Consider the following 86,744-nt stretch of genomic DNA (forward strand, 5'->3'; position numbering starts at 1 on the left):
CATCTCGCTGAGCGTGATGAGTCTTGTGTGCGGACCGCTGCTCGCCGTGGGCGCTTTTACGCTGTACAGCCTGCCTGCCCAGTTTCCCCATTCCCTACCTGTCTGGGCCGGACTTGCCGGACTCTGCTGCGGTTTTGTGGGACTGGTTCCCGTCGGCATGCTGCGCGCCTTCCCGCCGATGGTGCGGTTTTCCGGCGTTTCGCTGGCCTACAACATCGCCTACGCGCTTTTTGGCGGACTGACTCCGGCCATCATCTCTGCAATCACACCTTATACGCCACTCGCTCCAGCGTTTTACGTTACGCTCGCCGCGGTGGCCGGCTGTGCAGGATTGTGGCTGATGAACAACCACAGGCAACGCCAGATGCCGTCAGAAGCTTTGCCTGTATGATGTTTTCCGTAATGGCTTGAGCTGTAAAACCATCGGGCTTCTTCAGGGCGAACCCGAACACAGAATGTGCGTTAAACTGACACAAACATTGTGTTCTGCTTTGCCCGACACCCCATTTCACAGCCTTTACGGACTCCCATGACCGGTCATTCCCTGTTCAGCCGTCACAGAAAACTGTTCATCGGCCTCGGCACCCCGGTCGTGCTGATTCTTCTGCTCATCGCATTCTGGTCGTGGGACTGGTTTGTGCCTCTGGTCAATCGACAGGTAACCGCGCTCCTTGGCCGCAAGACCACCATCGAGCATCTGCATGTCAGTGTCGGCTTTGTGCCGAAGGTCCGGATTGATGGCGTCAGGATCGAGCAGCCTGACAATTTCAAATCCGAAACCACGCCGTTTTTTACAGCAGACCATCTGCTTGTCAGAATTCGTCTGCTGGCGCTTCTCCACGGCAGGACGGAACTGCCCCGCATTGCGGTCGATACCCCCAGAGCGGACATTCAGCGGCGTCAGGATGGTAGCAACAACTACACGTTCGCTTCCGACAGCAAGAAAACCGAAGACGACAAGAAAAACGGTGCGATCACCCTTCCCGACATTGAAGAGTTCGATATCCGTGACGGCCATCTGCGCCTCCGGGATCAGAAGCTTCGGGCGGACATGATCTCACAACTGCATACGACGCCACCGACCTCCGCCACCAATCGCGGGACGATCGTCATGGATACGACCGGGCGATATGCCGGGCAGCCGATCGTTGGTCATTTTATCGGCGGAGCGCTTCTGTCCCTGCAGAACGTCAAGACGCCCTACCCTGTCAATCTGGAAGTGAAAAACGGCCCCACCCGGGTAACGCTCAAAGGCACCGTGAACAATCCGCTGGCTTTTGAAGGAACACAGCTTGTCCTGCATCTGTCCGGACCGGATATGTCCCTGCTCTACCCGCTGACCGGCGTGCCAATTCCGCAGACGCCGTCCTATGATATTCGCGGCAAACTGGATTACGACCAGCAGCATATCGCATTCAGAAGCTTCACCGGGCACATGGGTTCCAGCGATCTGAGCGGCACCATCACCGTCGATCCGCATCAGACTGTGCCGTTTGTCGAGGCGTCGCTCCGGTCACGTCGAGTGGACATTCAGGATCTGGGTGGCTTTATCGGAGCGAAGCCGGGAGAGAAGACCGCTTCAGAGAAAAAAGTGGACGCGAAGGACCCGAATGTCCTGCCGGACACGCCGATCAACGTGCCGAAGCTGCGCGCGATCAACGCCCACGTCACCTATAAAGGTGAGCACATCCAGAACAGGCAGCTTCCTCTGGATGATATCGACGCCGAATTCACGGTCCAGGACGGCGAAATCGATGTGAAGAAGCTGAACTTCGGTGTCGGCACCGGCACACTGGCCAGCAGCGCGACATTGAAACCGGTGAATGACAAGAACTTCGCCGTCAAAGCCAAAGTGGATTTCTCCCGTATCGATCTGGCGCACATCATGCGCACCGCCACCGGGACCAGCGCGCAGGGCGGCGTCATTGGCGGCCGTTTCAGCCTGAACTCCACTGGCAACTCGATCGCGTCCCTTATGGCGAACGGTAATGGTGGCCTCACGCTCGTTCTTGTGAAAGGCGGCGAAATCTCGGCGCTCATTCCTGCGGCGCTCGGGCTGGAACTTGGCGAGGCCGTGCTGTCGGCGCTTGGTCTGCCGTCCCACTCTCAGGTGGAGTGCTTCGTGACCGACATGCCGCTGAATAACGGCATCGCCAGCACCCGCTCCATGCTGCTGCGCACGAACGACACACGCACGCTCGGCCGTGGTGACATCAACTTCCGCACCAACAAGATCGACTATTCCCTGACGACCCGTTCGACCGGATTCACCATTCTGTCCTTCCCGGGCGCATTCAACATCACAGGTCCGCTGAAGTCACCAACCGTGCTGCCGGGTGCGGAAATTCTCGGTCGCGCCGCCGCGGCGGCCGGGCTTGGCTTTGTGTTCCCGCCGCTCGCTCTTCTGCCGACAGTCCAGTTCGGTGTGGGCAAGGGCTCCCTCTGTGAAAAGGCTCTGCAGGAAGTGAACGACAATCCTGCCTCGGGGAAAGCGCCGGGTGGAGTGGAGGAGAATGCCGCGCCCAAGGGCAATGCCCAGGCAGCCCCCAAGGCCAGCGGTAAAAAAATGAGCCCGGCTGAAGTGAAGGCTGCATGGAAGAAAAAGCTGAAACATTAAGAGTGTATTGACTTGTCGGGGTGGTGGCACGAAAGGTTATCCACAGACATTTTAATAAGTCTGCTGCGTCACAAGAGGTCAGAACACCCCGATGCCTTCTTCCACTCCGACATCCATCCAGCAGGATGCTTCAGCGCGTGTGCGCCGCACCACGTTCTTTCTCGCACTGGCCGCTGGTCTCGCGGGTCTCATGTTCGGGCTCGACACCGGAGTCATCGCAGGGGCTCTCGGATTTATCCGTGAGGAATTCCAGACCGACGACCGCACGACGGAATGGATTGTTTCTTCCCTCATGCTGGCGGCGGCTTTCGGGTCGGTGCTCGCAGTCTTTGTTGCTGACAAATGGGGACGCAAAGGCACTCTGCTGGTCGCAGGCGGGCTGTTTCTGAGCGGAACGGCTCTCTGTGCTTTGGCCACCAGTGTCAGCATGATGATTGCTGGCCGCGCCTGCCTCGGGCTGGGCGTGGGACTGGCCGCTTTTGCCGCCCCTCTCTACATCGCCGAAATCGCCTCTCAGGACCGACGCGGCGCGATGATCTCCTCCTACCAACTGATGATCACCATCGGGATTCTGCTGGCTTTCACGTCTGACAGCCTTCTTACTCCGGGCGGACACTGGCGGATCATGTTCGGCGTGCTCAGTGTGCCGACGGTACTGTTTCTTGCGACCACCCTGCTCCTGCCCTATTCCCCGCGCTGGCTTCTGACCAAGGGGCGTCGTCAGGAAGCGCGGGACGTTCTGCTGCGCGTGAGGGAGACGGCGGAAGAAGCCGATGCGGAACTCTCACGTATCGATCGACAGCTTGGACGCGAGGAGTCCGCTGGCGCGGCTCTGCTGATTTCAAACCCCAATTTCCGGCGCACCTTCGTGCTTGGCATCGCCCTACAGGTGCTGCAGCAGTTTTCCGGCATCAACGTACTGATGTATTACGCCCCGACCGTTCTGAATCACATGGGCTTCAATACGTCGAGTTCCGTGTGGTGCACGACGATCATCGGCGTTGTGAATACAGCGGCGACTTTCGTGGCGGTCGCTCTCATGGACCGCTGGGGACGGCGTCTTCTTCTGAGCATCAGCACATTCTTCTCCGCCATCGCCATGCTCGGGTTCGGCACGCTGCTCTGGACAGGCGCGACCTCCATGATGGCCAGCATGATTGCGATGGGCTTCCTGATTCTGTTCATCGCGGCCTTTGCCGTCGGTCAGGGACCGCTGCCGTGGATCATCGGCTCCGAGGTACAGCCTCTGCGTGGACGCACATTCGCCGTGTCGTGCTCTACCCTGGCAAGCTGGGTCGCCAACTGGCTGATCAGTAATATCTTTCTCTCGAGCATGAGCGTGATTGGTGACTTTGGCGTCTTCTGGTGCCTCGCCGGCTTCAACGCGCTGTTCTTTGTCGTGGGTCTGATGTTTGTGCCTGAAACCAAAGGGTGTTCACTGGAAGATATTGAAGACCGCATCAACTCCGGTGTACGTCTTCGGGATGCAGGACAGTAAAAAAACCAATATATAAAATAAATAATAATCAGTATTTATGTGTAAATAAAATACATATTATTGAATAATTGACTGAATTTATTATTTATCCCAGATATTATTTTCGGGGACATTAACTAATAATTGACTCCATCTCGTCTCCGTAACATCAAAAGGAAGACAACATGAGAGAGCTTTCCTCCCTCGAACTGGACACCGTATCCGGCGGCACCATTGGTTCCGATATTGGTAATGCGCTGATCGGTTTCAGCAATGTCGCCAACACTCTGGCAGACGCTGCTGCACCGGCTGTCTATTACGGCACACTCCTGATCGCACCGGTTCACCAGGCTGTTGACGCATTTTTCTATGGCACATCCAAGCTGCTGGTTGGCATTGGCCAGTCTCTCGGCGGCACTCTGGCGCCTGATTACCACTACGAAAACGAGTGGGTTAATCACACGGTTGTCTGATCAGACAGAAAAGTCGGAGCGCGCAGCATGATCTGCGGGCTCCGATCAGCCGGATATCCTGACTACATCCGCTATTTCGTGCCTGCACCGCACGCTTTTTACAAAAATTATATTAAAAAACGACAGTATAACTTATTTTTCGCTGCGATTTTTATACATATAAAATAACACGGATCTTCCTCCAGGAAACCGGAAGCAATCAGTGTGCTGAGTTTTTTGAAAACAGGTTGATCACCAGAACACCAGCAACGATCAGCCCCATGCCGATCAGACCTGCTGCATCGAGTTTCTGTCCCTGCACCACCCACGCAATCACCGTGACCAGCACTACGCCTACACCGGACCAGATGGCATAGGTCGTACCAGTGGGGATCGTTTGCAATGCAAGTGATAGGAAATAAAACGCTATTCCATACCCGACCAGCGTCACCAGCGACGGGATGGGCCGACTGAACCCTTCAGCCGCCTTCAGGCAGGAGGTCGCAAGCACTTCGGCGCAGATCGCAATGATCAGCTGAAAATATGGCATGAACCGTCCTGCTCCATCATTTGGCTCTGCAACGATCATGCCTTCTGGTGAGATACTCGACCAGCCCCGCTCCAAATAACCAGCGCACAAGGTCGCATCCGGACGCCAGCCGCGCTATGAACGAAGGATGAACGACAGGGAGACCAGTCATGACAGCGCGGCGTGAGACCCCACCCGCATCAGGCAATGACCTGTTCGGCGGCAGTGTCGCGGACACCACCGGATCGGAAAGCACCCATTCAGGCCGCGGGCACGCCCCTACACAGCCTCTTGCCGACAGGCTACGCCCGACCACGCTGGACGATGTGGTGGGGCAACAGCAACTGCTTGGTCCGACCGGCGCTCTGACGCTGATGCTGGAACGCGGCACGCTGGCCAGCCTCATTCTCTGGGGTGGTCCCGGTGTCGGCAAGACTACGATCGCGCGCCTGCTCGCCAAAGCCGCCAATCTGCGCTTCGTACAGCTTTCCGCCGTCTTCTCCGGCGTCGCCGACCTGAAGAAAGCTTTTGATGAGGCGCGACGCTTTGCGGAATCCGGGCGTGGCACCCTGCTGTTCGTGGACGAAATCCACCGCTTCAACCGCGCCCAGCAGGACGGCTTCCTGCCTGTGGTGGAGAACGGCACGGTCGTGCTGGTCGGGGCGACCACGGAAAATCCGTCCTTCGCCCTGAACTCAGCGCTGCTGTCGCGCTGTCAGGTCATGGTGCTGCGTCGTCTGGACGATCCGGCGCTGGAAGCCCTTCTGGTCCGGGCGGAGGAAGAAACCAGACGCACCCTGCCGCTGACCGAATCCGCACGCGCCACCCTGCGCGCCATGGCGGATGGCGACGGTCGTTACCTGCTGAACATGGTCGAGCAGATCCTCAGCCTGAAAACGGAAAAACCGCTCGATCCGCAGGAACTGGCTCGCATTCTGGCCAAGCGCGCCGTGCTGTACGACAAGGACCGGGAAGAGCACTACAATCTCATCTCCGCGCTGCATAAGTCCCTGCGCGGTTCCGATCCTGACGCGGCGCTCTACTGGTTCGCGCGGATGCTGGAAGGCGGCGAAGATCCGCGCTACATCGCCCGCCGCCTGACACGTTTCGCGGCCGAGGATGTCGGCATGGCCGATCCGTCCGCCCTGCCTCTTGCCATTGCGGCATGGGAGACGTACGAGCGACTGGGTTCTCCGGAGGGTGAACTGGCTCTGGCGCAGCTTGTCGTGCATCTTGGCACGGCGCCAAAATCAAACGCCGTCTACAAGGCCTATGGCGCAGCACGACGGGCGGCGAAAGTAACCGGCAGCCTGATGCCTCCGGCCCACATTCTCAATGCGCCGACCAAGCTCATGAAAGAGATCGGCTACGGAGATGGGTATCAGTACGACCACGACACGGAAGAAAGTTTCTCCGGCCAGAACTACTTCCCGGACGACATGAAACGGCAGAATTTCTACAACCCGAAAGGGCTCGGCTTTGAACGGGAAGTGCGTCGCAGGCTGGACACATGGGCCGGAATAAGGGCAAGCCGCGCAAAACAGGGCAAGCAAGAGTGAGGCGCGGAAGAGTATGAGTGTGACCATGTTGACGGTCAGTGAAGATGAAGCGGACATTCGCCTCGACCGGTATTTCCGTCGCCATTACCCCCATCTGACGCAGGGCGCGTTGCAGAAGCTCTGCCGCACGGGACAGATCCGTGTGGATGGCAAGCGCGTTGAAGCCAATACGCGGCTCGTGCCGGGGCAGTCCGTGCGGGTGCCGCCCATTCCCATAGCTGCGAAGCCGTCCCGCGATGTGCCGAAAGCGCTGAACCCGAAGCTGGCCAGCGAAATCCGGAAGATGGTGATCTATTCGGACCCGCAGATCATCGTGCTGAACAAGCCGTCCGGTCTGGCGACGCAGGGCGGTCCCGGCATCACGCAGCATGTGGACATGATGCTGGACGGGCTGCGTGAGGGTGATGACCCACGCCCCCGCCTCGTCCACCGTATCGACCGCGATACCTCTGGCCTGCTGCTGCTGGCCCGCACGCCGGGCGTCGCTGCAAAACTGGCGGCGGCCTTCCGCGGACGTGACGTGAAGAAGACCTACTGGGCTGTCGTCGTCGGGCGTCCTGACCCGATGTCGGGTGAGATCGACCAGCCGCTCGCCCGTCTCGGGGCCGGACCGGGTTCGATCACCATTGCCGCCGACCGTAACGACGAGGACGCGCAGTCAGCCCGCACCGATTACGAGGTGCTGGACTCCGCGGCGCGCAAGTTCTCATGGCTGGGGCTCTCGCCCCTCACCGGACGCACCCATCAGCTCCGTGTTCATTGTGAATCGCTTGGCACGCCGATCCTTGGCGATCCGAAATATGGTGGCGACAAGGCGCATGTGGACGGTTTCACCGATCGTCTGCATCTGCATGCCCGCAGCCTTGTTCTGCCTCACCCGGCAGGCGGCTGGCTGGAAGTCAGCGCCGAACTGCCGCCACACATGAAAGAAACTTTCAGAGCGCTCGGCTTTACCGCCGGCTCAACCCCGGCTCCCCGCAGGAGATGAGCATGAAATTCAAGACGAAGCTTGGCCTTGGTGTCGGCGGTCTCGCCGTGCTGCTGGGCGGCACGGTTCTGGCCTCCGCGTTCATGGACGCGGACTGGATGCGGACACGCCTTGTCGAGGCCGTCGAGCATCAGACAGGCCGGACGCTCCGTATTGATTCGCTGCATATCTGGCTTCTGCCCTACCCTTGGATCAGTGCGCAGGGTGTTGGACTGTCCAACACGCCCGGCAGCGCGAACAGGGAAATGTTCACCGCCAATGAAGTGCGGGCGCGACTGGCGATTTCCCCACTGTTCCATCATCGGGTCGTGCTGGACGATGTGAGTCTTTCGGACCCGCATCTGACGCTTGAGCGCACGTCTGACGGCACTGCCAACTGGATTATGACGCCCCCCGCCTCTTCCGGCGGCGCTGACGATGGCGCAGCTTCGGGCGGTCATCAGCATTGGAATCTCGCGCTCGCAGCGCTCCATCTCAGGGATGGAGCGGCTTCCTGGAACGATGAGCGCAACCATGTCACCGGCACGGCCGATCTTGATCGCGCCGATCTGACCGGTCTTGACGGCACAATGGCCAAAATCGATGTGCGCGGTCATCACGGCAACGGCAGCTTCACTGTCAACGGGACGACCGGTCCCCTGCCCCCGATTGACGGGCAGCCCTGGCCACTCAACCTGACCGCGACCCTGTCAGCAGACAAACGCAAGGCGGGACAGATTCAGATTGGCGGCGTGGTCGCCGACCCTCTGCACGATGCGGGTTACGATATCCAGATCAACGGCACGATCAGTCAGTTACGTGATCTGGAAACGGTTTTCCCCAATGCCGGCCTGCCGGACGTAACGTCGGTTTCCCTACAGGCAGGCGTGACCGGCAGCGGGCGCACGCCCTCCTTGCGGATGCTGCACCTACGCACCGGACCAGCCAGCCTCGACCGTCTGATGACCGGTCTCAAAGCCAGCACCATCACTCTCGATGCTGACGATAACGACCAGCGCGTCGCCATCTCCATGAATGGCCAGCTGGATACGCAGCCTGTCACGGTCCATGGAACTCTCGGCACGCTGGCCCAGACCACGCAGGCGCTCCGCTCCCCTGACACCGCGCCCATGCCCGTGACGTTGTCACTGGGTGAAGGTGGCTCTTCCATCACCGTGGATGGTGTTGCTGGAGGCGGCAAGACCTCGCTCGACGTTCATGGAGCCCTTCCCACGCTGACATTTGGCGCGGGCAAGCCGAGCTTTCAGGGGCTCAAGGTCGATGGCCACATGACCAGTTCCGCGCCTCTGAGCGTGCTGGAAAAGGCTGATCCGGCGTCTCTGCTCAAGACATCCGAGGCAACGCTGGATGTTGGCGCGCAGAGAATGAGCTGGCAGTCCGTCGCATGGGAATCCCTCACCGCGCATGTGGTGATCAGCGGAGAAAAACTGACTGTCGATCCGCTGCATGGCAATGGAACGGGCAACACCCAGGGCATCGCCCAGTCCGGGCAGATCGTCTATGACGCCTCCGGCGCGACGCCGCATCTGACCATCACCGCTGCCCCCTTTGTTCTCCCTACCCAGATGATGCAGACCTCGACCGGCATGCCTCCCCTTGTGAACGGCTCCATGCAGGTCGTTGGCACTGTCACAGCCGATGGGTCCGGACTTGATGAATGGGAGCAGACCGCGACAGGCCATGTCGGTCTGTCGATGGTTGGCGGGCGCGTGGACGGCAAGGCTCTCGAGGCCATTCTCGGGCGAAATATCCCCATGCGCGGCACGCTCGCACTCCGGTGTTTCGGCGCTCACATGCAGCTTACCGATGGTCTGGCGACGATCGGACGACTGGGGCTGGAAGCCGATCTGCTGTCTCTGACGGGTCATGGCACCGTCAAACTCACCAATGGGGCGCTTGATCTTCATCTTTCGCCACGGATCGGTGTAGGCGGCGCTGCTGCCTCGTCTCCGGTTGCGGTGACCGGCACAGTGGATACGCCCCAGCCGCGTCTTGAACCCGGCGCGGATGGTCGTTTCGCCATCTCGATCGGGGGCGCGGGTGACACAGGCGATCAATGCCCCGACCTGCTGGCCACGGCACGGGAAGGAGCCCCCGGTCCCGCTGCCGCGCCACCACCGGCCAACAAGGCAGGCGGCATCATGAATATGCTGAAAGGCCTCCTGCGATGAGCGAGAAGAAGAAGTTCTCGGCGGATGGTCCTGCGCCGCGCAAGCGCTTCTGGACGCAGGCGAGAGTAGAACCTGCGGACAACGGTTTTGCCGTTCTGCTGGATGGCAAACCGGTGAGGCTGCCGGGGCGTGCGGTTCTGCAGGTGCAGTCCCGCACACTGGCCGAAGCATTGGCCGCCGAATGGCAGGCTGCGGGCATGGATGATCCGCAAAAACGTTTTGCGGCAGAAGACCTTCCACTGACCCGTATTGCGGGCACCATGATCGAGCGCGTCACACCTGACCGCCAGCATTCTGTCGATACGCTGGCCGGTTACGGTGAGCATGATCTGCTCTGCTATCGCGCGGAAGCTTCCGATCCTCTGGGTTCCAGACAGGAAGAATTGTGGCAGCCGTGGCTGGACTGGCTGCGGGAGACCTATGGCGTCACGCTGACCGTGACGCATGGTCTGATGCCTGTTCCTCAACCGCCAGCCTCTCTGGAAAAACTGAAACAGGTTCTGTCAGAACGTAGCGATGCCGTTCTGGCCGCACTCGGTGTCTGCGTTCCTGCGCTTGGCAGTCTGACGCTGGGACTGGCTGTGATTGATGGCTGTCTGGACGCCGAGCGCGCCGTCAATATCGCCACACTGGATGAGCGGGCACAGATGGAGCGCTGGGGCGAGGACGTCGCGCATCTGGACCGTATTGCGACAATGAGCGCGGACGTGACGGACGCAGCCCGGTTTGTTTCTCTCGCAGAGAACAGATGATTTTGCTGCATGAAAATCCATTTCTGTAAAAGACGTTTATTTTCTTAGTGATATCGGGACGAAGTCTTTTTCGACTTTGTCCCGTTCAGGCTGAAATCTGTAAAATCTGATCTGTTCATATCAGACTGATTCCATCAAACCGCATACGAACATCTCTTTTTGATGGCGCGAACATCTTGGGACACAGCATATTCTTTCTGGGTTTGCTAGCATATGTTTGCGTTCAAAAAGGATTTCATAAGTGAATAAAGACAAACTAAACGAATTAAAGTTTATGAACATTAGCAATACCTGCAAGATTTATGGAATTGGCCGCACATATTGCTACAAACTTCTCGCCGAAGGACACATCAAAGCCAAAAAACTTGGTGGAAGAACACTGGTTTCCACTGAGTCTGCCAATAAATATTTCAACAAACTGCCGGATTACAAATCGCAGGCATCAGTCTGAGGAGAACACACACATGGATCGTGTGATCGTTTATCCTGCTCAGGTCATTGCCGATACTGATACTCTGATCTCGCAGCGAAATACTGAACGCGCCATTGGTCAGGCTGTTGCAATGACCATGGGCGGACCCGGCCCCTTTGCAAGCGGTCTTGCCGCTACCTGCTCTGGCTCGGATCTGGTGGTTAATGTCGCCAGCGGCCAGATCAATGAAGGCGCTACAGCGGATTCAACTACTTACGGCACGCTTTCTGCTGACAGCACCATCATCATGCGCCAATACACGGCGGCAGCGACAAGTTTTACTCTGACAGAATCAACTGCGGCACAGACTTACTATATTTACGCCACAGTCGGCCTCAGCGATACCGGCTCGACGATGCTGCGTTATCTGGATGCTGCCGACAACACCAAAACGCTCTCGGGCGAAGACGATACAGGGACCGCGCAACCCACCCAGAGAACAGCGGTGGCTACGCTGAACATTTCCACCACGACGCCTCCGGCAAACGCCATTGCGCTCTGGCGCATTGATCTGCCTGCGAATGCGACAAGCGTTACGCAGTCCATGATTTCTCTTGATAATGACAGTCTTTTTTATCCCAAGATCCCAGCGCTCGCACCAAAAGACTCCCCGGCCTTTATCGGCACCCCGACCGCCCCAACTCCGGCGGCTGGAGACTCATCAAACCTGCTTGCAACAACAGCATTCATCACAAACTGGTCGGCTGGGAACCTTCTTCAAAGCGACATTTATTTTGGACCGACCGCTACTGCCGGCGGTTACAACGTCCTGCAGATTTCCATTGAATCCAGAACAAAGTTTCTGATTGTCGAACTCAGCGGCGGTGGCGGCGGTGGTGGCGGCGTTCCAACATGCTCTTCCTCTCAGGGAGGGACCGGTGGCGGCGGTGGCGCTGGTGGATATTGCCGCTTCATGGTCGATGTCTCGAAAATCCAGTGGCCTGTCACCGCAACACTGGGAGCCGGTGGCCGCGGTGGACAGTCCTCCTCAACCGCCATGACCGGCAATGCAGGAGGATCGGCGGCCTTCGGGAACATGGTAGTCGTGACGGGCGGTTTCGGCGGCCTTGTCGCGCAGGGCGGTGGTGTCGCCATCATCGGTGGCGCGGGCGCGGGCGGTTCTGTTCAGGTCACCACCGCAACCGGCATTACGGTTCTGAACAACGCAACAGGCCAGAGCGGATTTTCAGGACACGTCTCCGGTGTCTCGGAAAATTACTTCTTCGGATATGGCGGCGCGGGCGGCGCCCGTGCGCCCTATTACGCAGGCGGCTGGGAATCAGGTTCGGGAGAGACCGGTAAACCCGGCGACCCCGGCGGCGGGGGCTCCGGCTCCTGTGTGGCCCCAGGTGGCACTTACAAAAACGGCGGTGATGGCGGCCCATCCTGGCTCACCGTCACACAATATGGATAAGGCATTATATATGAACTATTTTTTTGAAGGCTGGGCAGGTCTCATGCTTCCCGGATGGACCGAGCTGACTCTTGCCGGTTACGATCGGGTTCCCGTGAATTTCATGGCCCTGGGCGGCGGCAGTGAAACACGCCCGGAAGTCGATCTGGTCTTTCCGGCGCCTCAGGCGACCTACCCTGTCTGTGCCGGTATCGGACTGTTCACATCGGATAGCGGCAATGACGGACCGATCGTTTATTGGGAATTCTCCCACTGGGACAACACAGGTAAGAATGCTTCCATCCTGCTGCCTGTCCCCGAAGTCACTCTTCTGCTGGATCGTACACAGACCTGGCAGGATGGCGCAGCCATTGGACGCACGGCCGCTGGCGGCACGGTGTTCGTCGGTCAGGACGTAACGCTGGTTGACGGACGCTACTGATCTTACGCCCATGCAGCGGGACATTTCTCCGCTGCATGGGCACTTCTTCATCTTTTTTCTATTTATTGTAGATCAGGAAAGCGATTATCCGCAGTCCTGTCCTATTTGTCAGACCCGCTCCTTACCCGCTCTGGCGGCTTCCCGTGCGGCCTGCTTCTCTTCCTCGGTCCAGATCTTGCGCTCACGCACTTTCTGCGGCTTGACCTGCTTGACGGGTCCACCGCCAAGCACGGGAGGACGCATGGTTGAGTTCTGCGCCTCGTCCGAATGCCATTCGTGGTCAGCATGCACAGTCAGGGCACGACCGATTTCCCGCTCCACGTTATGCAGCCAGGCACGCTGCTCGGCATCACACAGCGTGATGGCGTAGCCACTGCGTCCGGCGCGGCCAGTCCGGCCTATGCGATGAACATAGCTTTCCGGCAGGCTCGGCAGATCATGGTTGAAAACATGCGTGACTGTATCAACGTCGATACCGCGTGCCGCGATGTCCGTTGCGACAAGCACCTGTACATCACCGGCGCGGAACGCTTCCAGAGCCCGCTCCCGCTGACCCTGCGACTTGTTGCCGTGCAGCGCCTCAGCAGTAATACCCGCTTCAGTGAGGAACGCGCAGACTTCGTTTGCGATGTTTTTCTGCAGGGTGAAAACAACCGCCTGCCCGATATCAGGTGTCTGCTGCAATTGCGCCAGAAGAGCTGTTTTCTTGTCCGCAGCATCCATGAACATGACCGACTGCTCAATCCGATCGACAGTCGTTGAAGGGGGAGCAATCTCGACCTTCGCCGGGTCGCTCAGAAGACTGTCCACCAGAGCGGCGATGGATTTCGGCATCGTTGCCGAGAACAGCACCGTATGTCGATCTTTCGGTAGCGTCGCGACAATGCGTTCGATCGGTTTGGCGAAGCCCATATCCAGCATCTGGTCAGCTTCATCCAGCACGATCGCCTCAAGCTGAGACAGGTCGCAAAGCCCCTGCTCGATCAGATCCAGCAACCGTCCCGGTGCGGCCACGATGACGTCCACGCCTTCCTTGAGCGCATTGACCTGATGGAACTGGCTGACGCCGCCAAAAATCGTTGTGACCCGAAAATCCAGATGACGCCCAAAGCTCTCGAAACCATCGGCAATCTGGGAAACCAGTTCACGGGTCGGTGCGAGAACCAGAACGCGGGCGCCCCCCTTGGGTGCCGGACGAGGCGTCTCGGCAAGCCGATGAAGCAGAGGCAGCACGAAGGACGCCGTCTTGCCTGTCCCGGTCTGCGCCATGCCCAGCAGATCGCGGCCTTCAAGGAGCAGGGGAATGGACTGGGCCTGAATAGGGGTCGGCTTGACATAGCCTTCTTCACCCAGAGCGCGCAGCAGAGCCGGAGAGAGGGCGAGATCTTCAAAAGTCATGGACATGGTCAAGCGGCGCCTCCGGCGCTCAGTAAGGTTGCGCCTAATCGGGCTTCGCTAAGTCAGAAAGCGGGCTTTTACGGGCGATGCGGCACCGCGTCAATGTAAAGGCGAAGCGAATGCTGAATCCCCCCTCAATGCGTGAATGATCGTTCGCAATTTCAAACGTCGCTTACTTCTCTTTTTCTGTTCCATTCAGATCGTCGCAACCGATAAAGAACATGGCGACGCAGGGGATGTCCTTTCTTGACGAGAGGATGATCAAAATCACCATCCTCATCACGCTGCATGCCCAGCTTTTCCATGACACGGCGTGACTTGAGATTGTGGGGAACAGTGATGGCAATGATTTCAGGAAGTTTGAGTATCTTGAAGCCAAACTGTATGGCGGCAGTGGCCGCTTCAGGCGCGTACCCGTTTCCCCAGAAAGGACGCGCGATACGCCATCCTATTTCGACCGCAGGTGTAAAATCCGCCTCATAACCAATCCTGCGCAGTCCGACCGTTCCAATAAAACGTAAATCTTCCTTGCGCTCAACAGCCCACAAACAGAAACCATGCGCTTTCTGATGAGCAATCTGGTCATCAATCCATGCGCCTGATGCCGCTTCCCGTTTGAGCGGCATCATGAACTCCATAACCTCCGGATCTACCGACATATCGACAAAAGATATGCGATCCGCATCATTCCAGGGACGTAAGTTCAATCTTTCCGCTGAAATAATCATGCACTTCCACCAGCACCAGAAAGCGTCACATGATTATTCACATTCGCCTTTCAACAAGATCACACCGTTTCAAGAAAAGCGTCCCTACTCCGTCGCCCAGCGTTCGATCTCAACCCCAACTGAATCAAGGTCAGAAAAGATATCGAGTTTTTCAACGCTGATCCGAACCACCCGCACCCGACGGTCCTTCATCACCTCAATGGCGATACGTTCAGCCAGTGTCTCCACAAGCTGCGTATGGGTCTCCGTCGCCAGACGACGGATCGTCAGAACGGCCGTCTCGTAAGAAACTGTCCGACTGAGATCATCCACGCCTTCCGTCAGGTCACGACTGTCATCCACACCAAACGAGACATTGATGCGAACGCGCTGCGTCACACCCTGCTCATGTGGAAAAACGCCGATATAGGCGTCAACAATCATATCCTTAAGAAAGAGCCGCCTTACAGCCAGATCAGCAGGCCAGGGTGCCAGAATTGTCATTGCGCTACTCTTCCATCACATGGGTGGAGACCGAAGGTGAGTAATACCACTGAAGATGCTGCGCCCCATCCAGCGCCAGCATCTGTCCCGTTACGGACGGCAGCATCAGAAACGCCAGCAGGGCGCGTGACACTTCTTCCGGCGACGTTCCTCGCCCAAGCGGCACAGACTCACATTGCGCCTGAAACTGTTCCTGCGTCTGACGCGTGCTCGGCAGCGCAGGCCCCGGACCGATGGCGTTGACCCGGATTTTCTTTGGAGCCAGCGCCAGCGCCATTGTCCGGGTCAACGTCCAGAGCGCCGATTTGGAAACGGTGTAGCTGACAAAATGCGGGGTCAGGGACCACACACGCTCGTCGAGCATGTTGAGCACCATCCCTTCCCTATCGGCAGGAAGCTGCTTCGCAAACTCCTGCGTCAGCACATAAGGCGCCCGCAGATTGGGCTCCATATGCGCGTCCCAGCTTGCGCGGGTGACCGTGTTCCACTCATCCCTGTCGAAAGTGGAGGCGTTGTTGACCAGAACACCGACAGTTCCACCCAGTTCGGCGACGGCTTTCGCGATGAGACCCGTGACTTCCTTTTCTTCGGCAAGATCGGCACGCAGCAGGCAGCATTGCCGCCCCATGGCTTCGACTTCCCGTTTCAGGGAGTGCGCGTCATCCTCGCCAGACCGATAATGCACCGCCAGAGAAAAACCCGCCCCCGCCAACGCCAGCGCCATGGCGCGACCCAGCCGTTGAGCGCCGCCAGTAATGAACGCAATGCGGGGAATGTCCGGGGCAATCAATGTTCCGGCGAGGGAGGCTTCAGCGGTCATACCGTCTCTCATCACTCTGTCTGCGTTTTTATATCAGTCGTCTGGCGCTCACCGCCGCCGCCAGCGTGCCATCGTCCAGCACATCCAGCGCGCCACCCATCGGAACGCCCTGCGCCACACGGCTGACCACCACGTCATAGGGAGCGATCTTTTCCTGCAACCAGTACATGGTTGTCGCCCCCTCCACGGTCGAGCCAAGAGCCAGAATGACTTCCCTTATGGAACCCTCTCGCAGCCGCTCGAACAGGGAACCGACGTTCAGGTCTTCGGGACCAATGCCCTTGAGAGCCGACAGCACACCGCCAAGAACCTGATAGACACCACGATGGGCGCCGGCTCTCTCCAACGCCCACAGATCGCTGACGGTTTCGACGACACACACAATATCATGCGGACGGTCGGGATCGCTGCAAATCCGGCAGGGATCGGTCACGTCGAGGTTCCCGCACACCGAGCAGGTCTTCACCGACGTTGCAGCGCTTTCCATCGCACGCGCCAGCGGAAGCATCCGGCGCTGCGGATCACGCAACAACGCCAGCGCCACCCGTCGCGCCGATCGGGGACCAAGCCCCGGCAGGCGGGCGATCAGACCGATGAGGTGATCAATATCGGCAACAGCCATCCGTTAAGACCGGACTGCCGTAGCTCAGAACGGCAGCTTCAGTCCCGGCGGCAGGTTCAGACCACCCGTAACCTTCTGCATTTCTTCAGAAGCCGTCTTGTCGAGACGCGCCTTGGCATCCGCACAGGCTGCGACGATCAGGTCCTGCAACATTTCCATCTCGGTCGGGTCAGCCAGCTTCGGGTCGATCGTGATCGCTTTCAGATCACCCTTTCCGCTGAGCGTCACGGTCACCATGCCCGCACCGGCGCTGCCCTGAATCTCGATTTTCTCGAGGCTGGCCTGCATCTCTTCCATCTTCGACTGCATCTGCGAAGCCTGCTTCATCAGTCCGGCAAGATTTTTCATGTTCAATCATCCCTGCATACACGATGGCTGACGACCACAGGCGTGGTCCGACCAGCATCAAACTGTCAGTCCTGTTCTTCGGGGGCGTCCAGTTCCGGGTCAAGCCCTATTGCCAGCGGCCCAGCGTCCAGCGCCTCGAAATCTTCGGGAGGCAACCCGTAATGGTCGTCGAGAGTGTGGTCCCGCACATCGCCGAGTTCAGCATCCGGAAACACACCGAGAATCGCCTGCACCAGCGGGTGATTCGATGAACGACGGTTATGAAGCTGGATGATCTCGGCGCTCTGCTCAGCCAGTGTCGGCTCGCCCTGCGCCTCTGCCGCGCGCACCACCCACTCGTTTCCAAAGTTTGCACGGAGCATTTCCTGCAGCCGCTTCACAAGGTCCGGAGGAGCCGGATTATCCACCCGCACCTCAACCAGAGGCGGAGCAAACGTCACCAGATGGGTGGAATGGCACAGATGGCCGTGCAGGGTCGCCTCGCGGCTGTCCTTCACGAAGGCCACCAGTTCACGCCAGCTACGAGGAGGCCGCGGACCTGACGGCGCGGCTGCTCTGGCCAAAGGGATCGGTTCGGATGATCCCTCCCCAACATCACCCCACCGCTCATTGGCGACTCTCTGACGCCTGCTTCCATCATCCGGCGGCATCATGGCGTGGGGCGCATCCCGCCCGTCATCCGCCACCCGGTTTATGGGAGCGGCTACCTGTGCGGCTTTGCCGGAACGCAGTTTTTTCAGCAACTCTTCCGGCGGCGGCATCGTTGCGGCATGACAAAGGCGGATCAGCACCATCTCCGCTGCCTCACGACGTAGCGGCGCATCATCGACTTCCGAAATCCCTTTCAGAAGCATCTGCCAGAGACGCGACAGTGTGGAGAGCGACAGGGAACTGGCGAAGGCAGCCCCTCTCGTCCGTTCCATTTCCGGCAGTTCGAGCGTGTCTTCCAGCCCCCGGACGGTTTTCAGACGCGTGACCGTGTGAGTCAGTTCGGCCAGATCACGGAGCATCAGCCCTGGATCATTGCCTCGATCATACATGCTGTCGGAAAGCCGGATCGCCTCCGTCACATCGCCGCGCATCAGACAGTCGAACAGATCGAAAATCGCCGCACGGTCGGACAGGCCAAGCATCGCAGCGACACCGGCTTCCGTGACGCTGCCGTCGCTCGCCCCCAGCGTGCCAGCCCCCTGCGCGATCGCCTGATCCAGCAGGGACAGTCCATCACGCACCGAACCGTCAGCCGCGCGGGCAATGAGTTTCAGCGCCTCCTGTTCGGCGGAAACATGCTCCTTTTCGACGATCCCTGTAAAAAAGGAGAGCAGTTCTGACTGGGAAACCCGGCGAAGATCGAATCGCTGGCAACGGGATAGCACCGTGATCGGCACTTTCCGCAGTTCGGTCGTGGCAAAGATGAATGTTACCTGTGGCGGCGGCTCTTCCAGCGTTTTCAGCAGCGCATTGAAGGCGTTGCGCGACAGCATGTGCACTTCATCGATGATGAAGACTTTCATGCGCCCCTGAATCGGGCGGAAATGACAGGCCTCGATAATCTCACGGACATCATCGACACCGGTGCGGGAAGCGGCATCCATTTCCAGCACGTCGGGGTGGCGGTCAGCCAGAATGGCCACACAGTTCGGACACACGCCGCAGGGGTCCGCCGTCGGGCCACCCTTGCCATCAGGACCGATACAGTTGAGGCCACGGGCAATGATTCGGGCTGTGGTGGTCTTGCCCACCCCGCGAACGCCGGTAAGCATGAAAGCGTGTGCGACGCGACCGACCGCAAAAGCGTTTCTGAGCGTGCGGACAAGAGCGTCCTGACCGATGAGCTGGTCGAGGGTTGCCGGACGATATTTGCGCGCCAGAACCCGATAGGCAGCAGCAGGTTTCGCGGCTTCTTCCTGAGAAGGTTTTTCGGGAGCTTCCGGCGACTGAATGGCGACAGCGTCCGTCTGACCGGCACCGGCCGGGCCTGACGCTTCTACCGGTGCTTCGCCGAAAAAGAGTCCCATCCCCTCACTCGGCGGCAATGGCAGATCGTCGTCCGCCTCTCTATCACTGTCAGGCATGGTTCCAGCCAATCCGCTTTCAGCCCGCGCAGGCTTGCAGCCGGGCTTGACAGCCTCTCTGGCGGATCTGTTTCCTGTTCAAAGGAAGGTGAGAGACCTGCAACAACCCGAGCAAAACTTACTGCGGCTGCTTCCTTCCGGATCTGACCGGGTTGGCAAGGCGCCCGTCCGTCACAGATCTCCCGTCAAGTTGAATAGCACACGGCCCTGCCAGGCGCAAAGCCATCCGGACACAAATTTTTATTGCATCCATCCTCATCGCTTCGCGCTTTCCCTTTCCTAACAGCTTTTAAACCTCCCTGTTTCAGGATCAGGAGATCGGCGTTTTCCTCGGATTTTCTCTCAGGCAAGTGACAGGGTCATGAAATTTTTTCCGCAGCGGCCCGTCTTATGGCTGGCATTTCTTTCGGAACAGCCCAAATATGGTGACAGGGTCACGTTCAGGCGGCGTGGCCTTATACGCCAGACGGCGAAAGGAGTGTCTTGATCATGCTGTCACGCAATCTCGAACAGACGTTGCACCGGGCACTGACGCTGGCGGGTGAGCGGCATCATGAATACGCAACGCTTGAGCATCTTCTGATCGCTCTGATTGATGACCCGGACGCGGTAACCGTCTTCCGGGCCTGCGGCGTTGATCTGGATAAACTCCGGGGAGATCTGACCGAGTTTCTCGACAAGGATCTGGCAGGTCTGACTGCCGAGCGCACTACGGAGCCGAAGCCGACCGCAGCGTTTCAGCGCGTCATTCAGCGTGCCGCCATTCATGTGCAGTCCACGGGCCGCGACGAAGTCACGGGCGCCAATGTGCTGGTCGCCCTCTTCGCCGAACGCGAGAGCCATGCTGTCTACTTCCTGCAACTGCAGGACATGACGCGTCTCGACGCCGTAAACTTCATCTCGCACGGAATCGCCAAGGCTCCGGATCGCTCCGTACGACGGAGCTCGAACGGAGCGCCTACAGGCTCGGCCGAAAAAGACGAGACCGGCAGTGAGGAAAAAGGACGGGGTTCCGCCTCCAAGACCGGCGAGGCTCTGGCCACTTACTGCGTCGACCTGAACAAAAAGGCCGCCGAGGGAAAGATCGATTCCCTGATCGGGCGTGACTCGGAAGTAGAGCGCACCATCCAGATTCTCTGCCGCCGCACGAAGAATAATCCGCTTTATGTGGGTGATCCGGGCGTCGGCAAGACGGCCATTGCCGAAGGTCTGGCCAAACGAATCGTTGAAGGCGATGTGCCGGAAGTTCTGCTGAACGCCACCATCTACTCGCTCGACATGGGCACCCTGCTGGCAGGCACGCGCTACCGTGGCGACTTTGAGGAACGCCTGAAGGCTGTGGTGAACGACCTTGAGCAGAATCCGGGCGGCATCCTGTTCATTGATGAAATCCACACTGTCATTGGTGCCGGTGCGACTTCGGGTGGCGCCATGGATGCGTCCAACCTGCTGAAGCCCGCACTGGCTGCCGGAACACTGCGCTGCATCGGTTCGACGACCTACAAGGAATTCCGTCAGCACTTCGAGAAAGATCGCGCCCTTGTCCGTCGATTCCAGAAGATCGACGTCGAGGAACCGAATCTCGATGACGCCGTGAAGATCCTTCGTGGCCTGAAGACGAACTACGAGAAGCACCACAAGGTCCGCTACACGGATGATGCGATCCGTGCGGCCGTGGAGCTGTCGGTCAAATATATCCATGACCGGAAGCTGCCGGACAAAGCCATCGACATCATTGACGAGGCCGGTGCTTCACGGATGCTCCTGCCTGAAAGCAAGCGTCGGAAGACCATCACGCTCAAGGATGTGGAAGACACGATCGCCAAGATCGCCCGTATCCCCGCCAAGACCGTGTCGGCTGACGACAAGGAAGTTCTGCGGGCTCTGGAACGTGACCTGAAGAACATGGTGTTCGGTCAGGACAAGGCCATTCAGACACTGTCGGACGCCATCAAGCTGGCTCGTGCCGGCCTGCGTGAACCCGAGAAGCCGATCGGCAACTATCTGTTCTCTGGTCCTACCGGTGTCGGCAAGACCGAAGTCGCTCGCCAGCTGGCCAGCACCCTCGGCATCGAGCTGATCCGGTTCGACATGTCCGAATACATGGAGCGCCACTCCGTTTCCCGACTGCTTGGCGCGCCTCCGGGCTATGTCGGCTTCGATCAGGGTGGCCTGCTGACGGACGCTGTGGATCAGCATCCGCATGCCGTGCTGCTTCTGGATGAAATCGAGAAGGCCCATCCGGACCTCTATAACGTGCTGCTGCAGGTTATGGATCATGGACAGCTGACCGACCATAACGGCAAGACTGTCGACTTCCGCAACGTCATTCTCATCATGACGACCAATGCGGGCGCGGCTGATCTGAGCAAAGAGGCTATCGGTTTCGGGCGTGACACCCGTGAAGGCGAAGATCAGGAAGCGATCAAGCGTCTCTTCACGCCGGAATTCCGTAACCGCCTTGATGCGATCATTCCGTTCGGCAATCTCCAGCCGGAAACGGTTGGCCGTGTGGTCGAGAAGTTTGTGCTTCAGCTGGAAGCACAGCTGGCGGATCGGAACGTCACGATCGAGATGTCTTCTGCGGCCAAGGAGTGGCTGGCGGAGCGGGGTTACGACCGTCTGTATGGCGCCCGTCCTCTGGGTCGCGTCATTCAGGACTCGATCAAGAAACCCCTGTCCGAAGAGCTTCTTTTCGGTCGTCTGACAAAAGGCGGAGCGGTCAAGATCTCCGTCAAGGACGGCGAGCTTTCGTTCGAATATCTCGAGAACGCCACGTCTTCACCGGCAGCCGAGGCTCCGGAAGAAGGCGAGGAAAAGCAGGATACGAACGGCCTCTCATCCTGAACAAAAGAGTGGCCCTGCTTTAAGAGCAGGGCCACCTTCCCTTGCACCGATGTGCCAGAAGCGGCATTGTCCGCCCACAACAGGCAAAAAGAGGGAGATGATGGAGGGTAAATCAGCACGCAACGGTATTATCCTGCACACTGAGGCAGATTTTCAGGGCCTGCGCGCTGCAGGAAAACTGGCTGCAGAAACGCTGGATATGATCACCGAGTATGTGCGTCCTGGTGTGACGACAGGCGAACTCGACACCATCATTCACGAATTCACTCTCAAGAATAACGCGACGCCGGCGACACTTGGCTATCGCGGCTATCCAAAATCCAGCTGCATCTCGATCAACCATGTCGTGTGCCACGGCATTCCGGGTGATCGTAAATTGCTGGACGGTGATATCCTGAATATCGATGTCACATGTATTCTGGACGGATGGTATGGTGACACCAGCCGCATGTATATCGCGGGCAAAGCTCCCAAAAAGGCCGAAAAGCTGATTGATATCACCTATGACAGCATGATGGCCGGCATCGAGCAGGTGCGTCCGGGCGCAACACTGGGTGATATTGGCCACGCGATCCAGACAGTCGCGGAAAAGCAGCGCTATTCCGTTGTGGAGGATTTCTGTGGTCACGGCATCGGCCGCACCTTCCATGCCGCTCCGAATGTTCTTCACTTCGGCGAACCCGGAACGGGTCTGGAACTGAAGGCTGGCATGGTCTTCACCATTGAGCCGATGATCAATATCGGCAAACCGGAAGTGAAAATCCTTGAGGATGGATGGACAGCGGTCACACGTGACCGTTCCCTGACAGCGCAGTTCGAACATATGCTGGGCGTCACGGAAAACGGGTATGAGATTTTCACGCTCTCCCCGAAAGGCTATACACGCCCTCCCTACAGCGCGTGATCAGCTCCTCCTGAGCACACGACACACGGCAAACATAAAGAATCTCTGGCGGTCATCTTTGTTGGAAACGAAGACCGCCAGAAGCTTTTCGCCTAAAGCGCCTACAGATAAATAATGCGCGGAAGCTGCTTTCCAGAGAAGCAGCCTTCCGGAAGCCTGCCTGAAAAAGCTTCACCAGAAACCTCTCATGATTTAAAAGAGCGTTTTCCAGCAGACTTCTGAAAGTCTTCTGAGCTCTCCTCATTTTTCATTGAAGCAGGATCGTGCCCGTGTTGCCTTCCGTCGCAGTCCGTATCCTCTCACGGAAGAAACACAGACAGCCTTTCTTCTCACTCACAACAGGTCTCATCGCCTGCCTGAGTTTCTCCACCAATGGCTGGGCGCAGACATCCGCCCTTCCCGCTGGTGTGCCTGACCCACTGGCCTATACAGCCTCCGTGCAGCCACCGGCGTCCGACAGGCCTGTCTCTGCCCGTCATGGAATGGTGGTCTCCGCGCAGCATCTCGCTTCCGAAGTCGGCGCCAAGATACTGGCGCAGGGCGGAAACGCCGCTGATGCCGCCGTCGCCGTTGGTTATGCGCTCGCCGTGGTTTACCCAGCGGCAGGTAATATTGGCGGTGGTGGCTTCATGGTTCTGAAGCCACGACAGGGACAGGCTGTTTTCATAGATTTCCGTGAAAAAGCGCCACTCGCTTCTACGCCAGACATGTTTCAGGACGCCAGCGGACGGGTCATCCCCGCCCTCTCGACGGCCGGGTGGAAAGCTGTCGCTGTTCCCGGAACCGTGGCGGGCCTCGAATATGTGCGGGAGCGCTGGGGACACCTTTCCCGCGCCACACTCGTGGAGCCCGCCATTCGTCTGGCGCGGGAAGGCTTTGTTCTGGAAGAAGGCGATGTCGCCCTGCTTCGTCCCTTCGAGAAGGAATTCAGTGCTGATCCTGTTGTCAGCAAGATCTTCCTGCGACCGGATGGTCAGTCTTTCCGTCCCGGCGATCGCCTTGTGCAGACCGACCTCGCCAACTCCCTTTCAGAAATCTCCCGCCATGGTGGGGATGTTTTTTATAAAGGCAGTATAGCCCGTCGGGTGATTGACGCCAGCAAACGCAATGGCGGTATTCTGCAGATGGCGGATTTCAGCGGCTACAGACCTCGCGTCATGCCGCCCCTGACCTGTTCCTATCGCGGTTACCACATCGACACGGCGCCGCCTCCAAGCGGTGGTGGCATCGCCCTGTGCGAAATGCTGATGATCCTGTCTGGTTATGATCTCGGTGCGGAAGGACTGCACAGCGCCACGGCTCTCCGTCAGCAGATCGAAGCCATGCGTCACGCCTATTCCGACCGGCGCGATCTGGGCGATCCGGCCTTCGTCTCCAATCCCGTCGATCATTTGCTGGACCCGGCTTATTCCGTGCAGATTCGGAACGCCTTGCCCAATGCCGGAGCGGTGAAGTCAGAAGCCCTCACTGCAGGTTCTGCCGCCCCCGCCTCTTCAGTCACAGCCCCTGTTCCGCCTGTGAACAGGGAAAAACACGAAACCACACAGTTCTCGGTCATGGATTCTTCCGGACTGGCGGTTTCCACCACCTACACGCTCAACGGCTGGTTTGGAGCGCGGGTCATAGCGCCGGGCACAGGCTTTTTCCTGAACGACGAAATGGACGATTTCTCCACCAAACCCGGTGAGCCCAACATGTTCGGCATCATCGGCAGTCAGGCGAACGCCATCCAGCCCGGAAAGACTCCTCTTTCTTCAATGGCTCCGACCATCGTTTCCAAAGACGGAAAGACGGTCATGGTCATCGGCAGTCCCGGCGGCTCACGCATCCCCACCATCGTGCTGTCGGTCATCACCGGCGTGATCGACTATCACCTGAATATCCAGCAGGCCATTGATCTGCCGCGCTTTCACGAACAGTGGGAACCCTCGACCATTGAAGTCGAAAAAGGCGCGGTCGATGCTGCTGTTGCGAAGACCCTGAATGAACAGGGGTATGTTTTCCACGATCATGCCGCATGGGGTATTCCGGAAGGGATCGTCACGGGCGTTCTCGCCCCCACACGGGACGGACAGACGCTTCTGTTCGGCGGCGCAGACCATCGTCATCCGGGCGGCGCTGCGGTAGGCGAGTAAAAACATTCGTCCCGAATTAAGACGTCCCTCCTCGCCTTGGGACTAGTGCAACGTCGGCGCGGATGCTACTGACGCCCCAAAGAGAGCGGTGGACAAGGGTTTGCCGCTTTTCCATTCCGACCACCGCAGAACCCCGGAGAGAATGCGCATGGCCCCGGCCGAAGGCACCCGACAGATCAAGAAGGTCGTTCTGGCCTATTCAGGCGGCCTCGATACTTCAGTCATCCTGCGGTGGCTACAGACCACTTACGGCTGTGAAGTCGTGACCTTCACGGCTGATCTCGGTCAGGGTGAAGAGCTGGAACCGGCTCGCAAGAAAGCCGAAATGTTCGGCGTGAAGGAAATCTTCGTCGAAGATCTGCGTGAGACCTTCGTGAAGGACTTCGTGTTCCCGATGTTCCGGGCGAATGCGTTGTATGAAGGCCAGTATCTTCTCGGCACTTCCATCGCCCGTCCGCTGATCGCCCAGCGTCAGATCGAGATCGCCGAACAGGTTGGCGCTGACGCCGTGGCGCATGGCGCGACCGGCAAAGGCAATGATCAGGTCCGTTTCGAACTGGCCTACTATGCGCTGAAGCCCGACATCACCGTGATTGCGCCGTGGCGTGAGTGGGATCTGACGTCCCGCACCCGTCTGCTGGCGTTCGCGGAAGAGCATCAGATTCCCGTGACCCGCGACAAGCGCGGTGAAGCTCCGTTCTCCGTGGATGCGAACCTTCTGCACTCTTCTTCCGAAGGCAAGATCCTCGAAGATCCCGCTGTCGGACCGGAAGAAATTGTCTTCCAGCGTACGATTTCGCCGGAAGCCGCTCCGGATGTCGCAACGGAGATCACCATCGATTTCGTCTCGGGTGACCCGGTTGCGATCAATGGCGTCGCCATGTCTCCGGCAACGCTGCTGACCAAGCTGAACGAACTCGGCAAGGCCAACGGCATCGGTCGTCTCGACCTTGTCGAAAACCGCTTTGTGGGCATGAAGTCACGCGGCATTTACGAGACGCCGGGCGGCACGATCCTTCTGACGGCTCACCGCAGCATCGAATCCATCACGCTCGACCGCGAGGCCATGCACCTCAAGGACAGCCTGATGCCGAAATACGCCGAGATCATCTATAACGGCTTCTGGTTCTCGCCGGAGCGCCGCATGTTGCAGGCTCTGATCGACACGTCCCAGCATTCCGTAACGGGTCGCGTGCGCCTGAAACTCTACAAGGGCAACGTGATCTGCGTGGGTCGTGAAAGCCCGAACAGCCTGTATGACACCCGCGTCGTCACCTTTGAGGATGACGAGGGCGCTTACAACCAGCAGGACGCTCAGGGCTTCATCAAGCTCAATGCCCTGCGCCTGCGTCTGGGTGGTCAGATCGGTCGACGTGGGGGCGCGCTCTGAGGCGCGTCTCTCCGATCTGAATGACAATCCTGACAATAGTTTCGAGGGAATAGCTGTGCGTTCTTCACTGACTTCAATCCGTCTCCGCACCCTGCTTCTGGGCGGACTGCTCTGCCTGCCGATCGTGGGATGCAGTCATGAGGATCCGGAACTGACGCCTGAGCAGATCATGCAGAAGGAGATTTCCCAGCCCGGCGTCAAGGTTCTTCCCGACGGACTGGCCTACAAGGTTCTGGCTTCGGGACCAAAAGATGGCCCCTCGCCCAACAAGGGCGACAGCATGATGCTGATTTATGAAGGCCGCCTGCCTGACGGATCGATCTTCGACAGTTCCGACCAGCACGGTCAGGGCGCTTACATGCGCATGCCGCTGGACGGTCTGGTTGAGGGATGGATGGAAGCGCTTCCCATGATGCATGTCGGTGATACCTGGATGCTCTATGTCCCGGCGAAGCTGGGCTATGGCAAGCGTGAGATGGGCATCATCCCGTCAAACAGTCCGCTGATCTTCAAGATTCAGCTGCTTGGCGTAGAACACGGCGGACAGCAGTAAACAGAAAGGCCGGGTCTCTGACCCGGCCTTTTTCGTTCTGGCGCTCAGTTCTTTTTTCCGCCGGACTTTTTCCCTGATTTCTTTTCGGGAAACATCGCCTTGCAGGCAGGGCTCAGCTTGTCCCGTTTCGATTGCAGACAGGCCGCGATCTTCTTTTCATTCGGGATCGAGAGCGCGCAGAACTTCAGGGCATCCCCTTTACAGGCCGCCGTCTGCTCTTCGCGTGTTGCGGCGAATACGGTCTCCGGGGAGACTGCGGACACCAGAAGTCCACAGGCAGCCGCGAGAAAAAGGTGCCGACAGGATGTCATAGGTTTCACTCAGAATTCCTTCCATGCTCCAGAGTGGCGCAGCATGCCACCTGCGACCAGAACAGTCCGGATACTCAGGCAGATCTCATGCGTTTGTTCTTCCATAACATCTCTGCACGAAAAAAGTTGGTTTTACTTCTGGCAATCCTCATTCTCCCCGGCGGATGCTCCCGACACAAAAGCCCGCGTTATCTGTACGGCTCCAACTGCGGCATCTGTCATCATGGCGGCGAAGGCATGGCAGGCTCGGTGCCGCCGCTGAGCGGACGGATCGACCGCATCGCCGCGACCCCGGAAGGGCGTGTCTATCTGGCCTCCGTCCTCATGAACGGGGTCAGTGGCCCGATCAAGGCCGCAGGGATGCCTTACCGCGCCGAGATGCCGCTTTTCCGGTATCTTTCGGATGAGGAAGCCGCCACTATTCTTTCATGGCTCTCACAGCAGGGCGGGACGAAACCCGCCCCGGAAATCAGACGGGAAGACATCGCCGCAGCCCGCGCGCATCGCATTTCGGCGGGAGAGGTTGCAGAAATGCGTGCGAAACTCGACCTGAAACATCCTCTGCCGTAAGACAGGGGCAGACTGTCGCGACCTAGGGATCTGAGCAGCAAGAATGACACGTGTATTTTCCGGCATCCAGCCGACCGGTATTCCTCACCTCGGCAATTATCTCGGCGCGATTCAGAACTGGGTCGCGTTGCAGGCAGATCATGAATGCATCTTCTGTCTGGTTGATCTTCACGCCCTGACAGTCTGGCAGAACCCAGCAGACCTGATAGCGCAGACCCGTCAGCAGACCGCCGTTCTGCTCGCCTCCGGGATCGACGCCGAAAAGCACATCCTGTTCAACCAGTCCGCTGTCAGCGCCCATACGCGGCTGGGATGGATCTTCAACTGTGTGTCACGCCTCGGCTGGCTCAACCGGATGACCCAGTTCAAGGACAAGGCAGGCAAGGATCGGGAAAATCATTCCGCCGGTCTCTATGTCTATCCCAACCTGATGGCCGCCGATATTCTGGCCTACAAGGCCGTGAGGGTGCCGGTAGGTGATGACCAGCGCCAGCATATCGAGCTGGCCAACGACATCGTTAAAAAGTTCAACCACGACTACGAGGTTGATTTCTTTCAGGAAATCGAACCCTTCGTTCCCGCTCAGGCCGCCCGTGTGATGAGCCTGCGTGATGGTTCGAAAAAGATGTCCAAATCCGATCCGTCAGTGCAGAGCCGCATCGACCTGACCGATGACGCCGATACGATCGCCCTCAAGATCCGGCGCGCCAAAACCGATCCGGAGCCCCTGCCCTCCTCCATCGAAGGACTGGCGGACCGGCCCGAAGCCCGCAATCTTGTCGGTCTGTATGCAGCCTTGGGCGACCTGACGCCGGAACAGGTTCTCGCCCAGCATGGCGGCGAAGGTTTCGGTCCTTTCAAGAAGGCGCTGACGGACGTGATGATCGCCCGCATCGAGCCGATTGCACAGGAAACCACACGCCTGCTCGAAGATACCGAGCACCTCGATCATGTGCTGCGCACTGGAGCCGCACGGGCGGCGGCCATCGCCAACCCGATCGTGGATGAGGTAGAGCGGATTGTCGGTCTGCTGAAATAACCATCCGGAGAACACAGCCATGACAGCCATCCTGCCTGCTGAAGTGCTTGAAAAGTCCGCAACGGTTCTTGAGCAACTGAAAGCGGCAGGGCTGATGGTCATCACAGCGGAAAGCTGCACGGGCGGTCTGGTGGCGGGGGCGCTTACGGCCCATGCCGGCTCGTCTGCCGTGGTGGCTGGTGGGTTTGTGACCTACTCGAATGCGATGAAGCAGGCGGCGCTCGGTGTGTCTGCGGACATGCTCGCCCAATGGGGCGCGGTGAGCGCGCAGGTGGCGCAGGCGATGGCTGAAGGCGCTCTTGCGCACGCGCCGGACGCTGGCATTGCCGTCTCACTGACGGGCGTGGCCGGGCCGGATGGCGGCAGCGAGGAGAAACCGGTCGGGCTTGTCTGGTTTGGCCTGCAACGCGCAGGCAAGCCACCTATCACACAGAAAAAGATATTTGGCGGGGACAGAACGGAAGTCCGCGCTCAGTCCGTCCTGCATGCCTTGAAGATGATACAGGACAGTATCTGATCTTGCTGTCTGGCCTACCGCGCATCGACGACTGCCATACCAGACAGACAGGCCATCCAAAGACTTTCGGACAGCCTGACTTTATTACTGAAGACTGATCAGAATCTCACGCACTGGCTCGTGCGCTGATACCCAGATGATACCCTTCCCTGTTGAGAATCTTGATCGCTGCCTCGGCATACTTTGCGGTCAGGGCCGATGCATTGCCGGGAGTGCAATGAAAACTCAGGGAAACAGCGATATTCGCCGATTGCGGCAGGAAGGACACTGATGGCGCCGGTGTGGCCAGAACCTGTTCGTCGCCCTGCAACAGGCTGAGCAGAAGCGCACGCGCCTTGTCGAGATCATCGCGGTAGTCGATCAGCAGGCCGACTGTCGCCACGACGCTTTCGGCCTGCGAACTGTTGATCACGACATTGTTCGACAGCGCGCCATTGGGCACATAGATGAATTCGTTGTTCGCATCCCGCATTACCGTCCGGAACATTTCAATCGAAACGACAGTGCCCGAGCTGCCACCGGCCGTGATGGAATCTCCGACCTCAAAGGGACGGAACAGCAGGATCAGAACGCCACCCGCAAAATTGGCGAGACTGCCCTGAAGCGCCATGCCGACCGCCAGTCCAGCAGCGCCGAGCACGGCGACAAACGAAGTCGTGGCAATGCCGACCATCGACGCCACACTGATGAGCAGCAGCGCTTTCAGCAGAAGCCCCACAACACTGAGAAGAAAGCCCCGGAGCGTCGGCTCGACATGACTGGCGGCCATCATCCGTCCCATGGCGCGCGTCACCATGTTGATGACGGTCCAGCCGACCAGAAGCACGACGAGAGCAAGAACAAACTGCCCGACATAGCCCAGTATGACCGGCATCAAGTTGTTGATCTGCGTCCAGAGCGAAGTAACCTGCTTTTCCATCAGTATCCTCAATCGTTTGATAGAGCTTTGTCTGGTGCTTACCGTCTAAATGTGAGTGGATCATGACAGGCCCCTGCACGCAGGACACTGCTGGGATGCCATCAATTCCTGTAAACCGCAGTGCCGCACGCGGACATTGCGCGCAGAGAGCCGGGATTCTTTCATCCGCAGGATGTATGAACCGCAGGTTCGGGAAAGGGAGAAAGTTCTCACTTCTGAGTGATCCGGTCGGCCTGTCCCGGCAAAAATGGACGCTCCGGTTTCCCCTCGGAAGGCTCTTTCAGTCGCCAGTGCGAAAGCGGTTTTTCACCGGTCGCCTGATCTTTCGAGTAGCTTTTACCCTTGAGATTGCCTCCGGAAAGACTATCTCTTTGAGCCATGAACACACATCAGTCTTCTCCCCACGATCCTGTCGGCTGGCATGGCACCACCATCATCTGCGTACGCCGGGGTGGAGAGGTCGCCATGGCCGGAGACGGTCAGGTTTCCCTCGGTTCCACGGTGGTCAAGGGCAACGCCCGCAAGGTCCGGCGCATCGGCTCGAACCAGCAGGTTCTCGCCGGTTTCGCCGGAGCGACAGCCGATGCGTTCACGCTTCTGGAGCGACTTGAAGCCAAACTGGATCGCTTTCCCAACCAGCTTGAGCGGGCCTGCGTGGAACTGGCGAAGGACTGGCGGACAGACCGCTATCTGCGTCGTCTGGAAGCCATGCTGATCGTCGCGGACCGGCAGGGTTCCTACACGGTGACCGGCAATGGCGACGTGCTTTCGCCCGAGGATGGCATCATCGCCATCGGATCTGGCGGGAATTACGCCCTGTCCGCGGCGCGCGCGCTGCTGCCTATGGAAGGACTGACCGCAAGCGATATCGCACAGCGGGCCATGAAGATCGCAGGAGATATCTGCGTCTACACCAATCATTCCGTTACGATTGAAACCCTGCACTCGGATGATGAGAAGGCGGCGTAACCATGACCATCAATCATTTCTCCCCCGCCGAGACCGTCACTGAACTCGACCGCTATATCATCGGCCAGAATGACGCGAAACGCGCCGTCGCCATTGCGCTGCGGAACCGCTGGCGGCGCGCGCAGCTTCCCGAGGGCCTGCGTGAGGAAGTCGTTCCCAAGAACATTCTGATGATCGGCCCGACCGGCTGCGGCAAGACCGAAATCGCCCGTCGTCTGGCCAAGCTGGCGCAGGCTCCGTTCATCAAGATCGAGGCGACCAAGTTCACCGAGGTCGGCTATGTCGGCCGGGACGTGGAGAGCATCATCCGCGATCTCGTGGAAAACGCCATCGTCATGCTGCGTGAACAGCGCCGCAAGGATGTGCGTCCACGCGCCGAGGAAGCCGCCGAAGAGCGTCTGGTTTCCATTCTCGCCGGCGAGGCGTCTTCCGCCGACACACGTTCGCATTTCCGCAAGCTGCTGCGTAGCGGCACGCTGGATGACAAGGAAATCGAGATCGCCATCGCGCCTGATCCGACAACCCAGAGCGGCGGCGATGTACCCGGCATGATGCCCGGTGGTCCGATGAATTTCGGCGACATGATGAAGAACATCATGGGACGCGCCCCACAGACCCGTCGTCTTACTGTCTCCGCCGCCCGCGAACAGATCGTGCGCGAGGAAGCCGACAAGCTGCTGGACAACGACGCGCTCAACCGCGACGCGGTGCAGCATGTGCAGGATAACGGCATCGTCTTCCTCGACGAGATCGACAAGGTCTGCGCGCGTTCTTCCGAAGGGTTCCGGGGTGCAGACGTTTCCCGTGAAGGCGTGCAGCGGGACCTGCTGCCGCTGATCGAAGGCACGACGGTCTCGACGAAATATGGTTTCGTGAAAACGGACCATATTCTCTTCATCGCGTCCGGCGCGTTCCACCTCGCGAAACCGTCCGACCTGCTGCCAGAGCTTCAGGGCCGTCTGCCCATCCGCGTGGAGTTGCAGCCCCTGAGCCGTGACGATCTTCGGCGTATCCTGACCGAACCGGAACACTCCCTGTGCAAGCAGTATGTTTCCCTGATCGGCACGGAGGGTGTGACCCTCACCTTCACGGATGGCGCGGTGGATGCTCTGGCTGAACTGGCCGCCGACGTGAATGAGCGTGTCGAGAATATTGGCGCACGTCGTCTGGCCACGGTCATGGAGAAGCTGCTCGAGGATGTGTCCTTCACGGCCTCCGAACATGAAGGCGAGACCATCACGATTGATGCGGACCTTGTTCGTGAGCGTGTCGCGCCTCTTGCCCAGCAGGGCGATCTCAGCAGGTTCATTCTCTGATGCCGGGCGAGGCTTTTGTCCGTCCGGAGGACGATACCGCTGCGGACGCCATCGAAGCGATCGGCGATGAACTGGCGCTGTTCGATGACTGGATGGACCGTTACCAGTACATCATCGAACTGGGGCGCAAGCTGCCTCGCTTCCCGAAGGAATGGGAGGATGACGCCCATCGGGTTCCCGGTTGCCAGAGTCAGGTCTGGCTGGAAGCCCAGATGGATGACGGGACGATGTACTTTGCCGGCACATCGGACGCCGCCATCGTGATGGGGCTCGTAGCGCTGCTGTTGCGTGTCTATTCCGGTCGGACGCCCGAGGAAATTCTGGAGACAGAACCATCTTTCCTGAGTGATCTGGGACTGGTGCAGGCTCTTTCCACCAATCGGGGCAATGGCGTGGAAGCGATGGCGCGAGCCATTCGATCGGCAGCCGCTCAGGAAAACAGTCGCCTCGCTGAGGGGTGATTGTTTTCCTGTCTGACTGTTCCGGAAAAATACAAGCCTCTGACTGGCAATTCAGCCCATGAAATCCATCGACTTTCAGTGAAGAAAACAGAACGCCCATGATCGCGCAGGACATCATCAACCAGCTCGGGCTCATTCCCCATCCCGAGGGAGGCTGGTACCGCGAAACATGGCGCGATCATCGTGCTGGCGATGATGAGCGAGGATGTGCTTCGCTGATCTATTATCTTCTGGAACGCGGCCAACGCTCTCATTGGCATAAAATCGACGCGACCGAGATCTGGCTGCATCAGGGCGGCGGCACGTTGCGTCTGCATACATGGTCCGGCGGAGATGTGACGACGCGTCATCTTGGGCAAGACCTTGCCGATGGTGAGATGCTGCAGGCCTGCGTCGAGCCGGGCGAGTGGCAGGCAGCGGAGACTGACGCGGCATGGGTGCTTGTCGGCTGCATGGTTGCACCGGGCTTCACATTCTCAGAATTCGAAATGGCGCCTCCAGGATGGGAACCTCACCAGTCCGGGCAGAATGCCAGCGATCCTGCTGACTGATACTGACCGGACATCAAGACTGATCCTGTCCCCCTGACGTGGCCCCACGTCCCACTGTTTCGACAAAGCCATTATACGGCCCAATCCCGTCGCAAGAGCTGCGGCGACGTGCGGGAGAAGCACTCTTTGGGCGACCGACGGGAGTCAGACCTGCGTCTGGGACGCCTCGTGCTCATCGCTGCCCCGCGTTAGCATCCCTGCAATCCATCCGGGCGCGTTCCCATATCAAAAACTGAGAACTGCGCGCCCGAAACAAGACGGGATCGACATGCCGCCGAAGGCGTGGAGAAGGCCAATATGGTGGCCTTCGTCCGCAAGACGCTGGACCGGAAACAGGAGTAAGAGCAATGACAACACATCACGAACCATCCGCCACAAGCCTCACCCACCGGCTGAAAGAAGTAGAGCGTGATCTGGCGCGGGCAGAAAAGGACAACCCGGAGCATGTTCATGCGCTGACGGAAGAGAAGAAAAAGCTCGAAGCGCAGCTCGCTCAACGCTGAGGGAATTTTATATCTAAAGCCTGATTGATTGTTCTGGGTGCTACGCTGGTATTCGTCGGCATGCTTTGACTGTTTCCAGCGCGGCGCCCATTTGAGCGGCATCCGGATTCAACCGTAGAATTTTACCTTTTACGCGCCGATCGCGACCTGTGTGATGGTCACTGTGGTGCTTTCCTGATCTTCTCGCTGGTTGAACGATAAGCTGGATCAGTCGCGCAGTCGATGAACTAGCGACATGGTCATTACGGCTTTATGCACCGGTCATCAAACTGCCAGCAAAGCGGGGGTTTTTCGTTATCTCCTAATGCAGACAGCGGATGAGAAGATCCCACCCGGCACGGGAACCCGTCCATAAAGCGATATATCAAGAGGCTTTCAACCCACGTTCCAACGGGTCGTTTTCCATTTTTCGCGCCAGAGCAGCAATCCCGAAGGAATACCCCCTATTTCACCGGAATCAGATCCTCCACCCCGGACAGCAGAGCCTCCCGTGTAAAGGGCTTGGCCAGCACGCGGGCATCCGGGGGAAGGATGGCCCGGTCGGCAAATCCCGTCACGAAAATCACGGCCAGATCAGGACGCAGAACCGCAATCCGACGGGCGCATTCATCCCCGTTCATCTCCGGCATCAGGAGATCCATGACGACGAGGCCAATGTCCGGACGGGAGCGCACCAGATCGAGCGCTTTCACTCCGCTGTGACATTCAAGAACCCTGAAACCCGCTTTTGCGAGGAAACCCACAGTCACCGCAGCCACGGCAGGATCGTCATCCACAACAAGGATACTGCGCTGATTTCCGTGGCTGTGGTGCGTTTCCGTCGGCCCCGGCTGTATGGCTCCCTGACTGCCGTCCTTGCTGATTGCAGGCAGCCAGAGTTCAATGGAGGTTCCGACGCCGGGATTGCTGGAAACCCTGACATCGCCGCCGTTACGCTGCACAAAGCCGTACACCATCGGCAAGCCTAGCCCGATGCCGGAACCGACCGATTTTGTCGTGAAAAATGGTTCAAAAATACGGGCCTGTGTTTCAGGCGTCATGCCGACACCGCGATCGGCCACGGAGACGACAACGTAATGACCCGGAGGTAGCGGTCGGCCGGACCGCCCGACCACCATGTTTTCCCGCTGACCTTCCTGGCTCAACGTCACCGCCTCGGCGGAAATGATGATCTCGCCACCTTTCGGCTGGGCGTCACGGGCATTGAGACACAGATTGACCAGAGCGACTTCCAGCAACGACGGATCGGTGGATGCCTGCGGCAACTCTTCATCAGGAAGCCTGAGCCGGACCGGAACAGCGCGTGAACCGCCGCCCCCAACGCTCTGCGCCAGCAGCCCCTGCATCTGACCCAACAGTTTCGGCACGTCCACCGGACGGCGGGCAAGATCACGCGGACGGCTGAAATCGAGCAGTTTCTGCGTCAGCACTGCTCCCCGTCGCGCCGCATCCATCGCATTGGTGAAGAGGCGACTGATATTGGGGTCGGTTGGAGGCTGCATATCCTGAACAAGTTCAAGCGAACCCAGAATGGCCGTCAGAAGATTGTTGAAATCATGGGCGATGCCGCCGGCCAGCGTGCCGATGGCCTGCATCTTGTCAGCCTGACGCGCCCGTTTTTCCATTTCGATCAGGTCGGTGACATTCTGATCGATCAGGACCGAAACAGGCTGGATGGCGGATGAATCCGACGGCAACGCCAGTTCAACCCGTGAAATCCGATGCCAGCTTTCACGGCCATCGGGACCGGTCCGTCTTACGCCCGGAAACTCGTCCGTCGTCCTGAAATCGTCAACACTTCTTGTTTCCACAGGCACATCGCCAAGCAGAGCAGTTTCAGCCTGCCCGATGCACTCCTTCAATGGCCGTCCGAAAGCTTCCGCTGCCAGTGCATTCAGCCGTGTGATACGCCCTGCCGTGTCGGTAATCGCAAGTCCCAATGGAAGGTTATCGAAAAGGCTCCTCAGCAGGGCCCGCTCCGTCGTCAGTTCACGTCGCGTCCGATAGCCGGCAGCCGCTTCCCGCACCATGGCCAGCAGGCTGCCTGCCTCCCACGGTTTTGCAGCGTAAAAAGAAATCGCACCGCGATTGAGCGCGGAAACCACCGTATCGAGGTCAGCATAACCGGTAAGGAGAATTGTCCCCGCATCCGAGGTTTTGCGGGCTTCGGTGAGGAACATGTCACCGGTCATGTCACGCATACGCTGGTCAGAAATAATCACTGAAATATCTGGATGTTTCTGAAGAACAGCCAATGCCTCCTGTGCAGAGGAGGCCTGAACGATCACAAATTCGTCATCAAGCAGATCAGTGAGAGCAATCAGAATTTCCGGCTCGTCGTCAACGATCAGAATCTTGTCCTGATGAATGCCACCAGTTGTCGCGTTCATGGCAGATCTCCCACAAGAAAAGCCGTTCCTTCTGCTGTCTCCGGGGGCAGACAGGGGATCGCTACAGTGAAACAGGCCCCACCCATGGAAGATTTGGAAACTTCAATGGTTCCCCCATGAGCCTGCACTATGCCGTATGCAGTGGCAAGGCCAAGGCCGGTTCCTTCGCCGACGGGCTTTGTCGTGAAGAAAGGTTCAAAAACACGTTCCCGCATGAAAGGTGAAATACCCGGCCCGTTATCGCAGATGGAAATCAGGTACTGACCTGCCGTAGCATCCTCTGCATCACTCAACTCAGTGCTGATATTGATCCGGGGAATCCTCTGATCGTCCTCCGGCAGGGAAAGCAGGGCGTCTGCTGCATTGCTGATGATGTTCATCACGACCTGATGCACGAGCGCCACCTGGCACCGGAGAATGGACGGCGCATTGAATGCGAGATCGACCCTGATATTTTCAGAGAGTTTTGGAGACAGCAATGCAAGGACAGTGTTGATCGCCTCCGGAAGATGAACGTCTTCAAAAGCGCCCTGATCCAGTCGGGAAAAACGTCTCAGGCTGGACACCAGATCCCGCATCCGCCCAAGCCCGATCGAGGTGGCTTCAAGACGATCCTGCCCTTTCTCAAGCAGCGCCCTGACATTCTCGACATCGCCTTTTTCCAATGCCGACAATGCGCCTTCAAGGGTCTTCGACACGGTCGTCTCATGGGCGATGACGAAAGCGAGAGGATTGTTGAATTCATGCGCAATGCCCGCAACAAGTTCGCCGAGCGACGCCATCTTCGCGGACTGCACAAGCCGGGTCTGCGCCTCGATGAGCTTGCGATTGGCCGCGCCCAGTTCGTCATTGGCCTGTTCCAGCGCATCAGCCAGAACCGTCTTGGCCCGTGCGCCCTCCATGGCGGCATCCCGCGCGGCGCGTTCTGCCTCGCTGCGAAGGCTCTCATCCAGCATTGCCTTGCGATAAAGCAGGCTCCGGACGTGAAGAAGCAGAAGTTCTGTGCTGACTGACGATCCGACGCAGTCATCCACCCCGGCTTCATAGGCCGCGAGCACACCCGTTTCTTCGTCACCACCAAAGCCGAGCAGACGCGGGGGCGTGAGCGTGGTTGCGAATGATGTGTAGCGCTGCCTGTCGAGCATCCGGCAGAAAGCCAGTCCATCGAAAGCGCGGGACGACAGATCCACGACCACGCAATCAACGGCGGGCAGCCAGAAATCCGGCGCTCCGGCAAGCGTCGAAGGATCAAGCAGGATCGTATCCACACCTTCGCCTCGCAGCAGATCGACAACAGGCGACATGGCGTCACCCTGACCGGACGGCGCAGGCCAGTGTCGCAGCAACCCGTCGTTCATCGTGGCGATCGCAACGGTGGGACGCCTGAACCGCTCCTGCAGCATGGCCTGAGCGGTAATTTTCAGACCACGAAGCAGCGTTTCGATCCGCACGGCGAGAAAAGCTGGCTCCGCAGTGCGGGAGACACAGACATCAATGCCAGCTCTGAAGGCTTCGCAAATCATGGGCTCATCATCGGTCAGCATGATGATTGGCAGAGAGCGTGTCAGCCTGTTGAGGCGAAGCTGACGGGCCATTTTACATCCCGTCATACCAGGCAAGGAAAATTCCGTAATCAGAATGACTGGAGGCCACTGGTCGAGACTATCAAGCGCCGCTTCGGCGTCTGCGACCACATTGACCTCATAACCGTGCTCAGCCAGTCCCGCGGAAAACCGGTCCGTTGTCTCCGACTGTCCGACCAGAAGAACGAGGGGCTTGCGATTGCTCATACCTATGCACCGGACAATGCCTGTTGCGCGCTGAGACCATCCAGCAATGTCACGAGACGGCTGACATTTGCATATCCATTCGCAGCGCCGATCCTGACGGAAGTGAAAGAACTCTGGGCAAACGGGCACAGTGCGGGCAATTCCACAAAGGCACGCCCCCCAGCGCGTTTCAGAAGAGACAGACCCGCCGCACCGGAAGAGTGGAGTCCACCCAGCAACACCGCCACCGCCTCTCTTGCAGCCACTTCGGCAGTCGATGCGAGCAGCACATCAAAACCGTTTTCCCCCGAGGATGTGCGGGGAGCAGACCAGGGAACGTCCGGCAAACCGGCCAGAATGACTCCCCTGCTGCCCGACGCCACGACCCGTGGGAGGGAAGAAGTCGTCACGACATTCAACGGTCCTGCCTTCAGAGGCTGGCCAGTAGCGAGATCCGCCAGTTTTGCGCCCTCTTCAAGCGTTTCATCCAGCCAGCGCACGAAGTCCGGCAGGAGAGAAGGCGCAATCGCTGTCACCAGAACAACCGGGACGGACGTGGAGAGATCACTGGCCTGATACACACGGAGGGCCGCGCCAAGAGCACCCGTCCCCGCCAGCAGAAAAAGAACCCCGACTGAGAGCGCGGAACCATCCGTCCGGTTCTCCGGCACATCCTGACGGGGCTTTAGCTCCTTCACCTGACGGGCGAGGCTCACGATGCGGGAAACCGTGTCTGATGAGGAAAGAGCCGCTTCTGTCCGCGAAACAATCTCCAGCGCACCGGACCGGAGACATTCAAACGCCCGGCCAAGATCTTCTTCTTCCGGATCCGCCATGATGACGACCGGAACCGGATGTCGGACCATGACAGATCGCGTAACCTGCAATCCGTTCATCCCCGCAAGCGCTGATCGAAGAAGGATTATATCCGGGGGAGAAGCCTCAAGCGCCGTGAAAACATCATCAGCATTTTCCGCCTCGACACAGTCGGAGCAGTCCGGACAGGCAGCAAATACCGTGCGGACAAGGGAGCGAATTTCGGGATCATTGTCAGCGACCAGCACACGAACCGACAGCCCTTCGGTAGGGGCCCGCGATGTCGCCGCGGTCGGCTGCGAAAAAATCCGATCTGCTGTAGTCACCATTCGACTCCCGTGAAGGCGCTCTGCGGCACCATGCAGAATGCCTGCAACTCCATCTCACTGCGCCGACGACCGGGTCGTGAAACAGTCTGTTTTGGGCTGAAACAGGACCAGACTTGTACGCAACAGAAACAGAGTATGGAGCATACAGCTTTTCATCGTAGCTGACTGATCGCAAGTGCGTGTACTATCTGGCTTTTTTTCAGATGCAGCCCAAGCCGGGCAATGGTGCCATAGTGTGCGACATCATGTCGTTAATGATGAGTTACAGCCTCTCTCAGAGGGGCATTTCAGATCGACGGAACCTCATCAACACGGGAGTCCAGTCCCATGATCTGCGCCAGCCGGGTCAGGCGGCGTCGCACGGAGTCTCCGCGCACAGCCACGCGCGCCGACGTAAGATACAGGCAGAGCCCGTCCTTTTCGCGCTCCAGCCGTGTGCCGTTCAGCAGCGTTTCCGTACCGCCGCACAGGGAATAAGCCAGTCTGAGCGACAGACCGAGCGTAAGCCCCCACGTAAAGGTATCCGCGTCGAGCAGTGCGCGGGCCGGCGCCAGCCAGCCGGCATCGACCTCGCCTTCATACCGGACGGCGAGCGCAAGGGCGATCGCAGCACGGGCCTCATGATCGATGCCCCCGCTCTGCATCCACAGAATACGCAGAAACGTCTGTTCGGCCCGATATTCCGGATGGTCATGGCTGCCGACGTCAGACAGCCAGCAGGCCACTTTTCTCAACCGTTTCTGACGCTCTGTCTCCTCGGGGAAGATCACGGAAATCCAGTCGAACAGCGCCTCAGGCAAGGTTGTGCTACGGCCAAAGCGCTCACACATCTGCCGCGCCATGGATTCAAGCGGGTCTTCCTGCTGAAGGTCCGGCGCGACATTCAGCACATACCAGCCTTCCCGCAGGCCATCGACGCAGAACACGATGCGATCCGGCGAAACGCGCTTGAGCAGACGACGCAGAACGGTCGCGGCGAAAGGAACGTCGTCCAGCCGTTTCCTCGGCGCTCCCGGCAGGCGCTCCAGTACTTTCCGGTTGCTCTGGATGAGCCAGCCGGTCATTTCACGCACCATCTGGGGCGTCAGGGTATAATAATGCAGGATGTTCAGCGGGTAGCTGGTGCGGGCGATCTGCAGACGCGCAAGAGCGCGGAAAGCGCCACCGACAAGATAGAGCGTCCGCCCCTTCATCGTCTCCAGCCACTCGACTCCGGCAAGTTCGGCATCCGCTATGGCTTTGGCCGCAGCAAGATCCCCATTGGCCCGATCGCCAAGACGGATAACCCCCAGCGGCAGGGTATTGGCGTTATGCCGCCCTTCGGAATCAATCCGGATCAGTTCCAGCGAACCACCACCGATGTCGGCCACAAGACCATTCGCTTCCGGGATGCCGCACAGAACACCCAGCGCCGCATGATCAGCCTCTTCTATCCCCGACAGGATGCGGATGGGCACATCCGGCATGATCTCCCGAAGAGAGGCGACAAATTCCGGGCCGTTCGCGGCGTCACGCACGGCGGCTGTGGCCAGAATCTCGAAGGGATCAGCATTCATGCCCCGGGCGATGGCGTGAAAACGGCGCAGCACGTCCACGGCGAGCGCCACCCCTTCTTCATTCAGCCGACCCGTATGGGTCAGACCACGACCAAGACGGAGAACGGCTTTTTCGTTGAAGATGGAGACCGGATTTCGTGAAATCCCATCGAAGACGACCATGCGGACGGAATTGGAGCCAAGGTCGACAACGGCGGAACGCGCCGGAATGTCAGCCTGCATGCATGGTTCTCCCCTGAAGCGGCAAACGGATCAGTTCCACGACACCTCCCAGACGCACAGCGCCGTGCAGTGTCTGTCAAAAGACACCAACGCCCTATAACCGATGAAAGCCATGAAACCCAACAGAGAACCTCCACCCTCCGGGGCTTTAAAGGTTTGAAGCAAATTAACCGGCTGATAATGATCAATAAAATTTTCGATTTACGCGTTCATCAAACGATGGCGACGCCCTTAAATCCTGAGGGGAAAACCCCGACTGAAACTTTTCTTAACAAAGCCAGAGAACCGGTGCGCTCTCGGAAACTGGAGGGCAGGAGCCGTTATCCCGTCCGGCGCCATCATCTTGATGGTGAGTCTGACTGTTGCGAACACGCCCGGACATCGTGATCCGGCTAATGACCGGCATTTGCCGCTTCTGTAGCGTCTGTCGGGTTCGCTGAACGTCTTCCCAGATTTTCAGATTATCTGGTCATTTCCAATAAAAATACAGAAAGACGTCACCTGCGAAAAAGGTCGCAGGTGACGTCTCCCATCGTCGCGTTATCGAGCGGCGATTTTCCCGGCGATCAGGCTGAAGATCTCGAAGAGTATCTGAGCACCGGCCTGCGCCGTGTTGGTGGTTGCATCATATTGCGGCGCGACTTCGACCACATCGCCACCGACAATATCAAGACCGTCGAGCCCGCGCAGAAGCTCCAGAGCCTCGCGTGTGGTCAGACCGCCCACCTCCGGCGTGCCTGTGCCGGGTGCGAAGGCCGGGTCGAGACAGTCCACGTCGAAGCTGACATACACAGGTCCGGTTCCGACGACCTTGCGCACCGTTTCCAGAATGGCGCCGGTTCCCAGCTTCGGCACTTCCTCGCCATGAATGACGGTCATGCCGGAGTCCTTCGAGAACTCCCAGAGATACTCGGAAGAGCCGCGGATGCCGATCTGCACGCACCGTTCCGGGTCCAGAACGCCGTCCAGAACTGCGAGACGGAACGGTCCACCGTGATGGAACTTGGCTCCCTCATACTCGCCGCTGGTGTCGCAATGCGCATCGAAATGCACCATGCCGACCGGCTGCTTCGCTCCGACCGCCTTGAGGATCGAGTAGCTGATGGAATGGTCTCCACCGACAGACAGCGGAATGACGCCAGCATTTACCAGGCGACCATAGAACTCCTGAATATCCTCATGCGACTTTTCAAGACTGAAGCGGCTGCGGAATCCGACATCGCCAATATCCGCCGCCTTGCACATGCTGGAAGGCACACGCTTCAGGACATGCTCGTATGGACCGATCCGCTCGATGTCACGCACGGCGCGGGGACCGAAGCGCGAACCGGAACGGTTGGTCACACCCAGATCCATCGGCACGCCGACAACAGCTACATCGAGACCGCCGAAATCTTCGGACGAGGCTGCTTCCGGACGATATGGCAGGGAGAGAAAGGTCTGCACCCCGGAATACGGCTTGCTGCGCCGGCCGCCGTCAGAAAACTGTGTCGCGGCGACAGCCTGGAATTCCGGGTCGAACATGTCGCTGCCCGATGCGGCGCCATATTTCTTACGCAGGGCGTCCAGTTTTGTAATGTCCATCGGTCTCTTCTCTCCCTGCATCATAAGCCTGATACAGGTTGGAACACATTCGCAACGGGAAAACCATTCGAGCCCAGCGAAGTTCAGTTTGATCAACAGTGAAGCAAGAAATGCAAATCAGTATATTCGCTGAATGGTCATCCTGATTTCCAAGATACACCTCCCTGCCCTACGTATTTTCCTCCATTGCGGAACTGGAAAGAACGGGCTTTATGTGCTGCATGGAAGGGATGGACCATCCAACTGCCCCGCGACCAGATGTCTTTGCTCTCTAAGGCCGACCGGTCAAAAGTGAACGATCCCGCTCTCCTTCAACGAGCTGTCGGATCTTACGGGCTGGATGTCCGCCTCTCCGGGGACGCCACACGGGTCGCCGGACTGCGTCAGCAGGGCTGTTGCCGCATCCTGATGCCACGCCGCCCACAGGGCACGCCGGAAGCCGTGCTGGTCAATGTCTCTGGCGGGATTGCGGCAGGAGACCGGATCAGCGGCGACATTGTCTGTCGTGCAGGAAGCTGCCTGACCGTTACGACACAGGCGGCGGAAAGGATTTACAAGGCGCGCGAGCAGGATGCGCCCGCCCGTATCGAGGCGCGCTGTCGGGTCGAAGCCGGAGCGCGGCTGGACTGGCTGCCTCTGGAGACGATCTTTTTCGACCGGAGCGCGACGTCCCGCCTGCTGGAAGTTGAAATGGCCGGAAACGCCACCTTCCTCGGCTATGAAATACGGGTTTTCGGACGTTCCGGCTCCGATGAGACGGTCGAGCACATCCGTCTGCGCGACCGTCTGCGGATGAAGCGGGATGGCGAATTACTCTGGGTAGAGTCATTGATCGCGGAAGGACCACTCGCAAACCTTCTGGAGCAGAAGGCGGGAGCCGCCGGACGGACGGTGATGCTGACCTTGTGGCTGGTCGCGCAGGACGCGGAGGCGTGGCTTCTGCCCGTGCGGGAAGCGCTCGGCACGCCGGAAAATGATGTGGAGGCCGCCGCCTCGGCATGGAACGGGATGCTTGTGGTGCGGGCCCTCGGGACCAGCAGCCTCGTCGTGTCGCGGCTCTCCCGGCGTCTGCTGTCCATTCTGCGGGATGGACGAGGCGATCCGGTGACGTGGCGCACATGATGAGGCAGGATCGCATGAAAGAATGGTGGCGGGCGCGCCGTAGGCTGGACAAAGGAGCACTCGGGTCATGAAACTGACGCCTCGGGAAAAAGACAAACTGCTGGTGGCCATGGCGGCCATCGTCGCCCGAAAGCGGCTGAAACGGGGGGTCAGGCTGAATTACCCGGAAGCTGTCGCGCTCATCACGGATTTCGTGGTCGAGGGCGCACGCGACGGCGCGAGCGTGGCCGACCTGATGGAACGTGGCGCGCATGTCATCACCCGCGATCAGGTGATGCAGGGCGTCGCCGAGATGATCCACGATGTTCAGGTCGAAGCGACCTTCCCCGATGGCACAAAACTGGTGACGGTTCATGACCCGATACGCTGATCCCCTCCCCCCCGGTGGCGTTCCCGGCGAGATTTTCCCCAAAGCGGGCGACATTGAGTTGAACGCAGGCGCGGAACGCCTGACGCTGCTGGTCACGAACACGGGTGACCGCCCGATTCAGGTCGGTAGTCACTATCATTTTGCCGAAACCAATCCGGCGCTGAAGTTCGACCGCGACAGGGCGCTCGGCTGGCGACTGGATGTGCCATCCGGTGGTGCGCTGCGTTTCGAGCCGGGACAGGAACGCGAGGTCACGCTCGTGCCGTTCCGGGGCGCACGACGCGCCATCGGCTTTCGGGGTGACGTCATGGGAGAGATCGACTGATGGCAAGACTGAGCCGCTTTGACTACGCCATGACGTATGGTCCAACGACGGGCGACCGTCTGCGGTTGGCTGATACCGCGCTGGTGGTCGAGATTGAAAAAGACTTCACCACCTATGGTGAGGAAGTGAAATTCGGTGGTGGCAAGACCATCCGTGACGGTATGGGCCAGTCCCAGCGCACGAATGCCGAAGGTGCGGTGGACACCGTCATCACCAACGCGGTGATCCTCGATCACTGGGGCATCGTGAAGGCTGATGTCGGGCTTGTCGGTGGTCGCATCCATGCCATCGGCAAGGCGGGCAACCCGGATGTGCAGCCCGGCGTGAACATCATCGTCGGTCCCGGCACGGAAGTCATTGCCGGTGAGGGCAAGATCCTGACGGCGGGCGGCATCGACAGCCACATTCACTATATCTGCCCGCAGCAGATCGAAGAGGCGCTGTCATCCGGCATCACCACCATGCTCGGCGGCGGCACCGGCCCCGCGACCGGCACGGCGGCGACCACCTGCACGCCCGGTCCCTGGCACATGGCGCGGATGTTGCAGGCGGCGGAAGGTCTTCCCGTCAATCTGGCTTTCGCGGGCAAGGGCAACGCCTCCCGTCCCGAGGCGCTGGAAGAGATGGTGCGCGCCGGGGCTAGCTGTCTGAAGCTGCACGAAGACTGGGGCTCCACGCCTGCCGCCATCGACTGCTGCCTGTCGGTCGCCGACCGGATGGACGTGCAGGTGATGATCCACACCGATACGCTCAATGAAAGCGGGTTCGTCGAAGACACCATCGCCGCTTTCAAGGGTCGCACGATCCACGCTTTCCACACCGAGGGCGCAGGCGGCGGTCATGCCCCGGACATCATCCGCGTCGCGGGGCTGCCGAACGTCCTCCCCTCCTCCACCAACCCAACCCGGCCCTACACCATCAACACGCTGGACGAGCATCTCGACATGCTCATGGTGTGCCATCACCTGAACCCGAGCCTGCCGGAGGATATCGCCTTCGCGGAAAGCCGCATCCGTCGGGAAACCATTGCTGCTGAGGACATCTTTCACGACATGGGTGTGCTGTCGATGATGTCCTCGGACAGTCAGGCGATGGGGCGTGTGGGAGAGGTGTCCATCCGCACATGGCAGACGGCGCACAAGATGAAGCTCCAGCGCGGCGCATTACCGGGCGATGGTGATGCGGACAACAACCGCGCCAAACGCTACATCGCGAAATACACGATCAATCCGGCCATTTCGCACGGTCTGGCGCATGAAGTCGGTTCGGTCGAAGTTGGAAAACTGGCTGATCTGGTCCTGTGGGATCCGGCTTTCTTTGGTGTGAAGCCTGATCTTGTCGTCAAGGGTGGGGCTATTGTCTATGCGATGATGGGAGATCCGAACGCCTCCATTCCCACTCCGCAGCCGGTGCATGGCCGGATGATGTTTGGTGGGTTCGGCGGCTGTCTTGCGGCGACCTGCACCACTTTCGTGTCTCAGGCTGCACTGGAAGATGATATCGGCCATAAACTCGGTCTCAAGCGCCATCTGTCGGCTGTCGCGAACACCCGTGGTGGCATCGGCAAGCGGAGCATGATCCACAACGACGCAACCCCGGTGATCGAGGTTGATCCTGAAACCTATGAAGTGCGCGCTGACGGCGTGCTTCTGACCTGTGAACCTGCGGAGATCCTTCCCATGGCCCAGCGTTATTTCCTGTTCTGACATGAGATGTTCTGAAATCCTGCCAGCGGGAAGCTGGGACCGTTCGCGTGAGTGCGATGTGTTTTCCGCCGATTATGAGGGCCGTCATCGCCGTCGCATGGTGCTTGATCTGCGTTCGGGTGAACGGATGTTGCTCGATCTGGAGCATGCCCGCCTGCTCCGCGCTGGCGACGGGCTGCTGCTGGAAGACGGCCGTGTCGTGCGGGTCGAAGCGCAGGAGGAGAACCTGCTGGAAGTGACCGGTCACGACACGCTGCATCTGCTGCGCATGGCGTGGCATCTGGGTAACCGGCACCTGCCTGCGATGATCGAGGAAAAACGCATCCTGATCCGCAACGATCATGTGATTGCCGACATGGTGCGTGGGCTTGGTGGTCACATTCATACCGTTCGTGCGCCATTCGATCCGGAAACCGGAGCGTATTCCTCCGGACATGCACATTCGCACAATCACGGAGAGACGCACGCGCACAGCCATCAGCATGAACACGATCATGGCGACGGGCATCATCACCATCACTGACCGCCTGCGAGACGCATGATGGACGCCCTGCAACTCACCAGACTTCTCTCGTGGCTTTCACCAGCTTTCCCGACTGGTGGCTTTGCTTACAGTCACGGTCTGGAATGGGCCATAGAATGTGGCGATGTCACCAATGTTCCGACTCTTGTAGATTGGATCGGCAGTCTGCTGGCTCATGGCAGTCTCCACACCGACATGATCCTGCTGCGGGCGGCCTGGCGGGCAGAGACGGTGGAAACCATGCGAGCGGTAGCTCAGGAAGGCTGTGCTCTGGCGTCCTCGCGTGAGCGGTTTGAAGAAACCGTCAAACAGGGTGAAGCCTTTTTACGCGCCGTGAAAATCTGGAACTGTCTGCCACCCGCCATCAATACACTCGCCGTTCGCTGGCCCCTGCCGGTGATGTATGGCGTTGCACTGAAAGCCGCAGGATTTGACGAGGACCTGGCAGCTTCAGGATGTGCGCACGTTGCGGTTTCCGCCCTTGTCTCAGCGGCCGTGCGGTTGATCCCCCTTGGTCAGACAGACGGACTGCGGGCCCTTGCGGCGCTGGAAGAACGAATGGCGGCTTCTGTTGCCGCGACAAAATCCCTTACGCTGGAAGATGCTGGCGGACTCTGCTTCCGTTCCGATCTTGCTGCGATGCATCATGAAACTCAGGAAACGAGGTTGTTCAGAACATGACAGAGAAACATCACGGTCCCCTCCGTGTCGGTATCGGCGGCCCTGTCGGCACGGGCAAGACGGCGCTCATGGATGCACTCTGCCGTCGCTTTCGCGATGAGTTCGACATCGCGGCGCTGACCAACGACATCTATACCCGTGAAGACGCTGAATTCCTCACACGCGCCGGATCGTTGCCGCCGGAACGTATCATGGGGATCGAGACGGGAGGCTGCCCTCATACGGCCATCCGCGAGGACGCCAGCATCAACCTCTCAGGTATTGATGAACTCAACACCAAATTTCCGAATCTCGATATCGTTCTTGTCGAAAGCGGCGGCGATAATCTGGCGGCAACCTTCAGTCCGGAACTGGCTGACCTGACGATCTATGTGATTGACGTGTCTGCCGGTGACAAGATTCCCCGCAAAGGCGGACCCGGCATTACGAAAAGCGATCTTCTGGTCATCAACAAGATAGATCTTGCTCCGCATGTCGGAGCAGACCTCTCCGTCATGGATCGGGACAGCAAACGTATGCGTGGCGAAAGACCTTTTGTTTTCACAAATATTCGTAAGGGTGATGGGGTTGAAGAGATCGCCCGGTTCATTTGCGATAAGGGCGGTCTGTCTTCATCCAGAGAAAAATCATAACGAATATCTGGAAACACTCTTTTCAGGGCTTTGCCCTGAACTTCATAAAGGGGCGTGGTCCCTTCGCTCCCGATTTGTCAAACCAAATTGGATGAAGAGGTCTGTGGCTCCATCAGGGTGTGGGGTAGAACCCTGATGGAGCGCTTGTGTGCAAAACACATGTACGTATTAAAAGAGCGGGCGTCAGATGCTTGACAGCAAGGACCATCCAAACCCGACTTAAGGCGCAACACGCATCTGATCGTCTTTCAGGCGGGTCTGCGTTTCCACAGGCATCGTCATTGTCGGACAGACTTTCTTCACTTCCTGCCGCTTGATGGCTGTCAGTTTCTTTGTCTGCTTCTCGATGGCTGCATCAGATACCTCATCGCCAAGAGGTCTCCCTTCTGGTGACAGGGTCATGCCATTCATGATCCCAATTCCCGGAACAGGATCAAATTTTACAAAAAAACCATTATCAGACGTATCTTTTCCGCTCGATACAGCATCTGACTGCTTCTGCCGAAGTAATGAAATCCGATCTGAAACCCGCACGTCTTCTGCAAAAAGATGACGACAATCCATCGTCTCATATACAGGATCTGCCAGAGCAAAATCTTTTCCGGTACAGGAAAGAATTATAAAAGTCCCAATCTGGACTGTACGCTTCAAGGTCACCATACCACTCTCCCTCAGCTGCAGCGTTCGGCAGCGCACCCGCTTAATGACGTCATCCATTTACCCGGCATCAGTACTGGAACTGCATACCCAGAAGAAAAGCATTTGAGGTGCGGGAACTGGCTGGATGGTAACGCACATAATCGAACGTAAAACGGAGGTTATGCCCGTCCATCACGTAGTTGGCTCCAGCATCAAACTGGGTCGTTTTCGGATGGCCCGGACCGTAAAGGTCTTTTTTGAAACGGAACTGCTGATAACGGACCAGAGGCTGAAGACGACCCCAGCCCAGCTTATAGGGAATCAGATATGCTGTGCTGGCGAGGAAGGCTGTGCCGTTGTTGATACCACCGACATTTCCATATTCCGGCGCCCGCTGACCATATCCGGCAGAAATATCCTTCACGCCGTCAGTATAGTACTGATAATAGGCGCCTTCCAGAGTATAAACGCCATACTCTGCATTTTTTCCAATCTTCTTTTCAAAAAGACCGTCAATGTTCCAGGCTTTGTAATCGCCCTTCTGCTCTGCGGTTCCGACGCCATCGACTTCGTACTGTCCGGCCAGACCGATCGCGAGGATATCAGCCTTACCGTAATAGGTGCTGGCTGTGTAATAAGCAGGTGAAGGCTCGGGATCGAGAAAATTGTATTCCATACGACCGGCAAACAAAGGATGCTCACCGTAGTTCGATCCGCCGTGCACCCAGTTATGCCCCCGGTAAACACCAAGAGTATAACGGAACCGGTCTTTCAGCGTCTTACCCCATACCGTGACGCCATCATCACGGCCCGCCCATGCTCCCGGATACTGTGACACAATGGGATAGGCATAGGTGCTGAGGAAATAGGGACCATCAAGGTTGGAACGGTCACTTCCCGTCAGCATGCGACCAAACCAGACATTGAATTCCTTCCAGGGTTCAACCTGAAGAATACCGTCAAGCACGTTCCAGTTTCCGTCTCTCAATCGTTCAAGATTAAGGGTCGTCTTGACGTATTTATGGAACTGGGCGCCCATGTAAATACGCAGATCGGCAGCACTGGCCGCACTGGAATTACTTGGGGTCGCAGCGGGATCCTGGCTCAGATATTGCGCTCTCACGCCAACGCCGAATGTAAAGTACTGATTTTTTCCGAAATTAACGGTCATCGCCGCCTGGGAGTGCTGCGGCAACATCATTCCGAGCGTTGTGAAAGCTGACAAAATACTTCCATAACGAAGCAATTTCTTTTTTCGGTCCGAAGAAAACCGTGACACTCGCGCAATCATGAACACCCCCCTTATGGCCGCAGCCATCACCCGGCGACCTGATTACGTTACGGCAACGTATCGTATGAGAGGAATGCGTAAAATTACCTATACGTAAGACCACCGCAAACCAGAGCAACAGTCCGGAAACACTTACTGAAAACAGGAATCAAAATAACCATTTGATATAAAAACAAATTCAGAATCATCATTTTTCAAAGACACTCTGCGGTTTACACAAATCATCGCGGGCGAAGACTCTGAACCGCTTTCGTGGCGCATGTTTCAAACAAGGAAAATATCATTTGAAAAACAAACAATTCTCACAAAGAAAATTTTAAATACCTACAAATCCGAAACATGCACCTCATCCATCAGAGACAATAAAAACGCTTTTTTCCTGATATATTCTCTCTCTTAACCAGAGCGCCGCCGGTCCATGCACCTTTTTCTTATGCCATACGATCGACAGGGGCACCTGATGATGACCGGCGTCAAACAACAGTTCGGGCACGACAATATAGGAAGCCGCTGGCGAGGACGCGAGAACATGTTCTGAAATGAAAGCCCAGCCCACACCGTGCTTGACCATTTCCAGAATGACCCAGTTACTCTCAACCCACCAGACTTCAGCCGCTATGCGCAGGCTCTCCCTCCCCTGTTTCTTGCCGCGGGACGCCACCAGAATCTGGCGATAGCGTTTCAGCTCTTCCCAGGCCACGGGTTGCGAGGCCAATGGATGGCCCCGACCACAGACCAGCCGAAGCGGAACCCGTCCTATTGTCCGAAAAGCAAGATCGACCGGAGGTGTGGTTTGCTGCCACATCACGCCAAGATCCGCCGTCCCGGCCTGCACCATATGACCGACATCTTCCATGAGCGGGAGCAGCAGCTCCAGTTCCACATGAGGAAAACGGGCTGCAAAATCCTGAAAAACAGGTCCAAGCGCATTTTCAGGATACAGCTCGTCAATAGCGACAACCAGACGGTTTTCCACGCCTTCTTCCAGAGAGCGCGCCACACCGACAAGATGCTCACGCCGATCCAGAACGACACGCGTTTCCTCAAGCAGTCTCTGACCGGCTGGCGTCAGAACAGGCACACGCCCTTCCCGGCTGAACAACAAGACTCCGAGGTCATCCTCCAGATTACTGACATGCGTGCTGATCGCTGACTGCGCTTTGCCCGTTCTGCGAGCCGCCGCAGAAAAGGAACCGGCTGCCGCTGTTTCTGCGAAGGCCTGTAACTGGTCAAAAGATATGCTCATTGATCCATCTTTAAAACAGATAGGTTCTAACTTTTCCTATCTGGAAAGATGGGTAGATTGCCGCCCATGTCAACCGAATCCACTCAACCCTCCCCAGCTCTCCGCTCCGGCGCTGACCGTCTTCGTCATGCGTTGCTGTTTGAATGTGTCGCGCTGGCCATTGTCATCCCGTGCGGCAGTCTGCTGTTTGGCGTGCAGGCCTCTGACATGGGCGCCATAGGCGTCGGAAGCGCCATCACTGCGACAATATGGAATTATGTGTATAATCTGCTGTTCGATCGCAGTATGCTTCGTCTGACGGGTTCGACAAACAAGAGCATCACCGTAAGACTGGTGCATACGCTCCTGTTTGAAGCCGGATTACAGGTCGTCCTGTTGCCAGCGATCGCTGCTTATCTCGGCATATCGATCATGCAGGCTTTTTCACTCAGCATGACGATCGCAGTCTTTTATCTCGTCTATGCATTTGTCTTCAACATGGCCTACGATTCACTATTTCCAGCAGGAGCTTCTGCTGGAAAATCATCTCCGGCCATACCGGCAGAATAAAACCACCTCAAATGACATGTAATAATCTGGACAGGTGCACTCTGAACCTGTCCAGATCTCGCGTTTCACATGTGACTGGACGTTCTCTTCGTCTCATCTTCCGTGCTACCGGTGTCCACAGCCGGAACCAGTTCGGAATGATGGATCAGCCCCGGAACAGCAGGCGCTTCGCCCTGCAAGGAAGGGGCCATGTGACCCTGCATGCACCCGGCCTTATTCCCGGCGTCTGAAACATGCACGATCGGAGCGGCCTGTCCGTTCTGACTCATCGTGACTGTCCGGGAACAGGTCGCTCCATTCCCGCTCCAGCTCACACTGGTGATGGACTGGTAAGAAGCCCCGCCCGTCGTGCCAGATGCTGGTGCTGCTACAGCCGGAGTATGCTGGGCAACCTCCAGCATCTGCTGCTCAGCCTTCTGCATCATCGCCATCTGCTGCGCCATCATGCGGTCCATATTTTCAAAGAGAGACTGCATGGGCACGACATGGACAGGACGAGCTGCAGGCGCACGGATCAACACACCAATCTGATGCCCCTGTGGATCAACCACCCGGATCAATTCCTGCGCCAGCGCCTGTGGCGAAAGTGACGCTGTCGCCACACCGGCAAGCAGGGCAACCGCTGAAAATCTGCCCAGAAAAGACTGTCTGAAGAAACGCATCATCAAACCCTCCATCAGGAAAATCTGTCTCTCGTTTCGTGGTCCGAAAACAGTTACCAATCTGTTTATACGGTCGCCAGAAAGCAAGGATTTTCGCCGCTGAAAGGAAAAATTACAGTCTCCATGACCCTGTCGGTTCAGATCGCCACCAGCCCCCGGATATCCTCGGCCTCCAGCGTCTCCACCGCCCCGTTGGCAACGACCTTGCCTCGGTCCAGCACAACCACGTCCTGCGCCAGTTCATAGGCGAAATCGAAATACTGCTCGACCAGCAGAATCGCCATATCGCCGCGGTCCCGCAGCATGCCGATCACCGAACCAATATCCTTGATGATGCTCGGCTGAATGCCCTCCGTCGGCTCATCCAGAACCAGAAGCCGAGGACGGATGACGAGCGCCCGGCCTATGGCAAGCTGCTGCTGCTGACCGCCGGAAAGGTCACCGCCACGACGGTCGCGCATCTTCGCCAGAATGGGAAAGAGATCATAAATCTCGTCCGATACTTTCCTCTGGCCACGCGGCAGAAGACCAAAGCCGGTCTCCAGATTTTCCTTCACCGTCAGTAGCGGAAAGATGTCACGCCCCTGCGGAACGGTAGCAATGCCGCGTCTCGCCCGTTCATAGGCAGGCAGGCGCGTAATATCCTCGCCTTCCCACATGATTTTTCCGGACGAGACGGCATGCATCCCGGTGACGGCCCGCAGAACGCTGGTCTTGCCGACACCATTGCGCCCCAGCAGGCACGTCACTGCGCCAGCACGTGCCGAAAGGGAAACCCCGCGCAGGGCAATCGCCGCGCCGTAATAAAGTTGAATGTCCTGAACGTCGAGCATCTGTCTGTTTCCTCAGCGTCCGAGATACACTTCGATCACGCGTGGATCGTTGCTCACCTGATCCAGTTCGCCCTCCGCGAGAACCGAACCTTCGTGCAGCACGGTGACTTTCACATCCAGCGCCCGCACGAACTCCATGTCATGCTCCACAACGACAACACTTCGCGTCTGGTTGATCTCACGCAGAAGATCAGCCGTCTCCATGGTCTCCGCATCCGTCATGCCCGCCACAGGCTCATCGACCAGCAGAAGATCCGGCTCCTGACCAAGCAGCATCCCGATTTCCAGCCACTGTTTCTGGCCATGACTCAGGCCGCCCGCCTGCCGGGACGCGTCCCGCCCCAGACGGATCGTGCGCAGCAGGCCGTCAATCCGGGCTGTCTCTTCCGCGGTTTCTTTCGCGAAAAGCAGACTGAACGGAGACCGCAATCCTTTCAGAGACAGCAGAAGATTATCGCGAACAGTCAGCTCCTCGAACACCGTAGGCTTCTGGAATTTCCGACCAATCCCCATACGGGCGATGGCAGGTTCATCCAGCTTCGTCAGGTCATGCTCGCGGAACCGGACCACACCCGTATCAGGCCGCGTCTTGCCGGTGATAATGTCCATCATCGTGGTCTTGCCCGCGCCGTTCGGTCCGATAATGGCCCGCATCTCGCCGGGAGCCAGTGACAGCGACAGATCGTTGATGGCCCGGAAACCGTCGAACGTGACAGACACATGGCTCAGCTCAAGCAGCGGCTCAGTGCTCATGCCTCCCCTCCTTCCGGATTTGTCACTTCAGGCGTTACTTCGGAAGGGCGCTTCTTTGGCATGTGATGCATAAGCCCCATCAGCCCCTGCGGCAGAAACAGCGTCGTCGCCATGAACAGAGCGCCAAGCCCGTAGAGCCACATTTCCGGCAGCCAGGCCGTGAACAGCGTCTTGCCCAGATTGACAAGGATCGCGCCCACGACAGCACCGGACAGCGTGCCACGTCCACCGACCGCCACCCAGATCACGGCTTCAATGGAGTTGGCGGGCGCGAACTCGCCGGGATTGATGATGCCAACCTGAATGACATAGAGCGCGCCACCGATCGCCGCGATGACAGCGGAGAACACCCATACCAGCAATTTGACCTGCTCCGGGCGATAGCCAAGGAACCGCGTGCGGCTTTCCGCATCACGCACGGCAATCAGCAGACTTCCGAACCGGCCTCCGACCACATAGCGTGCGGCCAGCAAAGCCCCGGCAAGGATAAGTCCGCTGACGAACAGCATCCCGGCGCGGGTGTACGGACTGTGCAGATCAAACCCGAGAATGTCCTTGAAGTCGGTCAGGCCATTGTTGCCACCGAAGCCAAATCCATTCTGGAAGAAAGCCAGCATCAGCGCGTAGGTCAGCGCCTGCGTGATGATCGACAGATACACGCCCGAGACGCGGGAACGGAACGCCAGCCAGCCGAACAGTCCGGCCAGAGCGGCCGGCACGACCAGCATCAGCACCAGCGCCATCGGAAAGTGGTCAGAACCCCACCAGTACCAGGGCAGACTTTTCCATGACAGGAAGACCATGAAATCAGGCAGGTCCGCATTGCCGTAGACACCGCGCGCACCGATTTCCCGCACGAGATACATGCCCATCGCATAGCCACCGAGCGCGAAGAAGGCTGCGTGTCCGAGTGTGAGGATTCCGGCAAACCCCCAGACCAGATCAACAGCGAGCGCCAGCATGGCATAGGCCAGATACTTGCCGGCGAGCGTCATGATGAACGGTGACACCTGCACCGGACTGGAGGCCGGCAACAGGCTGGCTATCGCCATAATGCCTGTCAGCAGCACGACAATGACCGCCGTGACGGACGCGCCACGAAATGAGAGGGATGCGTTCACGATTCCACTCCCCGGCCCCGCAGCGGAAACATGCCGCGCGGATGACGCTGAATGTAAAGAATGACAAGGACGAGCAGCAGGATCTTGCCCGACACGGCCCCGACCAGCGGCTCAAGAGCCTTGCCGCCGACACCGAGCGTGGCCGCCGCTGCGAGTGTCCCCCACAGATTGCCCACACCGCCGAACACAACGACAAGGAAGCTGTCGATAATGTAGCTCTGTCCCAGATTGGGGCTGACATTGTCGATCTGGCTGACCGCGACACCCGCCAGCCCGGCGATGCCAGACCCGAGGCCGAAAGTCAGCGCATCGACCCGCGCCGTGCGGATGCCCATCAGCGCCGCCATGCGCCGGTTCTGGGTGACGGCCCGCATTTCCAGTCCAAGAGGCGTGCGGCGCAGCACCAGCATCAGACCCGCCATGACCACGACTGCAAAGATCATGATGGCAAGACGATCAATCGTGACTTCAATGCCGCCCAGATGGAAGGAGCCGGACAGCCAGGGCGGTGTGGTCACCGCCACGTTGGTCGGTCCGAACAGGGAGCGGATGACCTGCTGAAGAATCAGGGAAAGCCCCCATGTCGCCAGCAATGTTTCAAGCGGGCGGCCATACAGGAAACGGATCAGTCCGCGCTCGATCACAATCCCCAGTGCGCCACACACCAGAAAGGCTGCGGGAATGGCCAGAACCAGACTGAAAGACCCCAGAGCAGGAGCAACAGACAGAACGGCTTTCTGGGTCAGCCACGTTGTGTACGCGCCGATCATCATCAGTTCACCATGAGCCATGTTGATCACGCCCATGACGCCGAAGGTGATGGCCAGTCCCATGGCCGCGAGAAGCAGCACGGAACCGAGGCTCAGCCCGTAAAACGCATCCTGCCCGAAGCCCCAGAGCTTCAGTTTGAAATCGATGGAAGAGACAGCCGCCTCGGCAGCCTTGCGTGTCGCCGGGTCCAGCGCCTCCGAAGTGGACGCCTGAGCCAGCACGCCGCGTGCATCCAGTCCCCCTGCGGCCTTGAGCTTCGCCACAGCCTGCTGCTGAGCCTGCGCATCGGACACCGGAGCGCCGGGACTAAGCAGCGCCGCCGCACGAGCATCCTGAAGCGTATTTTTCAGGGTAACGTCATCGGTTTTTGACAGCGCCTTGTCGATAGCTGGCAGCATGGCCGGATCGTGACGCTGATAAAACAGCATCGCCGAAGCCTGCCGTTCCGCAGGCGTGCCAGAGACCAGCTCAAGCTCGGCCTCCGCCGCCGCGACGGCGAGCCGCACACGGTTATTGACCCGAACAGGCCGCAAGGTTTCTTCATCCGGAGTAGCGGAGGCACCGGAACGGGCATCCTCCCAGCCACTGTCAGTACGGATGAACAGACCGTCGCCTTCGCGGGTGGCGAACAGTTTCCTGTCGGCGAGCGCACGCAGAACAGGGAGAGCCCGAGGCCCGCCCTGCTGTGCGATCTGATCGACTGATGAGGCGATGGTATTGAACTGCGTTGTCGCAAGTCCGGCGAACACATCTTCATCCGCCCGCGCATTATGGGGCTGAATGAAAAGCAGGCTCAGCAGGACGGCGGCGAAGATACCCCGCACACCGTTACGCATTTTCCGGCCAGAAAGGGCTGCCGGACCCGACATCGCAAATTCAGCCATGCTTTGCTCCGAGACAGGCCTTTTTGACCGTATCGTAATTTCCGCAACTGACCGGCCTGGTCCAGTCGCCAATCAGGTTCTTCGTCTCCGGCACATACGGCGACCAGGCCATGCCCGGCACTTCCTTCGGCGTCTGCCAGACGACGTTGAACTGACCGTCATCCTGAATCTCGCCGATATAAACCGGCTTCGTGATGTGATGGTTCGGCAGAACCTGCGCCGTGCCGCCCGTCAGGTTGGCCTGCTTCAGACCGACCATCGCGTCGATGACCTTGTCATGGTCGGTGGAGCCGACTTTCTCGACCGCCTGAACCCACAGATTGAAGCCGATATAGGAGGCCTCCATCGGATCGTTGGTCGTGCGCTTCGGGTTCTTCGTGTAGTCGTGCCACTCCTTGATGAAGGACTTGTTGGCGGGGCTGTCGATGCTCTCGAAGTAGTTCCAGGCCGCGAGCTGGCCGACGAGCGGCTTGGTGTCCATGCCCGCCAGTTCTTCCTCGCCGACGCTGAAGGCCATGACCGGAATATCCGTGGCGGAAATGCCCTGCGCGCCCAGTTCCTTGTAGAACGGAACATTGGCGTCACCATTGATGGTGGACACGACAGCCGTTTTCTTGCCCGCAGAACCGAACGCCTTGAGCTGCGACACGATGGTCTGCCAGTCGGACTGACCGAACGGCGTGTAGTTCACCATGATGTCGGCGTCTGCGATGCCTTTGGACTTCAGATAGTTCTGGAGAATCTGATTCGTCGTGCGCGGATAGACGTAGTCCGTGCCGATCAGCGCGAAACGCTTCGCTCCGCCGCCATCGGCGCTGAGGAGATAATCCACGGCCGGAATGGCCTGCTGGTTGGGGGCTGCGCCTGTGTAGAACACGTTGCGGCTGCACTCCTGCCCTTCATACTGGACGGGGTAGAACAGGATGCCGTTGAGTTCCTCGAACACCGGCAGCACCGACTTGCGGGACACGCTGGTCCAGCAGCCGAACACGGACGCCACCTTGTCCACGGCGAGAAGCTGACGGGCCTTTTCGGCGAACAGCGGCCAGTTGGAGGCCGGATCGACCACGACGGCTTCCAGAGGGCGTCCCAGCACGCCGCCTTTACGATTCTGCAACTCGACCAGCATCAGAATGACGTCTTTCAGCGTGGTCTCGCTGATCGCCATGGTTCCGGACAGGGAGTGCAGCACACCAATGCGGATCGGCTCGCCCTTGGGTGTGGCGGCGGCAGCGCCTCTCACACCGGCGAGCATCGCAGCGGATGCAGCGAGACTGAATTTCGTAAAATCACGGCGGGAGAAACGCGGCGACATCGTCATGGCCTCTGTCCTTCTGATACTGACATGAGCATCCTCACCGGGGCAGATTTTCCCATACGCAAACTTGCGTAGTTCATTACGATGTCGCATCTGGCATGAGGGATGCAAAGGAAAATCTTGATGCAGGAGCAGTTGTCCGGGTGCCCAGGCGTTCAGCCATGAGGCCATTGCGCATCGTGCGTATGCGCCGCGACTACAACCGCTGGGCGGCTGACCAGTCGCTTGAGGATTACGCCCTGCGCTTCACGGCGCGTTCGGCCCGGGCCGCGACACCCTTGCGGGCAGCCCTGACGGCGCTCGGCTCCATTTCCTTTCTGGCCCTTGAAGCCATCGGCGGCACGCTGACGATGGCGTTCGGCTTTTCCAACACGGCCCTTGCCATCCTCTTTGTCAGTGCAGTTATCTTTCTGGTCAGCCTGCCGATCTGCGCCACGGCCGCCCGCAGCGGTCTCGACATCGACCTGCTTACACGCGGTACGGGGTTCGGCTATATCGGCTCGACCCTCACCTCGCTGATCTATGCAAGCTTCACCTTCATCTTTTTCGGGATCGAGGCCGCCATTCTGGCTGCATTGCTGGAGCAGATTCCCGGCGTTTCCCACACCATTGCGTGCTGTCTGGCGGCCCTGCTTGTCATTCCACTGGTTACAGGCGGGTTCCGGTTTATCGCACGCTTTCAGATCTTCTCTTTACCCATCTGGTTCGCGCTCAATCTCATTCCCCTGATCGCCATTCTCTACGCTCATCCGGACTGGATTGGTGACTGGGTGCAGTTCAGGGGACTGGCCTCAACCCAGCCCGTCAACATCTTCGCCATTGGCAGTGCTGCGTCCATCATGTTCGTACTGATCTGCCAGAGCGCGGAACAGGTGGATTTTCTGCGGTTCATGCCCCCCCTGTCACGCACCAACCGGTTGAGATGGTGGTGCGCGCTGATCGCGGGTGGACCGGGCTGGATTGTGTTCGATGCAGCCAAGCTTTTCGCGGGATCGTTTCTGGCGTGGGCGGTTCTTCACGCCGGTTTTTCACCTGAACGCGCCGTGCAGCCCCAGCAGATGTACAGGCTGGCCTATGGCACATTCCTGTCGCCTGTATTTGCGACACTTGCCACTGCGGCTCTCGTTATCGTCGCTCAGTTCAAGATCAATATCACCAACGCCTATGCAGGCTCCCTCGCCTGGTCGAATTTCTTTTCCCGTCTGACACATTCCCATCCGGGCCGTGTGTTCTATGTGCTGTTCACGGTAGCGCTTGCCCTGCTTCTCATGCTTGCCGGACTGGTCAACACCATTGAAACGGGCATCGTCCTGTATGCAGACCTTGCCGCAGCATGGGTCGGCCCCATCCTCGCGGATATTGTGCTTTGCAAACCTCTCAGGCTCAGCCCGCCCTTTGTCGAATTCAAACGTGCGCTCCTGCCCGACATAAACCCCGTGGGATTGGGTGCGGCGCTCACAGGCGCTGTGACGGGCGTTCTCTGTACTGACGGCTATTTCGGACCTTACGCCTCGGCTTTCTCGCCGTTCATCGCGCTAGGTCTGTCGTTTCTGGTGACACCTTTTCTGGCCGCGCTGACAGGCGGTCGCACCTATCTCGCACGACGGGCGCCAGCAGACTGGAACACACGCGGCTCCATGAAATGCGTGATCTGTGAGCATACTTTTGAAGCTACCGACATGGCCCGCTGCCCAGCCTATGGCGGGACCATCTGCTCGCTGTGCTGTTCGCTCGATGCGCGCTGCAATGATCGCTGCAAACCAACGGTCACGCATCTGAGGCAACAGTTCAGCCTCCCGTTTGAGCTGTTTCCTGTAAAAATGAAGGCATTTCTTTTATCGACAAAGGGACGATTCCTCCTTTTTGCCGGCCTTGGTACGGCAGCGATCCTGCTGATCGGCGACACCTCGTTTGCCCACAATCATACCTATCTCGTTCTGTTTTTTCTTGTCGTGCTGACGTCCTGGCTTGTCGTACTCGGTCAGGATGGGCGGCAGGCTGCAGGGGAAGAAACCCGCCGACAGACGCTTCTTCTGATGAATGAAATCCGCGCCCATCAGCGCACAGATGCCGCTCTGAAACGGGCGCGGGAAAAGGCTGAATCCGCCAGTCTTGCAAAAACCCGTTATCTGAGCGGAATCAGTCACGAAATCAGAGCACCGCTGAACACCATCATGGGTTATACCCAGATACTCCAGAATGATCATCGTATGCCCACAGACCGGCAGGATGTTCTGCGCACCATTCGGGAAAGTGGTGAGCATATGACGGGACTTCTGACCGGTCTTCTCGATATTTCCAAAATCGAGGCCGGGCGGATCGAGCTTTACAGTGACAGAATCGCTCTCGGTCAGTTTCTCAACACCGTCGTACAGATGGTGCGCCCACAGGCACGGGCCAAAAGGCTGGATTTCCACTATCATCCTGGATACCTGCCTCCCGTGGTGATGGGAGATGAGCATCGTCTGCGTCAGATTCTGCTCAACCTGTTGTCCAATGCCGTGAAATTCACCCCCTCCGGCTCAGTGACGTTCACGGCGAACTGGCGCGGTCAGATTGCTGAATTCATCATTGAAGATACCGGACCGGGCATTGCGCCTGCCGATCAGGAGCGGATTTTCGAACCTTTCGAAAGAGCGGCGGGAGACGCCGTGCCGGGCACAGGCCTTGGCCTGACAATCACACGGCTTCTCACCCATATTCTTGGGGGAGAGCTTACGCTTACGAGCGAAATCGGCCACGGAACACGCTTCCGGGTGCGACTGCTCCTGTCCGACCGTGCCGAAGATGCCGCCCCTACCCTTCACGGACTTCCCTCCGGCTATGAAGGCGCATGCAAAACCATACTGGTGGTCGATGACAACGCTGCTCACCGACGCATGATGCATGAATTCCTGGGGTCCAGACATTTCAATATCCGCGATGTCTCCAGTGGCGCTGAATGTCTTGAGTTTCTGAAAACAGAACTCCCCGACCTGATCATTCTCGATCTCTCCATGCCGGGGATGGATGGACGGGAACTGGCTCTGCGCATTCGGGAAACAAGCGCCGGTCATCTTCCTCTGCTCTTTCTCACCGGGAACGTGACTGAACTGGCGTCGCGGCGTGTTCCCTCGCTGGATGACTGCACAGTCCTGCCGAAACCCGTCGATTTTCAGGCTCTTCTCGATGAAATCGGACGGCTTCTGGATATAAAATGGATATTCCAGTCTGAAAATGATGCTCTGTCAGAAGAAACTTTTCTCACGCTGACTTCCGACGAGGTCACTGCGCAGTCTCCGGGCGATACCCAGCCACCTCTTTCAGCGGATACTCCTTTGGCGGCCAATGAGAAAATGGAACTCACCGAACTGATCAATTCCGGAAATGTCCGCCTGTTACGACAGAAACTCGATCTTCTTTGCAACAGTCATCCGCATCTTGCCATGACTCTCGCCCCCGTTCAGGAAGCAGCCCGCACCTATCAACTCGAAACGGTCAGACGTTTACTGGAGGAACTTCCCGCATGACACGTGAAACGCCCTCCCGGTCCACTCTCCTCGTGATTGATGATGATCCCGCCGCTCTCGGCATGATGGATGAAGCTCTGACAAACGCCGGTTACTCGGTCCTGCTGGCGCAATCCGGTGACAGCGCTTTTGAAGTCATGAACCGGACTCTGCCCGATCTCGTACTGGTCGATGCGATCATGCCGGGACTGAGCGGCTGGGATATCTGCCGCAGCATGAAGGCAGATGCCTCACTCAACGCCCTGCCGGTCATTTTCATGACTGGTCTGACAGAAATCGAGCATGTCCTGCGCGCCTTTGAAGCAGGCGCCACGGACTATGTGACCAAACCATTCCACTTCGCCGAAGTTCTGGCACGTATTGAAATTCACCTGATAGCCGCACGCCGTATCCGAACCGCACATGCCGCTCTGGATAGCGTGGGCAGACGTTTTTTTGCTCTGGATGATAGCGGTGAACTGCTCTGGTCCACACCGAAAGCCGCTGAGTTGCTGGAACAACTTCCTTCTCCCAGGCATTTGTCCGATCTCGTCAGTAAAAAATCCGAACCTGGTCTGGTCATTTTCACCAGTCCACATCAGAACGGTGTCCTGCGCGTCACCTTTGTCGGACGTGACGCCCCTCAGGAATGGCTGTTCTCCATCGCTTTCCTGCTCGATCGACCCGAGCAGATTCTACAGGAAAAGTTCGGCCTAAGCGCACGGGAGGCGGAAGTCCTCCTGTGGATCAGCCGCGGCAAAAGCAGCCGGGACATTGCCGAAATTCTCAGCATTAGTCCCCGCACAATCGATAAACATACCGAGCAGCTTTATAACAAGGCTGGGTTCAGTGGCCGGGCTGCGGCCGCGGCGGCAGCCTCACGGCTGCTGGGGGATGTGGAATAATTTTTACATAAACGAAATCGGGTCCACATCCACGTCCACACGCACCGCACTCGTAAACGTCACCTGACCCAGCCAGCGGCGCAGAATTGGCTGCACGGCGATATTCCGATGCGTCCGCAGCAACAGCCGTCGCCGATGTCGTCCGCGCAACACGGCGATCGGCGCTGGAACAGGACCAAGCACCTCGATTCCGTTACCGTGCGGTGCGGAAACACCCAGTTGCCGAGCGGCATTATCGGCGGCATCGGCATTTTCCGAACTGACGATCAGCGCCGCCAGACGTCCGAAAGGTGGCCAGAAACCCGGCTTCCTCTGATCCGCCTCCTCCGCCATGAACGCGGCGAAATCCCCGGAAACAAGCGCCTGCATGACCGGATGTTCGGGCGTGAAACTCTGAAGCAGCACCTCGCCCGGCGCTTCAGCACGCCCAGCGCGTCCGGCGACCTGATGCAGAAGCTGCATCGTGCGCTCCCCTGCCCGCAGATCAGCGCCGCCGAGCCCAAGATCAGCATCCACCACGCCCACAAGCGTCAGATGCGGAAAATGCCAGCCCTTGGCGACAATCTGCGTACCAATGATGAGATCCACTTCCCGACGCGAAATCTTTCCGACAGCCTCGGCCGTAGCCGCAGGACCACTGATCGTGTCGCTGGCCATGACCATGATTCGCGCATCGGGAAATTCGCTGCGGGCTTCTTCCGTTATTCGCTCGATCCCCGGACCGATGGCTGTCAGGCTGTCTTCCGCCCCGCATGTCGGGCAGGCATGCGGAACAGGTTCGGTGTGTTCACAGTAATGACAGGCCAGAACACGCTTTTTCCGGTGCTCGACCAGCCAGGATGTGCAGTGGGGACATTCCATCCGATGCCCGCAGGTCCGGCAGAGTGTCAGTGGCGCATAGCCGCGACGGTTGAGGAACAGCATCGCCTGTTCACCGCGCCCGAGCCGCGTTTTCACCGCTTTCACCAGCACGGGTGAAAGAAACAACCCGCGTGGCGGTGGATTTTCCCGCATGTCGATCAGATGCGTCTCCGGCATGGCCGCACCGCCATGTCGCGCGGTCAGCACCAGATGACGGTAACGCCCGGTTTCGACATTGTTCAGTGTCTCAAGGCTCGGCGTCGCGGAGGCCAGCACGATGGGAGCCTTCGCCAGTCTTGCCCGCACGACCGCCATGTCACGGGCGTTGTAGGTGACGCCTTCCTCCTGCTTGAAAACAGCCTCGTGTTCTTCATCGACAATCACAAGGCCCAGATCGCGGAACGGCATGAACAGCGCTGATCGCGCACCGACAATGACCCTGGCCGAACCGTCCTCGCAGGCCGCCCACGTCAGACGACGGGCCTTCTGGCCGATCTCGGAATGCCAGACAGCCGGGCGCACGCCGAAGCGTCGGGCGAAGCGATCCATCCACTGTGCCGAGAGAGCAATTTCGGGGAGCAGAACGAGCGCCTGTCGCCCCTGCGCCAGACATTCAGCCACAGCTTCCAGATAGATTTCGGTCTTGCCGGAACCGGTCACACCTTCAAGGAGCGTCGCGGAAAATGCACGCTCTTCGACACGCGCCCGAAGCTCCCCTGCGGCCAGAGCCTGATCGCCTTCCAGAACCGGCAGATTATGGGATGGATCTGGCTCGGCGAAGGGAGAAACAGGCCCCATCAGCATGCTTTGCAGCACGCCTGCATCTGCCAGCCCGCGCACGACTGATACCCCCACGCCCGCTTTCTGCGTCAGTTCCGCCATCGTTACTGGCGGTGCGCCATGCGGCAAGGCGTCCAGCACAGCGCGCCGAGCCGGAGTCATCCGCAACGGCTCAGGCGATTCCCCAACACGCACCCATCCCACGGCAGGCGCTATCTGTTCACCACGCAGATGAGACCGCAGCGCCATTGCCAGCACCATGCCCGGCGGCGCAAGCGTGTAGGCTGCGACCCAGTCGATGAACTGCCGCAATTCTGCGGACAGTGGCGGCAGGTCGAGACGCTCCTTGATCGGACGCAGACGGGAGGCGGCGATTTCAGGCGGTGGTGGAGGCGCGAGGTCGACAGGAAGCACCGTCTGTTCCCAGACCACGCCGGTTTCCCGCCGGCCACCCAGCGGTACGACCACCACATCGCCGGGAGCGAGCGAGTCAGTCAGCGACTGCGGAACGGCATAATCCAGCGCACAGGGAAACGGCAGTGGCAGCAGGACAGACACGCGCTTTCGCGAAGGCAAAGGTTCCAGTAGGCTGCTCTGCACCATGATGGCTCTCTCTACCTTCTTCACGGCGTCGTGTCTCGCCCTCCTTCGGAGAAATATGCGTTGAAGGCTCACGACGCCCTGCAACAGTTCCTCGCATGGATGACAGCCGAGCGGGGAGCGTCACAGCATACCATCGACGCCTATCAGGGCGATCTGTCCCGTTTTCTCGGCTTTCTGACCAACCATCATGGCGAGGAACCGACGCTTGCCACCCTTGGCGTCGCCAGCCTTTCCGACCTTCGCGCGTGGCTGGCTCATGAGCAGACTCAGGCGCTGACGCCGCGCCTAGGCCAGCGTCCGACGACCCGCGACAAGTCGGCCCGCACACGCTCCCGCCGGGTTTCGGCGCTCCGTTCCTTCTTCCGCTTCCTCGCCCGACATAAAGGCGTCGAAAACCCTGCGCCAAGTCTGCTGGCCACGCCCCGCACCAAGAAGCCGCTGCCACGCCCGCTTCCTGTTACCGAGGCGCTGGAGGCTGGAGAAGGAATCGGCATGCTGGAAGTGAACAGCATGGCGCAGGAACGCGATAAAGCGCTGTTTCTGCTGCTATATGGCGGCGGTCTGCGGATTTCCGAAGGGCTCGGGCTGAATGTCGGAGACTTCGACGAAGCCCTTTCAACCGGCGTCTTCCGCATCCGTGGCAAGGGTAACAAGGAGCGGCTCGTGCCATTGCTCCCGCGTGTATCCGAAGCCCTGCAACGCTGGCGAGGCTTTCACCCTTCGCCGTCCCGGCACGAGCCGTTGTTTCCCGGTGTACGCGGAGGACGCCTGAACGCCGCCGTCGCACAGAAAGCCATGCGGCAATGGCGGAAAAGTGAAGGCCTGCCCGAACACGCCACCCCCCACGCGCTGCGCCACTCCTTCGCGACCCACATGATGGAAGGTGGCGCGGATCTGCGTGTCATTCAGGAACTGCTCGGCCACGCAAGCCTGTCCACGACGCAACGCTACACCCTTGCCGACGAAGCCCGTCTGCTGGATGTCTGGCAGAAAGCTCACCCTCGCGCCTCGAAAAACGCCGGAGACTGATGATGACCGCCACCCGCACCCTCTATCCGCCCATCGAGCCCTACGCACATGGTCATCTCGATACGGGTGAAGGCCATCTGGTCTACTGGGAGCGTTGCGGAACGCCGGGCGCACTGCCTGTCGTGTTCCTGCATGGCGGCCCCGGTGGCGGCTGCTCGCCGATGCAGCGCCGCATGTTTGATCCGGCGCGTTATGACATTCTGCTGTTCGACCAGCGCGGTTGTGGACGCTCGACGCCGCACGCTTCCCTTGAGAACAACACAACCTGGCATCTGGTCGCCGATATCGAGCGACTGCGGGAGATGATCGGTGTCGAGCAATGGGTGGTTTTTGGTGGCTCATGGGGATCGACGCTGGCGCTGGCCTATGCGGAGACGCATCCCGAACGGGTGAAAGCGATGGCGCTGCGGGGCATCTTCACGCTGCGACGGGAGGAACTGCTCTGGTATTATCAGGGCGGCGGCGCATGGCTTTATCCGGACAAGTGGGATGCGTTTCTCGCCCCCATTCCCGAAGACGAACGCGGCGACCTCATGGCGGCCTATAATCGTCGTCTGACCGGCGACGATCCGGTCGAGCGTGAAAAAGCGGCGATCGCCTGGTCTGTCTGGGAAGGATCAACCCTCACCCTGCTCCCTGACCCGAACATGGTGAAGCAGCATGAAGACCCGGTTTATGCGCTCGCTTTCTCCCGCATCGAGAACCATTACTTCGTCAATGCAGGCTGGCTGGCGGAGGGCCAACTGATCCGCGACGTGGACCGTATCCGTCAGATCCCCACTGTCATCGTGCAGGGACGCTACGATATCGCCACGCCGGTGCGGACCGCGTGGGATCTGCACAAGGCATGGCCCGAAGCGGATTTCAGGCTGATTGACGATGCCGGGCATGCGTTGTCCGAACCCGGTATCCTGTCCGCGCTTCTGGACGCCACGGACCGCTTCGCGGAGCATCTGGACTGAGCATGACGCGCCTCCGCTCTCTCCTGACAGGCCTTGTTTTACAGACTCTGACAGTGTCAGCGGCCCTTGCTGCACCCTGCCCACTGACTCCAATCATGGAAGCTCCTTTACGGAATGATCTGGGGTTTCTGTCGGCGCCTGTGACGGTTGCCGGGCGGACTGTCAGCTTCATTGTCGATACCGGATCGGAAGGCAGCCTGATTTCGCCGTGGTTTGCACGGTTCATGAAACTGCCTGAAGACCCGAACGCGCTGACCCATGTCAGCGGAACAGGTGGTTCCGGTGGAGTGGTTCCGAATGTGATCATTCCCAGCCTGCAGGTGGGCAGCACCGGGTTCGGACCGATTTCCATGCCGCTCGGGTTTCTGCCAAGTCGGCCAAATATCACGCCTCCCGTCGAAGGACTTCTTGGTGGCGATGTGCTGGCGCAGGATGTTCTGGAGATTGACGCGCCGCATGGACGTCTGGCCATGTGGAATGCGCCGGGTCGCAAGACGGATGCCTGCTCTCTGGAGCCACCCTCCCTGCCCGGAGTCCAGTGGCAAAGTCTGGAAGCAGAGGAGCGGGGCCATCGCATCCTTCTTCATGTTCAGCTGGACGGTCATGATCTGACGGCTCTGCTGGACAGCGGGGCGCGCTCCCGCATTCTCTCCCGTCGCGCAGCGGAAGGGATGGGCCTGACAGAAGACCAGCTCGCGACGGACCCCGGAGGCACGACGGCCGGTGTGGACGGAAAAGAGTCGGTCTATCGGTGGCATAAGTTTCACAGTCTGACCATCGGACAGGAAACCGAGCACAATCCGGTGCTGACCGTCTCCCCTGTGTCCGAACAGTCCGTCGATATGCTGCTCGGCTCCGACTGGTTCGCAGCCCATCATGTGTGGATTTTTTACAGGCAGGGGCGGATTTTTGCAGCGAAGATCGCCGTCCGGACAAAGACGGGAAGCGTGAAATCCGTCCAAAACGGGTCGGCTTCTCACTGACAGGCAACAGACGGCTTTCTCTGCCATAAGCTCCTGTTTTCTCATTTTCTTCAGGCGATCACACCAGATCCATCGCTCTTAAAAACAGGCCTGCTGTTGTAATCAACGGTAGACCTTCCCAACTCAATAGGAACTGCGTCTATTGAGGAAGGATCTGTCATGCCCAGCCTGTTTGAGCCGATTGAACTGGGAAGCATTTACGCCAAAAATAGAATTCTTATGGCGCCCCTGACACGCGCCCGAGGCACCCGTCAGCATGTCCCCACGCCCATCATGGCCGAATATTACGCGCAGCGGGCTGACGCCGGTCTGATCATCTCCGAGGCGACCGGGATCAGTCGGGAGGGTCTTGGCTGGCCATATGCGCCGGGCCTCTGGTCTCTGGAGCAGGTGGAAGCCTGGAAGCCGATCACCGCCGCAGTCCATGCCAAGGGCGGAAAGATCGTGGCCCAGCTCTGGCACATGGGTCGTATGGTGCATTCCAGCGTGACAGGACAGCAGCCTGTCTCCTGCTCGGCGACAAAAGCGCCTGAAGCGCTCCATACCTATGACGGCAAGCAGGCTCCCGAAGTCGCCCGTCCTCTCACCAAGGAGGACATCGCCCGTATCCTGAACGACTATGAAAATGCCGCCCGCAATGCTCTTCAGGCAGGTTTTGACGGCGTGCAGATTCATGCCGCCAACGGCTATCTGATTGACGAATTCCTGCGTGACGGCACTAATCATCGCTCCGATGAATATGGCGGTTCACCGGAAAACCGCATCCGCTTCCTGCGTGAGATCACGGAGCGGGTGATCGCCACAATCGGCGCGGACAAAACGTCAGTACGGCTGTCGCCCAATGGCGATACGCAAGGCTGCATAGACAGTCATCCCGAGCAGGTTTTTGTGCCGGCGGCGAAGCTGCTGAATGACCTCGACATCGCTTTCCTTGAACTACGCGAACCGGGTCCAAACGGCACATTCGGCAAGACCGATCAGCCCAAACTGCATGGTCCGATCCGCGAAGTCTTCAGGAAGCCGCTTGTCCTGAATCAGGACTACACGCGGGATGAGGCGATCGAAACGGTCGCGACCGGTGTCGCAGACGCCATTGCGTTCGGACGACCATTCCTCGCCAATCCGGATCTGGTGCGTCGTCTGGAAGATAATCTGCCGCTAAACAAGGACGATATCCGCACATGGTACAGTCAGGGCGCGGAAGGCTATACGGATTATCCGTACGTAAAATAATCTAATTCGTCTATTGCTGGTTCTCCGCATTTTGTTGCGGAGAACCAGTCGTCCCAACCTGACTTCAGGCTCTTTTCGATTTCAACAGAGAGTCTGTGTGATGAAATTCTTCACCAGTATCTCGCATACAACACGTTCATGATCGTTAATGCATCCACAATCCAATAAGCACCAAATCCGATAATCACTATCCGATTCATGGCAGAAGATGGAGTTATCGGTGCCCATTGCTTCAATTTAGGAAACATAAGAGCAAGAAACGGAACTATAGGTAAGAAATAACGTCCCTGAACACCATCCACGAACGAAGCTCCGACTTTAGTCCAGATTACATACAGCGCCAGAAAAACGAGACATGAAGCCGCCAGAGTACAAAGAAGCGTCGCGATTGAGACAATTTTCTCCTGAGATACAACCTTCCTATTTGGGAAAGGGAAAAAGGAGATAATAAAAATGCAAAAAAACAGAAAAGAAGTTAGATAGTAATAAAAATATGGAAGAGGCACATCAAGCCAACCCAGAACTCCAATTCCCCCTTCGATATAACCAAAAAAATTCTTTTCCACTGTATGAAATATAAGAGCCGGCACAGATAGAACATGCATCATGATCCAGTGAATCTGCTCACCATCTGACACTCCCATATCAGGAAGAAACTGTATTTTAACTGGCTTTATGGCAATTCGGCTCCAGGCCATTACAGATATCAAACCAAGGATGGCAGGCAGTAGAGCCATAAGCTTGTTTTTTCTCAGCATAAACACAGCCGGAATCATCGAGCACATAAGAAGGGGCGGCTTACTAACTGAAAATATGGCGAAAAAGATGCTTAGAAAAACCCAGTTTTTCAGGCTGATCCCGGTAAAACGATCAAGACGCGTGAGAATACCCGCAACCAGAACCGCGAGCCCTATCAGGATACCATCCTGCGAACAGGAACCAGCCAAAGCTATGGTCATAGGCATGCTGGCAATGGCCGTTAGAAACAGAACGCCACGCCGCGCCAATGCAATTCCTACGGCACAAAGTAAAACTGAAATAAACCCATTCATAATTCTGACTGCATAGCTTGTCTGAATTATCGTCATATGGGTATGTCGCACTCCCCATATCGTCAACGCAGCAGGTATATAAGTGAATGGAGCATAGATAACCGTATTGGGAAATCCGACGAAACAGAGTTCCTCATTCCAGGGCCTATCGGTAAATGTATTAGGCTGTCCCGGCTCAATTCTCTTCGAAGGCGGTCTCTCGAAATCCAGATATACCAAGTTGAAATTACAGGGCAGAAGCCCCCCGCTGGCAACTGGCGAAAGCCGATGTCCTACGACACCTCCTTCTGCAAGAAATGCAGCCCGAGCAAAATGGGGCATCTCATCGACAACCTGCCCGGGAGGGGTAAGCAAGATACTTGCTGAAACCGCCACTAAAGCAAATAATATATACGCCAAAGGGAAGAAAAAACTTTTACGGACCACCACAAAACACCCACAAATCACATGACATAGTATCGAGACAAAACAGCATTACAGAGCGAAGACGTTTTCTTAGTATAGAAACCATAAAAACTCTCATATATAAAAGACAAAATAAAATTATTGATTTTATAAAAATACTTAAAAACACATAAAAATTTATTCATTCTGTATTAAAGCAACCACATGAAATGTAAGCCAGACGCTTTACTTCCAAACGACCTGCAGCCACGCTATCCAAGATCAGACCACAAACCAGTGACAGGGCGGCCAATATTTCACATCCCGTTGCGAGAACAGCAGTTGGCAACCGGGGAACAAACCCGGATCGCATGTAATCCGCCACCACTGGCACACCAAGAACGACACCCACAAATGCCAGAAACAAGGCAATAATCGTAAAGAACAATAGAGGACGCTCCTGCTTAACCAATTGAATAATCGTCGTCAGAATTCTGACACCATCACTCCAGGTATTCAATTTTGAGGTCGAACCTTCAGGACGTTCAATATACCTGGTCGGAATTTCACTGATCGGCATGCTGAGCTGAAGCGCATGCACTGTAAATTCCGTCTCAGTTTCAAAACCCGATGACGCAGCAGGAAAAGATTTCACAAACCGGCGTGAAAACACCCGATAGCCAGATAACATATCATCCGTTGCACGCCCGAAAAAATGCTGGACCAGCGACGTCAGAACCTTGTTCCCGAGAACATGTCCGGGCCGATAGGCAGCCTTCCGATCCGTCACTCTCAGCCCCGTCACCATATCGAAATGGTTGTCGATGGCTTCCTTAAGCATACGAGGTGCAGCAGCAGCCTCATATGTCGCATCACCATCCACGAGGATATAGTAATCAGCATCAATATCCGCGAACATGCGACGGATGACATTCCCCTTACCCTGCATGAACTCCTGACGGACGACAGCACTTTCAGCTCTCGCTATTTCCCGTGTTCTGTCACTGGAATTATTGTCGTAGACATACACCGTGGCGAAAGGCAGCGCGGCTCGAAAATCACGCACTACGGTTCCGATCGTAACTTCTTCATTGTAACAGGGGACCAGAACAGCAATACGCGGCGACTGTTCAGATAAAGTTTCCGCCGCTTCCTTCATTGAACAGTTTCTCGCCATTGTCCCAAAATTGACGCTGGTCCTATAGCAAAACCGTATTTGTGCAAAGTTCAGTGCACAAAGCTTTATCAGAACCGATTATTGGAGAGCCTCACTTCCAGAAGAGGACAGAGTTACGCTCCAAACCCTTCCAGTACGATCTTGCCTTTCGCCGTTCCGCTTTCCAGCAGGGCATGCGCACGTCGAAGATTGGCCGCATTGATCGGACCCGCCACGTCGCTCAGGGTCGTTTTGAGCACGCCTGCATCCACAAGGTTGGACACTTCTTCCAGAATTTCCGCCTGACGGATCATATCCGCTGTCTGGAAGGTCGAGCGGGTAAACATCAGTTCCCAATGCGCCGAAACGCTTTTGGCCTTGAAAGGCATGATATCGAGAGACGGCGGATCGTCGATGAGACCGAACCGCCCCTGAGGCGCGATCAGTTTCACGACATCAGCAAAGTGCCTGTCAGTCTGCGTGATGGAAAAGACATAGCCCGGACCACCCAGTCCCAGCGCCTCGACTTGAGGAGCAAGCGGCCTACTGTGGTCAAGCACATACTCCGCACCCAGCGCTTTTGCCCACTCCGCCGTTTCCGGACGCGAGGCCGTGCCGATCACCGTCACATTCCCCGGACGACGGGCCAACTGAACCGCCATTGATCCCACACCGCCACCTGCTCCGATAATGAGCAGAGCCTGCGATACACCGGGAATCGGGCGCGTGATATCGAGGCGGTCAAACAGCATTTCCCACGCCGTCACAGCCGTCAGAGGCATGGCTGCCGCTTCGGCCCAACTCAGGGTGCGAGGCTTCTTGCCAACAATCCGTTCATCAACGAGGTGCAGTTCGCTATTGCACCCCTGTCGTGTGACAGCTCCCGCATACCAGACTTCATCACCGGGGCGGAAACGCTTCACCTCCGGGCCAACAGCCCGAACGATACCAGCGGCATCCCACCCCAGAACTTTCCACTCTCCGGGAGCAGGCTCCGCCCGCATCCGCACTTTCGCATCGACCGGATTGACGGAAACAGCTTTCACTTCAACCAGAAGATCGTGACCCGAGGCGACAGGGTCCGGAAGCTCGATATCAACGAGCGCATTCTCGTCTGTTACCGGCAATGATTTCTGATAGCCAACGGCACGCATGGGCGGCTCCCTTTTCACCGGTCATGACCCCGGCTGATTTTCCGTCACAACAACCCAAACCCGGCATTTTCGCAAGTCCGGCTTTCTGGATCAGGCAAGACTGTCGGATTTTCCCCGCAACAGGCCGCTCGCCTGTCGTCCTGCCAGAGCCAGCGCCACGGCTTCCGCTATGCGGATGCCGTCCATCGCCGCCGACATGATGCCGCCCGCATAACCCGCGCCTTCACCGGCGGGATACAGTCCGGGTGTGTTGAGGCTTTCGCCGTCATCCTTGCGAGGGATCTGAAGAGGTGACGAGGTCCGTGTCTCCACGCCCGTCATCACCGCATCACCCAGCGCAAAACTCGACAGCTTGCGAGCAAAGACTGGCAGAGCCTCACGAATAGCGGCACAGACAAAGTCAGGAAGACAGCGATCAAGGCTCGTGGGCGTCACACCGGGACGATAGGACGGCGTGACAGTTCCCAGATGGGTGGAAGGACGCCCCGCCAGAAAATCCTCCACGCGCTGTCCCGGTGCTTTATAATCGCCGCCGCCAGCGACAAACGCCTGACTTTCCCAGTGCCGCTGGAACGCCACACCCGCCAGAGGATCATCCGGATAGTCCACGCCGGGCCGCAGTTCGACCACGATCCCCGCATTGGCGTTTCTCTCGGCGCGGGAATACTGGCTCATTCCGTTGGTGACGACACGGTCCGGCTCAGACGTCGCCGCGACGACCGTGCCGCCTGGACACATGCAGAAGGAATAGACCCCTCGCCCGTCTTCGGTGCGATGCACCAGTTTGTAGTCTGCTGCTCCCAGTATTTCCGAACCTGCCTGCGGACCGAACTGGTCGGCGTCGATCAGGGACTGGGGATGCTCGATCCGCACGCCGATGGAGAACGGCTTGGCTTCCATCGCCACACCTTCGGCATGGAGCATCTCGAACGTGTCACGCGCACTGTGTCCCACGGCCAGAATGACGTGACGGGTCAGGATTTCCTCACCGTCCGACAGACGCACGCCGCGAACCTGTCTTTTTTCGTCCAGAAGCAGCCGTTCGACCCGTGTGTAGAAGCGATAGGTCCCGCCGGCCGCCTCGATCTCCCTACGCATATGCTCGACCATCGAGACAAGTCGGAACGTGCCGATATGCGGTTTTGACAGATAGAGAATTTCTTCAGGAGCCCCGGCGCGGACGAACTCATCCAGCACCTTGCGCCCCAGATGGCGGGCGTCATTCACGCGGGTGTAAAGCTTGCCATCCGAGAAGGTGCCGGCCCCGCCTTCACCGAACTGCACGTTGCTTTCCGGCGTCAGTTCCGATTTACGCCAGAGGGCGAACGTATCGACCGTTCTCTCGCGCACAGGCTTACCCCGCTCGAGAATGATCGGTTTCAGGCCCATCTGCGCCAGAATGAGCGCGGCCATCAGCCCACAGGGACCGGCACCCACGACAACGGGACGTTGGAAATCCGGCTGGGCCACCAGAGCCGGGACATCCACATCCACCGGTTCATACTGCGTTTCAGGCGTAATCCTGATCTGCGGATCATCGTTGTGTCTGCTCAGAACTGACGCTTCATCCGGCAGAGCGCAGTCAACCGAATAGACCAGCATGATCCGTCCGCGCTTGCGGGCGTCATATCCGCGCCGGACGACAGAGAATTCAGTGATGTCCGATACGCTCACCCCCAGACGCCGGGCCAGCGCTTCCGGCAGGGCTTCCGGAGCATGTTCCAGCGGCAGACGGATCTCGCTGACTCGGATCATGGAAACAGCTCCTGTAAGGCGATAAGGGACAAGCCTGTCGCCTTAAGGATTTGTGGTCGATTTGAAAAGGGAAAGTCTTCGTTCAGGCGCGGAGAAAGCGCGTCAGAGACGTCCGACCTGCCCTCGATGACGCAGCAGATGATCCGCCAGAACACAGGCCAGCATCGCCTCGCCAACCGGAACCGCACGGATGCCGACGCAGGGGTCATGACGCCCCTTGGTGATGACATCGACATTCTCACCGGAACGATTGACCGAATGCACCGGGATCAACATGGAACTGGTCGGCTTGACGGCGAAACGTGCGACGATCGGCTGTCCCGTCGAGATGCCGCCGAGAATACCGCCCGCATGATTGCTCTGAAAGGCGACTTCTTCGCCCTGCATCCGCATGGCGTCCGCGTTCTCCGGCCCTTCGTAGGCGGCGGTTTCGAAACCGTCACCGATCTCCACGGCCTTGACGGCGTTGATGCTCATCAGGGCGGCGGCAAGATCAGCATCCAGCTTGCCGTAAAGCGGCGCGCCGAGACCAGCCGGAACACCTTCAGCGACCACCTCGACGACCGCACCGACCGACGAGCCCGCCTTGCGGATACCGCCCAGATATTCTTCCCAGACAGGAACGCTTTCCGGGTCAGGGGAAAAGAACGGATTGCGCTCGACTTCGCTCCAGTCCCAACGACTGCGGTCGATGGCATGCTTGCCGATCTGCACCAGAGCGCCACGAATACGGATATTTTCCCCGAGCACACGGCGGGCAATCGCTCCGGCTGCGACACGCATCGCCGTTTCACGGGCAGAGGAACGACCGCCGCCCCGGTAATCGCGGATACCGTATTTGGTCTGATAGGCCAGATCAGCATGACCGGGACGGAAGGTCTGGGCGATATCGCCGTAGTCCTTGGACCGCTGGTCCGTGTTTTCAATCACCAGCGAAATCGGCGTGCCGGTTGTCTTGCCCTCAAACACACCCGAACAGATTTTCACCTGATCCGGTTCGCGACGCTGCGTCGTGAAGGAAGACTGCCCCGGGCGGCGCTTGTCGAGAAACGGCTGGATGTCCTCTTCAGTCAGGCTCAGCAGCGGCGGACAGCCATCCACCACACACCCGATCGACGGCCCGTGGCTCTCGCCCCAGGTTGTGACGCGGAACATATGCCCGAACGTGTTGTAGGACATCCCAGACCGCTCCCGTTCTTACTCGCCGGCTACCGAAATATCGGGAGCCTTCGGGTTCTTCATGCCGACAATATGGTAGCCGCTATCCACATGATGCACCTCACCGGTCACACCACGGGAGAGGTCGGACAGCATGTAAAGGCCCGCACCACCAACTTCTTCCAGCGCCACGTTACGCTCAAGCGGAGCGTTATATTCATTCCACTTGAGAATATAGCGGAAATCACCGATGCCGCTGGCCGCCAGCGTCTTGATCGGACCAGCAGAAATCGCGTTCACGCGGATGCCGTCCTGCCCCAGATCAGCAGCCATGTAGCGCACGGATGCTTCGAGAGCAGCCTTGGCGACACCCATGACATTGTAATGCGGCATGACACGCTCGGCCCCGAGATAGGACAGGGTCAGCAGCGAGCCGCCATCTTTCATCAGGGCAGAGGCCCGGCGGGCGACAGCCGTGAAGGAGTAGCAGGAAATGTCCAGAGCCGTGAGAAAAGCCTCGCGGGGAGTGTCCACATAACGGCCACGCAGATACTGCTTGTCCGCCCAGCCAATGGCGTGAACGACAAAGTCCAGACCGCCCCATTCCTTTTCGAGCACGGAGAATGTCTCGTCGATCGCAGCGTCATCAGACACGTCACACGGCAGCACGAGGCTGGAGCCAATGCTGTCAGCCAGCGGACGGACGCGCTTGCCGAGCGCCTCACCCTGATAGGTGAAAGCGAGTTCGCCGCCCTGCGCCGCAACGGCTTTCGCGATGGCCCATGCGATGGAGCGATCATTCGCCACACCCATGACAAGACCCTTCTTTCCGCGCATCAGAGTGCCGGTGGCCGGCGCAAGGGTGTCCTCAGTCATACGAAAGCCTCTATTGTTACAATGATGACAATATGGCTCGGGTCGTTGCACAACACGCGTGCGGGAACAACCCCGGACAGAACAAGAATCCTTTCCACTCGTGACAGAGAAACGGAGAACGCTCATGAGTAACGCCCAGCAGGACCCAGAAAACCTGCCGTTGATCGACCTCTCGGCCGATCCGTTCGATCTCTTCGCCGCCTGGATGAAGGATGCGGAAGCGTCCGAGCCCAATGACCCGAACGCGATGACGCTCGCCACCGTCTCGCCGGAAGGACGTCCTTCCGCCCGCATCATCCTGCTCAAGGGGTTCGACCGGAAAGGCTTCTGTTTCTACACCAATCTTGAAAGCCGCAAGGGACGTGAACTGACCGCAACACCGGTCGCCGCCCTGCTGTTCCACTGGAAAAGCCTGCGTCGTCAGATCCGCATCGAAGGCACCGTCACCCCCGTGACGCCGGAGGAGGCCGACGCCTATTTCGCCACCCGTCGCCGCATGTCGCAGATCGGCGCCATCGCTTCCGACCAGTCCCGCCCCCTGCCCGACCGCGCCACCTTCGAGAAGCGCATCCACGATGTCGAAGAAAAGTATGCCGGTCAGAATATTCCCCGCCCCGCCAACTGGTCAGGCTTCAGACTGTTGCCAGATCGTTTCGAATTCTGGCAGGATCGTCCATACCGTCTGCATGACCGGGCCATCTGGGTCCGTCATGGCGCGGACGCATGGGACGTGACGCGCCTCTATCCATAAGGCGATTATCATTCGGAGACTGTATATGAATATCCCTCTTGTCATAAGGGACGCTCAGGCCTCCGATGAAATCGCATGGCGCCAATTATGGGCGGGCTATAACCGGTTTTACGAGGCGACCGTACCACCGGACGTGACCCGCCATACGTGGGAACGCCTGCTTGACGCAACCAATCCCCTTTTCTGCCGCGTTGCTGAAAAAGCAGGAGAAGTTATTGGCTTTACCAATAACGTTCTGCATGAAGGCACATGGGTCGCAGAACCGATCTGTTATCTGGAAGATCTGTTTGTGACGCCTGAGGCCCGTGGCGGCGGTGTGGGCCGCGCCCTGATCCGGGATCTTGTCGATCTCGGTAGGAAACAGGGCTGGTCACGGCTTTACTGGCACACAAGGGAAGACAATCCTGCCCGCAAGCTCTATGACGAGTTTGTCAAAGCGGATGATTTTGTCCGGTATCGGATGGATCTGTAGGTTTTTGGCAGTCCCATGATGGAGTGGGACTCTCATCATTGGGTGGCGAAAAGTACATCTCCGCCTCCATGGTCTTCCCACAGAACCGTCTAAATTTTTTGATAGCCCTGCCACGCCGCCACGACAGGCTTTCCTTCCTCCTGTGGGGTCAAGTGGATATACAGGCCTTCGATCTGTTCCAGCGGAACGCAATCATCAACCTCCATAAAATTATCTCTGTGACGATGAGACCGGCCGGGCAGCAAAATACTCTTGGCCTTCGCTTTTGCCTCATCGGCTGATTCAGCAACCAGAAAAGCAAATTCGTGCTCTTCCCTAAGCGCGCCTTTTTCGTAACCACCCATATTGATGAAATATAACTTTCTTCCGGATCCCGGGCGCTCTTTCTGCACTGTCACAGCAAAGCCATCCGCCCATTCCACGACCCCATAAGCATCAATGTGAAGGGAGTTACGGGTTCCGAACCACCTTTCCACCAAGGCGGGATAAGCCTCTTCCGGTTTTTCGGCCACCGCGAACTGAACGTCATGCACTTCGATATTGGCGCCCGGAGCTGCGCCACCCAGGTAGAATACAAATAATTTCATATATGTCCCTTAAAATAGATTTCTTTTTCCTTTCATCAGAATTCATACAACATAGAGAAAGAGAGAAGACAGAAAAAATATTCAGATGACGATGGGCTTTTGCAAATGAGAGGCCGTTCCAAAAACAGGAAGAAGCGAAAAATCCAAAGAACAGTGGCCTGACAAGATAGGATTTCCTCTCATTTCCCCCTTTTTCCTCCATCGCATAACACTCAGCAATGTAACTCTTGCCCGTTTCGTGCGTTTATCCTGTACAATAAGAATAACAGCCTCTATCGGCAGGAGCGCATCATGAAGCAGGTCAGCAAAATTCTTCTTCCTCTCAGCAGCGCACGCAACGCCGAAGCCGCTTTTGTCTCCGGCGCCAACTTCGCCCGCCGCTTTTCGGCTCACCTCGCCGTTCTGCATGTCCGCTCGGACGGGCGCGACATTGCGCCTCTCGCAGGCGAAGGTCTGACCGGCGGCATGGTGGAAGAACTCATCGCCTCCGCCGAAAAGGAAGGCGGCAAGCGGTCTCGTGAAGTGCAGAACGCCTTTGAGGACTTCGCCAGCCGGACACCGGACATCGAAGCCGTGCCTCCCCGCATTCCGTTTCCGCAGGGACGGCCAAGCATGAGCTTTAACGTCCTCAAAGGATCAGAAAGCGAGGTCATCCCATGGCATGCCCGGCTTTCCGATTTCACACTGGTGCCGCACCCTGACAGCGGGGACGAGGTTTCCTCTTCCGAGGCCCTTCACGCCGTGTTGTTCGACAGCGGACGTCCCGCCGTCATCGCACCCCGCGTGCCTATGCCCCACTTCGTGAAGCGCGTGTGCATCGCGTGGAATGGAACGGCAGAAGCTGCCTCAGCTCTCCGTGGGGTTCTCGCCTGGGCCAGCACGTCCGAGAGAGTGCGTGTTCTTCATTGCGAGGATTATCAGAGGCGTGGCCCGGACGCCCGGGAGGTCGTGGACTATCTTTCCATGCACGGCATCGCAGCCGACCGGCAGGAGTTTCAGGCCATTGACCGCGATATCGGAAAAGGACTGCTCGGAGCCTGTCAGGATTTCGGAGCAGACATGCTGGCGATGGGCGCCTATTCCCACTCCCGTCTGCGTCAGCTCATTCTTGGCGGCGTGACGCGTCATGTTCTGGAAAACAACACGCAGCTTGTGTTGATGAGTCGCTGATTTATCGGGGGGGGGGGTCTCCCTCGTGTCGCAAGGTGTTGTCCTGCCCGTTTCGTTCAGGGCAACATCTTTTTCAGATCTCCCATGGTGGTGTTTCTCCAAAACATTCCACCAGATAATCAATCATCACGCGGGTCTTGAGTGGTATGGTAAGGGCAGGCGCATAGACCGCCTGCAATTCTGGTCCTTCCAGAAGCGGCATGTCCAGATCGAGAATTTTCAGATCTCCACTCCGAACCGAATCAGCCACAATAAACAGAGGCTGGTAGATAACTCCCATTCCGGCCAGAGCCGCCTGCGTCAGCACATCGCCATTGTTTGCGCTCAACGGCCCGGACACCGGAACCGTCACCTCGCCATTCCTGCCGAAGCTCCAGCGCCCGACGCCAACGGCATCACTGAGCGTGTAACCAAGGCACACATGAGAGCCGAGTTCAGCCACTGTTTTCGGCTTACCATGCTGTTTGAGATAAGATGGCGCGGCACACACAACAAAACGAATGGGAGCCAGCCTGCGCGCCTTCAGGCTGCTCGCTTCCATCCGTCTGATTCTCAGAGCCAGATCCCAACCCTGCGCGATCAGATCCACCAGACCGTCATCCAGCCCAAGTTCCACGGAAACCTTGGGATATCGTCTGCTGAATTCCGGCAATACCGGTCCGAGATACCGAATGGCGAAAGACACGGGCGCGTTCAGACGCAATCTTCCCCGTGGTTCACGTCCTCCGGCGGCGACCTCATGTTCCATTTCATCGAGATCACCCAGCACCCTCCGACACCCCAAAAGATAACTCTGCCCCGCTTCCGTCAAAGACAGACGGCGCGTGCTGCGGTGAAACAGCGTCACGCCCAGCCGCTCCTCCAGCGCCACAATATGTCGCGTCACCATGGTCTGGGAGAGAGACAGGGTACGTGCGGCGGCGGCGAAACTACCCTGCGAAACCACACGCACGAAGACCTGCATGCTTGTCACCCGGTCCAGCATCTCACACTCACAGTTCCAGATATCTTGCCTGAAACAGGCATTATCACAACTCAGGTTGGATGCCATTGTTTGACGAAGGACACTACCGGAGGGCATCCCCATGACTGATACCGCCATCACCAAAGAGGAGCGTCAGCCCGTTCTGTTCCTACCACACGGCGGTGGGCCATGCTTCTTCATGGACTGGTCGGGGTGGGACAAGATGGAAGCCCATCTCCGGAGCGTTGCCGCCACGCTGCCGCGCAAACCTTCAGCCATTCTCGTGGTTTCGGGTCATTGGGAAACCCGCGTGCCGACAGTCACGACAGCAGAAAGGCATTCCCTGCTCTATGACTATTACGGATTTCCCGATCATACCTACCACCTGAAATATCCGGCCCCCGGCTCACCGGCTCTTGCCGCCCGAGTGCGGTCATTGCTCGCGCAGGCTGACATACCGAGCGCAGAAGATGACAGTCGCGGACTGGATCACGGCGTGTTCATCCCCTTCATGCTTGCCTTTCCGGAGGCCGACATTCCCATCGTGGAGCTGTCCCTGCGTGAGGACATGAATGCTGCCGAGGAAATGCGTGCTGGCCGGGCCCTCGCCCCTTTGCGGGACGAGAATATCCTGATCGTCGCGACCGGCATGAGCTATCACAATCTCCGGCAGTTCATGACGGGCGATCCCGCGACAGACGCCATCGCGCGGACATTCGACAGCTGGCTTTCCCGGACCGTGGAAGCCGCTCCCGCGGACCGGGACCAGGCGCTGATCAACTGGGAACAGGCGCCGGGCGCACGGATATGCCACCCTCGCGAAGAACATCTTCTTTCCATCATGATCGCTGCTGGCGCCGCAGGTCAGGATCGCGGCGTCCGCACATACAGCGATATCGTGATGGGAAAGGCCCTCTCGGGTTTCCGTTTCGGTTAACGACCCGTTTCAAACAAGGATAAAATCAATGAAGAAACGAACATTCCTTACGTCCTCGCTTGCCGCTCTCGGCCTGATCGCCACGCTGGGGACCGCCAGCGCCGCACCGCTTCCGACCGACGTTCCATCAGGTCAGTATGCGATCGAACCGGGACATACACAGGTCATTTTCTCCCTGCTGCATTTCGGCTTTACCAACTATAGCGGCCTCTTTTCCGATGCTTCCGGCACGCTGAAATTCAATCCCAAGCACATCGACAAGACGAAACTTGATGTCACGCTGAAAATCGACAGCGTTCAGACGACAAGCACCCGTCTCACTGATGAGCTGAAAAATTCCGACTGGTTTGATTCAGCCAGGTTCCCGACGGCAACCTTCGTTTCCAGCACAGTCACACCGACGGGTGAAGGTGAAGCCGATATCGCCGGAAACCTGACCATTCACGGCATTACCAAACCTGCTACGCTCCACGCCCGCTTTATCGGCGCAGGCGTCAACCCGATGGACAAGGCCTATACAATCGGTTTTGAAGGCACGGCCACGGTGAAGCGCAGTGAATTCGGTGTCAGCAAATATCTGCCGGTAGTGGGTGACGACGTGACCCTGACGATCGCGGGCGCATTCGAAAAGAAGTAAATTCTGATCAATTCGCCAGTAGAGAGCCGGGAGTAGATACCCGGCTTTTTCTGTATAGACACAAATCCGGCATGAAAGTTTCAGGAGGCTTTATCCCTGCTCCATAAAGGACAAAGCTCCTTTCCCCAGACTCAAGAAGAGCGATGCGCTCCCTATATTTGCAAAACAGCAAGATTATACCTCCTGCCCCTGCGGCATCTGCGCTGCAACCCTTACCCCACGTCCCCCGAGGCACCACCCGCCCAGAAGAGCGACAAAGGGCATCACAGCCAGAAATGCACTGATCCCCAGAGAAAGCCCCGTAATGGTCGTGAAGTTGTCAAGAATGATGAACAGCACGCTTACCAGAACAAATACGGACAGAACCGGACACCAGTTTGTCTGCAGGCTGCCGCCCTGCTTCACTTTATTGTTCCGAAAGAACATGACAACCGCTGCTGATGTGAGAATCATCAACAGCACGATTCCCACTGTCGAAATACCGGCCATCGAACCGAAAACCGTCACCAGAGGGTCGGCCCCGGACAGTGCAGCAACACCGACCAGCAGGACCGCTGTGATGGTCTGAACCAGAGAAGAGCTGTGCGGTGAAGAATGGCGGGAATGGGTCTGCGCCAGGAAACCGGGCAGAATACCTTCACGACCGAGAACAAGCTGATAACGGGCAATGATGTTGTGAAATGACAGCAGGCAGGCGAACAGACTGGTCAGCAGCAGCACTTCCATGACGTTGCGCATGCCTGTGCCCACATAACGGCTGGCCGTGTCCAGAACCATGTTACCGCCGTCCGCCAGATATTTCCGGGCGACGGCTGTAACGGAGTCCACGCCCCACGCTTCAATCAGACACCAGCAGGAAAAAGCGTAAAACACACCAATGATCGCCACGGCGCCATAAGTCGCACGGGGAATGGTGCGCTCAGGATCACGCGCCTCGTCACGGAAGATTGCAGTGGCCTCGAACCCCAGAAAGCCCGTGATGGCGAAAAGGAGCGCCACAGCAAATGGTCCCATCGGCTCTGCGGCGCCTGTCGTCACAGGAGGCGGAACAGGAGAAGGGTGCATTACGATTGCAGCATTCATGATGACCACGACACCAATTTCCAGAATCAGTGCGATGCCGAGAACACGTGAACTGAGTTCGATATGCCGGTAACCGAGCACACCCACCACAGCCAGCACGCCAAAGGCATAAAGCCACCAGGGGAGATGCGGACCACCCCACTCCCTGACAGCATCATCAACCGCCCAGCCGAAGAACCCGTACACGCCGACCTGAATGGCGGTATAGGTCAGCAGCGCCACAAAAGCTCCACCACAGCCGATACGTTTGCCGAGCCCTTCCCGGATATAGGAAAAAAATGCGCCAGCCTCTTTCATGAAGGGCGTCATCGCGACGAAACCGATGGAAAACAGCATCAGCACCAGCGCGGCCGCAACAAAACCGGTCCAAGCGTAAGGACCATTTCCCTGCGCAATGGCGAGAGGCACGTTTCCACTGACCACAGTCAACGGCGCAGCCGCCGCCACGACCATGAAAATGATTTCCGCCACACCCAGATTACCGGAAAGACGCCCTTGCGGCGAAGAGGTGTCCGTTTTCTTCATGCTCTTTCCTTTCGTGTGTCGGAGATCAGAGATCTGTAGGCGGATGGCCGTCTGTCCTGAAGATAGGGATTTTCGTGCTGGGCTCTGGCGACCAGACCAGGCTCCACATCGGCGATAATCAGACCGTCGCCATGCTCGATCCGCGCCAGAACAGAGGCGTCCGGGGCCACGATCTGACTGTTCCCTACATATTCGGTATTACCTTCGCGCCCATCATGGTTGATGTAGGCGAGATAGATCTGATTTTCCCATGCCCGCGCACGGATCACTTCACGGGCGATAAAGGTGAAAGGCTCCATCTGTGCTGTCGGCACGAGAAGCAATTCACATCCCGCCAGAGCCGTGACCCGCACATATTCAGGAAATTCCACGTCGTAACAGATCATTGTGGCAATCCGGATACCCATGAATGACACAACTTCAGGATTGGCATTTCCCGGCAGGAAAAAATGGCGATCAAGTTCGCCAAACAGATGCTGTTTCCGGTAACGCAGCATTTCATGCCCGTCCTGCGTCACCATGACGGCGCTGTTATAGAGGCCTTCCACAGCACTTTCCGCAAAGCCCACGAGGATGGCGAGGCCGTGTCGGCTGGCTATCTCTTTGATCGCGGGAAGCGGGTCTGTGCTGGCGAGTTCAAACAGACGTTCACCGATATCGTAACCCGTCACAAACAGTTCCGGCGTGACTAGCAGATCGGCTCCGCGAGTACGCGCCTCCCCGGCAGCCCGATCCAGTTCCCGCAGATTGGCATCCACGTCACCAGGCGTTCCTGCTGTCTGAAGTCCGGCAACCCGCATTCTTACCCGCTCTCTTTCTTGCGATGACGCAACAATCCTATACGAAAGGGAAACGGATGCGCAATGACTTCAGCGAGGGTCTTTGAATGCGCGTTCAAGCCGATTGTTCAGAAACAGTTTTTTTGCGCAACCCTGGCTCTTTTCACGCATTGATTCCCCAGATCATTCACGTTCAGGAGAATTTTTATGCCCCCGACACCTGCTGCAAAGCATTTTGAGAACAAGAAAGTCTTTGTCAGTGGAGGCAGTCAGGGCATTGGACAGGCTATTTCGCACGCATTCGCACGGGAAGGCGCTCGCGTTGCCGTCAACGGGCGTCACAAGGAAAAACTGGACGCCTTCCTCCCTTCCCTTCCCACTGTCAGTTCCGGTCCTCACCTCTCCTGTCCTGCCGATGTGGTCGATGAACAGGCTGTGATCGACGCGATTGATCAGGCTTTCCGTGAGTTTGGTGACCTTGATGTTCTCGTCTGCAACGCAGGGATTCTATCGGAATCTCCTTCCGAAGATGTGACGCATGACGACTTCATGAAAGTTATGAACGTCAATGTCACGGGCGTGATGTTCTGCGTGCGGGAAGTGCTTAAACGCTGGCTGAGCACCGGCAAGAAGGGCAGCATCATCATCAACAGTTCGGTTCACCAGATCATCCCGAAACCTGCGTTTCTAGCCTACTCCGCCAGCAAGGGCGCGGTGGGCAACATGGTCAAGACATGGGGGCTGGAATATGCAGCACGCGGTATCCGCGTAAACGGCGTTGCGCCCGGTGCGATTCTCACGCCCATGAATGATACGTGGGCCAACGATCCCGAGAAATATGAAGCCGTGTCATCACATATTCCCATGGGGCGTCCGGGAGAGCCCGACGAAATCGCTGAACCCGTTCTGTTTCTCGCTTCCGAAAAGGCGTCCTATATTACCGGCCAGACACTCTATATTGATGGCGGCCTGACGCTATATGCTGATTTTTCAAAAAACTGGAGTTCCTGAAAGACGATTCAGCACGTCTCTTTTTCAGATATGCCCAAGGTTGATCAAAAGTTGGTGAGAAGTACATTTCGACGGGATGTAAGAGACCGTGAACGTCTAACAGGTTCGAATATGATCTGCCTCCGCCGCCTATGTGGCGGAGGCAGATCATTCTGCTTACTTTTGTTTTTTTCTGTAGAACAGAAATAATTCCTCGCATCAGAAGATAAAGGTTGCTGCGATCTGAAATGCGGACGTGAAGGCAGGAGCTCAGCGATCGCATCTGATCAAAGACCGGTTACTGAAATCTAACAACTTCACCTAACTGGTAGAAAAATTATTTATCCCATAAAAGACAGCTATAGTCTTCCCATCCCTCTTACCGGAAATATTTAGAATTTAATTCTAAAATATTTCCAATTCAACAAAAACATATTTGAAAGTGGGATATAAACACCAGGAAGCTTTTTGTGAAAAAGAATAATTTGTTTTTTGTAAGTCCTGTAATGCTATTATTATATAGTTCAGCTTTTGCTCAGTCATCAGGAACAACTCCGCTGACACAGTCGGAGATAAATCAGCCCAACGGCGTCGCCGGCCTGGATGCTTCCGGTAACGTGACAGCATCAATCAAAACTCCCAGTGGCGCTGCGCTTGGCAAAACGGACAGGCTCGGAGCTTGGGCGCAGATTGCCGATGGTAGTGATAGCGGAGGTGTCGATCCGTATGCACATGGTTATGAAGCTGCATTACTTGGAGGAGTTACTCCTCTGGACGAGAGTGGAAATCAGTATACTCCTCGTTCTCTTCTGATACAGTCTGAGCCGTATGGCCCGTATTCAGCAGGCTGCGGCATCGGAGAGTCTATGGGAGGCTCTGAATATTCCCAGCAATTTCCAATATCAGAATCTAGGCGAGACGGGACGGCGAGCGCTGCCGTCGTTGATGCCAGCTCTTTCGACGCGGATTTCTCACACTTGAGGCAATTTCGGGTCATTTTGTAGAATTCAGTCATCCCACAGGAGCCCGATCTGGAATATTGACGATATTCTGCTTCTGGCGGCGGG

General features: G+C 57.9%; 81 protein-coding genes and 1 other RNA gene (1 of these 82 only partly in view). 45 read left to right on the top strand and 37 right to left on the bottom strand.

Annotation, left to right across the window (positions count from 1 at the left end; genetic code table 11):
* The 4 genes from GVI59_RS03825 to GVI59_RS03840 form a co-directional block, all read left to right on the top strand.
* On the top strand, positions 1-391 hold the final stretch of the coding sequence (locus tag GVI59_RS03825) for an MFS transporter (protein WP_173572969.1). The gene continues 938 nt to the left of window position 1, outside the view; 391 of the gene's 1,329 nt are visible here — the last part of the coding sequence; the start codon falls outside the window, past its left edge; it ends in the stop codon at positions 389-391.
* Positions 392-529: 138 nt separating this feature from the next.
* Positions 530-2,617: an AsmA family protein gene (locus GVI59_RS03830; RefSeq protein WP_173572970.1), complete on the top strand. Its 2,088-nt coding sequence runs from the start codon at positions 530-532 to the stop codon at positions 2,615-2,617.
* Between the two features lie 91 nt (positions 2,618-2,708).
* Positions 2,709-4,115, top strand: coding sequence for a sugar porter family MFS transporter (locus GVI59_RS03835; protein ID WP_173572971.1), 1,407 nt, complete (start codon positions 2,709-2,711; stop codon positions 4,113-4,115).
* Positions 4,116-4,279: 164 nt separating this feature from the next.
* Positions 4,280-4,567 (top strand): hypothetical protein, encoded by a 288-nt coding sequence (locus GVI59_RS03840; RefSeq protein WP_173572972.1) that lies wholly within the window; start codon positions 4,280-4,282, stop codon positions 4,565-4,567.
* Between the two features lie 199 nt (positions 4,568-4,766).
* Here the strand turns inward: GVI59_RS03840 and GVI59_RS03845 are convergent, their stop codons facing one another.
* Entirely contained in the window at positions 4,767-5,096 is a 330-nt protein-coding gene (locus GVI59_RS03845) for a DMT family transporter (protein WP_173572973.1), read from the bottom strand.
* Positions 5,097-5,245: 149 nt separating this feature from the next.
* On the opposite strand from GVI59_RS03845, the gene GVI59_RS03850 reads away from it, so the two are divergent.
* The 7 genes from GVI59_RS03850 to GVI59_RS03880 all read left to right on the top strand — a co-directional run bounded on the left by GVI59_RS03850 (position 5,246) and on the right by GVI59_RS03880 (position 12,852).
* The gene (locus GVI59_RS03850; protein WP_173572974.1) at positions 5,246-6,634 is read left to right on the top strand and encodes a replication-associated recombination protein A; all 1,389 of its coding nucleotides are present in this window, start codon (positions 5,246-5,248) and stop codon (positions 6,632-6,634) included.
* Between the two features lie 13 nt (positions 6,635-6,647).
* On the top strand, positions 6,648-7,622 hold the full coding sequence (locus GVI59_RS03855; RefSeq protein WP_173572975.1) for an RluA family pseudouridine synthase: 975 nt from the start codon (positions 6,648-6,650) through the stop codon (positions 7,620-7,622).
* A gap of 2 nt (positions 7,623-7,624) precedes the next feature.
* Positions 7,625-9,793, top strand: coding sequence for an AsmA family protein (locus GVI59_RS03860; protein WP_242012925.1), 2,169 nt, complete (start codon positions 7,625-7,627; stop codon positions 9,791-9,793).
* Complete coding sequence (locus tag GVI59_RS03865; protein WP_173572977.1) at positions 9,790-10,545, top strand: ATP12 family chaperone protein; 756 nt, start codon at positions 9,790-9,792, stop codon at positions 10,543-10,545. The genes GVI59_RS03860 and GVI59_RS03865 overlap by 4 nt, the downstream gene beginning before the upstream one ends.
* 241 nt (positions 10,546-10,786) lie before the next feature.
* Positions 10,787-10,996, top strand: a complete 210-nt coding sequence (locus GVI59_RS03870; protein ID WP_173572763.1) for a helix-turn-helix domain-containing protein — start codon at positions 10,787-10,789, stop codon at positions 10,994-10,996.
* A gap of 13 nt (positions 10,997-11,009) precedes the next feature.
* The gene (locus GVI59_RS03875) at positions 11,010-12,431 is read left to right on the top strand and encodes a glycine-rich domain-containing protein (RefSeq protein WP_173572978.1); all 1,422 of its coding nucleotides are present in this window, start codon (positions 11,010-11,012) and stop codon (positions 12,429-12,431) included.
* A gap of 10 nt (positions 12,432-12,441) precedes the next feature.
* Positions 12,442-12,852 carry a hypothetical protein gene (locus tag GVI59_RS03880; RefSeq protein ID WP_010665997.1) on the top strand — a complete coding sequence of 137 codons (411 nt, stop codon included), beginning with the start codon at positions 12,442-12,444 and terminating at the stop codon, positions 12,850-12,852.
* 108 nt (positions 12,853-12,960) lie between these two features.
* Here the strand turns inward: GVI59_RS03880 and GVI59_RS03885 are convergent, their stop codons facing one another.
* From GVI59_RS03885 to ffs, 8 genes are all read right to left on the bottom strand, one after another.
* Positions 12,961-14,256 carry a DEAD/DEAH box helicase gene (locus tag GVI59_RS03885; protein ID WP_173572979.1) on the bottom strand — a complete coding sequence of 432 codons (1,296 nt, stop codon included), beginning with the start codon at positions 14,254-14,256 and terminating at the stop codon, positions 12,961-12,963.
* A gap of 155 nt (positions 14,257-14,411) precedes the next feature.
* Complete coding sequence (locus GVI59_RS03890; RefSeq protein ID WP_173572980.1) at positions 14,412-14,978, bottom strand: GNAT family N-acetyltransferase; 567 nt, start codon at positions 14,976-14,978, stop codon at positions 14,412-14,414.
* 84 nt (positions 14,979-15,062) lie between these two features.
* Positions 15,063-15,461 (bottom strand): dihydroneopterin aldolase, encoded by a 399-nt coding sequence (folB, locus tag GVI59_RS03895; protein ID WP_010666240.1) that lies wholly within the window; start codon positions 15,459-15,461, stop codon positions 15,063-15,065.
* A gap of 4 nt (positions 15,462-15,465) precedes the next feature.
* Positions 15,466-16,281, bottom strand: a complete 816-nt coding sequence (locus GVI59_RS03900; RefSeq protein ID WP_173572981.1) for an SDR family oxidoreductase — start codon at positions 16,279-16,281, stop codon at positions 15,466-15,468.
* Positions 16,282-16,309: 28 nt separating this feature from the next.
* A complete protein-coding gene (gene recR, locus GVI59_RS03905) occupies positions 16,310-16,903 on the bottom strand; it encodes a recombination mediator RecR (protein WP_173572982.1) in 594 nt (197 codons plus the stop codon).
* A 24-nt stretch (positions 16,904-16,927) separates the two neighbouring features.
* Complete coding sequence (locus tag GVI59_RS03910) at positions 16,928-17,251, bottom strand: YbaB/EbfC family nucleoid-associated protein (protein WP_010666243.1); 324 nt, start codon at positions 17,249-17,251, stop codon at positions 16,928-16,930.
* A gap of 65 nt (positions 17,252-17,316) precedes the next feature.
* Positions 17,317-19,326, bottom strand: a complete 2,010-nt coding sequence (locus GVI59_RS03915) for a DNA polymerase III subunit gamma/tau (protein ID WP_242012926.1) — start codon at positions 19,324-19,326, stop codon at positions 17,317-17,319.
* Between the two features lie 88 nt (positions 19,327-19,414).
* An RNA gene (gene ffs, locus GVI59_RS03920) (signal recognition particle sRNA small type) lies at positions 19,415-19,509 on the bottom strand.
* Positions 19,510-19,815: 306 nt separating this feature from the next.
* Between ffs and clpA the strand changes: the two genes are divergently transcribed.
* The 5 genes from clpA to GVI59_RS03945 all read left to right on the top strand — a co-directional run bounded on the left by clpA (position 19,816) and on the right by GVI59_RS03945 (position 27,155).
* Positions 19,816-22,173 (top strand): ATP-dependent Clp protease ATP-binding subunit ClpA, encoded by a 2,358-nt coding sequence (gene clpA / locus GVI59_RS03925; RefSeq protein ID WP_173572983.1) that lies wholly within the window; start codon positions 19,816-19,818, stop codon positions 22,171-22,173.
* A gap of 100 nt (positions 22,174-22,273) precedes the next feature.
* Positions 22,274-23,077 (top strand): type I methionyl aminopeptidase, encoded by an 804-nt coding sequence (gene map, locus GVI59_RS03930; protein ID WP_173573062.1) that lies wholly within the window; start codon positions 22,274-22,276, stop codon positions 23,075-23,077.
* Between the two features lie 347 nt (positions 23,078-23,424).
* Complete coding sequence (ggt, locus tag GVI59_RS03935) at positions 23,425-25,212, top strand: gamma-glutamyltransferase (protein ID WP_408736601.1); 1,788 nt, start codon at positions 23,425-23,427, stop codon at positions 25,210-25,212.
* A 148-nt stretch (positions 25,213-25,360) separates the two neighbouring features.
* The gene (locus GVI59_RS03940; protein ID WP_026200219.1) at positions 25,361-26,602 is read left to right on the top strand and encodes an argininosuccinate synthase; all 1,242 of its coding nucleotides are present in this window, start codon (positions 25,361-25,363) and stop codon (positions 26,600-26,602) included.
* Between the two features lie 91 nt (positions 26,603-26,693).
* Positions 26,694-27,155 (top strand): FKBP-type peptidyl-prolyl cis-trans isomerase, encoded by a 462-nt coding sequence (locus GVI59_RS03945; RefSeq protein WP_408736602.1) that lies wholly within the window; start codon positions 26,694-26,696, stop codon positions 27,153-27,155.
* Between the two features lie 44 nt (positions 27,156-27,199).
* Here the strand turns inward: GVI59_RS03945 and GVI59_RS03950 are convergent, their stop codons facing one another.
* Positions 27,200-27,466: a hypothetical protein gene (locus GVI59_RS03950; RefSeq protein WP_173573065.1), complete on the bottom strand. Its 267-nt coding sequence runs from the start codon at positions 27,464-27,466 to the stop codon at positions 27,200-27,202.
* A gap of 87 nt (positions 27,467-27,553) precedes the next feature.
* On the opposite strand from GVI59_RS03950, the gene GVI59_RS03955 reads away from it, so the two are divergent.
* From GVI59_RS03955 to GVI59_RS03965, 3 genes are read left to right on the top strand one after another with little or no spacing between them, the layout of a single operon-like run.
* The gene (locus tag GVI59_RS03955; RefSeq protein WP_173572984.1) at positions 27,554-28,036 is read left to right on the top strand and encodes a c-type cytochrome; all 483 of its coding nucleotides are present in this window, start codon (positions 27,554-27,556) and stop codon (positions 28,034-28,036) included.
* Positions 28,037-28,079: 43 nt separating this feature from the next.
* Entirely contained in the window at positions 28,080-29,075 is a 996-nt protein-coding gene (gene trpS / locus GVI59_RS03960) for a tryptophan--tRNA ligase (protein ID WP_173572985.1), read from the top strand.
* 19 nt (positions 29,076-29,094) lie between these two features.
* Complete coding sequence (locus GVI59_RS03965) at positions 29,095-29,592, top strand: CinA family protein (RefSeq protein WP_173572986.1); 498 nt, start codon at positions 29,095-29,097, stop codon at positions 29,590-29,592.
* 106 nt (positions 29,593-29,698) lie between these two features.
* On the opposite strand, the gene GVI59_RS03970 is transcribed toward GVI59_RS03965, so the two are convergent.
* On the bottom strand, positions 29,699-30,511 hold the full coding sequence (locus GVI59_RS03970; RefSeq protein ID WP_194299008.1) for a mechanosensitive ion channel family protein: 813 nt from the start codon (positions 30,509-30,511) through the stop codon (positions 29,699-29,701).
* A 209-nt stretch (positions 30,512-30,720) separates the two neighbouring features.
* Positions 30,721-30,891, bottom strand: coding sequence for a hypothetical protein (locus GVI59_RS03975; RefSeq protein ID WP_173572987.1), 171 nt, complete (start codon positions 30,889-30,891; stop codon positions 30,721-30,723).
* Between GVI59_RS03975 and hslV the strand changes: the two genes are divergently transcribed.
* The 5 genes from hslV (at position 30,890) to GVI59_RS04000 (ending at position 34,311) form a co-directional block, all read left to right on the top strand.
* Positions 30,890-31,480, top strand: a complete 591-nt coding sequence (gene hslV / locus GVI59_RS03980; protein WP_173572988.1) for an ATP-dependent protease subunit HslV — start codon at positions 30,890-30,892, stop codon at positions 31,478-31,480. The two genes, GVI59_RS03975 and hslV, sit on opposite strands and share 2 nt — an antisense overlap.
* A gap of 2 nt (positions 31,481-31,482) precedes the next feature.
* Positions 31,483-32,796 carry an ATP-dependent protease ATPase subunit HslU gene (hslU, locus tag GVI59_RS03985; protein ID WP_173572989.1) on the top strand — a complete coding sequence of 438 codons (1,314 nt, stop codon included), beginning with the start codon at positions 31,483-31,485 and terminating at the stop codon, positions 32,794-32,796.
* Complete coding sequence (locus GVI59_RS03990; RefSeq protein ID WP_173572990.1) at positions 32,796-33,257, top strand: SufE family protein; 462 nt, start codon at positions 32,796-32,798, stop codon at positions 33,255-33,257. Before hslU ends, GVI59_RS03990 begins: the two co-directional genes overlap by 1 nt.
* Positions 33,258-33,355: 98 nt before the next feature.
* Positions 33,356-33,808, top strand: coding sequence for a cupin domain-containing protein (locus tag GVI59_RS03995; RefSeq protein ID WP_173572991.1), 453 nt, complete (start codon positions 33,356-33,358; stop codon positions 33,806-33,808).
* Positions 33,809-34,155: 347 nt separating this feature from the next.
* Positions 34,156-34,311, top strand: coding sequence for a hypothetical protein (locus tag GVI59_RS04000; RefSeq protein WP_173572992.1), 156 nt, complete (start codon positions 34,156-34,158; stop codon positions 34,309-34,311).
* Between the two features lie 443 nt (positions 34,312-34,754).
* Here GVI59_RS04000 and GVI59_RS04005 read toward each other — a convergent pair whose 3' ends face one another.
* The 5 genes from GVI59_RS04005 to speB form a co-directional block, all read right to left on the bottom strand.
* Positions 34,755-36,701: a response regulator gene (locus tag GVI59_RS04005; protein WP_173572993.1), complete on the bottom strand. Its 1,947-nt coding sequence runs from the start codon at positions 36,699-36,701 to the stop codon at positions 34,755-34,757.
* Positions 36,698-38,491: an ATP-binding protein gene (locus GVI59_RS04010; RefSeq protein ID WP_173572994.1), complete on the bottom strand. Its 1,794-nt coding sequence runs from the start codon at positions 38,489-38,491 to the stop codon at positions 36,698-36,700. The genes GVI59_RS04005 and GVI59_RS04010 overlap by 4 nt, the downstream gene beginning before the upstream one ends.
* 2 nt (positions 38,492-38,493) lie before the next feature.
* Positions 38,494-39,615 (bottom strand): chemotaxis protein CheB, encoded by a 1,122-nt coding sequence (locus tag GVI59_RS04015; RefSeq protein WP_173572995.1) that lies wholly within the window; start codon positions 39,613-39,615, stop codon positions 38,494-38,496.
* A 287-nt stretch (positions 39,616-39,902) separates the two neighbouring features.
* Positions 39,903-41,393: a Ppx/GppA family phosphatase gene (locus GVI59_RS04020; RefSeq protein ID WP_173572996.1), complete on the bottom strand. Its 1,491-nt coding sequence runs from the start codon at positions 41,391-41,393 to the stop codon at positions 39,903-39,905.
* 540 nt (positions 41,394-41,933) lie between these two features.
* Entirely contained in the window at positions 41,934-42,977 is a 1,044-nt protein-coding gene (gene speB / locus GVI59_RS04025) for an agmatinase (protein ID WP_173572997.1), read from the bottom strand.
* 258 nt (positions 42,978-43,235) lie between these two features.
* On the opposite strand from speB, the gene GVI59_RS04030 reads away from it, so the two are divergent.
* The 7 genes from GVI59_RS04030 to ureG all read left to right on the top strand — a co-directional run bounded on the left by GVI59_RS04030 (position 43,236) and on the right by ureG (position 48,336).
* On the top strand, positions 43,236-44,099 hold the full coding sequence (locus tag GVI59_RS04030) for an urease accessory protein UreD (protein ID WP_194299009.1): 864 nt from the start codon (positions 43,236-43,238) through the stop codon (positions 44,097-44,099).
* Positions 44,100-44,166: 67 nt separating this feature from the next.
* Positions 44,167-44,469 carry an urease subunit gamma gene (locus GVI59_RS04035; protein WP_173572998.1) on the top strand — a complete coding sequence of 101 codons (303 nt, stop codon included), beginning with the start codon at positions 44,167-44,169 and terminating at the stop codon, positions 44,467-44,469.
* On the top strand, positions 44,453-44,794 hold the full coding sequence (locus GVI59_RS04040) for an urease subunit beta (protein ID WP_173572999.1): 342 nt from the start codon (positions 44,453-44,455) through the stop codon (positions 44,792-44,794). The genes GVI59_RS04035 and GVI59_RS04040 overlap by 17 nt, the downstream gene beginning before the upstream one ends.
* Entirely contained in the window at positions 44,794-46,500 is a 1,707-nt protein-coding gene (ureC, locus tag GVI59_RS04045; protein WP_173573000.1) for an urease subunit alpha, read from the top strand. The genes GVI59_RS04040 and ureC overlap by 1 nt, the downstream gene beginning before the upstream one ends.
* A gap of 1 nt (position 46,501) precedes the next feature.
* The gene (locus GVI59_RS04050) at positions 46,502-47,023 is read left to right on the top strand and encodes an urease accessory protein UreE (protein ID WP_173573001.1); all 522 of its coding nucleotides are present in this window, start codon (positions 46,502-46,504) and stop codon (positions 47,021-47,023) included.
* A 15-nt stretch (positions 47,024-47,038) separates the two neighbouring features.
* The gene (locus GVI59_RS04055) at positions 47,039-47,704 is read left to right on the top strand and encodes an urease accessory protein UreF (protein ID WP_173573002.1); all 666 of its coding nucleotides are present in this window, start codon (positions 47,039-47,041) and stop codon (positions 47,702-47,704) included.
* The gene (gene ureG / locus GVI59_RS04060; RefSeq protein ID WP_173573003.1) at positions 47,701-48,336 is read left to right on the top strand and encodes an urease accessory protein UreG; all 636 of its coding nucleotides are present in this window, start codon (positions 47,701-47,703) and stop codon (positions 48,334-48,336) included. Before GVI59_RS04055 ends, ureG begins: the two co-directional genes overlap by 4 nt.
* Before the next feature lie 219 nt (positions 48,337-48,555).
* Here ureG and GVI59_RS04065 read toward each other — a convergent pair whose 3' ends face one another.
* The 3 genes from GVI59_RS04065 to GVI59_RS04080 form a co-directional block, all read right to left on the bottom strand.
* Positions 48,556-48,996 (bottom strand): hypothetical protein, encoded by a 441-nt coding sequence (locus tag GVI59_RS04065; protein ID WP_242012928.1) that lies wholly within the window; start codon positions 48,994-48,996, stop codon positions 48,556-48,558.
* A 67-nt stretch (positions 48,997-49,063) separates the two neighbouring features.
* Positions 49,064-50,173, bottom strand: coding sequence for a porin (locus tag GVI59_RS04070; protein ID WP_338422060.1), 1,110 nt, complete (start codon positions 50,171-50,173; stop codon positions 49,064-49,066).
* A gap of 439 nt (positions 50,174-50,612) precedes the next feature.
* Positions 50,613-51,512 carry a LysR family transcriptional regulator gene (locus GVI59_RS04080; RefSeq protein WP_173573004.1) on the bottom strand — a complete coding sequence of 300 codons (900 nt, stop codon included), beginning with the start codon at positions 51,510-51,512 and terminating at the stop codon, positions 50,613-50,615.
* A 66-nt stretch (positions 51,513-51,578) separates the two neighbouring features.
* Between GVI59_RS04080 and GVI59_RS04085 the strand changes: the two genes are divergently transcribed.
* Complete coding sequence (locus GVI59_RS04085; RefSeq protein ID WP_173573005.1) at positions 51,579-52,061, top strand: PACE efflux transporter; 483 nt, start codon at positions 51,579-51,581, stop codon at positions 52,059-52,061.
* Between the two features lie 65 nt (positions 52,062-52,126).
* On the opposite strand, the gene GVI59_RS04090 is transcribed toward GVI59_RS04085, so the two are convergent.
* The 6 genes from GVI59_RS04090 to urtA all read right to left on the bottom strand — a co-directional run bounded on the left by GVI59_RS04090 (position 52,127) and on the right by urtA (position 58,406).
* On the bottom strand, positions 52,127-52,726 hold the full coding sequence (locus GVI59_RS04090) for a hypothetical protein (protein ID WP_173573006.1): 600 nt from the start codon (positions 52,724-52,726) through the stop codon (positions 52,127-52,129).
* A gap of 134 nt (positions 52,727-52,860) precedes the next feature.
* Positions 52,861-53,556 carry an urea ABC transporter ATP-binding subunit UrtE gene (gene urtE, locus GVI59_RS04095; protein ID WP_173573007.1) on the bottom strand — a complete coding sequence of 232 codons (696 nt, stop codon included), beginning with the start codon at positions 53,554-53,556 and terminating at the stop codon, positions 52,861-52,863.
* A gap of 12 nt (positions 53,557-53,568) precedes the next feature.
* On the bottom strand, positions 53,569-54,309 hold the full coding sequence (gene urtD / locus GVI59_RS04100; protein WP_173573008.1) for an urea ABC transporter ATP-binding protein UrtD: 741 nt from the start codon (positions 54,307-54,309) through the stop codon (positions 53,569-53,571).
* Positions 54,306-55,430, bottom strand: coding sequence for an urea ABC transporter permease subunit UrtC (gene urtC / locus GVI59_RS04105; protein WP_173573009.1), 1,125 nt, complete (start codon positions 55,428-55,430; stop codon positions 54,306-54,308). The genes urtD and urtC overlap by 4 nt, the downstream gene beginning before the upstream one ends.
* Entirely contained in the window at positions 55,427-57,085 is a 1,659-nt protein-coding gene (urtB, locus tag GVI59_RS04110) for an urea ABC transporter permease subunit UrtB (protein WP_173573010.1), read from the bottom strand. The genes urtC and urtB overlap by 4 nt, the downstream gene beginning before the upstream one ends.
* Positions 57,078-58,406, bottom strand: a complete 1,329-nt coding sequence (urtA, locus tag GVI59_RS04115) for an urea ABC transporter substrate-binding protein (RefSeq protein ID WP_173573011.1) — start codon at positions 58,404-58,406, stop codon at positions 57,078-57,080. The genes urtB and urtA overlap by 8 nt, the downstream gene beginning before the upstream one ends.
* Before the next feature lie 158 nt (positions 58,407-58,564).
* Between urtA and GVI59_RS04120 the strand changes: the two genes are divergently transcribed.
* On the top strand, positions 58,565-61,912 hold the full coding sequence (locus GVI59_RS04120) for a hybrid sensor histidine kinase/response regulator (protein WP_173573012.1): 3,348 nt from the start codon (positions 58,565-58,567) through the stop codon (positions 61,910-61,912).
* Entirely contained in the window at positions 61,909-62,796 is an 888-nt protein-coding gene (locus GVI59_RS04125; protein WP_173573013.1) for a response regulator, read from the top strand. Before GVI59_RS04120 ends, GVI59_RS04125 begins: the two co-directional genes overlap by 4 nt.
* A gap of 3 nt (positions 62,797-62,799) precedes the next feature.
* On the opposite strand, the gene GVI59_RS04130 is transcribed toward GVI59_RS04125, so the two are convergent.
* A complete protein-coding gene (locus GVI59_RS04130) occupies positions 62,800-65,040 on the bottom strand; it encodes a primosomal protein N' (RefSeq protein ID WP_173573014.1) in 2,241 nt (746 codons plus the stop codon).
* Between the two features lie 60 nt (positions 65,041-65,100).
* Here GVI59_RS04130 and GVI59_RS04135 point away from each other — a divergent pair, with 60 nt between their 5' ends.
* The 4 genes from GVI59_RS04135 (at position 65,101) to GVI59_RS04150 (ending at position 69,247) form a co-directional block, all read left to right on the top strand.
* Positions 65,101-66,069: a tyrosine recombinase XerC gene (locus GVI59_RS04135; RefSeq protein WP_173573015.1), complete on the top strand. Its 969-nt coding sequence runs from the start codon at positions 65,101-65,103 to the stop codon at positions 66,067-66,069.
* Between the two features lie 2 nt (positions 66,070-66,071).
* Positions 66,072-67,031 carry a prolyl aminopeptidase gene (gene pip, locus GVI59_RS04140; protein ID WP_173573070.1) on the top strand — a complete coding sequence of 320 codons (960 nt, stop codon included), beginning with the start codon at positions 66,072-66,074 and terminating at the stop codon, positions 67,029-67,031.
* A 2-nt stretch (positions 67,032-67,033) separates the two neighbouring features.
* Positions 67,034-68,014: a retropepsin-like aspartic protease gene (locus GVI59_RS04145; protein WP_173573016.1), complete on the top strand. Its 981-nt coding sequence runs from the start codon at positions 67,034-67,036 to the stop codon at positions 68,012-68,014.
* Positions 68,015-68,173: 159 nt separating this feature from the next.
* The gene (locus GVI59_RS04150) at positions 68,174-69,247 is read left to right on the top strand and encodes an alkene reductase (protein WP_173573017.1); all 1,074 of its coding nucleotides are present in this window, start codon (positions 68,174-68,176) and stop codon (positions 69,245-69,247) included.
* A 110-nt stretch (positions 69,248-69,357) separates the two neighbouring features.
* Here the strand turns inward: GVI59_RS04150 and GVI59_RS04155 are convergent, their stop codons facing one another.
* From GVI59_RS04155 to fabI, 6 genes are all read right to left on the bottom strand, one after another.
* The gene (locus tag GVI59_RS04155; protein ID WP_173573018.1) at positions 69,358-70,725 is read right to left on the bottom strand and encodes a DUF2142 domain-containing protein; all 1,368 of its coding nucleotides are present in this window, start codon (positions 70,723-70,725) and stop codon (positions 69,358-69,360) included.
* 160 nt (positions 70,726-70,885) lie between these two features.
* Positions 70,886-71,842: a glycosyltransferase family 2 protein gene (locus tag GVI59_RS04160; RefSeq protein WP_173573019.1), complete on the bottom strand. Its 957-nt coding sequence runs from the start codon at positions 71,840-71,842 to the stop codon at positions 70,886-70,888.
* 131 nt (positions 71,843-71,973) lie between these two features.
* Positions 71,974-72,993, bottom strand: coding sequence for a zinc-binding alcohol dehydrogenase family protein (locus tag GVI59_RS04165; protein WP_173573020.1), 1,020 nt, complete (start codon positions 72,991-72,993; stop codon positions 71,974-71,976).
* 90 nt (positions 72,994-73,083) lie between these two features.
* The gene (locus GVI59_RS04170) at positions 73,084-74,748 is read right to left on the bottom strand and encodes an NAD(P)/FAD-dependent oxidoreductase (RefSeq protein ID WP_173573021.1); all 1,665 of its coding nucleotides are present in this window, start codon (positions 74,746-74,748) and stop codon (positions 73,084-73,086) included.
* A gap of 102 nt (positions 74,749-74,850) precedes the next feature.
* Positions 74,851-75,927, bottom strand: coding sequence for a chorismate synthase (gene aroC / locus GVI59_RS04175; RefSeq protein ID WP_173573022.1), 1,077 nt, complete (start codon positions 75,925-75,927; stop codon positions 74,851-74,853).
* Between the two features lie 18 nt (positions 75,928-75,945).
* Complete coding sequence (gene fabI, locus GVI59_RS04180; protein WP_173573023.1) at positions 75,946-76,782, bottom strand: enoyl-ACP reductase FabI; 837 nt, start codon at positions 76,780-76,782, stop codon at positions 75,946-75,948.
* Positions 76,783-76,906: 124 nt separating this feature from the next.
* Between fabI and pdxH the strand changes: the two genes are divergently transcribed.
* Together pdxH and GVI59_RS04190 are read left to right on the top strand one after the other, a co-directional pair.
* Entirely contained in the window at positions 76,907-77,533 is a 627-nt protein-coding gene (gene pdxH / locus GVI59_RS04185; RefSeq protein WP_173573024.1) for a pyridoxamine 5'-phosphate oxidase, read from the top strand.
* A 25-nt stretch (positions 77,534-77,558) separates the two neighbouring features.
* Complete coding sequence (locus GVI59_RS04190) at positions 77,559-78,005, top strand: GNAT family N-acetyltransferase (RefSeq protein WP_173573025.1); 447 nt, start codon at positions 77,559-77,561, stop codon at positions 78,003-78,005.
* Between the two features lie 89 nt (positions 78,006-78,094).
* Here the strand turns inward: GVI59_RS04190 and GVI59_RS04195 are convergent, their stop codons facing one another.
* A complete protein-coding gene (locus GVI59_RS04195; protein WP_173573026.1) occupies positions 78,095-78,592 on the bottom strand; it encodes a DUF1543 domain-containing protein in 498 nt (165 codons plus the stop codon).
* Positions 78,593-78,883: 291 nt separating this feature from the next.
* Between GVI59_RS04195 and GVI59_RS04200 the strand changes: the two genes are divergently transcribed.
* Positions 78,884-79,762, top strand: coding sequence for a universal stress protein (locus GVI59_RS04200; protein WP_173573027.1), 879 nt, complete (start codon positions 78,884-78,886; stop codon positions 79,760-79,762).
* Between the two features lie 73 nt (positions 79,763-79,835).
* On the opposite strand, the gene GVI59_RS04205 is transcribed toward GVI59_RS04200, so the two are convergent.
* On the bottom strand, positions 79,836-80,747 hold the full coding sequence (locus GVI59_RS04205) for a LysR family transcriptional regulator (protein ID WP_173573028.1): 912 nt from the start codon (positions 80,745-80,747) through the stop codon (positions 79,836-79,838).
* Positions 80,748-80,847: 100 nt separating this feature from the next.
* Between GVI59_RS04205 and GVI59_RS04210 the strand changes: the two genes are divergently transcribed.
* Both GVI59_RS04210 and GVI59_RS04215 read left to right on the top strand, forming a co-directional pair.
* Positions 80,848-81,663, top strand: a complete 816-nt coding sequence (locus GVI59_RS04210; protein ID WP_173573029.1) for a DODA-type extradiol aromatic ring-opening family dioxygenase — start codon at positions 80,848-80,850, stop codon at positions 81,661-81,663.
* A 28-nt stretch (positions 81,664-81,691) separates the two neighbouring features.
* The gene (locus tag GVI59_RS04215) at positions 81,692-82,300 is read left to right on the top strand and encodes a YceI family protein (RefSeq protein ID WP_173573030.1); all 609 of its coding nucleotides are present in this window, start codon (positions 81,692-81,694) and stop codon (positions 82,298-82,300) included.
* Positions 82,301-82,474: 174 nt separating this feature from the next.
* On the opposite strand, the gene GVI59_RS04220 is transcribed toward GVI59_RS04215, so the two are convergent.
* Together GVI59_RS04220 and GVI59_RS04225 are read right to left on the bottom strand one after the other, a co-directional pair.
* Positions 82,475-83,908, bottom strand: a complete 1,434-nt coding sequence (locus GVI59_RS04220; RefSeq protein ID WP_173573031.1) for an APC family permease — start codon at positions 83,906-83,908, stop codon at positions 82,475-82,477.
* Positions 83,905-84,708 (bottom strand): carbon-nitrogen hydrolase family protein, encoded by an 804-nt coding sequence (locus GVI59_RS04225; protein WP_173573032.1) that lies wholly within the window; start codon positions 84,706-84,708, stop codon positions 83,905-83,907. Before GVI59_RS04225 ends, GVI59_RS04220 begins: the two co-directional genes overlap by 4 nt.
* Before the next feature lie 186 nt (positions 84,709-84,894).
* Between GVI59_RS04225 and GVI59_RS04230 the strand changes: the two genes are divergently transcribed.
* Both GVI59_RS04230 and GVI59_RS04235 read left to right on the top strand, forming a co-directional pair.
* On the top strand, positions 84,895-85,698 hold the full coding sequence (locus GVI59_RS04230; RefSeq protein ID WP_173573033.1) for an SDR family NAD(P)-dependent oxidoreductase: 804 nt from the start codon (positions 84,895-84,897) through the stop codon (positions 85,696-85,698).
* A gap of 449 nt (positions 85,699-86,147) precedes the next feature.
* Positions 86,148-86,681: a hypothetical protein gene (locus GVI59_RS04235; protein WP_173573034.1), complete on the top strand. Its 534-nt coding sequence runs from the start codon at positions 86,148-86,150 to the stop codon at positions 86,679-86,681.
* The last annotated feature ends 63 nt before the right edge of the window (positions 86,682-86,744 follow it).

Origin of the sequence: Acetobacter sicerae (genome assembly GCF_011516765.1) — a bacterium.
GTDB lineage: Bacteria > Pseudomonadota > Alphaproteobacteria > Acetobacterales > Acetobacteraceae > Acetobacter > Acetobacter sicerae.

Coding starts and splice junctions, on each gene's coding strand:
- GVI59_RS04080 (WP_173573004.1), bottom strand. CDS start 51,512: ATGAGCATATCTTTTGACCAGTTACAGGCCTTCGCAGAAACAGCGGCA.
- GVI59_RS03860 (WP_242012925.1), top strand. CDS start 7,625: ATGAAATTCAAGACGAAGCTTGGCCTTGGTGTCGGCGGTCTCGCCGTG.
- GVI59_RS03875 (WP_173572978.1), top strand. CDS start 11,010: ATGGATCGTGTGATCGTTTATCCTGCTCAGGTCATTGCCGATACTGAT.
- ureG (WP_173573003.1), top strand. CDS start 47,701: ATGACAGAGAAACATCACGGTCCCCTCCGTGTCGGTATCGGCGGCCCT.
- pdxH (WP_173573024.1), top strand. CDS start 76,907: ATGAGTAACGCCCAGCAGGACCCAGAAAACCTGCCGTTGATCGACCTC.
- trpS (WP_173572985.1), top strand. CDS start 28,080: ATGACACGTGTATTTTCCGGCATCCAGCCGACCGGTATTCCTCACCTC.
- GVI59_RS04225 (WP_173573032.1), bottom strand. CDS start 84,708: ATGCGGGTTGCCGGACTTCAGACAGCAGGAACGCCTGGTGACGTGGAT.
- GVI59_RS03965 (WP_173572986.1), top strand. CDS start 29,095: ATGACAGCCATCCTGCCTGCTGAAGTGCTTGAAAAGTCCGCAACGGTT.
- GVI59_RS03900 (WP_173572981.1), bottom strand. CDS start 16,281: ATGACCGCTGAAGCCTCCCTCGCCGGAACATTGATTGCCCCGGACATT.
- GVI59_RS04090 (WP_173573006.1), bottom strand. CDS start 52,726: ATGATGCGTTTCTTCAGACAGTCTTTTCTGGGCAGATTTTCAGCGGTT.
- GVI59_RS04165 (WP_173573020.1), bottom strand. CDS start 72,993: ATGCGTGCCGTTGGCTATCAGAAATCATTGCCGGTAACAGACGAGAAT.
- GVI59_RS03995 (WP_173572991.1), top strand. CDS start 33,356: ATGATCGCGCAGGACATCATCAACCAGCTCGGGCTCATTCCCCATCCC.
- urtD (WP_173573008.1), bottom strand. CDS start 54,309: ATGAGCACTGAGCCGCTGCTTGAGCTGAGCCATGTGTCTGTCACGTTC.
- clpA (WP_173572983.1), top strand. CDS start 19,816: ATGCTGTCACGCAATCTCGAACAGACGTTGCACCGGGCACTGACGCTG.
- GVI59_RS03855 (WP_173572975.1), top strand. CDS start 6,648: ATGAGTGTGACCATGTTGACGGTCAGTGAAGATGAAGCGGACATTCGC.
- GVI59_RS03865 (WP_173572977.1), top strand. CDS start 9,790: ATGAGCGAGAAGAAGAAGTTCTCGGCGGATGGTCCTGCGCCGCGCAAG.
- GVI59_RS04050 (WP_173573001.1), top strand. CDS start 46,502: ATGAGATGTTCTGAAATCCTGCCAGCGGGAAGCTGGGACCGTTCGCGT.
- GVI59_RS04035 (WP_173572998.1), top strand. CDS start 44,167: ATGAAACTGACGCCTCGGGAAAAAGACAAACTGCTGGTGGCCATGGCG.
- GVI59_RS04230 (WP_173573033.1), top strand. CDS start 84,895: ATGCCCCCGACACCTGCTGCAAAGCATTTTGAGAACAAGAAAGTCTTT.
- GVI59_RS04055 (WP_173573002.1), top strand. CDS start 47,039: ATGATGGACGCCCTGCAACTCACCAGACTTCTCTCGTGGCTTTCACCA.
- GVI59_RS04195 (WP_173573026.1), bottom strand. CDS start 78,592: ATGAAATTATTTGTATTCTACCTGGGTGGCGCAGCTCCGGGCGCCAAT.
- GVI59_RS03850 (WP_173572974.1), top strand. CDS start 5,246: ATGACAGCGCGGCGTGAGACCCCACCCGCATCAGGCAATGACCTGTTC.
- GVI59_RS04170 (WP_173573021.1), bottom strand. CDS start 74,748: ATGATCCGAGTCAGCGAGATCCGTCTGCCGCTGGAACATGCTCCGGAA.
- GVI59_RS03950 (WP_173573065.1), bottom strand. CDS start 27,466: ATGACATCCTGTCGGCACCTTTTTCTCGCGGCTGCCTGTGGACTTCTG.
- GVI59_RS04015 (WP_173572995.1), bottom strand. CDS start 39,615: ATGGTGACTACAGCAGATCGGATTTTTTCGCAGCCGACCGCGGCGACA.
- aroC (WP_173573022.1), bottom strand. CDS start 75,927: ATGTCCTACAACACGTTCGGGCATATGTTCCGCGTCACAACCTGGGGC.
- GVI59_RS04085 (WP_173573005.1), top strand. CDS start 51,579: ATGTCAACCGAATCCACTCAACCCTCCCCAGCTCTCCGCTCCGGCGCT.
- ureC (WP_173573000.1), top strand. CDS start 44,794: ATGGCAAGACTGAGCCGCTTTGACTACGCCATGACGTATGGTCCAACG.
- GVI59_RS04150 (WP_173573017.1), top strand. CDS start 68,174: ATGCCCAGCCTGTTTGAGCCGATTGAACTGGGAAGCATTTACGCCAAA.
- GVI59_RS04010 (WP_173572994.1), bottom strand. CDS start 38,491: ATGAGCAATCGCAAGCCCCTCGTTCTTCTGGTCGGACAGTCGGAGACA.
- hslU (WP_173572989.1), top strand. CDS start 31,483: ATGACCATCAATCATTTCTCCCCCGCCGAGACCGTCACTGAACTCGAC.
- GVI59_RS04130 (WP_173573014.1), bottom strand. CDS start 65,040: ATGGTGCAGAGCAGCCTACTGGAACCTTTGCCTTCGCGAAAGCGCGTG.
- GVI59_RS03975 (WP_173572987.1), bottom strand. CDS start 30,891: ATGGCTCAAAGAGATAGTCTTTCCGGAGGCAATCTCAAGGGTAAAAGC.
- GVI59_RS03835 (WP_173572971.1), top strand. CDS start 2,709: ATGCCTTCTTCCACTCCGACATCCATCCAGCAGGATGCTTCAGCGCGT.
- GVI59_RS03915 (WP_242012926.1), bottom strand. CDS start 19,326: ATGCCTGACAGTGATAGAGAGGCGGACGACGATCTGCCATTGCCGCCG.
- GVI59_RS03840 (WP_173572972.1), top strand. CDS start 4,280: ATGAGAGAGCTTTCCTCCCTCGAACTGGACACCGTATCCGGCGGCACC.
- GVI59_RS03970 (WP_194299008.1), bottom strand. CDS start 30,511: ATGGAAAAGCAGGTTACTTCGCTCTGGACGCAGATCAACAACTTGATG.
- GVI59_RS03880 (WP_010665997.1), top strand. CDS start 12,442: ATGAACTATTTTTTTGAAGGCTGGGCAGGTCTCATGCTTCCCGGATGG.
- GVI59_RS03990 (WP_173572990.1), top strand. CDS start 32,796: ATGCCGGGCGAGGCTTTTGTCCGTCCGGAGGACGATACCGCTGCGGAC.
- GVI59_RS04200 (WP_173573027.1), top strand. CDS start 78,884: ATGAAGCAGGTCAGCAAAATTCTTCTTCCTCTCAGCAGCGCACGCAAC.
- GVI59_RS03845 (WP_173572973.1), bottom strand. CDS start 5,096: ATGCCATATTTTCAGCTGATCATTGCGATCTGCGCCGAAGTGCTTGCG.
- GVI59_RS04215 (WP_173573030.1), top strand. CDS start 81,692: ATGAAGAAACGAACATTCCTTACGTCCTCGCTTGCCGCTCTCGGCCTG.
- GVI59_RS04190 (WP_173573025.1), top strand. CDS start 77,559: ATGAATATCCCTCTTGTCATAAGGGACGCTCAGGCCTCCGATGAAATC.
- fabI (WP_173573023.1), bottom strand. CDS start 76,782: ATGACTGAGGACACCCTTGCGCCGGCCACCGGCACTCTGATGCGCGGA.
- GVI59_RS03910 (WP_010666243.1), bottom strand. CDS start 17,251: ATGAAAAATCTTGCCGGACTGATGAAGCAGGCTTCGCAGATGCAGTCG.
- urtB (WP_173573010.1), bottom strand. CDS start 57,085: ATGGCTGAATTTGCGATGTCGGGTCCGGCAGCCCTTTCTGGCCGGAAA.
- speB (WP_173572997.1), bottom strand. CDS start 42,977: ATGGACATTACAAAACTGGACGCCCTGCGTAAGAAATATGGCGCCGCA.
- map (WP_173573062.1), top strand. CDS start 22,274: ATGGAGGGTAAATCAGCACGCAACGGTATTATCCTGCACACTGAGGCA.
- pip (WP_173573070.1), top strand. CDS start 66,072: ATGACCGCCACCCGCACCCTCTATCCGCCCATCGAGCCCTACGCACAT.
- GVI59_RS04005 (WP_173572993.1), bottom strand. CDS start 36,701: ATGAACGCGACAACTGGTGGCATTCATCAGGACAAGATTCTGATCGTT.
- GVI59_RS04145 (WP_173573016.1), top strand. CDS start 67,034: ATGACGCGCCTCCGCTCTCTCCTGACAGGCCTTGTTTTACAGACTCTG.
- GVI59_RS03890 (WP_173572980.1), bottom strand. CDS start 14,978: ATGATTATTTCAGCGGAAAGATTGAACTTACGTCCCTGGAATGATGCG.
- GVI59_RS04160 (WP_173573019.1), bottom strand. CDS start 71,842: ATGAAGGAAGCGGCGGAAACTTTATCTGAACAGTCGCCGCGTATTGCT.
- GVI59_RS04030 (WP_194299009.1), top strand. CDS start 43,236: ATGTCTTTGCTCTCTAAGGCCGACCGGTCAAAAGTGAACGATCCCGCT.
- GVI59_RS03830 (WP_173572970.1), top strand. CDS start 530: ATGACCGGTCATTCCCTGTTCAGCCGTCACAGAAAACTGTTCATCGGC.
- GVI59_RS03885 (WP_173572979.1), bottom strand. CDS start 14,256: ATGTCCATGACTTTTGAAGATCTCGCCCTCTCTCCGGCTCTGCTGCGC.
- GVI59_RS04220 (WP_173573031.1), bottom strand. CDS start 83,908: ATGAAGAAAACGGACACCTCTTCGCCGCAAGGGCGTCTTTCCGGTAAT.
- GVI59_RS04205 (WP_173573028.1), bottom strand. CDS start 80,747: ATGCTGGACCGGGTGACAAGCATGCAGGTCTTCGTGCGTGTGGTTTCG.
- urtA (WP_173573011.1), bottom strand. CDS start 58,406: ATGACGATGTCGCCGCGTTTCTCCCGCCGTGATTTTACGAAATTCAGT.
- GVI59_RS04000 (WP_173572992.1), top strand. CDS start 34,156: ATGACAACACATCACGAACCATCCGCCACAAGCCTCACCCACCGGCTG.
- GVI59_RS04210 (WP_173573029.1), top strand. CDS start 80,848: ATGACTGATACCGCCATCACCAAAGAGGAGCGTCAGCCCGTTCTGTTC.
- GVI59_RS04070 (WP_338422060.1), bottom strand. CDS start 50,173: ATGTTGCCGCAGCACTCCCAGGCGGCGATGACCGTTAATTTCGGAAAA.
- GVI59_RS04120 (WP_173573012.1), top strand. CDS start 58,565: ATGAGGCCATTGCGCATCGTGCGTATGCGCCGCGACTACAACCGCTGG.
- GVI59_RS04040 (WP_173572999.1), top strand. CDS start 44,453: ATGACCCGATACGCTGATCCCCTCCCCCCCGGTGGCGTTCCCGGCGAG.
- urtE (WP_173573007.1), bottom strand. CDS start 53,556: ATGCTCGACGTTCAGGACATTCAACTTTATTACGGCGCGGCGATTGCC.
- folB (WP_010666240.1), bottom strand. CDS start 15,461: ATGACAATTCTGGCACCCTGGCCTGCTGATCTGGCTGTAAGGCGGCTC.
- GVI59_RS04065 (WP_242012928.1), bottom strand. CDS start 48,996: ATGGTGACCTTGAAGCGTACAGTCCAGATTGGGACTTTTATAATTCTT.
- hslV (WP_173572988.1), top strand. CDS start 30,890: ATGAACACACATCAGTCTTCTCCCCACGATCCTGTCGGCTGGCATGGC.
- GVI59_RS03955 (WP_173572984.1), top strand. CDS start 27,554: ATGCGTTTGTTCTTCCATAACATCTCTGCACGAAAAAAGTTGGTTTTA.
- recR (WP_173572982.1), bottom strand. CDS start 16,903: ATGGCTGTTGCCGATATTGATCACCTCATCGGTCTGATCGCCCGCCTG.
- GVI59_RS04125 (WP_173573013.1), top strand. CDS start 61,909: ATGACACGTGAAACGCCCTCCCGGTCCACTCTCCTCGTGATTGATGAT.
- GVI59_RS04020 (WP_173572996.1), bottom strand. CDS start 41,393: ATGCAGGCTGACATTCCGGCGCGTTCCGCCGTTGTCGACCTTGGCTCC.
- GVI59_RS03940 (WP_026200219.1), top strand. CDS start 25,361: ATGGCCCCGGCCGAAGGCACCCGACAGATCAAGAAGGTCGTTCTGGCC.